We start from the raw sequence: 115,343 nt of genomic DNA, 5'->3' as shown, positions 1-115,343 counted from the left end.
TTAAGTAATTTGATGTTCCCCAATATTGATCCGCTCCAGTCCGAATTAAAACAATGTCCTTTTCTTTTAATCGATAGTCCATCGCATCTAAAGCTACTTTAAAATCCTCGATTTCTAATCGATATCCGTCTGGTTTGTTTGAAAAATCAAATACAACACCATTACCGTAACACCAATCAAGAGGAATTTGCTCAATTGTCCAAGCTGGCTTACCTTTATCCATTGTTGGATGGTAGTGATAAGGAGCATCTAAATGAGTACCTGAATGCGTAGTCAAGTGAATTTTTTCGATCGCCCATGCTAAACTAGCAGGCAAGTGTTCTTTTTTTGCTGTTCCAAAGAAACGAAGCATATCGTTGACGCTTTGTTCATGATCAATGTATGAAATTTTAGGTATCATTTCCTCTGGATCACTGGGCAAATCATTTTCTATAGTGATACTTAAGTCAACTAATTTCAATGTCTAACAACTCCTTGAATGATTATCTAAGTTTTAATATTAACTAAAAAAATTTTTCTATTTTACTTTTTTTTGATGATTTTTGAATTTATTTTTTATAGTGATAGTCTGATGGACAATCAATGAATTATGTCATTAAATAAAGGATAAACGTTAAGAACGATGCTTCTATCAGTTTACAACGATTAGAAAGGTGAAGAAAATCTTGAAAAATAACTGTCATTTATCCTATTGATTTTATAATGTGGAAGTCCAACATAGTATACTTTACTTGATTTTTCGAGACTAGAAGAAATATCTTCTTTACATTAATAGAAAAATATATTACAATTTTTTCGAATATCGGAGGATCCTAAGGGATTGGATAAGATTACTCTTATCCAATCCCTTTTTTGTCTTCTGATATCTAATTTTTCTTAAGGAGGTACGAAATGGAGAAGAACTGGTTTTACGTTATCTTCGGAGGTTTTTTAGAAATTTTTTGGGTACTTTGTTTAAAAAAATCAGAGAATTTCCATCATTTTTTCTATTCCATTTTGACGATTTTGCTCGTTGTTATTAGCTTTTATTTATTTGCTAAAGGTATGGAAAGCTTACCTACTGGAGCAGCATATACAGTGTTTACTGGAATAGGTGCAGTCGGAACAATCATTTTTGGTATTTTATTTCTGAAAGAAAGTGTATCTGTGCAAAAAATATTGTTTTCTGCATTATTAGTTATAGGAATTTTGGGTCTAAAAATCACAACAAAGGAGGAATAATCTGTGGATATACTTTATCTTATACTAGCAGGAATAGCAGAGATCATAATGGTCTTTTCTCTTAAAAATTCACACGGATTTAAAAAAATAAATTGGAGTATTATAACTATTATTTCTGCAGCCTCTAGTTTACTACTTTTATCGCATTCAATGAATACATTAGAAGCTGGGGTTAGCTATAGTATTTGGGTAGCTTTTGGTTCCATTGGTTCAATGATCCTTGGAGTATTTTTATTTAAAGAAAAAATGAACTGGCTACAATTTACTTCCATGATTATTATTTTATTTTCTGTGATTGGCCTAAAACTAGTTAGCTAATTAAATTGAAGAATCTATTGTCATTTGTGAGACTGGGACAAAACTTGTCTCAGTCTCTTCTACTATCACTAAAGCTGTTTGCTAATTGAAAGCCATTTTCTTTTAAATACGCTTCAAATGCTTCTTGTGTGGTTTGAGTTTCATTCGGATCAAGCTTGGCACAAACCTCTCCGTTTTAAGCGATTATCTGGGCTTTTCCTTCAAAGTAAGGTTTTTCTTGACGTTCCTGATCTTTTCTTGCAATTGATAGATCATAGATGTTGTTGGGGTTTGGACTCTACCTAAGGACAAACTTACTGGTATGCCTTTTTGCTGCAAGAGTAAACTATACCATGGGTTATCATTCATACCATCAATGAATCAACGTGAAATAACAAAAAATCTGAGACAGAATGAGGTTCATTCTGACCCAGATTTGATTTTACGACACTCATCACTCTTTATTGACAAAGAGCCGTTTTATCTCAGTCTCTTCTTCTTTGATGATTCATATTATCCATTCGTTAGCGATTCTCAGTTTTCTGTTTGTCCACCTCAAATCATTTTTGTGTATGATACGGCTCAAGCTAGACAAAGCAATGCATTAAGTGCATGAATAATCACGCTGAACACTTACTCAACTTTTTTAGCCGGAAGCGAACGTTTTCTTGCCCGCAATGCGAATTTAAATGAAAAATCATCAACTGGCTTATTCATAGTATAGGATTCCAGTAAATTAATATTTTTCCGATAACTATTAGCAGAAAAAGTTGTGATTTTCTCAGCTTCTTCATACTCATCAACGATTTTGCGCTCTAAGTAATAGCCACGCAACATTTTTTTAGAATAAAGACTGTCTTGTTGGATCATCCAAGAGGAGATCAAATTTCCTGAAGCCATTTTGATGCCTTCCATTTTTCGTTGTTGGATGAAAAAGTTGACCATTGTTTCATCATAAACATCGGTTAGGTTTTCTAAACTCTCAATGATCAATTGTGTGTTTTTTTGATAGGTTTCCCGAATTTCTTGAATATCTTTTTCGGAAATCAGTGTCTTTCGATCTGATTTTTGTCGTTGCCAGAACATTTTGGGATGTAAGATGATCCGAATCAACCGTCGAACAAAAATAAACCAGAAGCCGACAAACGACAGTACCTGACTAGTAATAGAGTGTTCAAAATTAGCAAGAAATCGTGAATAAAAACGATAGCCATTTGAGGAAAGCTTACCAGAACGATAACTTTTATCTAACCCATCACGTTCGATGGATAAAATCAATGCTTGAATTTCTTGTACTTCTTGCTTTTCATCATCAGAAAGATCTTTTAAATAAAGATCACGGATACGCTCTTGATAGTTTTCGATCACTGCTTCAGTTGCTAAATATTCTTTTGAATCTTTATCTAACGTTTTGATTTCAGATTTCAATACTTCAATGACTTCTTCTAGGATCATTAAAGCATTCAAATCTGTTTTCACTACCTCTTCCGTTTCTGTCAACAGGGGTAAAACCACGATTCCTACGATCAGTGTTACCAAAATAACTCCTGCCGTCAAAAATAATAATAAAGAGCGCTGATAAAAAATCATTTGGTTAATCGTAAAAGGTAAGATGAAAATCGTTGCTAAACTAACCGTTCCTTTCACACCACCAAAAGTTAAAATCAAAATCTCATTCAATTGTTCCTTGAATTCTTTTCCTTTATATTTAAATAAATAAAAAAGACTGATCGAAACAAAGCGAATCATAAATAAGATCATTGAGATCAACAAAATCGTGATTAACAGCAACCAGTTTGAATAAAGCCCATCTCCCCAAACTGGAGAAAATACTTGGGTTAATTCAATTCCTAAAAAGATAAAAACTAACGCATTCAGCGTAAATGTGATTGTTGTCCATGTACTATCGGACAAACTTGATAACTCCGCATCAAACACCGAGATTTTTCTAAATCCCGAAGCTTGCAATACCCCAGCTACTACTGCGGCAATAATCCCTGAAACATCAAATACTTCTGCTAAAACATACGCTAAAAACGGTAATAGCAATTCAATTAACAAGTAACCTGTCACATCTCTGGCAGAAGCCTTCTCAATCAGATTAATCACTTTTCGTTTGACCCAGACAAGTAAAAAGCCAACGACGGCTCCTCCTATACTAGAAAACACAAGTGTAAATCCTGCGTTGACTGCAGAAAAAGAGCCCGTGATCAATGCAGCTAATGCAAATTGAAAGGCGGTAACACCTGAAGCATCATTTAATAATCCTTCGCCTTCTAAAATATGCATCGCTTTATTTGGGATATTCACCCGTCCAGAGAGCGAGCTGACAGCGACAGCATCGGTTGGTCCAAGAGCCGCTCCAAAAGCAAAACAAGCAGCTAATGGCACGCTGGGTAATAAAAACGACAGCGTGAAACCAACCCCGACTAATGTCAGGATTACCCCTCCAAAAGCCAGAAATAAAATCGTATCAAAGTTTTTCAGGATCGAGGATACATCGGCTTTTTCTCCTTCACGAAAAAGCAACGGCGCAATGATCATCACTAGAAAGAGTTCTGGTTCAAAGTTGATCGATTGGCCCCATTCTGTTAAGCCTAAGATGATACCAAGAAATATTTGGATCAGTGGAGCTGGGATCATAGGTAAAATGCGGCTAGCTATATTAGATAAGGTGATCGTTACAGCAAATACGATCACTAACTCAGCAAATTCCATGGTCCGTCCCCTTTATTTTTTATTTTGAGCGAGTACCTTTAGAAATTGTTCTTTTTTCTTCAATATTTTGTTTTCTACCACTTCTGCTTGTACATTGTTTCCTTCTAATTCACACTGTACTCGCTTTGATTCTAAACGTAGCAAATCATGTTTCAATCGCTCAAGCTGACGATACATGATGATATTTTTCTTTCGCAGCTTACAAAGGATTTGCCGACGATCTTCCATTGAAAACGCACCATAACGATCATGCAACAGTTTCTTTTGTTCTTCAAACCTCTTCCTCATTTTTAAGATCTCCTAAATGCAAACTTGATCTTCATGAAACACTGAACGTTAAAAGGAAAAGGATTCCCCTTTATTAGACAAGTTCAGCTGGATTCAAAGAATAAGTTTGCTTGAATTTCAGAAACTCATTCTATTCCAAATGGAAGAAAATATCAAGTGCGGAAAACACACCAAAAAAGGAGCTGGGAAACCATTTCCGCTCCTTTCTCAGCTATCCATTAAACTTTGGTTTTATTCAAAAAACTCGCCATAGATATCTTCAACACGTTGATCCGGATTGATCACGATGTATAAATTACCTGTTTTTTCACTGATTTTAGTTGATTGGTATTGATTATCCAATCCTTCTGTTCCTTTATCAAGATAAGGGAAATAAACTAGGTCAGGTGTACCATTGCGATAAAGAATCTCCATCCGTTCAATATCTTCATATTTTAATGCACGGTTGAACATACCCATCTCTAATCCACCTAAGTTGATGTCGTGAGTTGCTACGGAATCACCTTCGTGAAAAATTTCGATCTTAAATCCAGCACAAGGATGGATTTCCATAAATTCACTACCATTGATTCGTCCAAAACTCGTTGTTATTTGTTTGATCCACAAATCACCAATATGGCGACGATTGATCGTCCACGTTTCGCCGTTTCGGAAATAAAATTTTAGCGCTGTCATTTCTTTACTCATAAAAAAATCCCCTTTTGACGTCATTTATTCTGGTTCCCTTTTAGTTTAGCACACATCCCACGCGAAGGTCACATCTAAAGTTTTTTCAAAGATGTGAAACTTTAGAAGCGTTCCACTATTGACAAAAAAATCCGGAAGCAACTCCCCAGCAATAAGCGAGGATTTTCTAAATAGGAGAAGTTTTTAAATTCCTCACTTATTACTCAGAGCTGATTGCTTCTTTCAGAACCTCTATTAAAGCGCGACTTCGACATTCATCGAAATCTATAAATGGTTATTTTGCTGGAGATAATCAAAAAGGGCACTTGCTTCATTTGCTAAATTTCCCTCTACCACTGCTCTTTCTGCAGCTTGAAGTGCATCACTGACCCATTTCCCTGGTTTCTTGTCACTCACACTAAGAAGTTTCTTCCCATCAATTGCTAATTCTCGCATGGATGTGATCGGTAATTGATCATAGCGCTTTGCTACTTGATCTAGTTGAGGTGTTTCACCAAAATAAATCATAAGTTCCTCTGTCTTCAAAGCGTTCTCTTTCCCCAAATGATAGAGTACCAATGGTTCTAACATCTGTCTTTTGCGTTGAGTCAATCCATAAACGATCATTTGAACTTCTCGAATCATTTGGTTGGAACATTTCCATTCCTTTAAGAAAGGTCGGATCTCACTTTCTTGAAGCCCTAACTGATCGATCAGCAATACCCACGCCTGACTTTCAGTTTGCAATGGTTCATCTGGTAAATCGGCAAAACGTAACAAGGCTTCACCATAGTCTCTTAAACCTGGACAATAAATATAACATTGCGTCTCAACGAATGTTCTCAATCCTGTAGAACGCTCTTTCCCTAATAACATTTTGATGAATTCCACATTAATCCGTTCGACAGAAATTTTTCCTAATAATGAATGGTTGGCCTGAATGGCCGCAGCCGTTTCTTGCTCGAGTGTAAACCCAATTTGACTAACAAATCGAATCCCACGCATCATACGCAAAGCATCTTCATGAAACCGTTCCTGTGGATCGCCTACTGCTCGAAGGATCTGGTTTTCTAAATCAGCTAACCCGTCAAATAAATCAATGATTTGACCATCTTCTTTTAATGCAAATGCATTGATCGTAAAATCACGTCTTTTTAGATCCTCTTCAAGTGAACGGACAAATTCGACATGATCTGGACGACGATAATCTTGATAGGTCGATTCTGTCCGAAAGGTCGTGATTTCATATTGTTCCTCTTCAGCCAAGACCAAAACGGTGCCATGTTCAATGCCGATATCAATGGTTTTCGGAAAAAGTTGTTTGATTTCTTCTGGGAATGCACTTGTTGCGATATCTACATCATGGATGGGTTGATCCAACAAGATATCTCTGACGCTTCCCCCGACAAAATAAGCTTCAAAACCCGCTTGCTCCAATTTATTCAAGACAGGAATCGCTTTTTGGTATTCTCTTGGTAATTGTTTTAGTTTCATTGTTTTCCCTCTTCCAACTTGATGGCTTACGCTTTTTTATCATCCTTATTTGCTTCTTTTCTTTCAAAGCGATTGTGATCTCTGCGATTAAATTTTTCCATATTTTTTTCAAATACATCCGTTAAATCGATTTCCAGGGAATTTGCCATGATCATAGTGACAAATAAAACATCACCTAATTCTTCTGCTACAGAATTGTTGGGCTCCGTTTCTTTCTTCGCTTTTTCACCGTATGTATGATTGACTTCTCGAGCCAGCTCCCCGACTTCTTCTGTTAAGCGTGCCATTTGAGCTAATGGAGAAAAATAGCCTACTTTAAACTGTTGGATATAGTCATCTACTTCCTGTTGCATACTTCTTAAAGAACGTTCTTTTGTCATTTCTTCTCCACCTTTCCTATTTATCTTACCAAAAACTACGTCCAAATCCTAGGCAAGAGCGATTGAGAAAATAAAGATTACGTGCTACATTGAGTATTGTGATGTAAAAAGAATGAAATATTGCGAAAATATTAGTCGGTTTATCGAAGGAGTGGTTTGATGATCTCAATGAAAACAGTTAAAGAAGTCGTAATGATTATGGTTGGTACAAGTATTTATGCGTTTGGACTCGTTTATTTAAATATTGCGAATCATTTAGCAGAAGGTGGCGTTTCAGGGATCACTTTGATCTTACGCGCACTTTTTGGGATTGATCCTGCCTACTCTACACTTTTGATCAATATACCTTTGATTTTGATTGGGGGAAAAATTTTAGGAAAACGTTCACTCGCTTATACCGTCTTAGGAACAGTTTCGTTGTCTGCATTTTTATGGATTTGGCAACGTGTTCCTTTACAAATCAATCTTCAACATGACTTACTGATCGTTTCATTATTGGCTGGCTTAATTGCCGGAACTGGAAGTGGTCTGGTCTATCGGATGGGTGGAACTACCGGTGGAAGTGATATCATTGCTCGTATATTAGAAAAGAATTATGGGATCTCAATGGGTCGATCTTTACTGGTATTAGATGTTATCGTTTTGTTGGCTTCATTGACTTACATTGACTTGAAACGCATGATGTATACGTTAATTGTTTCTTATGTTTTCAGCCGTGTCATTGATTCAATCTTAGATGGCGGTTACTCAGCTAAAGGGATTTTAGTCGTCTCAAACAAAAATGAAGAAATTGCCCCACTGCTGATGACTGGATTAGAACGTGGCGTTACTTTTTTAAGTGGTGAAGGTGGGTTTTCTGGTCATTCTAAAAAATTATCTATATGGTGGTTAGTTCGAGTGAATTGAATGAAGTGAAACGAATCGTCCATGAAATCGATGAAAAAGCCTTTCTATCGATTATCAATGTCCATGAGGTCGAAGGAGAAGGATTCACTTATCTTAAACCACAGTCTAAGTTATTTAAGCGAATATAGCTCTCTCCTAGTTCTACTCGTTTTTCTGGAGTGAGTTTCATCTTTCTTTTTGGCATACAAAATCCCCCTATACAGGACTTTTATATTTCAGTGTCCTATATAGGGGGAGCATATCAACTTGCCTCAGTCTCTTTTAGTATCTTTAAAAACGAATAAACGGTTAAATAAAAGTATCCTTAGTTAGGATTCTTTCCTGCATGTTCGCCTTTTACTTGGTTCTTGCTTAATATTTCACGATTAACTTCATCGGACAATTCCAGGAAAGCATCTTTATCCCCTTTTTCAAGCGCTTGATCAATCTGTAAGTAAAGCATTTTGAGATGGGCTGCTTGTTCTTTCTCTTTGAGATATTGCTCGACTAGTTCAAGATCTTCTTCACTAATAGAGTCGTTCCAAGATGCAAAGGGGTTCTCTTCTAAAACCATTAAATACTCTTTCGTCTGCCAAGCATTTTCAAAAAGGCATTCTACATATAGCGGTCTTTTCCAATTTAATCGAATTTCATGAAAAATTTGATCAGTATCGGTAAACTCTTTCCCCTCGAGAAATAATTTCATTGGTTCTCCATCGAAAGAAAGGTCACTGATTTGTAATCCCCGATTTGCTTGATTCGCTCCTTCAACAAAATGAACATTACTTAAGATTGCTTCATGATTAGCCAAGTAATTCAAAATCCAAAAAACCTCTCTGCGACTAAATGAAACATGATTGACCATCCAAGTTAAGAAATTCTTTTTTTCCTTTACATCTATTAGCATTTTACTCACCTCTCTGCTAGGTCGTCTAATACTGACAATGCCTCCAAATCTCCAGGTTCCAATTCTAAATAATGAGTAAGTAGATCTTTTGTTTTTGTCAATTGTCCTTCTTCTCGTAAGAATAAGGCGTATTCTTTTAGAAAATCAGGTTCATGCTCCAATTCGTGATACGCTTGTTCATAATGAACAGCTGCTAGCGTGAAGTCCTCTAATTCATTATAGGCATGGGCTAAATTCCATTCCGCATATGGATTTGCAGTTTCTTCCATTTGATTGATACTCTTGATTACATCTTCGTAACGTTCTTCATCTAAATACAAATTACTTAATGTTAATAATGTTTCGTCTTGTTTTTCACCTAATTCCAACGCATTTAATAATAGTTTTTCTGCTTTTTCTTTGTCATGTAGGCGATACGCATTTTCAGAAGCTAAGTGATAGAGTTCTACTTGATAAGGATTTTCTTTGATCCCATCTTCAAGAACTTTCTGCGCTTCTTCAATCAATTCTTCTTCTTGCAATGCTTGACCTAAATAAAGATAAAGAGATTGATATTGGGGATTTACTTCTCTCAATTCTTGTAAATAATTGATCGCTTTTTCATTTTCTTTTAGCTGCAGATTGGTGAAAGCTAACTGGAATAAGCGATCATCTGTCCGTTCTTCCTGCAATGCTTGTTCCAATGGTTCGATTGCTGCTTCGAACTCTCCTTGCATGCTTAGAGATTGTCCTAAACGTTCCTGCATAGAGATACCAGAAATCTCATCAATATTACTTGATAATAATAGTTGATAGATCGTTGCAGCTTCAGCAAAACGATCGACTGAAAAGTAAAGTTCGGCTAAAGCAAATTGGATCAATGGTTCATCAGGCAACAACGCAGCTGCTTCCTTTAATTTCGCTTCACTGACTTCAGGAATACCGATTACTTGATATAAATCAGCAATTGCTAATAAAGCTTGAGGATAGTAGTCACTTTCTTTTGAAATGTTTTCCAGATATTCAAATGCTTGATCGATTTCATTATCTTCAATCGCAATTTCCGCCAATGGAATGAACAACTCATCATTTTCGGGGTACTGTTTCACTAACTGTTCAAAAATTTGCTTTGCTTCTTCTAAAAAACCAATCGCTAAGAGTTCTTCCCCTAATTCAGCCAAAACATCGGCCGGATCTTCTTTCAAAGCTTGTGTCAGATATAACTGAGCTTGCGCCAAATCTTCCTCTGACAATGCTTGTAACATTTTTTCACTATTTGTATTCATTTAAATCCCTCTAATCTCACTAATAATCTCGTCATAAGATTTCATTGTTTGTATTAATTCTTGTTCCTTTGGCGATTGATATTTCTCTATTATACCAATTTTTTTCAAAACAAGAATTTTTTTGCTTTTTTCCGCTAGAAGTAAGACATTTTCTAAATAATCAATTTTTGATAATTGTTCTGGCCAATCGATAGGATAACCCAGATGTTTCAACCAGATAAAAAAATTTTTCAATTGAAAGGACATATCCGCTAGTCCTACATTCCAAGTAAGATGAAAAAGCATTCCTAATAGTTTTTTCATACTAGCTGATAACAAATGACCATTTTCTGTTAGGTAAAAAGCTTGTTCAAATAGTTTACCATAATTTGAGAGATTTTCCGCATCTACTTGGTAAAAAGTAATCATTTCTTCCAGCATCCCCGTAAAAGCCCGCTGAGATAACTGCCTTGGTTGCGGATAGTTTTTATAGAGATTTTGTAAAAAATGATAATCACAAACTAAACCACATGTTATCAAAGTCAAAAAATCTATTTGTTTCCCTTCTCCTTGTTTTTCACTGATTGTTTGATCGTAAACGATTCGTTCTGGAAGGTTGGTCGTTCGCAAGACGACTTGATTTGGCAATTGTAAAATATTTCGTTGAGGAGTTAATGCTCGGGCCATTGAACGAATCGATACCGGAATTAGCCATAATGTTGATGCAAGTGAGGTATGCTTCTGGAAAAAACCTGCTAAATCCATGATCCCCTCATTCCCAAACCCAATTATAAGTAAGGATTGGTTTTCAGGATATCGTTTTGCAAATGTTACAAGATTACTTAGTTCTGTTAAGTGATTACATTGAGTATTGGCACAGATATACCAATCAATCTCACTTGGGTTAGGAAACTGTTGGTTGATTTTCTCAACAAACAAATCGTAATACCGTTGGTTCGTCAAAAATAAAACAGGCTGATCAATCGTTATTGTTTTCAGCTGGCTGACCAACGTTTCCCCATAATAGATTTTTGTTTGTTCTTCTTGTCCTTGATAGTCGATTTCCATAAGCACCCCTCCTTTTCTTTATTTTACCATTAGTAAGTAAAATCGGAAAAGAATAGGGTAAATTCTTGGGAGAATATAGAAAAACTTCGTAATTCACCTACATTTAAGAGCACCTATTTAAAGAATTCTTGTGTAATAAATCGGGCATGGTATACTGTAATACGAAGTAAAAGATTATATAGGACTTTGCTTTTCATTTTATAAAACGGAGAAATGGATTAAGCAATTTTATTCAACTAAATTTCATCAAAAATGAGGGATAAGTTTTGTCAAAAATAAATAAATAATCAGTTACAGCAATTTTAATTATCTCCCTATGTGCTTTTTTTATGGTTTCACCTCAAATTTATAAACATGCACTCATTGTTTCAAATGACTGGGTATTTCATATGAACCGTTTCTATGACACGGCTATGCAATTAAAAAATGGCACGTTTAATTATTTCCAATCCATCTACGGTTTTAGCCAATCGGGAAGAGTCATCAATGCCCTTTATGGAACCGACTTTGCCTATTTACATGGACTGTTACTTTTAATTTTTAAAACTTGGTTCAGATTCCAACTTGTATCTACTTTTCTGTGTTACTTCACTGCCGGTACATCGATGTATTTCCTTGGACGGTACTGCCATTTAGAGCAAAAAATTGCTACTGGGATGGCTATTTTATACATGGGTACACCTACCATTTTTTACTACACTCTTGCCCAAAATTTTTCTGGTTGGGGTGCTGCCTTTTTACCTCTTATTTTTATTCCAGCTGTTAGAATGATAAGAAATCGGGAAAGCCCAATCCAACCTGTGGTGCTAGGAGGAACCATTTCATTATTGCTATCTGTCCATATGTTTTCAACCTTACTAGCCGTAGCCGCTTTGATTCCCTTTTTCCTTGTGGGTTTGCTTTACTCTAACAAAAAACTAGTAATAATCAAACAGGCTCTGCTAGCAGTGGTGATCGCTATCGGTCTTTCTTTCAATACGTTTACTGCTTTTCTGGATTTGTCCAATGATACCTTGATTCCACCATACGCAGTAACTGATCTATTATCGAATAGTACTTCACTTTCGTTTGGTTCAATTGGCTGGACAAACTTTGGAATAATCCTTTCTATGATATTTGTTTTTCAACTTGTGTTTACTATCGTCCACTTTAATAAACTCAGTGTGTTGGAAAAAACAATCAACTTAGTCGGAGCATTCTTTTTACTTGTCTCTTCTAAATACATTCCTTGGAATGATATCGGCAATTATTTTACATTTGTTCGCAAAATGCAATTTCCACAAAGACTGGGTTGCCTCGCATGTATCTTATTAATACTAGGGTTCGGTTTTACCATTCAAAAAGCCTTTGTAACTTTAGAGAAACAATCGGTTTTAAAAATCAGTGTGCCACTATTACTGTCTTTTTCATTGTTAAATTTAACAGGTGGCTATGCTTTAATTTCGGATACAGCAGCTATCTGGAATAGTGATGCCCCACTTTCTAAAGACACCAGTGCTGCTGAAACCTTAGAAAGTAATACAAGTAATATTCGTCACCTATTTGGAGGCAATGCTGATCTATCTGCTGCTTTACAAATACACAGAAAACCGATGGCTGACTATTTACCCGCTAGTGGTGGACAATTGGAAGATCCTTACAAAGCTTATAAAGAGGACGTTTTACACAATTCTATCCCTCTTAAAAGATCAATTGACAAACAAGGGAATATACATCTAACTTTCACTGCTAAAGATACAAATAAAATAACTTTACCAGTAATCATTTACCACAATAGTTCCCTCATAATCAATGGAAAATCTAGAAGTGAAGCACAATATTCACTGACTTCAATAGGCGCTCTAAGAATTTCTCCAAAGATTGGTACAAATGAAATTATTGTAGGATATAAACCAGGTAAACTATTCAGATCAGCTATTTATATCCGAATATTAACAGTGGTTATCATCATTGCTTACTATATGAGCAAACGATGCAAATTTTTCAGTAAAAACAAACGCACGAAATAACCGATGAGCAAAAGATTTTTTCTAAACAGCCAGATAGAAAAATGAGGCAATGAGCGAAGCAAGCAACTTTGAATAAATAAGAGGTTGTAAAAATAACGACTATCTTATTCATTAAGATAGTTTGAAAAAATAGCTTTTCGTCAATAATGACTGAGAAGTTTTGTATTAAAAATCTGGGACAGAATGAACCGTATTCTGCCTCAGATTTTTTTATTATCGTTTAAAGTAAGGTTGTGAAAGCATCGGAGCTTCAATGACAATAAGAAAAGATTTTTTGAAATAGCTTCTCCTGGTTTAGAAAAGCATCGCTTATTGCTGAGAAGTTGCTTCTTGTAGACCATTACTCATTTTAAACTAAAAAATAAGATTTATATCTCAGATTCATAAATAACGGAGACGCAAAGTACCCTTCGTCTCCTAATTTCTTCACTCTAAAACTCAAAACAATAGGAAATATAAAAAAGCACTTGCAGCTTAAAGCCACAAGCGCTTTTTTATGAGCCGTATTATTTAACAGCGTCTTTTAATGCTTTACCTGGTTTGAATGCAGGTACTTTGCTAGCTGGGATTTCGATTTCTTCACCAGTTTGTGGATTACGTCCTTTACGTGCAGCACGTTCGCGAACTTCAAAGTTACCAAAACCGATTAATTGAACTTTTTCGCCGTTAGCTAAAGCATCTTGAATAGTTGAAAATACAGCATCGACTGCTGCAGTTGCATCTTTTTTAGTTAAGTCAGTAGCTGAAGCAACTTTTTCGATTAATTCTGCTTTGTTTGCCATGGATAGATTCACCTCCTCCACAAGAGATATGATGTAAAACATCAGTTTAGTTAAAAACATTCTGAGTGGTCCAGAAGTTTAAAAGAAATATTGATCTAGTTCAATATTCTGTTATCACGATATCATATAAACCGCTTAATAGCAAGGTTTTTACCATTTTTCACGTGCTTTTTTTAGTCATAAAAACGTAATAAACAAAACCACCTAATTTTTTTGAAAAAAATCTGCCGATGTGGTAAAATGCCTATTTTCGTCTTCTTGGAATGATTCGGATCGAAGTTCCTTCGAAAGTAAATGCTTTACGAATTTGATTTTCTAAGAAACGTTCATAAGAAAAATGCATCAACTCTTCTTCATTAACAAAAACGACGAAGGTTGGTGGTTTTACAGCCACTTGCGTAGCATAGAAAATCTTCAACCGCTTCCCTTTATCTGTTGGAGTCGGGTTGATCGCTACTGCATCCATGATGATATCATTCAAGACAGCAGACGGCACACGCAAGTTTTGATTCATACTTACTTCTTCGATCATTTCAGGTAAACGTTCTAAACGTTGTTTTGTGACTGCTGATACGAAGACGATTGGCGCATAATCTAAATAACGAAATTCTTCACGAATTTCTTGCTCAAAATCACGCATCGTATTGGTTTCTTTTTTGACAAGATCCCACTTGTTTACCACGATGATCACACCACGTCCTGCTTCATGTGCGTATCCAGCTACCCGTTTGTCTTGCTCACGGATTCCTTCTTCAGCATTCAAAACCATCAAAACGATGTCGGAACGGTCAATGGCACGCATCGCACGCATCACACTGTATTTTTCGGTATTTTCATATACTTTTCCACGCTTACGCATTCCTGCAGTATCGATCATTAAAAATTTCTGACCGTTATCAGATACAAAGTGAGTATCGATAGCATCTCTAGTTGTTCCTTCTATATCCGAAACGATCACTCGTTCTTCTCCTAGAATCGCATTAATCAATGAAGATTTCCCAACATTTGGGCGGCCGATCAAACTAAATTTGATCGTATCATCCTCTTCTTCTTCCCCATCATTTGAAAAGTGTTTAATTGCTTCATCTAATACGTCACCGATCCCTAAACCGTGACTCCCTGACACTGGATATGGATCACCCAATCCTAATGAATAAAATTCGTAAATATCATTTCGCATTTCGGGATTATCCACTTTGTTAACTGCTAAAATCACAGGTTTATTACTGCGGTATAAAATTTTTGCTACTACTTCATCTGCATCGGTGACCCCTTCACGTCCGCTGACAACACAGATGATGACATCTGCTTCTTCAATCGCGATTTCTGCTTGATGCTTGATTTGATCCATGAATGGTTCGTCACCTAAATCAATCCCACCTGTATCGATCACACTGAATTCTCGACCTAACCATTCGCCTTTAGCATAAATACGATCGCGAGTTACTCCTGGAGTATCTTCGACAATCGAGATACGCTCGCCAGCGATGCGGTTAAAAATCGTAGACTTACCGACGTTCGGGCGGCCAACGATTGCAATTGTTGGATTTGCCATATTTTTTCCTCCTCACAAGTTTCCAATCTTACTTAGTGTAACGAAAGCTTTGCGAACTTTCAAGCATTGTTCGCTAAAATTACGCAAGTATTTATTCATTGGACAACTTTTTTTCATAAAACATCAAAGTGAATATTGAACCCTAGGAAACCATCTTTTATTCTTGTTTCTTTGGTTAAAGAACTACATTGTTCAAATAACCCTAAAAACCATATTCAGAACCGCTAGATGAGCGTTAGCCTAAATATTCACACACTACTGAACTTAAAATCGATCAGTGACATTTGATTATAGCATAATTTGTTTCTCTCGTTTTCATTTTCTACTCTTTTTATTGTTTCTTGATATGTGAAAGCTCTTTTCATCTCTCTCATTCTTTCAACAATCTTCATATTCTCGAACTCTCAGTTTATCTAGCGCAATATCCTAATTCCTTATTCTAGCCTGTATTTTCTTATAGTCACTTCATTCAGTCCCACTGTACCTACATTATAGCCTGATGCCCAAAAATGTTGATTTTCAAACTCAAATTAACATTTCCATGCTTATTAGAAATTATTAACGTCCTTTTTCTTTTAAATAGCTTGTAAAACTGGACATGCATATTTCATTAATCTACAGTCGGAAAGGTTGTGCCATATCTAGCTATGAGAAATAAGCCGAAGAATCCAAAAATAGTTCCTCCTATTTTTGGTATTCTTCGGCAATTTTTTGTCAAAGCAACTTCTTGAACCATGTGGATAAGGTCATGAAAGAAGCGATCAGCTCCAAATTTTTTTGAACGAATGTGATAAACATCAAGAAAAGAATTTGACGTTAAATGCTCCCTCCAGGAAGTAATGAGATTGGCAAAATGTAATCCTTGCTTGTCTTTTCATTCTTCATTTTTTTCAGAAGAACATCAACAATCAGACTTGCGATTTCATCAATTGGTTGTCTGATTGTGGTCAATTGTGGGAAAAATTTCTCAACAAAAGATGTTCCATCATAGCCAATAATTTTTAGATCTTCTGGGATATTAAGTTTAAGCTGATGAGCAATTTTCATAGTAAGAATGGCTGTTAGATCATCAGAAACAAAAATACCATCTGGTTTGTGACTTAGGATCGTCGACTTGATTTCCATTTCTCGACGAATCGTAGAGAGATTATTAGGAATTTTAAAAACTTTGCCATTTGGATTTTGAAAAGAAAAACCAAGCGCACGTAACCCTGTTGGAGAATCCGTATTGTCATTTCCTGTAATCATAATACTATTTTGACAACCATTTTTTTGTAACGTTTTAGCAGCCAGTTTTCCACCTTCAAAGTTGTCTGAAGAAACAATGGAAACATTGGGAGCTAAGTTTCTATCAAAAGCTACAATAGGTGCTCCCACACGCTCATAATCAGCAATTCCAAGATTATGACTAGATGAGATAATCCCATCAACTTGATTCGCTTCAAGCATTTCAATATATTCCCGCTCTTTAGCAGGATCGTTCTGACTATTGCAAATAATTGTTTTATAGCCATGTTTGAATAATTCGATTTCCAGATACTCAATCAGTTCAGAGTAAAAGATATTACTGATATTAGGAAAAATAAGCCCAATAAGTTGGGGTGACTTTCCTTGAAGTCCACGTGCTAGATTATTAGGTTTGTAACCAAGAGTTTTCATAGCTTCATGAACTTTTTGTTTTGTTTTTTCCGATAGATATCCCTTATTGTTAATGACACGTGAAACGGTAGTTGGGCTAACTCCAGCTAGTTCAGCGACATCAGATAATTTTGCTACCATATTAATATTTTAATTCAAAGTATTTTCCAGTCGGTTCACCTGATTTAAGTTGAATACCATTTTGGTGTTTCTCAGGGAATACGCGACTAGTAAATACTTTTTCTCCTTTATTAATAAAAATCTCAATGATTGAATTATCTACAAAAATGTTAGCAATTGTTTCTTTAGTATCAATTGAGCACTCACGAATCGTACCAAAGTCAGTGGCATATTGAATGCCTGCTTTGCTGCGATCTAAAATAATTTTTCCTTCTTTGGTATCTACAATCAAGCTAAGTCCATTTCCTTTACTATCAGAGAAAAGAAGTAACTCCGATTTCTGATTTGGAGGAAACGTTAGTTCAAGTTCATAAGTATTATTTGTTTCTGCTTTTGCTGTAAATTGTTCAGAACTAGCACGTAATGATGTAATAGCTTCTACTGGATATTGGTAAAGTTTACCATCTTTTATTGAAAGTTCTTTTACAAGACTCATTGCTCCCTGATAATCATACTTATCAGTTGGATAATCGATATCAGGTAGTCCAATCCAACTGACAATCAGAGCACGACCATCAGGAGTATTGAATCCTTGAGTCGCATACGCTTCAAATCCATAATCAAGATTTTGAATTTCTGAAGCGTCCACAAGTTTCACTTTTTCTATGTCAAGCGATTGACAGATCTTAAAAGTATTCGGATAGATATTCCCATAATTAAGCTCAGATTTATCCAACCCTTGAGGACAATAAATGAGAACAGGTTTTTTGTCTACAAATACCAGGTTTGGACACTCAATCATGTATTCTGAACCAGTGCCGCCAAAATCAAGGTTTCCAACTTCCTCCCATGTTTCCACGTTATTGTCAGTCGCTTTGTAAAGTTTAATAAAGCCTGATTTTTCTAAATTTTGTGCTCCAACAATCGCATACAATTGTCCTTCATAATTAAACATTTGTGGATCACGAAAATGATCAGTTACATCAGCAGGTGGATGAATAAGAACATTCTCACCTTTCGTAATGTTGTAGTCTTTATCCATCCATGCTCCGATTTGAAGTGTATCACGTTCCCAATTTTCATTTCGAACGTTCCCTGTATAGAGTAAGAATAGATTCCCCTCTATTTCATATGCAGAACCGGAATAAGCACCGTGGCTATCTCGTTTTGTGTCTGGAAGAAGTTCTGCTCCTGTTACATGAAAATGAACTAAGTCATCTGATTCAGTGTGCACCCATTCTTTCAACCCATGAGCAGCTCCAAATGGCCAATTTTGATAAAAAAGCGTATATTTTCCGTTAAAAAAAGAAAAACCATTAGGATCGTTTAACAATCCTGTTTTAGGTTCGATATGATAGCTAGCACGCCAAGGTGATCGTTTTACATTATCCTTAACTTTATCCATCTCATCTTTAGTCCAATCAGAATAAGCACGATATCGTATTTCTCGAGGTAAGTTCATATTTTACTCCTTCAATTTATCTTTTTACAACTAGTATGGTAAACGTTTTCCGTTGAAAAATCAATCATTTCATTTAAAAAAACAAATTATATGACAAACGTTTGACATATTTTTAAGATATGCTAAAATAAATTTGCATTTCAGTGAACCGTTTTCACGTAAAAATAAAAAAGGAGTGATTCGAATGAATTACAGTAAAGTAGCTTCCGACGTAATACAAGCGGTCGGAAAAGATAACCTTATTGCAGCTGCACACTGCGCTACACGTCTTCGTCTCGTACTAAAAGATGACACGAAAGTGAATCAAAAAGCTTTAGACGAAAATCCAGATGTGAAAGGCACATTTAAAATTGATGGGCAATATCAAGTGATTATCGGTGCAGGTGATGTTAATTTCGTTTATGACGAACTTATCAAAAAAACTGGACTTTCGGAAATTTCAACAGATGATTTAAAACAAATTGCTAGTAAAGATAAAAAATTCAACCCCATTATGGCATTAATTAAATTATTATCAGATATTTTTGTTCCAATTATACCTGCCCTTGTTGCAGGTGGTTTATTAATGGCATTACAGAACTTTTTAACAGCTGCTGGACTTTTTGGACCAAAATCAATTGAAGAAATGTATCCTGCGATTGAAGGTATTTCCTCAATGATCCAACTGATGTCCGCTGCACCATTTATGTTTTTGCCTATTCTAGTTGGTATTTCCGCTGCTAAACGTTTTGGAGCCAACCAGTTCCTTGGTGCTGCAATTGGAATGATTATGACAACACCACAACTTGGTGGTTCTATGGAATATTGGAATATATTTGGTTATCATGTCTCACAAACTAACTATGCTTATCAAGTCATTCCTGTGTTAGCAGCTGTTTGGCTATTATCAGTACTGGAAAAGTTTTTTCACAAAAAACTTCCATCATCCGTTGACTTTACATTTACCCCCTTATTATCTGTAATCATTACCGGCTTTCTAACCTTCACAGTCATCGGCCCTGTCATGTTATTGCTTTCTAACGGGATTACAGATGCGATCGTTTGGCTATATAATGCAACCGGATTTATTGGAATGGGTATTTTTGGTGGAACTTACTCGTTAATCGTTATGACCGGTCTTCATCAATCATTTCCTGCAATTGAAACGCAGTTACTTTCAGCATGGACTAATGGTATTGGACATGGAGACTTTATATTTGTAGTTGCTTCTATGGCGAACGTTGCCCAAGGTGCTGCAACATTTGCTATCTGGTTCTTGACTAAAAATGCTAAAACAAAAAGTCTTGCTTCCTCTGCAGGGGTATCAGCTCTTCTTGGAATTACTGAACCAGCTCTGTTTGGTGTCAATTTAAAATATCGTTTCCCATTTTTCTGTGCTTTAATTGGTTCCGGAGTTGCCGCTGCAGTAGCAGGTCTACTGAAAGTAGTTGCTGTATCACTTGGTTCAGCAGGTTTTCTTGGATTTCTTTCAATTAATGCAACCTCTATCCCATTTTATTTACTATGTGAATTAATTAGCTTTGCGATTGCTTTTGCAATTACTTACTTTTATGGAAAAACAAAAGCTTCAGGCATCTTTGCAGCAGAAGCTCTTACGGATCAAACAGTAACGAATCATTCAGAAAACACCCAACAATCCACAGTTACTTCTGGCGAACCTACTAAAACAAATCATTCTTCAGAAACAATCGTTAGTCCCCTTGCTGGTGAAGTGATTGGACTTGATTCAGTAAATGATCCAGTATTTTCTTCAGAGACTATGGGAAAAGGTATTGCGATTAAACCAACTGGGGACACTGTTTATTCTCCAGTAGACGGTACTATTCAAGTTACATTTGAGACTGGACATGCTTACGGTCTTAAATCGAATGACGGCGCTGAAATACTGATTCATATTGGTATTGACACCGTATCGATGGGCGGTAAAGGATTTATACAAAAAGTTACTGCTAATCAAAAAGTAAAAAAAGGAGATATCCTTGGAACGTTTGATCGTACGCTAATTAAAGAAGCAGGACTTGATGATACAACAATGGTTATTGTGACAAATACCGCAGATTATTCAAAAGTGACACCACTTATTAAAGGAACAGTTACCGCTACTACTGATTTACTTGAAGTTGAATAATGGAATAGTCAATAGTACTGATTATTCTTTCTAACCAAAACATCAATAAACGGATAATTTAAAGGGCAATGCGCGATCTGATGTATGTATTAACTGGAATAATAGCGATTTTTCAAAAGAAAATAACAAATAAACGAGTTAAATTCTTTAAAAATCTGAACAATAAATTGGTTAAATGCATAACTGCCCATGAAATCATCTTTAACTATAAGGAGAAATGTTTTATGCTATACGGTGCAATTGAAGCAGGAGGAACAAAATTTGTCTGTGCAGTTGGTAATGCACAATTAGAGGTTATTGAGAGAGTGAGTTTTGAAACTTTGAATCCAGGAGAAACAATGCCACAAGTTGTTTCTTTTTTCAAAAAATATGAAACAGAATTGTCCAGCATTGCTGTTGGTTCTTTCGGACCTATTGATATCCATCCTGAATCGAAAACATATGGATATATAACCTCAACACCTAAAATACCGTGGAGAAATTTTGATTTTATTGGTTATCTAAAAAGAAATTTTGAGAAAATTCCTTTTTATTGGACAACTGATGTCAATGCTGCAGCTTATGGAGAATATATAGCTGGACATGGTCAAGGCCATTCATTAGTTGTTTATTATACAGTTGGCACAGGTATAGGTGGTGGTGCACTGCAAAATGGAAGATTTATCGAGGGATTCAGTCATCCGGAAATGGGACATATGATTGTACGTAATCACCCTGACGATCACTTTAAGGGTAACTGCCCTTATCATCAAAATTGTTTAGAAGGTATGGCAGCAGGACCTGCTATCGAAAAGAGAATAGGAATTAAAGGTCAAGATTTAAAGGAAGATCATCCTTTTTGGGACATGGAAGCTTTTTACATTGCCCAATGCATTCATAATACTACAATGATGTTTTCACCGGATATTATCATTCTAGGTGGCGGTGTAATGAAACAAGTACACTTACAAGAGAAAATTCATCGTGAATTTTCAAAACTTAATCAGAATTATGTTGCTCATCCGAAAATAGAAGAATATATTGTTTTTCCAAAATTAGGAGATCAAGCTGGAATTATCGGTTGTTTAGGGCTAGCCCAAAAAATAGCTTCTAATTAAACAATGATAGAGTTTTGATAGTAGTTTGACAGAAATCTCCAGCTCTGATAAATAGTTTAAGCAAATCATCTATCTAATATCTCCAATTGTGAATACAATATGGCATTTGCACAGCCATTGGGTATGGTCTAAACGATGTACTTTATTAGGTATTCCTTAGCCCTTCTCACAGCAGTTGGTTTTATCTTTCACTCGATTTGTGAGTTTAACTAGTTCTAATGATAATAACAGAAAAAGATCAATCAATGTTGTAAACATTGATTGATCTTTTTGTCTCATTTCAGTCTTTTTAAAATGAACACTCAAAAATTTTATTTTTCTGAATCATCAGTAGTTGTTTCTTCGACTTCTTCTTTCAAAGCATCACCTAAAAGATCACCCATTGTGAAACCAGTATTTTCTTCTGGTAATTCATAGGTTTCAACATCTTTTGGTTCTTCTTCCGATGCTGGTTTTTCTTCTAAAGCCTTGATGCTAAGGGCAATACGATGTTCTTCAGGATGTACTTCTAAAACTTTTACTTGCACTTCATCCCCTTCATGAAGTACTTCATGAGGTGTAGCGATGTGCTTGTGAGAGATTTGAGAAATATGAACCAGACCTTCTACCCCTGGGAATACTTCTACAAATGCACCAAAGCTTGTCAAACGTTTCACTTTTCCATCTAAAACTGAACCAACAGTGGCTTTTTCTTCAATATCAGTCCAAGGCCCAGGCAACGTGTCTTTAATTGAAAGAGAAACACGTTCTTGTTCAGGATTAATCGAAAGAACTTTTACTTTAACTTCATCCCCAACTGCTAAAGCATCACTAGGCTTCGCCACATGGCTATGTGAGATCTCAGAAACATGGACCAATCCATCAATTCCACCTAAATCAACGAAAGCACCAAAATCAGTAATACGAGCTACTCGTCCGTCGATAACGTCTCCCTCGTGAATATTGGCTAGAATTTCTTTTTTCTTTTCTTCTTTTTCCGTTTCCACAACTGCTTTGTGTGAAAGAATTAAACGGTTTTCTGAAGGTTCGATCTCAACGATCTTGAACGCCAATGTTTGACCTTTGTATTCTGAAAAATCAGCAACAAAATGATCTTCCACCATTGAAGCTGGTACAAAACCACGAACACCTACATCAACGACTAAGCCGCCTTTTACGACATTCGTCACAGGTGCTTCGATGATATTACCTGCTTGGAAATCTTTTTCGATATCTTCCCAAACTTTTTTGGCATCCAAACGGCGTTTTGAAAGCAAATAGCTACCGTTTTCTTTATCTTTTCCGATAGTACTGATAACTACAAGTTCTAGAGTATCTCCTACTTTTACTACCTCGTTGATATCTTCAACAGGTGAAGTAGACAATTCTTTAGCAGGAACGACGCCTTCAACTCCGGCACCTTCGATCCCTACCACAACTTGTTTATCTTCGATTACTAAAACTTCGCCGGATACAACGTCTCCAACGTTTACTTCTTGGACACTATTCATTGCATCTTCCATTGATTGACTGTTTTCTGTTTGATTTTGTTCAAATTCTGTCATAACATTTGTCCTCCTAACCAACATTCTGCCGTAACAACGGTACTAATTTTAGTTTAATTGATTATTAAAAAAAAATAAAGCGATTTCGTTTGGTTTACCCTAAAAATCCTGAGTTTTTCCCTTTTTACAAAAGATATCCTTTTTCTGTGACCACTTTTTTGATGGATTGGACAACTTCCGTAATCGATTTTCCAGTAGTGTCGATTCGAATGGCATCATCCGCTTGTCTTAAAGGGGATACTTTTCTTGTAGAATCATAATGATCTCTCTCTTGGATTTCCTTCGTAAGAGTTTCCAACTCTGTTGGTATCCCTTTTTCAATATTTTCTTTATAGCGTCTTTGTGCCCGTTCTGTTACACTTGCTACTAAAAATATTTTCACTTCTGCCTGAGGTAAAACAGAAGTACCAATATCTCGGCCGTCCATTACAACCCCACCATGTTCACCAATTTTACGTTGGATCGAAACCAGTGCTTCACGTACTTTTTGATGAGCAGAAACTTCAGAAACTGCCTTGGTCACATCTGGCTGACGAATTTCTGTAGTTACATCTTGGTCTGCCACCAAAACGTGTTGACCGTCTGTCTCTTGGATAAAAGAGATTGGATAGGCTTGGATCAGCTTTACGAGTTGCTCTTCATCTCCAAAAGGTACTTGATGTTTTATCGCTAGATACGTAATGGCACGATACATGGCGCCTGTATCGGTATAAATATAGTTGTATTCTTTTGCCAAAATTTTTGCAACAGTACTTTTACCTGACGAAGCAGGTCCATCTATTGCAATACTGATTTGTGTCATGCTATAACTCCCTTTTCAAAAAAAAAGCCGCAGATCGCGGCTAAGATTATTTAACTTTTAATTGTTGTCCAGGATAAATCATATAATTATTTGGATCTAAACCATTTAATGCAAATAATTGATCAATAGTGATCCCGGCACGTTCAGCTACTTGTTTAGGTCCGTCACCTGGTTGAACAGTCACTGTTGATCCATCTGCAGCAGCCGAAGAGGATGGTGTTGTCGCTTCTTCTACCGTGCTAGTTGGTTGTGTTTCTTGTTGGTAAGTAGACGTTGTCGAAGGCGTTGTTTCCTCTGGTACAGTAGTACTTTGTGGTGTACTTGCTACTACTGATTCTGTCTGAGTAGTGCTTTCAGGCTCCGTACTTGATTCTTTTGTTGATGATACTTCTGATGAGGTCGTACTTTCCACTACAGAAGACGTTGTTGTAGTTGATGATGCACTTGAAGCATTGGAAGACCCATTTCTAATCCAGAAGTAAGCTCCCGCTGGAATTGCAATACACAATACTAATAATACTAAGAAGAGAGACAAAAACAGCGTGTTGCCTTTCTTTTGTTGTCGTTGAGAACTTCTTGAAGAAACTTCGTCTTCAGTGTCATAAATCGGTTGTTCCCATGGCTCTTGTGTTTCATTATTTTCTGATGAATGATGTCTATCTTTTCTGCTCAACTTATTAACCTCCTAATTTCTATCGTGAATATTATACCATAGCCAGAACGCGATTGTCTTATAAATTTTCTATCCAATGTTTTTTTAAAATAAATTTAGTAAAATATCTTGCCACTGTTTTAGCTCTACAGATGGGCTGACTTCTCTATTTTCCTGACTCGTAAGGACCGCTCCATCAATATCACAACATTTTTCTGGTTTTTTTATCAGTTTCTCCCCAAAGTATTCAAGAATCAGCGCTCTTCGACAAGTCTTTGCATTGACATAATGAAGCATTTGTTGTAGTCGATATTCCTTTTCTTTTTCTTGACGTTTTAGCCGATTTAACCACTCTTGCGGATTGCTCGTTTGTGCAATTATTTCTAACCATTTTTGTTGAATCTCATCGAATTGTTCTTGTTCATTGCTATGATATTGCAGATAAATTTCAAAACTTTGTCGTTGTTCTCTAGAAAGTTGATTAAAAAAATAATGAATGCGTTCGTCATTTTCTTTGTATAAAAGAATCGCTTCACTCGCCTGTTGGTCTCTTCCCGCACGCCCGATTTCTTGAACATAATTTTCTAAACTATCTGGTAAATCGTAATGGACAACATAACGGATATCTGGCTTATCGATGCCCATACCAAAAGCATTCGTCGCAATCAAAAATTGAAGTTTATTTTGACTAAATTGTTGTTGCAACTGTCGCCTTTGTGATGCTTCTAATCCACCATGATAATAGCCGATAGTAAAACGTGAGCGAAATAGCTGATACAAACGCTCTACCTCTTTCTTTGTCGCACAATAAATAATCATCGAGCCTTTTGCTTGTTTCATCAGGTCCTCTAGATCAGCTTCTTTTTGGGAAGTCTTTTTGACATATAAAGCAATATTTTGTCGATTAACCGAATGGATAATTCGAACTGGCACTTCTTGAAACAAGACAGTTTCAATATCATGTTGCACGGCTTTAGTAGCGGTTGCTGTCAAGGCAAGCGTTACTGGAGAGCCTAATTTCTGAGCAATTTCTCCTAGTTGTTGGTATTCTGGACGGAAATCTACCCCCCACTGAGAAACGCAATGCGCCTCATCGATCACATATAACCCAATTTTTTGTTTTTGTAATTGTTCTATCACATCTTTTTGCGTCAACATTTCTGGACTTAAAAATAAAAATTTATAATTGGACAAATGATTTAACACATAATATCGTTCCGTTCTAGATAGTAAACTATTGAAAGCAACAACTCGCTTTTCTCCTTGTTTCTGTAGTTGCATCACCTGATCCTCCATCAATGAAAGCAAAGGTGAAACAATGATAACCATTCCTTCACGCAGATAACCGGTCAGTTGGTAGCATAGACTTTTTCCATTTCCTGTCGGTAACACTGCGAGGACATCTTGATCATTCAATAAAGACTGGATGATTTCTTCTTGTCCTGAACGAAACGAAGGAAATCCAAAACGTTTTTGTAGTTCATCCTTCAGCGACATTCTTCAGTTCCCCTTTCAATACACCAATTTGATAAAAACGAAACTCTCCATAGTCTAGTGGTGCGACTTCATTTAATTCTCGATAATTCCATTCTTTGATGTTCGATAGTTGACTTAGTCGCTTAAATGTCTGCTTGGTGATCATTTTTTGATAAGGAAAATCAGTTAAATAAAGTTGCCATTCGATCAAATGATCGGTTACTGTTCCTCTTTTTAAATGACGTATCTTCATTACTTCATCAATTGAGCATCCAGATAAAATCAGTTTTCTCGTCGTTAACATACTTTGATTGAAGTTTTGCATAAGTAGTGGTGAAACCAATTGAAAAAGCAACGAATCTTTTTTTTCTTCGATTGTTTTTAGCAGCAGGTGTACTTGCTTTGCTTCATACAATTCACGTTGTACTTCATTGGTTATTTCTGTTAATTGATAAGTTAATAAACCAGGTGACTGGATACCTGAAAATTGATTGGCCAGAAAGTTAGCCGATTCAGATGTCATCGTTGAAAAGATTTCACTCAGTTCTTGGCTTAATTTTTTTGCTAGGGTTTGTCGATCTAGTTGTGTGTCAGCTAACCATTTTTTTACTTGGATAGTATAATAGGGACTAGTTTCAATCGGTAAGTATTCCTTTTTATTATTTACCAGATGAGAGACAACTTGAACAGCAAACTTGATCAACCGCCAACAATTCTCAGCGGTTCTGCCATAACGATCATAATGGAGCCCTTCTAGATCAATCTTTTTTTCTGCTAAAGTTTTTTCACCTAAATGAGTGATCATCACGTCATCTTCTAGCTGAATAAGGAACTTTTGGTCAACTAATTGGTCAATGATACGTGTAAATTCTTCTTGATTCATTTTAGGAAAACTACCATGTATAAATAATAAATGGTTTAAAAAACTATAAATCAATACCGAACTCGTTCGTTTTCCTGTGATAACTTGGTATAAGGAGCTGATCCTTAACTTGTTTCTTGTTGAAAATAAAGCTAAAATAAATGAAGTCATATTACTCCCCTTAAGAATAGGATGGTCAAAATGTCATTACTATGTAAATTAGTACCTGAGCGCTGTATCGCTTGTGGTCTTTGTCAAATCGAAGCCCCAGATATCTTTGATTATGATGAAGAAGGAATCGTTTTATTTGCGCAAGAACCAGAAGCTCATCAGCAATTTGTTTCTCAAACTGACGAGGAAGCCGTCAGAAAAGCTTATCAAAAATGTCCAGTAAGAGCTATTTTATTAGAGAAATCATGAAAACTAGTTAACCAAATGAATATAGATCAATGTAAGTGTTTCTAACAATGATGATTTGAAAAGTAGGCAGTTGACCTGGAAATGGTGTCTGAACAAATTTCTTTCTATGTTCAAGTGAAAGTTTGAGTTGATTTATCTCTAGTCTATTTATATAAAGATTGTGACTTATGTAGCTCTTCGGCAAAGTTTCTGATAAATGGACTTCTGAACTGCCTTAGATAAAGTCATGAAAGAAGCGGGAAGCTACGATAACAATAAGCTTGAATTTTTTTTAACAGTTTCTCATGTTATAAAAAATCCAAGCTTTTTTCAAAGAGCTGATACACACTTTTTACTCATTTTTAAAGTGAGCTGTAAGATTTAGGTCTGGAACTCTACTCTCCTAACCAATTGATTAACGTATTAATAATCGCTGTTTGTTGGTCTTCGTTTGTAATCTTAGCTTTACCGTCTCCCTTTTGTTCCCCATAGCTGCCAAATCCGCCATGATTTCCTCCATTAATCGAAACATATTCTGTTTGCTCAGGTAAATATTCTTTAGCTGATTCATAGGCTTTTTGATTCAAGACTTTATCATTAGACGCAGTCAGGCTTAATACAGGTAATGTCGTTTTCGCCAATGTACCTTTTTCATCAGGATAGCTTGCTAAGAAAAAGATTCCTTTTAAGTGTTTGTCAGAAGAATGCTGATTAGCATAACGACTCGCCATGACGCCCCCCAATGAGTGTCCACCAATCACATAATTTCGATTTGAAAAGTCTTCTTTGATCTTATCTGCCTTATTCCCACTAAGTATGGCTAAGTCAAGAGGCATCTTAGCGATTGCTACGGAGTACCCACTTTTTGCTAATTGTTCAGCCCAGACACTATAACTAGCTGGTTCAACCAAAGCACCTGGATAAAAAATAACCAGTGGTTTTTGACTTTTTTCTTTCGTCTCAAAAAATAAATAATCTTTTTTATCCTTTCCATTTTGGGCTATTTGACTTGCTTGACTAGATGGTTCATAGGTATTTTGTTGTAAATAGTAGTACCCAGCGCCTCCTGCTAGCCCCAAAAAAATAATTATACCAATTAATACTCGCTTAAATATCTTCACATCTCTCACCTATTCTCCTTTTATCGTACCTATTGATCGATTATAAATTCACACTAAATAAAATACGAATAAATTGCAACTCTTTTTTCTTGAAAAAGAATAAATTTGTTTAGCCAGTGGCACTAAATACGATCTTTCTTAGACCTGACTCTTCCCCTCAACAAGACCCACTATAACAAAAAAAAGGCTGATGAATGTACATTGACCTTCATCAGCCTTTAACAGTAGGAGAGCAGTTTCGTTCTCTATTGAACTAAAGTGTATTTAGTTGAGCATTTCAAATGATTATTTTCCACACAAACGGTAAACAGCTTCTGCATAGATTTCCATTGCTTTGTACATGCTGCTTAGTTCCCAACGTTCATTTGCCTGATGCATAAAATCAGGGGTATCTGGGAACATTGCACCAAATGCTACACATTGGTTCATCGTCCGCGCAAAAGTTGCACCGCCAGATACAAATGGTTCAGTCATATCACCAGTAATATCACGGTAAGTTCCTAAAAGATTTTTGATCAATTCACTGTCTAATGGAACATAAAGGGAATCTAAGAAGTCAAATTCTTCATAAGTCAAGTCATACTTTTTAGCAGTTTCTGTTAGTTTTTCTACGAGTTCATCTTTTTTGAAAGTTACTGGGATACGCATGTCGACCCCGATTTTAGTTTGTTCAGGAGTGATTTCCAGACTAGCAAAGTTCATTGTCAATTCGCCAGATTGTTCATCCACCGTTTTTCCTACCACGTTTTCACCAGTAGCATTTTCTTGAACTAATTGACCTAAGAAGTTGATTGGAGCAAAATCAAATACTTCAGAAAGAGCAATCGCTAAACGAGAGATTGCATTGACACCTTCTGCTGCATCTTTGGCATGGATACTTTTTCCAAGAACGACAATTGATTCTCCTTGATCTTCAAAGTCAAATCCATGTTTTTTCAATGCTTCTTTGACTTCAGCTAATTTTTCACCAGCATAAGGAGCTGCATCTGGAACGACATTCAGTGCGCCACCAGCTTTAACTGAAAATTCAGATGTTCCCGGTCCAGTTAGGTAAGCTTGTAGTAATCCTTTTTCAGCATAAATCAATGGAAACTCTGCATCTGGTGCGAATCCTTGCGTAATACCTTCTTCTTTTTCATTGTATTTATCTAAACAACGCCACAAGTTTTCTTCATCGGTTCCAAAAATAAATCGGATACGTGTATTAAATTCAACGCCTGCATCCATCAAAGCTTTGACAGCATACATTGCAGCGATGGAAGGTCCCTTGTCATCTTGTGATCCTCGTCCAATCAACCAACCATCTTTGACAGTTGATTCAAATGGTTTAGAATCCCAATTGTTTTCATCGCCAGCTGGAACGACATCCATATGACACAAGATACCAAATAGCTCATCGCCAGATCCGACTTCCGCATAACCATAATATCCTTCTGGATCTTTAAATGTCTTGAATCCTAGATTTTCACTGATTTCTAACACTTTATCCAATGCTTCGATCACTTTTGTCCCAAAAGGATGCCCTTCACCAGTATCTGATTCGTCCAGAACTGAAGGGATTCGAATCAATTCATTTAAAGATTCCAATGCTTGTTCATGATGTTGTTTTGTTACAAATTGTTTCATGTTACTAGCCTCCTAATATAATAAAAAGGTTATGTCAAAACAACAGACACAACCTCTTTTTTCAAACAATAAATAGTTGAGCTTGGATCTTGTCCATTCACATCAAGTAGAAAACCATGTACACTCTAAGTCACGGTTTTGTCTACTTTGTTATAACATTGCCGCTACACCTAAGATAACACAAATGGCTACAAATAGGATAGCAATCAATTTTCCTGTGAATTTCCACCAAACGGAAATATCAAAACGAGCGATCGCAACAGCCCCCATAACGATTGCTGATGTTGGTGTGATCAAGTTGACCAAACCAGATGCTGATTGATAAGCAGTGATAACTAAATCTTTACCAACGCCTGCAAATTCACCCATTGGTCCCATGATTCCCATAGTAGCTGCTGCTAGTCCAGAAGTTGATGGGATCAAGAATGACATAGGGATATAGAAGATAAACGTTAAGATCAAGAAGACACTAGATGACAATGAACTTAATCCTTGTTCACCCCAATGTAAGATCGTATCAGTAATTAAACCATTATTCATCACAACTTGGATACCACGTGCAACAGCTACCACGATCGCAACACCGATCAAATCTGAAGCTCCTGCTAAGAATTCAGAAATAAAGACTGATTCTTTCATTCCGTAAGTGATTGCCACTACAATAGCCATCACTAAGAACAACATGGTAATTTCTGGGAAATACCATTCTCCTAAAGGAAGCATGTTTTTACCTAAAACAGTTCCGACTACAGGTAACCCTGTTAACCAGTTAGTTAATGATTCAAAAATCGTAAAGTTTTTATTCAATGTTGTCCAAGGAATTAAACTAATGATCATAATACCAAAGGTAATGAAAAATAGGATATTTACATGTTTTTGTCTTTTAGTAATTGATTCTTGACGACCAATTGAATCGATATCAAAATGTTTGATGTCTTCTTCACGTTGTTTATATACAAGTGATTTCGTTGGGTCTTTTTCCACTTTAGATGCGTAACGGTAGACATAAGCAATTGAGATAGCCAATAGTACCACGAACATCAAGAAACGTAACCCGATTCCTTCACCCATTGAGATACCAACTGCTTGAGAAGCGACCCCAGTAGCAAATGGATTAACGGTTGAAGCTAAACAACCAACTTGTGACCCTACTAAAACGATAGCTACTGCAACAACTGTATCAAACCCAACAGCCATCATAACAGGAATCAATAAAGCATAGAACGGAATAGTTTCTTCCGCCATACCATAAGTTGAACCACCTAATGCAAATAAGATCATCAACACAGGGATCAACATTTTTTCTTTTCCTTTAAAGCGTTTTACAACGGAAGCAATCCCTGCATCCAAAGCACCAGTTTTATTGATAATACCTAAGAAACCACCCACAACTAAAATAAAGAATGAAATTGGAATAGCAGCCGGTGTTTCTTTCGTTAATTCCCCAGCAGGTACACCTAGCATCCCATTAATCGGTGCCATAAAGATATCCCATAGCCCCTGAGGATTTTGCTCTACTCGTTCATATGATCCAGCAATGATGTTGCCTGCATCATTGACACTATAATGTCCAGCTGGTATGAACCAAGTTAGTACAGCGATAATCGCAATAATAATAAATAAGACCGTATACGCTGAAGGCATTTGAAATTGTTTCTTCTTTGTTTGTTCCATGTTCTTCTCCCTTTCTTGTAACATTAGAATCTTATAAGAGTGATTCCATCAGTTATTTTATCAAAAAGAATACGATAACCAAAACAATAACCTATTGATTTGGCAAATTTTATTCAAAAATCCTGCTTTCACTCCTTTCTCTATAGAATTTAAGGTAAAGCTTTTTCAATACAATTATAGCGTTTTCCACTTCCATTATAACAAAACTATTTATCATTCAAAAAGTGATTAATTTCACATTTTGTATCATAAAATACATTTTTATGCATAAACAAAAGAAATACTCAAACACCGTTTATAAAACGCTTACACAACGTAGGTTACTGAATTTTTTTTCATTAAAATTTCCGATATTTTTTTATTTTCTTGAATTCTTTTTAGAAAAAACAATTTTTATTTTCTCATCCCCTTTTTTTTCTAATAGTTGGACTACTTTTTCAGAAATACTAGTACTGACAAAAACGGCTCCTTAACTTTTTATATTGTAAAAGTTAAGGAGCCTTGACTGATTTTTTTAATGATAAAATAATTAAGAAAGTGGCATCAATTCATGCTTCCCTCTAAAAATGGATAAACGAGCATGAGCTGCTGTACTATTTATTTGTTGTTCGTCACTGTATGTCTTTGTGCCAACTGGTGTTGTTTCCGACTTAACCATGGCAATAATTTTGCGTGTAAAACCAAAAAGGCAGCACTGACGATAAATCCTTTAATGATATTAAATGGTACGATTCCGATCAGGACATAATTAGCTAACGGCATCCCTAACATTTGATTAGCATTTAAACCTAAAAACATAAGGTACAATGGGGTAATCACAAAATAGTTTGCGATACTCATGAAGATCGTCATTGCGATCGTACCAGAAATCACACCTAAAAACTTATTTTTCCCTACTTGAGTCTTCTTACGGAAGAAGTAGAAAATAGGTAAGGTAAAGATAGCTGTTGCTAAAAAGCTGGCTGTATCTCCTACCAAATTATCTGGTGAAAAGCCAGTAGTGATCAAGTGTAAGATCGATCGCAAGAAAGCTGTAACCAATCCAGCAACTGGACCAAATAAAAACATACTGATCAGTACTGGGATATCACTAAAATCGATCTTTAAAAAACTAAAGGCTGGCATGATCGGAAATGCGATATATTGCAAAACCAATCCGATCGCAGCAAATAATGCCACAGCGACCATTTTTTGTACACGGGTGTTCTTCATTTGAAATCCTCCTGTTAGGACTCCTCTTCAGCGAACTTTTCGACGAACTTTTTGCAAATAAAAAAACTCTCTAATAACAGGGAGAGTTAGAGTTATTTGGCAACAAACTACGTCAAATAAGCTCTATCTTCTTTATCCAGACTATACTGTCGGTATCGGAATTTCACCGATTCAGCTACTTAGGTAAAGTAGGTCGTGGACTATAACCACCGGTCGGGAATTTCACCCTGCCCCTGAAGACGAACCATTTATAATTTTGTTTACCTTTACATTATACATCGCTTGAGAAAAAATGCAATCATTTATTCTTATAATAAGTAAGTAATCATTTTGATTGATTCAATAAACTGCTGACTTCTTTTTTGTTCAACTCACGATAGTCGCCAGGGCGTAAGCCTTGAAGCGTCAAATCGCCGTATTTTTCTCGTTTTAATTTTTGAACAGGTAAGCCAACTGCTTGAAGCATATTTTTTACCTGATGATTTCTACCTTCATGGATAGTCAATTCAACGATACTATGATTTGTCTTAGGATCCACAGATAATATTTGGTAACGTGCTGGTGAAGTTCGTTTCCCTTCGATTTTTATCCCTTTCGTCAAGGGAGATAACATCGTTTTAGTAGCAATCCCTTTGACTTTTGCCACATATACTTTGTCTACTTCATGTTTCGGGTGGGTCAAACGTTGCGCAAAATCACCGTCATTAGTCAAGAGCAATATACCCGAAGTATCATAATCTAATCGTCCTACTGGATAAATTCGTTCTTTCACCATTGGAAGCAAATCAGTTACGACTTTTCGCCCCTTGTCATCAGCAACAGCGGAAATCACGCCTTTTGGTTTATATAGTAAATAGTACCCGTATTCTTCTTGATAAATCGGCACTTCATCTACTTCGATCAAATCACGTTTGCTAACTTTTACTCCCAGTTCTTTTACTACTTTGCCGTTGACTTTTACTCGTCCAGCCAAAATATATTCTTCCGCTTTACGTCTGGAAGTGATCCCTGCATGCGCAATTACTTTTTGTAGTCTTTCCATTATATCTGTTCTCCTTCATCCATTTCATCAAAGAATAAGTCGAGTGAAGACTCTTCGTTTAATGAATGCTCCATTGCTTGTATATCTGGTAAGTCTTTTAATGAGTTGAGACCAAAATAATCTAAAAAATAAGGAGTCGTCCCATACAAAATAGGTCGTCCAGGTCCTTCCACGCGTCCTTTTTCTTCAATCAACTGATGAGCAGCTAGCCGTTGAATGGCACCTGAGACTTGAACCCCACGAATTTGTTCGATTTCTACTCTGGTAATCGGTTGTTTATATGCAATGATCGCCAACGTTTCGACAGCTGCTTGTGAGAGAGTATTAGACGTCCCTTGGGCATAGCGTTTCAACAATGGCGCTAACTCTTTTTTGGTTGTTAAAACGACATGTGCCTCTGTTTCCAAAATATGCAAAGCACTAGCTGGATCATTTTCATATCTTGTTTTTAATTCCGTTAATAAAGCCACTGTCTCTTCTTTCGTAATAGTTAACAGATAGCTGATTTCTTCTAACCCGATTCCTTCCTCGCCAACAATAAATAAAATGGCTTCAAGTTCACTTAATTTTGTCATCTTTGGTATCTCCTACTGCTAGATAAAGCATGATTGTTTCATAATTTCCTTCTTGTTGCGCAACGATCTGACCATTTTTCATCATTTCTAATAAAGCCATAAATGTAGTGACTACTTCTGTTTTCGAAGGCGTTTCAAAAAAAGACTCAAAAGAGCATCCCTTATGATGTTGCTTAAGACGCTCTTCAATAAAGATGATACGTTCTTCAATTGTTGTATCATCAGGAGTAATCGTTTTTTCAACTTTCTCTGAGAATTTCTTTCGCTCTAAGATTTTTTCCATCGCATGAAACAAATCAATCTTTTTGACTTGTCCACGTTTCAATGGTTTCTCTTGTCCAATGAGATCGTCTACTGCAACTGGTTCTTTCGTATAATATAAGCTTCTCTCTTGGGCTTTTTCGGTTAACTGCTCTGCAGCATACTTATACTTTCGATATTCCAATAATTGATTGACTAATTCGTCACGCGGGTCCTCTTCCCAATACTCATCTTCAATGATTGCTTCTTGAACAGGTAACAAAGTTTTGCTTTTGATCGCCATCAACGTGGCAGCCATCACTAGATATTCTCCAGCAACAGCAAGTTCAAGAGTTTTCATCGTATGGATATAACTCATGTATTGCTCAGTGATCGTTGCAATCGGGATATCATAAATATCGATCTCCATTTGCTGGATCAAATGAAGGAGTAAATCTAAGGGTCCTTCAAATATATCTAATTTGATATTGATTTCTGTCACCATATTCACTCTTTCTTCTTGTTTCGATCGACCCATTTTGCGAGATAAGGACGGGTAATCTCTGTTGGTCGTATGGAAAAGTCTGGGTATTTTTCTTGAAGTTCATCAAGCATTTGAAAGCCCATCTGATCTCCCCGATAAGATGGATTCAATGAAACATCGTGAATAATCAATTCCTGATTTTCACCCCAATAAACACCAATAATCCCTTGAATATTCGTTGAACCTTCTGGTGTGAAGAAAAAAAGTTCATATCCTTCTTCTGTTTCATAGGTATTGATTTCTTTGAGTAAATTCGATTTATCCGTTAGTTTCTTATGAAAACTTAACAGTCCCATAGCAATTTTACGATTTTCTTTTCGGTAATGTGTTAACATTTTTTCACCTTCCTATGACTAAGCCCTTGGAAAATGCTGCTTATAAACATCCGTCATTCTTTTCTTTGTGATATGTGTATAAATTTGTGTTGTTGAGATATCAGCATGTCCTAACAACTCCTGTACCGTTCGAAGATCTGCACCATTTTCCAGCAAATGTGTCGCAAAACTATGCCTTAAAGTATGAGGGGTCACCTCTTTATTGATTCCTGCTTCACGCACTAATTGTTTAAGGTTTTTCCAGATACCTTGCCGTGATAACCCTGTACCATGATGATTGACAAATACATGCGTTTCAGAAGGATTCGCTACAAGGAGGGGGCGTGCTTCGTCTAGATACCGCTCCAACCATTGGATCGCATAATCACCTAGTGGTATGATCCGTTCTTTGTCCCCTTTACCAAGTGTTTGGACCAAGCCGAGCGACAAGTGAAGATCACTTAGCTTTAAACCAACGAGTTCACTGACACGCATACCTGTTGCATACATGACTTCTAGAATTGCTCGATCTCTGATCCCTAGATTTTTGGTTGTATCAGGTGTTTCGATCAATCGTTCAACCTCAGTCAAGGATAAGGTACTAGGTAACTTTTGAACCTTTTTAGGCGTATCAATGTGTTGCATCGGGTCATGATCAGTCAATCGTTCTTGACGTAAGAATTGATGAAATCTTCTCAAGCTAGTAATCATTCTGGTCACGGTTGCTGGAGCTTTCTTTTCATCATGCATCTTTTCCAGATAATTGATCACGACGTAGCGATCGACATCTTGCCAGGAAGTGATTTGCTCATCTTCTAAATAGTGAAGATACTGTAACAAATCTCGTTCATAACTTTTTCTCGTATTTAATGACAAGCCACGTTCAATCGTCAAATAGTGGAGATAATCATTAATTTCTTCATTCATAATAATCCACCTCGTGCTCTTCTATCATATCAGATACCCTTCATTTTCGATAGTCTATTTTACAGCTAGGCAAAGAAAAAGCCGTCTAGCAATCAGACGGTTTTGCTTTCTTTTTCTTTAGTGTAACATTTTTGACAAATACCATGAAATGTTAAGCGATGATCTTTTACCAAAAAGTGATACCGTTGCTCCACAATTTCTTCCACTTCACACAATAAATCTTCTTCAACCTCTTCAATCGTGCCACATCGTAAACACAATAAATGATGATGGAAATGTTTTGCTCCTTCTTTTCTCAAGTCATAGCGAGCAACACCATCATTGAAGCTGACTTTATCAATGACTTTCAAATCGGTCAAAATCTCTAACGTCCGATAGACAGTAGCTAACCCAATTTCTGGACTCTTTTTTTTCACTAGAAAAAAGACTTCTTCTGCCGATAAATGTTCTTTCTCATTTTCTAAAAGTACTTGTAAAGTTGCTTCTCTTTGTGGGGTTAATTTGAACCCCGACTCGTGCAATTGTTGTTTCGTTTTTTTCATTACTGACATCGCATTCATAACCATGTATTCAACCCCGACAATTTATAATAATTATAATCAAACAAAAGGAATCTCTTTCTAAATTAAAATAATTATAAGCTAGTTAAGAAAAACATGCAAGGTATTCTCAATTAGATTTTCTAATTCGTTTCGTTACGCCTGCTTCTTGTTTGACTAGTCCTTGTTTTAATAGATTGCCGATTGCTCGTTTAAAAGCTCCCTTGCTTATACCAAAAGTTTTCATGATATCTTCCGGATCAGATTTGTCAGTAAAATAGATTTGCTCATCTGCTGATCGTTCGATGATCGTTAAAATCATTTGTGCATCATCAGAGATTGCTTCATATGCTCTTGGTTTTAATGAAAGATTCAATACTCCATCAGGTCTCACGCCAATTACTCGTCCTTTGACTTGTTCACCTAAGCGCGGCTCATTATAGCGTTCAGATGGGTGGATAAATCCGATATAATAATCATCTGTTAAGACGTACGTTCCGGTCAGTTTCAAGCGGTAAGCAACGCCTGTAATGTCTTTATTTTTGATTTCTTCTGTTCCACGTTTACTCAATGATTTAAAAATCTTTTCATCGGCTAAACTACCCCAAATTCGGTCTTTGCTATCGACTCTTAAAGCAACCATTAAACAATCGCCTTTTTTAGGCCAAAGTTCTGTCATCGTTGGTAGTTCATCTAATGAGACTACAAAATCTTTGTCGGGTAATCCAATATCGACGAATACTCCTAAATCTTTTCGTGAAGCAGTCACTGTACCAAAAGCATAATGACCAATTCGACTTTTAGGAATCAACGTAGTAAAACGATTTTCATGTTTTTGATTTTGATAACCAAACCCTTCGACTGCTTCACCGATACGATAGGTCCCTTCGGTTTTACTTAATCCAAAAGTTTGTCCATTTTTCTGGACAAAGTAATTTTTTTCATTTTCATCAATTACCATTCCGGTAAATATTGTTGCCAATAATTCATTCATCTTATTTCTCCTTATTTATAAAAGATTCAGCCATCTTTTCTTAGCTATCATAACATAATGTTCCCATGATTAGTAGTTGGTTTGGTCTTAGTCGTCGCAAAAAAACTCAGACATCGTGTATCTGATCCTATATGGTCATCCACTTAGTTCCATACGATCTACGATATCTGAGTAGTATTTGATCATTGTCTATCTAGCAGATTAATGGCTGCCATTTCCGCCAAACCAGCCTGTTTTACAATTGATCGTCACAATATAAAATGGTAATGCACTTTCACCGATTCCACGCATCAAATTAGATTGGGTTGAAGTAGCATAAAGATTATAGTAACCTTCACCATTTTCGATTCTCGCTTTTTCTAGTTTATATCCACCTGCCACAATGTAGCCTCGTTGAATACAAGTAGCAATAACACTTTGTTGGACTCCTGGTGCCCAATTCCATGCTGGATTAGATGCATCAGCCACATCACTTTGTCGAGTTGACATGATGGGTTGATTGGCTGAATTAGTCTTATTGGTAGTTGAACTAGATTTTGCTTGTTGTGCAGCCAGAGCTGCAGCTTGTTTGGCTGCTTCAGCTGCTTTTTTTGCTTCTTCAGCTTTTTTTGCTTCTTCTTTTTCTTGTGCTTCTTTCTGCTCTTTCGCAGTCAAGGTTTCATCTACTTTTTTTAGTTGATCTTTTAAAGCGACAGCTAGCTCTTCATTTTTGATTTGCTCTACAGCATTTTTTGCTTCGTCATACTGCTCTCTGTTCGCACTGTCTACGACTTGATTATCATGATAGACAACGTTCACTTTATCTTTAGCCGTCTGCAATTGTTTGTATTGGTCCTCTGCTTCGGTTTGCGCTTGCTTGATCAGACGTCCAAAAGCAGTTTCATTTGTAGTCATTGGTTGAATGGCTTGATCCTCTTTTAGTTTGGGATCAGCTGCTAAATGATCATCGTCAATCACTACCGAAGTAAATAACTGGTTGACACGTTGAATATCTTTGATTTTGGTTTGGATATCCTGGAATGTTTTTTCTAATTCAGGGTATTCTTTCTCTTTTTTTACGTCATTCAGATCAGTCTTTAGTTTAGCTAAGTCTTGATTGATCATTGAAGTACGGATAAACTGGTGAGACGGATCTGTATAAAAAGCATTCAAGGCTGTTTGTAGATCTGCCACCTTTTGTTTTTGTCTTTCTTCTTGTGCAGCGATTTGTGCCTGAACATCTTGCTGATGGTCATAATAAGCCCAACCACCGACTCCGAGCAAGACGATTGCTGCTAAAGCCAGATACGGTCCTTTTTTCGATCTTTTTCGTTTCCCCTCATCAGTCTTTGCTGATGTAACTGGTTCTTTTTGTTCCGTTTCTGTCCTTTGATCGATTTCATTTGATAATTCTGTTTTTTCTATAGCTTCTGGTTTTGAAGAATCTTTCTTACGAATTTCTTCTTTTGGTTCTTCTTCTTTTGGTTCTTCTTCTTTTACCGATTCTTCTTTCGGTATTTCTTCTTTTAGAACTTCTCCGTTTGATTGATTCTCTTGTGATGGAGCTGCTTTCGGAATATCTTTTTCTGAAACTTCAGGTTTCAAATTTTCGTTTAACGCTTCGTCCTCATGGGTTGAGTTTTTATCGACATCTTCCGCACTCGTTTTTTCTTCGACTTCTTTTTTTCCTATCAAAAGTTTTTCTGACGATGATTGGACGTGAGTCGTTTTTGAAGCGGGCACTGGTTCTTCAGTTTGTTCCTTAGAAGAAAGCAGTTGATTTTCTTCTGAAGTTTGGGGTGCCGTTAAGCGTTCATGATTTTTTTCTGTTGCCGTTTCGAACGTTTCTTCTTGATCAATCGCTTGATGGTCAGGTGGCTGAACAACGCTATCCTTCGTATCAACTGTTTCCTTTTCTTTCGTTTCACGTTCGTTAGTTCCTGGCACTGTACTTTCTTGTTTTGAATCAGTCTCTTTGGCATTTTTAGCTGCGAGTTCCTCTTGGATCATTCGCATCAATTCTTCTGCATGTTCTTCTGTTGTATCTTCTCTATGAGCTTTGATATAAGCAGATAAAATCGAATTTTCTTTTTCATGATCAACAAATTCTTTTAATTCAGCTACTCTTTTTTGTTGTTCTGCTTCGAGTTCATCCGTCATTTCATCGCCGTTAACTTGTTTTTTCGAATCAGTTCCTTCTTCACTTGTTGACGGCTTTGTATTTGCCTTTTTAGTGACTACATCTTCAGCATCATTAGTTTCTGCTAGATTCGTTTCTTCAGATGATTCTTCTTTAAACAAGGCCATGACCGATTCTAATGGTAACTCTGTTAATTCTGACCATTCGATTGGATCATTTAATTCCGTGTCAGGAAAATGTTCTTCTGAAGAATCTATTGGTAATTGACTGTTGTTCTTTTCTTCATTCGTGTGTTGGTCTTGCTCTTTTATTTGGTAACCACAATCAGGACAAATCAACTTTCCTTTGATTTTCTTTGATCCACACGTTGGGCATTTTTTTATCACTGAGCGATCGGCTCCTTTTGTTAGGTTTACGCTACCATTTAATCTACCATATTCTGAAAGTTTCGCCAAGAGCCTATTTTGATCAAACGGATGTCAAATAGTATAACTCGTAAAAATAAAACAAATAATTTATAAAAAGTTTCTTATAATTACGCATAGATACGCATTTATTTATGTTTTCATCATCATAATGTTAATAGCGCATCAATTATTTGTTTATTATGATCAGATTCAAGCTTTTGACTCAGCTATTGACTAACAAAAATAGCACGGCATCATCTATTCTGATCCCGTGCTACTTTGTTTTCACTAAAGGCTACTCGCTATTTTAAAAGACAGTCATTGTCTATAAGATTCAAAATTTGAATCCTATTTTTACTCTAAGAAATCTTTCAATTGTTTTGAACGTGATGGATGGCGTAATTTACGTAACGCTTTCGCTTCGATTTGTCGAATACGTTCACGTGTTACTCCGAATACTTTCCCAACTTCTTCGAGTGTTCTGGTACGACCATCGTCTAAACCAAAACGTAGGCGGAGAACATTTTCTTCGCGGTCAGTCAATGTATCTAAAACATCTTCTAATTGTTCTTTTAACAATTCATAAGCCGCATGTTCTGCAGGACTAGTAGCTTCTTGGTCTTCAATGAAGTCTCCTAAATGAGAATCATCTTCTTCACCAATTGGTGTTTCTAAAGAAACTGGCTCTTGCGCGATTTTCAATATTTCACGTACTTTTTCTGTAGGAAGGTCCATTTCTGCACCAATTTCTTCTGGCGTCGGTTCTCTTCCTAAATCTTGAAGTAATTGACGTTGGATACGGATCAATTTATTGATGGTTTCTACCATATGCACTGGGATACGGATCGTACGTGCTTGGTCAGCGATGGCACGAGTGATTGCTTGTCTGATCCACCATGTAGCATAAGTTGAAAATTTGAATCCTTTACGATAGTCAAATTTTTCAACAGCTTTCATCAAGCCCATATTTCCTTCTTGGATCAAATCAAGAAATTGCATGCCACGTCCAACATATCTCTTAGCAATACTTACGACCAAACGAAGGTTTGCTTCAGCTAAACGCTGTTTTGCTTCTTGATCACCTTCTTCGATTTTTAAAGCAAGAGCTACTTCTTCTTCCGCAGTTAATAGGGAAACACGACCAATCTCTTTTAAATACATACGAACTGGATCGTTGATTTTTACACCAGTAGGTGCTGACAGATCTTCTGTTTTTGCTTGTTCCGCTTTTTTCTCTGCACTCTTCAAGCTATGGATCGATGGATCTCCATTTTCATCAACAACGCTGATTCCAGCATCCTCGACTTTTTGGATCAATTTATCCATCTCATCCGCATTCAATGTGAATGGCGTTGCAAGTTTATTTGAAAGATCATCATACACGACTTGTCTTTTTGGTTTGTTTTCTTTGATAAAAGCTGCTACTGCTGCTTCATACTTTTTATTCTCTGTTACATTTGCCATAAAAGAAGGCCCCCCTTGAGTAGCTATTCGGCTTGTTTTAACTGTTTTGTTAAATTAATGATCTCAATCGTTAATTCCAATTCTAATCGCTTGTTTCCAGTTCTTCTAGCCTCTTGCTGCATTTGTTTTTTTAAAGTTATTTCATCAGCTAAACTAGACTTTCTGATTACACGCAATAAGTCTTGGATTTCTCTTGGTGTGCTTTCTTCGGCTACACGCAAATACTCGATTTCCACCACTAAACGCCTTAAATTTTCATCTTGCAAAAAGTCCAAAAACTCCGCAAGGTTGAATTCATCATGTTGTGACACAAATGCATCGAATAAAAAATATACTTCTGCATAAATGTCATGAATAAACTGAAATTGCTGTTCTTTCAAAAGATTACGGACAGATATCTCTTTGAACACTCTGTACAAGAGCATTTGTTCCGCTTTTTCTACTTGAGTCAGCGGTCTCTTTTTCGTTATTGCCGTCCGTGAAATAGCTGGTTCTGGCAATGTCGTTGGTTGGTTGGTTCGATTCGTTTGATTTTCCCTGCGAAAATCCCGTATTTGCTTTTGCAGGGTTTCACGACTAAGTTGAAATTCGGTCGCTAGTTGCGACAAATACATATCTTGTTCGATTGGCGAGACAACTTGACTAAGTTCTCTCGATACCTCTTCTAAGTACTGGATTTTATCTTTTTCATTCTCCAGGTTCTTGTCTTGCTTCAAATAACGTGACTTGAAAGTAAAGACCGTTTCACGACCATGAAAGATCAGTTCATTAAAGGAGTCATTTCCATATTTACGTAAATATTCATCGGGATCAAGTTTTTCCGGAATCACAACGATTGATAATTGCAATCGACTATTTTGTCGTAACAATTCGATCCCTCGATTCGTTGCCTCGAATCCTGCCTTATCTCCATCGTAACAAAAAACTAGTTCTTTGGTTACTCGTTCGATCTGCTGGATCTGTTGATTCGTTAAACTCGTTCCCATGGAAGCTATCCCATTTTTTACACCTGCTTGCCAAGAAGCAATGACATCCATGAAACCTTCAAATAAAAGAACTTCACCGCTTTTTCGGATATCACTACGTGCTTTATCCAAGTTGAACAACACTTGTCTTTTATTGAATAATTCTGTTTCTGGACTATTCAAATATTTGGGTTGATCTTTTTCTTGTCCTTTTTCTGGTGCAAGCCAGCGTCCAGAAAAACCAATCGTGCGCCCTTGAGGGTTTCTGATAGGAAACATGATACGTTGGTAAAACCGATCAGATATTCCTCCATCCTCATGAGAGATAAACAAACCAGAACGTTCCAACACTTCTTGATCGTATGCTTCAGTTTTAAATACTTGTTTCAAAAATGAACGTTCATTCGGTGCAAATCCGATCGCAAATTCTTCAATCAATTCTAGTGTCAAACCACGTTGTAGTAAGTAATCTAAAGCTTGCTCGCCTACTTTCGTGTGTAGCAACATATGATGATATACTTCTGCGGCTTTTTCATGCGCTAAAATCAATTTTCCTGTAATTGAATCGCTATTTTCGAAGGGAAGTGTTTGTTTGCGCCATTGATCTTCTAACTGAATTTGTTCAAAATCAGCAACTTTGACGACTGCTTCTGGGAAACTAAGTCCTTCTAGTTCTTGAAGAAAAGTAAAGACGTTTCCTCCTTTTCCGCAACCAAAGCAATGAAAAATCTGTTTATCTTCAGCCACCGAGAAAGATGGTGTTCGTTCTTCATGAAAAGGACACAAACCTAAATAATTCTTTCCAGATTTTTTTAATTGGACGTATTGACCAATCACCTCAACAATATTCGTTTGTCCACGAATCGTTTCAATGACTTCTTGAGGAATCCGTTGAGCCATGCTTTCACCCCCTGTAAATAGCTAATTGGCATCTGTCAAAGAGATACCTCAGGAGAATAACCGGTAAAAAATCGCACTAACGAAAATCAGTGCGATTTTAAAGGACACAATTATACATGTTTCATTCTATCACAATTCTAAACTTTTTCAAGTATAATACTTGTCATTCTAAGAACAAGCAACGGTTTATTTCGTTGTTGCTAATTTATTCAATAAGTAGTCACGGATATTGGTCTTTCCATAAATCAGTCTCAAAATGATATTAACGATCATAAAACCAATGAAATATGGCCAAGCCGTTCCTAACCCTAGATCAACTTCTAACAGATGATGGAAAAGCATCGCTGCTACATAAATCCCCACAACAGTAGTTACCGCTAAGAAAATTCGCAACGGATTAAATGGATAACACGCTTTGACTACTGCCATACAGCTGATTCCGATCAATAGATAATACATTAAAGTGGTCGTTTGCAACTGGGTAAATGGCAAAACTTTTCCTAAAATATAAACCACAATAATATTCAATACGACTAGCAATGCATTTGGCAATGCATTGATCAATGCTGTTGGTAAATAACGATAGGTAATCTTTCGTTTATCTTGTTCAAACGATAAGAAGAAAGAAGGATAACCTTCAATAGCTAAGTCAATCAATGTGATCTGGATTGGGATGAATGGAAACCCGATTGCAGTAATTGCGCATAAGATAGAAAGAATAAACGAATAGATCGTCTTGATAAAGAAAATACCTGAAACTTTGGTCACATTGTTCACGACACGACGCCCTTCGAATAAGACTTCTGGTAAAGTCGTAAAATCAGAATCAAGTAAAACGAGATTAGCAATTTGTCTTGTTGCACCGTCTCCTTCAGCCATGGCGATACTGCAGTCTGCTTCACGCAGTGCCAACACGTCATTGACTCCATCCCCAGTCATAGCCACAGTTCCACCACTTTGTTTTAATTCATTCACTAATGTTTTCTTTTGTTGTGGACTCACACGACCAAAGACCGTGTATTCATGAGCGGCTTCCCGGACAGCTTTTTCTTCTGTCATCGTAGAAAGATCAACATACGAATCATAATTTGGTAAGCCTGCACGGCGGGCAATATTTGAAACTGTGAACGGATTATCACCTGAAATAACCTTTAGATTCACACCTTCAGCATGTAAATAAGCTAATGTTTCTTCTGCATTTTTACGTATTGGATCGTCAATCTCAAACAGCGCGATTGGTTCAACGCCTTTTGGCTCTCCTTCAGTCAAATGTTGTTCAGGAGCGACACCCAACATCAATACACGGTAGCCATTTGCTTGAGCATCCACCAAACTTTCTGGCAGTTGTGATTTTTCAACCAAACGTTCAGGAGCTCCTACATAGATCACACCTAATTCAGGAAACTCCATCGCTCCCCATTTTCGGTCAGAAGAGAAAGCTAACTTTTCAGTCACAGTATAGCGATTAGCTACTTGAAAGTAATCTCTAAGTGCCCGCATGGTAAGATTATTGTCACTGCTTTCAGCTAGATAGGTTCCCATGATTTCAGGAATCGCTTTTTCGTACTTAGGATTTAGGGCTTCGACCCGTTGGATACTCATTTTTCCTTCAGTGATCGTCCCTGTTTTATCCAAGCAAAGCGTATCTACATGAGCAAGTGTTTCAATCGAATACATATCTTGGACTAAGATTCTTTTCTTTGCTAATTTCGTTACACCAGTAGTCAGTGCAATACTAATCAAAAGGACTAAGCCTTTAGGCAACATCCCTAGTAATGCTGCTGCCGAAGCAATAACAGAAATCTTAATGGAAGCATCACGGATAAATAACGCTTCTAAAAATAAAATAATACCTAATGGAATGATAATGAAGCTAGTAAATTTCGATACTTTTCGAATAGAATCGACAAGTTCAGAATGAATCGCTTTATGGGTTTTTGCTTCACTCGTTAGGCGAACTGCATAGTTGTCTGCGCCAACACGAATCGTTTGAGCTAAAACAGAACCACTGGTTAAGAAACTACCTGAAAGCAATTCATCTCCTTCGGTTTTGACAATCAGGTCTGACTCCCCTGTCAATAGTGCCTCATTGGCTTCTGCGCGTCCTGAGATCACTCTTAAATCAGAAGGGATCTGTTCCCCTGCACCAATCTTTACGACATCTCCTAAAACTAATTCTTTCGTTGAAATCGACTGCTCTTTTCCTTCGCGGACAACTCGTACCTCTGATTGCGAAACAATCGATAACTTTCTTACTAGATTTCTAGCATGGATTTCTTGATAGATACCAATAATGATATTCACCACAATGATTGCCAGGTAAGCCATATTGGAATAGGCACCGACCAATAGTAAGCAAATCCCAATACCAAAATTTAAAAAGTTGAACAGCGTTAGTATATTGTCACTAAGAATCTGCTTAGTACTTTTTGATGCATCCTCTTGGTAATCATTTTGCTGCCCAGAGGAAATTTTTTGTCTCACTTCTTCCTGAGTAAGACCATTCATTTCTTTCGTTTCCATTTTTCGCCAACTTTCAAAAAATAATCAATATATTTAAGTCTAGCTTGTTCTATTATTAAAAACAACTTATTTTTTACAAATTTATACAAAATAAGAACACATGATTCTATGCCGCTGAGAAATCCCAGCAAAAATCATGTGCCATTCAACCTTTATTTATATTGTTCTTCTAAACGACTCATCCACCAACCTAATGCGATACCAGCAAAAAATAAAATGGGACAAAAGATGATTCCTAGTAAACTTAAATTTGTGTAATCTGTAGGAACAATCATTACCGTCGAAGCAAAAACAACTCCTAAAATAAAATGGAACAATTTACTATATGCCTTAGAAAAGATAAAATCAAATAACTTTGATAACGTCAACACGCAGACTACCGCACCTAAACCGATCGGTAAGATCACGTCTAAGCGAGCTTCTTTGAAACCATCAGCCATCGCCTTATATAACCCCATATAGACTAAAAAATTCGAGGGACTCAGTCCAGGAACAATCATCCCTAAGCCGATTAGACCGCCAGCGATGATCCAAGTTACTGTGTTTTGTTCAACTTGACCATCAAATAGTTGTGATCCGTAAAGTAAAAAGAAATAAGCCACGATCAATGTGACGATCATCAAGATGATATCACCTGATTGCCGCCCTTTCTTTCCAGCTTCTTTCCACAACGCTGGAACAGTACCTACAATACACCCAACAAAAAACCATAAAATCGTCGTTTCATATGTCCCTAATAAGAAACTCACCAAAAAGGAAAGCAAAAAGACTCCGCTGATGCCTCCTAATCCGACAGGCAAAAAGAAAAGCACGTTTTCTTTAAAATTTCTGGTTAGATGAGCTTAAAAAGAGATCAATCGTTCGTACATCCCAAAAACAGCTGCTAAAGCGCCTCCGCTTACCCCCGGTAAAATAAAACCCGAACCGATAAACATTCCCTTTACAAAGCGCAATAGCCAGTCTTTCCCTGAATCTTTCGCTACCTTTTCTGTTATGATTTGTTCTTTTTCCACTTTTTTGAGCACTCCTTCTTTCTGATAAGATAAAGATCTAGCAAAAAATCTCAGCATTACACTCAATTAGTTAAAAACTTTGTCATATAACTCAATGAGGTCTTCATTCATCTTGACAACTTTTGTGTAAAACATGTTCCCTCCATTATGATAAAGATAACCGCCATTGTAAAGCAATGAGGGGACTCGCCAATAGCGATACTTGGTTTTTTTCTCATTACCTAAAAGTGGACTCAAGACATTTTTGGAATATTCTTCTGCTATCTCCATAGTATTTTCCCCACCTCGGTTTTTTACGTAGACAATATAATCCTTACCGAAGTTATAGGCTTGTATAGCTGTATCAAGATCACATCCTTGTTTTTTTGCCTCATTGATCATTTCTGCTAAGTAGCTGACTCCTTGATCGATACTTTCTTTTTGATTATCGATCACATTGGATTTACCATAGGCGCTTTCCGAACTTTGCATCAAATCAATCCCCTTGCCTTTTGATTCTGTTAAAATGATCCCCTTGACCAAAGACTCGTACTCTTCCATATGGTACTTTTTAATTGCTGTTGTTATTTCTGGTTCGTACTTTTCTACTCTTTTAATCGATTGATAGGTTTTTCCTAAGATGATCAATACTCCTATGACCAAGACAATCAGTAAAAAAGAGACGATTCTTCGAAAGATTGATTTTTTCTTTTTTTTCATAAACATTCACCTAGTTATTTTGACATCTTTTTTTATCTTACTATTTATTATCGTTCTTGGCTATTTCTTACTAATCATTTGTTCCTTTCCTTAATAAAAACTGAAATTTTCGGAATTTTTTACTATCTTACGAAAATGATCGTTGTTTTTTTAGGAAAACAATTGCTCTTATAGGAGAATTGTCGTTATACTTTAACCAGTAGGTGATTATGTGAAAAAAGAAAAGAAATATGCAAAAATGACTGATGGAACAGAGATCTATTATGAGAAAAGCGGAAATGGCATGCCTCTGTTTTTACTCCATGGTAATGATGGCAGTGGTCGTTTCTTCTCAGAGCAAGTTCCTGTCTTTAGTCAGTTTTATACCGTTTATCTCATCGATAGTCGAGGTCACGGACGTTCAACGAATCAAGCAAATACCTTGTCTTTTCGTTTGATGGCAGAAGATCTTTATACCATCATGCTACTTGAAGGAATTACAAAAGCAAATATACTAGGTTTTAGTGATGGAGCTAATCTTGGATTGGTCTTTTCAAGTTATTATCCAGAGAAAGTACATCGATTAATATTAAATTCAGGAAATACTTTAGTTAAAGGGGTTTTATTCTCAGCGAGACTGCTTAGCTACTGTCATTATATTGGTATGTGGTTGCTTTCTTTAGTTTGCCCATCGCTTAGAAAAAATTTGTTGGTGATCAAATTGTTGTTAAAAGATATCGGTCTTTCAACAGCAGATTTAGAGAAAATTAAATGTAAAACATTGATTATTGTTGGAAAAAAAGATGTGATCAAACTGCAACACTCCCTTTACCTAGCAAAAACGATCCCAAATGCTTCTTTTGTTTTAGTGAACGAACAAGGACATCAGTTAGCTAGAAAAGATCCTCAACGTTTCAATCAAGAAGTATTAGATTTTTTGTCTGAATAATAAGAATAGTAGGTGATTTTTTTGTTAAAACAAGCCTTACAATGGTTCAAAAACCATTTAGGTCTCTTTAAAACAATCTTTTTAATTTCTGTGGTTGTCATTATCGTTAGTGAATTGATCAATATTGGCAAAACACTATCGATCGCTCAATTAGCCGAAACATTTGCAACGATCCCACTTTGGAAGACGGGGTTGATGCTCATTGTTGGATTACTATCTGTTGCACCGATGATTGGGTATGACATCATCCTTAACCGCTTGTTGGGACAAAAATTAAAAAAGAGTTATTTATTTGAAACAAGTTGGTTGATTAATACCATCAACAATGTTGCCGGTTTTGGCGGCTTTGTCAGCATCGGATTACGCTCCGAATTATACGGTCATAAAAAAGACAGTAAGCAGTTGATGCAAGCTTTGTCGAAGATCTTTTTATTTCTAATGGCTGGACTGTCTATTTATAGTTTGATTTCTTTTTTTATGGTCTTTTTTGCACCGGTTGCGCCTTTTATTAAGCAGTATTGGATTTGGTTGATCGGTGGTGGGTTATACTTCCCACTTGTTTTTGTAGTCACTACCTTAAAAAAAGAGGGCTACCTCGGAGGACTCTCATTAAAAACACAAGGACAATTGCTGCTTGTCTCGATCTTAGAGTGGTCTGGTGTCTTGTTCACCTTTCTAGCAGTTGGGGCACTTATGGATATCAAAGTCGATTTGTGGCAAACGATACCGCTCTTTATCGCAGCTTCAGTTATCGGAATCGTCTCGATGATTCCTGGTGAAATCGGTAGTTTTGATATCATGATGATTATCGGTCTTTCTGCCATAGGTGTGCCAAAGGCAACTGTAGTCGTTTGGATCTTACTGTACCGAATTTTTTATTACATTATTCCTTTTTTGATCGGGATCGTCTTTTTCTTTAAGAATATTGGCTCAACTTTTGATCAACGTTATTCTGGTATTCCTAAGCAGCTGGCAACAGAGATTGCTCATAAAGCCGTCGTCGTCCTTTTATATTTTTCTGGTATCATGATGGTTCTTTCAGCAACGATCCCACAAGCTTTTACCGAGTTTCGTTGGCTGCATAGTATCAATCCGTTAAGGTTGCATTTTATTATTCAATTCCCAAGTATGTTGTTAGGATTTCTCTTTGTCATCATGGGGCGTGGGATTGCTGCAAGAGTCAAAAGAGCCTATTGGCCAACTATTGCACTGATCTTTTTAGCAGCATCTTATGTGACGATTATTGACTTTAGCTTTACTGCAGCTATTTTCCTATTGTTACTGTTGTTGATCGTAATTGCTTCGAAAAATGAATTATTTAGAGAACAAATCATTTATTCATGGGAATGGTTGACGATTGATGGTGTGATTATTGGTGCCTTAGCGTTGCTTTACATCATTATTGGCGTTTATAATCTGCCAACATTTCCTCATCGTAAGCATCATTTTATTTCGTTCTTTTTGTTCCCGTCAGAAAAGATTTGGTTATCTGGATTATTTGCTATTATTGCAGTAAGCTTTATCATCATTCTTTTCGTCCACTTCCTACAAGGAAAGAAACAGCAAGTCGGCGAACCGTTGGATGAAGAAAAAGCGTTAAATATCCTCCATACCTTTGGCGGAAATTCTGACAGTCAATTGATTTTCTTAAAAGACAAGCGCATGTTTATTTACGAAAAAGACCAAGTTGGAACGGTTTTATTACAGTTTGCTTGTTACAATAATAAATGTATCGTGATGGGCGATCCTTCGGGTAAAAAAGAAGATTTTCCTGCTGCTATCGAAGCGTTTATTGAAGAAACTGATCGTTTGTGTTACCTACCCGTCTTTTATGAAACGAGTGAAGAAATCGTGATGATTTTACATGAATTTGGCTATGATTTCATCAAAATGGGCGAAGAAGCACATGTTGAATTAGCCAATTTCACTACTTCTGGAAAGAAAATGAAAGGGTCACGTGCGATCTTGAATCGGATTGACCGAGAAGGTTTTACTTTTGAGATTATTCACCCACCTTTTTCTGCGACACAGATGACTGAACTCAAACAAATTTCTGATCAATGGTTAGGAAGCCGAAAAGAAAAGGGTTTTTCACTGGGGTTCTTCTCAGAAGATTATCTACAGCGGGCACCGATCGCTGTTTTAAAAGACCCACAACAAGACTTAGTAGCATTTGCTTCGATCATGCCAACCTACACAGATAACAAAATCGGCACGATTGATTTGATGCGTTATGATCCTGAGAAAGCACCAGCTGGAAGTATGGATTATCTTTTCCTTCATTTATTTGAGTATATGAAAGAGGAACAGATTGAATTTTTCAACTTGGGGATGGCGCCATTATCCAACGTTGGAACCTCAAGAAAAAGTTTTATTCAAGAACGAATTGCTTACTTAGTTTATGAATTTGGTTCACTTTTTTACTCTTTCCACGGCTTGCGTGAGTATAAAGATAAATATGCGACTCATTGGACTTCCCGCTATACTTCCTATTCACGTGACAGTTGGATTGCCTATGTCATGATCGCATTATTGATCATTGATAATGCACCAGTTGACCATAAAAAGCGATTAGTAGGTTTAAAAAAATGGTTACAAAAACGCTGAATATGACAACTTATATCTAATGATGGAAGAAAAAAAGACGCATGATTCTAAAAGTCATCTGACTTGTTGAATCGTGCGTCTTTTTTATTTATCTATCCTTTGTTCTTAAGCTTCGATTTCTGTTACGATACCTGAACCTACTGTACGACCACCTTCACGAATGGAGAAAGTCGTCCCGTTTTCAATAGCAACAGGATGAATCAATTCTACATCGATCGTTACGTTGTCGCCAGGCATGACCATTTCCGTTCCTTCTGGCAAAACAATTGTTCCTGTTACGTCAGTTGTGCGGAAATAAAATTGTGGTCGATAATTATTGAAGAATGGTGTATGACGTCCGCCTTCTTCTTTAGTCAAAACATAAACTTCTGCTTTGAATTTAGTATGAGGTGTAATTGAACCAGGTTTGGCAATCACTTGGCCACGTTCGATGTCTTCTCTTTGAATCCCACGTAATAACACACCTACGTTATCCCCTGCTTCACCGTAATCAAGCGTTTTGCGGAACATTTCAACTCCTGTTACTACGGCTTTTTGCGTTTCTGGTTTGATCCCTACGATTTCGATTTCGTCACCGACTCTAACAGCCCCACGGTCAATCCGACCAGATGCTACTGTTCCACGTCCAGTAATTGAAAATACATCTTCGACGGGTAACAATAATGGTTTGTCCGTATCACGTTCTGGTGTTGGGATGTATTCATCGACTGTGTCCATCAATTCCATGATAGCTGCTTCTGCATCAGGATCACCTTGTAATGCTTTTAATGCTGATCCTTTGATAACAGGTGTATCATCACCTGGAAATCCATATTCGCTTAATAGTTCACGAACTTCCATTTCTACTAGGTCAATTAATTCTTCATCATCGACTAAATCTGTTTTGTTCAAGAAAACAATCAAATATTTCACGCCTACTTGGCGAGAAAGTAAAATGTGTTCACGAGTTTGAGGCATTGGGCCATCCGTAGCAGAAACAACCAAGATTGCTCCGTCCATTTGAGCTGCCCCAGTGATCATGTTTTTCACGTAATCCGCATGCCCTGGTGCATCGATATGTGCATAGTGGCGTTTGTCTGTTTCGTATTCCACATGAGCAGTATTGATCGTGATTCCACGTTCACGTTCTTCTGGTGCTGCGTCGATACTAGCATAGTCTTGAGGATTTGCTAAGCCTTTTTTACCTAGTACTGTAGTGATCGCAGCAGTTAAAGTAGTTTTCCCATGGTCGACGTGTCCAATGGTTCCAATATTTACGTGTGGTTTACTTCTATCATAATGTTCTTTTGCCATAATTAACAAACCTCCTAATTAATTTAGAGCTTTAAAGTTTTGCTCTCATCTGTTGTCCATTATAGACTTCTTTGGAAAAATCCAAAAAGAATCTGTCCGCCTTACTTTTTGTAAGTATCGAACAATTTGTATTATACGTCAAACTTGGTCAAAGTCAACCAAGAACACTTATGCTGATTAATGACTAATTTTTCATCAGCCAACCATGCGTAATTGTTGTGACTATCTCCTTGTTTTCACTACAATGGCCTCTCTCGTAACTATCAGTATTCGCGATAAAAACAAATCATTTCTTGTGTCGCTACCGATTTAAATTGGCATTTTTCATAAAATCGACGGGTTCGTTGTTCATTTTCTGTCAATAAAACTTTTTGTCTGACTTTTGGATAAGCTTGTACCATTTTTTCGATTAATTGTGTCCCAATCCCCATGTTTTGATAAGCTGGATGAACAAGCAAATCTTGAATGTAAAGAATTGTTTCGCCATCCCCGACACTACGGATCAATCCGATCAATTGTTGTTCGTCCCATACCGTTATCACTTTGAGAGATTGTTGGATTCCCATAGCTAATTGTTGGATGTCCTTCGTATAGGCTGACCATCCTACAGCTGTATAGAGCGCGAACAAGGCATCAAGGTCAATTTTTTTCTCTTCGCTGAATTCCATGTGCTTCCTATCCTTTGCTATATTTTTGTATGATGTAATCTGTCTCAATCTGTCGTTAACTCAATCAGATTTCCTTCAGGATCTTGGATAACCGCTTCATAATAACCGTCGCCCGTAGTTCTTGGACCACTGATCAATGGATAGCCATCTTTTACAAATGTTTCAGCAAATGAATCCACCTCTGTTTTTGTTCCCACTGAAATTGCTAAATGAGCATAACCAAAAGTATCGACTGCACGATCTGATAAAAAAGGCTTTGTAATCAATTCAATCCGACTTCCTGAGGTGAAATTCAGGAAGTAAGATTGAAACCGGGTTTTAGGATTCGTGTATTTCTCTGAACTTTCTGCAGCAAAATAGTTCTCATAAAACGCTCTCATTTTTTCTAAATCATTAACCCAAATAGCAATATGTTCAACTTTCATTTTGTAACACTCCTTTATATTTTCGTTATCTCTTCCTATCCTTTATACCATTTTCTCTTTATTTGATAAAGAATGATGTGATTATTTTGGCTTTTGCTCTTAGTGATCAGTTCACAAAAGAAATGGTGTTATCTGGTAAAAAGAAAGCTGTCGTTCTGAAACATCTAAAGATATGCACTACTTACTATAGTTTACACCTGCAAAAAAACCAAGGAAAACTTTATACTGACCGAAAAAAGTTAACTTTTTAATCCAACTTTTAACGTTCACTATAGTTTCTCTTGGCTCTTTTCTTGTCTGCTACATTTTATTGTATTCTCTGAATAAGCATTCTTTTAATAATTATAAACGATTTAATACTTCGTCTACATTTTTGATCATGACTGAGATTGTTCCATCTGGGTTATTAACAAATTCGATCAAATCTGGATTTCGGTAGACGTCTACAGGGACGATCAATTCGATTCCATTGGATAACTTGAATTTTTGTTTACCAAATTTTTTCTCAGAAATTTCTTGGACTTCTCTGACTGGCAAAGCTTCAGCAACAAATCCCTGTTCTTGGACTTCTTCTTGAAAAGCTAATTTCGCTGTGATATTTTCTTTGAAGACTTTTTCCGCAATCATTTCATGGTCTAGTCTGCCCTTTTCCTCGATCGTATCATAAACAGCCTCTTTTAAATCAGCCACTAGATCAAATTCTTCAGTTTCAAATTTTTTCCCTAAACTTTTAGCTACTTTTTGGATCACTTTGACATTCTCTTCTAATGAAGGCGCAGGAACACTTTCGATGACTCTCCCCGAAAAATAGAGTTCTTTTTTTCCAGAAAACTCATATTTTTTTTCAATCAATTCATAGTTTAAATCAGTTAATGCCACCGCAAACGCCTCATCTGCCTTTTGGGATTTTGCCCCCAATATCGCTCGATTCAAAATCAATTGATTGGCGATTCCTGTTTCGTCTGCCTCTACAAAATGTGTATAGGATTCTCGGTAATTGACTTTTAACAAAGCCACATACATCACCGTATCTACTTCATACAAAACAACAAAGACATCAGCGCTTGGTGCTTCTTCGCTTTCTTGATAGATCTCGAACCAGCGTTGAACGATCCCTTCACTTGCTGCTACAAAGTTTTCTTGACAGTCCTGGACTTGTTTCGCCATCATACTTTCAGGTGACAGCTGTCCTGTTTTAGTTTGTGCAGAAGAAATTTTTTGGATTTTCTTTTGTAAAAAATCTCGAATAAACTCTTTAGTCAGATCCAATTCTTGTTGAGAAAATACGGGTGATCCCGTTTCACGATCAATAATATGCATAATTGCTTTTTTTAAATAAATATCCATGTTCTCATTCCCTTCTGGTTTAGTTTACGGAAAATCAATACAAAATACCAGAACGAAAATCATTATTTTCCTTTTTTTGAAAAAAATAATTGTCTCCTAAACAAAATGGATTCCTTTTTTGAGAAAATGCGCTACACTTAAAAGTGAACTAAAAATTAAGGAGTTGAGAATATGGATTCATTAACAAATACGTATCGTTTATCAAATGGTTATGAAATTCCGATTGTTGGTTTTGGTACTTGGCAAACACCGGATGGCGATGTCGCTGTTTCTTCAGTCAAAGAAGCGCTGGCTGCTGGTTATCGCCACATTGATACAGCACAAGGTTACAAAAATGAGGAAAGCGTCGGTCAAGCGATCAAAGAAAGTGGGATTCCCAGAGAAGAGATTTTTCTAACAACAAAACTTTGGAATGCCAATCACAGTTATGACTTAGTGATGTCTTCGTTTGAAGAATCACTACAAAAATTACAAACAGATTATATTGATCTTTTCTTGATCCACTGGCCTAATCCTGTGGCTTTCCGTGACAATTGGGAAGAAGCAAACGCCCAAACTTGGCGAGCTTTTGAAGAGCTGTATGAAGCTGGAAAAATCAAAGCCATTGGCGTCAGCAACTTCTTGCCCCATCATCTGGATGCGTTACAAAAAACAGCCAAGATCATGCCAATGGTCAACCAAATTTTCTTAGCTCCTGGTGAATTACAACCAGCAGTCGTTGACTATGCTAAAAAACACGAAATGATCCTGGAAGCTTACAGTCCACTTGGCACAGGGAAAATTTTCGATGTACCAGAGATGCAGGAAATTGCCAAAGCCCATCAAAAGAGTATTGCTCAGGTTGCTTTACGCTGGTCCTTACAACATGGTTTCTTGCCTCTGCCAAAATCCGTAACTCCTAGTCGGATCAAAGAAAATGCTGAACTTTTTGACTTTGAACTGTCAGAAGAAAAAATGCAACAAATCGATCAATTAGATGGCGTAGTTGGTAAAGCAAAAGATCCAGATACTACCCAATTTTAATTTAAGGATGTTTGATAACAATGACTCCGATTGAACGTTTAGAAAGGCTCTCAGAAGAAATCACTCGTACTTTTCATCCTGATTTTATCTTTTTGATCGGACCAGACAAGATCCAACACTTCCCAGCACGTAACTGGTCCCATGATCAAAAAATTCAAGAGCTAACCAACCGTTTCGATCATTCGCTAATGGTTACGACTTGGCAAGGACATGAAGTGATCTATTCACCTGAACTGTCTGTCTTTGCTTTGATTCCTTGTTCCAAAACAACGTAGCTGACTTCAATGATCATGATAAGCCGATACACACTGAGTTTTTCTTGCCGGTGTCGTATCGGCTTATCTTTTGATATACACTTAAAAAGAGGAAACATTTCTGATAAAAACAAATATTTTCCTAAAAAAATGCGTATAAATACATACATATCTAAGTTTTTTTCGTATAATCCTTTTCATTTCATCTTTTTTTTCTTATAATCGAAAGGGTATGAGCGAAGGAGAGAACATATGAAGAAAAAACAAAAACAAAAATTACTCAATCAATTCCGTCCTTCTTTAGATGGAATCAGAAGTCAATTATTTCATTCTTTAGAGGATGAAAGTCTACGTCGTTACGGCTTACCTTTACAAGTCATGCTTGATCCGAAAGACCGCCACATCTTAACGATTGGACTTGCAGGAAAAACAAATGAAGATACTCGCATCAATGTACCGATTGATGATAATTTCACAACTGTCTTAAAACGAATCCGTTCAGGAGAAAAAGACATTTTTGAACGCTTCCGTGACAACTTATTGATTGAAATCGTTTCTTATTGGAATGATCAACGTCTTAAAAATGATGAACCAACTGCTCAAGAGGTTTCTACACCTGTTGCTGAAACAAAAGTTGCTGACTCAAAACCTGTGGAATCACCTAAAACAGCTGAAGTATCAAAAGCGGAAACAACTGAAAAACAACGCTCAACTGAAACTGCCGCTTTGAATTTCGCTGATTTTTCAAGCGCAGTAGCGGAATATCCAAAATTTTATGTAGAAAAAGAAGCTGATGCAGCAGTCATCTATGAGAAAACCTCAGATGAACCACGTAAATTAGCTGAAATTTCAATGACAGCAGAAAACCAATTTACAATTGAAAAAGCGTTAGAACGCAAATACAAAGTGAAACTGACATTGATCCCATTGATCGAACAGTTTGCTGCAACAGCTATTTCAGAAAGATAACCAGTTTCACAAATCTATCCACTGCATCCAAAAACGGCTTTTTGTCAAATGATGCCGGTAATGAGAAATCATAAAATGTTAAATGAGCAGAAAGGCAATTGCCCTCTGCTCATTTTTTTATAGTAAAATATTTTTTCTATTACTTTGAATCACCAAAAGTTGTCAATAATCTTCACCAATCTTAAAAAAGATAGAACCAAAAAACCAAGCGGTCTCTTTCCCTTAGTTTATTGGTTATGTTTTTCCAGCTTACCCATGCGCATGATAAAAGACATTCAGTTCATAAGCGACACCAGTAATAATTACTGCTAGTAAAAGGACTAAAAGACCTAAAACTACTTTTTGATTTTTAGAAAAAAGCGTTTTTTTCTTCTCTAGTTGCCTTGTTTTCAATATTGAATCTGTGGAGATAAAAGAGAAACAAACAACATAAGACAATAAAACTACTACTGCACTTAACGAAAATCCAGCTAAAATATCACTTGGATAATGGACTCTTAGATATAATCGAGTTGCTGCAATCAGCAATGGATGGCTGATAAGATACCAAGCAACTCTTCTGGTATCCTGACGACTCCAAATAATACTTAACGATAAGATAATTGTTAGGAAAAGCGCAAAGGATAATAAAGAATGTCCACTAGGAAACGAGTAACTCGTACGTATTTCCAATTGTGAAACGGCAGGTCTGATTCGTGCAATGAGCTTTTTTAGAATATACCCAAAAAAACTAACCGCAAAGATATTACAGATATTCCAAATCGCTAACAAATGGTAATTCTTTTTCCAAATATAAAAAGCAAAAAGAAAGGCGAAACATAAGGTCGGACCAATCGTTGCTAACTTAGCAAACAAACGAACAATCGCTGTTAGTTTTGGAAAATTAGGTAAATCGATCTTTGTATAAACCGCTAAATCTAGTGTTTCGAACCATGGAGGATTGATTTTTACGCATAAAATCAATCCAATCAAAAGACATAATGGAACGATTGATAATTTCAGTGCTTTTTGTTGATAATCACTCATAAAACTTTCACTTACTTTCTAACTTCATCTGACTAAACAAATGACTTATTCTACTTTTTTAAAACCTAAGATCATACCTAATCCGCCTCCCATGATCAACAAGGAGGTTCCTCCTTGACTTAGAAAAGGCAAAGGAATTCCTGTTAAAGGCAGTAAACCAATCGAAGCGCCGATATTTTCTACGATTTGAAATAATAGTCCAAATACGAGTACTACCGCTAGATATAGATTTCCTTTATTGTTTGTCTGTATCGCAGTGTAAATAACTTGGTAGAAAAGATAGAAATATAGAAAAACGACGGTCACGCTACCTAAAAAACCAAACGTTTCGGCAATTACAGTAAATACCATATCTGATTCACGTACTGGTACATAGATTGGTGGTATTTCAGCTGGTCGTCGTCCACTAAATCCACCTGCACTAACAGACAATAAGCTTTATGATTGTTGGTATCCGATCGATTGACTATAAGCAAAAGGATCGATCCAAGCTCTCACCCGGTCTAATTGATACGTCTTAAAGTTCAGACTATAAAGGATCTCATTACCGTATTTCGTAAAAACTAGACAAATCAATATGACCCCAATAATAAATAAAAAACTAGCACATACGGCCAAGATCTTCCAATGGACCCCTGCAATCATGAATAGGGCCCCCAAACAAATAATAAATACCAAACTTGTCCCAAAATCTTTTTGCATATACATCAACAAGAAAGTTGGTAAACTGATCAACAGAACTTGAAAGACATAGATCAGATCCGTTTTCACGGTACGTTCACTGACTTTCTTTTCATAAAGCAAGGTGAAATAAACGAGAACTAATGCAAAAGTCAATTTGACCAATTCAGAAGGTTGAAAAGTAAAACTACCAATCCTCAGCCAACGTTTCGTATCGGTTAATTGGTACATCACCGGATCAGAAAATTTGTAGAGCAAACTCATAATTGCTAATGAAATGGCATAAAAATAAGGAGACAATCGTAACAATAACGCTGTCTTGATTTTTTGTGCCAGTAACAAAAGTCCTAATGAAGCAATGCAAAAGATCACTTGTTTTAAAACAATAGTTTTATAAGGCACTTGGTCGTAGACTGCTGCTCCATATTGCACACCGATACTTAATAAATAAAAGAGAAAAATCGGCAAAAATAACGCATAATTAAACTCAAATGATTTTGATTTCACACACAACACCTCTTAAACGAAAGTTTTCGTAACCAGAATTTCTCTAATCTTCTTATCAAAACATCCGTTATCAACTAGTATCCATTTTGCCATCCTTTCTATTATGCAAAAGGAGTCACTTTCACATGAGGAAAAATAAAAGTAGCGTGATCAAAATGTGCTGTGATTTATTTTCAAGTAAGTGGTGTAAATATCCAACTCCAAAAAATAAGCCGAAAATTCACAAAAATCAGCAAAGATTTTTAGAAGTTTCGGCTTATTTGTTAAAGTTGCGTACATCAACAACTATCTCATCGTGTGAGTTTTGACACTAAACAACGTAAAGATTTCTCTTAGCTATCTTATGAAGAGCCTTAATTCGACAATTCCTGTTTTACACATTGGCGTCTTTCGACGTTTCTGCGCAATAGCCTATGTTTGTTTAGGAGCCTCGCCTAACAAGTATTAAATTTGAAAAAAGTATATCCTTTAACGAACAATTTCACAATAGCATCCCGTAGAAAGTTCGCAAAAATTTAGTCATATTTAACCTTTTCCTTAATTTTACCGACAATTAGCAAAAAAAGAGAGCTTTTGACTAGGAATAATATGAATAAACATATAAATAAACAATAGTAGCTTTTTATCCATTCTGCTGTTATCCCAATCAGTCTCTCTTTTTTATAAATACTTATTTTTTACGTAATTGCATCAAAAATTTTCTAGCTACGTCCTGATTCATTCCTTCGGCTTTTCTTAGAAATTCAGCGACTTGTTCAATTTCAGTTCCTTGTGCCCCGACTGTGATCGCTAAGGCTCTAGCTTGAAGCGACATATGCCCCTTTTGGATACCGTCTGTCACTAATGCCCGCAAAGCAGCTAAATTTTGTGCTAAACCGACGGCAGCAATGATTTGAGCTAATTCTTTTGCTGATTCAATCTTCAACATGTCTAGTGCAATCTTTGCTTTTGGAAGAATCCTAGAAGCCCCTCCAACTGTTGCCACTGCCAAAGGTACCGTTAATTGTCCAACTAACTTATCTCCAATCATTTGCCAGTCTGACAGGCCTTGGTAAGCACCATCTTTCGCAGCATACGCATGAACGGCAGCTGCACAAGCTCTCGTATCGTTTCCAGTAGCAAGAATGACAGCTTCGATGCCATTCATGATCCCTTTATTATGTGTTGCTGCCCGATAAACATCTAATTTAGCATACTCGGAAGCTTGTTGGATTTTTTCAGCAATTCTCTTTCCTGCTTCAATCGTTTTTCCCAATCGCTCGAAGGGAATCTCACAACTAGCTGTTACTAATGATTCTGTTGCGAAATTACTTAAAATACTAAATAAAATCTCTTCTTTAGGAAACCAGGAACGTATTTTCTGGGCAACACCTTCTAAGATAGCGTTGATGATATTTGCTCCCATCGCATCTTTTACATCAACCAAGAAATCGATCGATAAGTAATCCAAATTATTGCCCTTAAAGTTTCTTGTTGCGATTTCCTGCACTCCACCACCACGTCTCACGATCGAGGGATAACTTGCATTCGCACATGCTAGTAGTTCATCTTGTCTGGCGATGACAGCATCAGTTATACCTCGATTATCCAGTTCCCCTGATAGTACAATCTGACCACGCATCAGGCGTTGTGGTGTAATTGCTATAATGTCTCCACATATTTTTGCACCGTTACTGGCTGCAGCAATTACAGACGGTTCTTCTGTCGCCATCGGTACTTGCCTTTTGATTCCATTGATTTGAAAATTAGGTGCAATCCCTAGAGGAATCTCAACTTGACTGATTTGATTTTCAATCAAATGATTGGCTACTTCTTCAGAGAGTGTTCCTACTTTTAATTCATCAGCTTGTGATTGACTGATGATTCCTTCACTAACCAACTGACTCCGACGTTGTTCAGGCGTCAGTTGATAAAACTTTTTTTTTTGGTCACTTGATTGTTCCGTTTCTAGATTTGCTTCAAGTAACATGGCTAGTCCTAAGCCTCCACCAATACATAAAGAAGCCACACCATATTGTTGGTTCATTCGTTTCAAGCCATAACTTAATGTTGTCAAAATACGAGCACCACTTGCACCAATCGGATGACCGAGTGCGATGGCACCACCATCTACATTGACTTTTTCTTCAGCTAGTTTTAAGTTGCGATTGACCACGATCGATGAAGCCGCAAATGCTTCGTTGATCTCAAAACGATCGATTTGATCAATAGAAATTTCTGCTTTTTTCAATAATGTTTGGATTGCTGAGATAGGTGCAATTCCCATGATGCTCGGATCAATCCCAATTTCAGAAACAGCCTTGATTGTTGCAAGATAAGGAAGCCCATGTTTGATCGCATATTCTTTTGAAGCTAAAATCAATACCGATGCTCCATCATTTAACGGAGAAGCATTCCCTGCTGTCACAGTCCCATTTTCGGAAAAAACAGTTTTCAAAGTCCCTAATTTTTCCAGTGTACTATTCCCTCGGATGGCTTCGTCTTTATCCATGATTCTTTGATTAGGTAAAGTAACGGGAATAATTTCTGCTTCAAATACCCCGTTTTCACTAGCTTGAGCTGCTTTTTTTTGTGAGTTGAGCGCATATTGATCTTGTTCTGTTCTCGTAACGGAAAATTCGTTCGCTACTTTTTCAGCAGTTAAGCCCATATGTGCATTTGAGAACGCATCTGTCAGCCCATCATTGACCATACTTGAGATCGGCTCTTCATAAGTTGCATTTTCTGCTTCATATTGCTGAAGCAGTGGCGCACGTGACATGCTTTCAGTGCCTCCTGCGACTACTAGATCAGCTTCACCTAACTGAATCAATTGGCGAGCCAAAATAACCGCCTTCATTCCTGAGCCACATACTTCGTTGACTGTCATGGCAGGAACCTGAACAGGGATATCACTATTGACAGAAATTTGTCTGGCAACATTCTGACCATTCCCCGCCTGTAATACATTTCCAAATATTACTTGATCGATGTTTTCTTTATGGATACCTGTTTTTTCTAACAGTTCTTTTGTAATGATTGTTCCTAATTCTACAGCAGAAAAACTGCTTAAACTGCCACGATACTTTCCAATTGGCGTTCTCGCAGCATCTATAATAACGACTTCCTTCAAGTCAGTCACCTCCTAGAAAAATATACCATTGTTTATGCTAAAAACAAATACCTCACTACAGCTTCAAAAAAATCTAGGAATAAATTTTACAAATCCTTAAATATTCGCTTTTTTATATTTCTTTTAATCTTTTTATGATACTTTAGTAAAGTAAGTTTTTTTATCATGAGTAAAGAGGTGTTGAAATGAAAGTAGGGATTGATCGTCTTTCCTTTTTTATTCCAAATTTATATTTAGATATGACAGAGTTAGCTGAACGTCGGGGAGATGATCCTGCTAAATACCATATCGGTATTGGCCAAGATCAAATGGCCATCAACCGAGTGTCAGAAGATATCGTGACTTTAGGAGCAAATGCAGCTACTAGGATCGTCACAAATGAAGATCGCGAGCTGATTGATATGGTTATCGTAGGAACGGAATCTGGCATCGATCATTCAAAGGCGAGTGCTGTAATTATCCATCATTTATTGAAAGTCCAACCTTTTGCTCGTTCGTTTGAAGTAAAAGAAGCTTGTTATGGTGGAACTGCTGCTCTCCACATGGCAAAAGAATATGTAAAAAATCATCCAGATCGAAAAGTTTTAGTGATCGCTAGTGACATCGCCCGTTATGGTCTAGCTAGTGGTGGAGAAGTGACACAAGGTGTGGGTGCTGTCGCTATGATGGTTACCAAAGATCCACGAATCATCACTATCGAAGACGATAGTACTTTCTTAACCGAAGATATTTATGATTTTTGGCGTCCTGATTATGCGCAATACCCAGTGGTTGATGGTCCTTTATCCAACTCCACTTATATCGAATCTTTTCAAAAAGTTTGGAATCGACATAAAGAGGTAACAGGATTTACTTTAGAAGACTATGATGCGCTAAGTTTTCACATTCCTTACACAAAAATGGGGAAAAAAGCCTTACAAAGTGTCTTGGATCAGACAGATGAAGAAACACAAAATCGCTTATTGACTCGCTATGAAGAAAGTATTCGTTATAGTCGGCGAATTGGTAACCTTTATACTGGTTCTCTTTATCTAGGATTGATTTCTCTTTTAGAAAACTCACAAGTGTTAAAATCAGGTGATCGAATTGGCTTATTCAGCTATGGTTCGGGTGCTGTCAGTGAATTTTTCACAGGTTACTTACAAGACGGCTATCAAGATTTCCTATTGACTGAACTACATCAAGAAATGTTAGAAGGTAGAGAAGCTGTCACAGTCGATCAATATGAAACAATCTTCAAGGAAAAATTACCTGAACATGGGGAAACAGCCGAATATTCTTCCGATGTACCATTTTCAATCTATAAAGTTGAAAATGATATTCGTTACTACAAGTAACCATATAAGACAACTGCCTGATTGATTTAATAGGTAATCAAAAATGTTTGCAAAAAAGCAACTTTTGACATATAGCTACAAAAAGCAGTAAAACAAAAAATAGCGGCTTGCAATTACTTTTGTCAACATTGTTGTGACAATAAATAACTGTAAGTCGCTATTTGATTTTCTATCCTATTTCATAAACTATATGATGCTTCTTAATGTTTAGAACCATTTTTTGAATAGTATATAATATAAAGTTTGATATTCTGATTTTTCTCTTAATGATGTTTGATCAATCATCACCCATAACAATTTTTTTTCAGGTGATCGGTCACTTGGAACCGGATTGACTAACTCTTTATCCCAAAGTTGAGTGGCTAATGACGTAATTCTTTTTTTGAGATCCTCTTTGGCATCATTTTTCAAAGCTAGGTTTTCTAATCCAAATTGGGTTACTACCCAACGATTGGTCGATTGCGTAGTATCAACGATCCCTTCAGAAGAAATGAAGCGGTTTTTAGGTTCTGCATGATAAATTTCAACGATATCACCTATTTTCAATGATACATTTTCTTCACCAGTAACAGACTCTATGCCTTCGATCGTTTTTTCGTATTTCAGTTCTCCTGTACTACTTTTGACCATTACTTTTACATAAGTTTCATTCTCATAACGATAATGAGGTCTCGAGTGCGTAACTGAAACAATTGCTTCTCGAGTATCACTGTTCTTGTTTGTTCTAAATGTAAATGAGCCAAACTTCCTGTCATTCACTCCATGAAAATCAATGACTTGGCTATCTTTTACTTCGTCCAACGTAATAACCGCATGATTTGTTGCTTCTTTCACGTAAACATAACTATTCTGTGGGATGAAATACATCATTCGATTTCCAGAGAATTCTGCACAATAGATGCCATTAGGAATGTTTTTAAAAGTGACTACTCCTCCAGTGATTTCTTGAGTAGCTATTTCTTTCGCTCCATCTTTTAAAGTTATTTTGGTACCTTTTAATAGGTTTAAATCTTTCAAACTTAATTCAATCGTAAGATCACCTTTTAGATTTAGCGCAGCAATCTCCTTATTTTTCACCATTTCAAAATTAGAATTGATCAAATAAGATGGGTCGACTAATTCACGCGCACGTGCCAACTCACTTTCTGGTACGACATCAGCTAAAGAAGCGACTGCCGGATAACCATGCTCACGATTTTTTTGAACTTGTACTTGATCAAGCGTCAATCCCCATTTCTCTAAAACACCTGAAAAATCTAGTTGACTATTTTCACTATAGATACGATTCATTAAATCAGGTAATGGGTAATCGTTGCGATTAAAATCTGGTTGATTAGCTATTTTACGATATTCCTGATACATCTTTGTAAACGAATCATCATTTGCTTTTTGTTTTAACATTGTTAATAAAATTAATTTTTCGCGCAGATCAGCATCAGCATAAGTTCCATTCTGATTGATTAGCTTTTCGTATAGTGCGTTTTCTACCTCTTCTTTTTTACCATAATTAAATAGCCAACCTTTTTCATCTGCTTCTTTTCCATAGATAAGATATTGATACTGCACACCAAATAAGTTATTCGAGACTTCTCCTGTATACATCCCTATGTTATCGAAGCCAGCTTGATAGCCATGTGCAATTTCATGCAACACTTTCCAACTGTCTTCAGTTAACCAGCACTCGACTGTGCTATAGCTATTTGCTGCCCATTCTGAAGAATAATAAGCACCGACACCTCCGTTTTTATCTGCTTTCAAGAAAAAGCGATTCACTCCATTTTGATTTTCTTTAGATGAGTTATCAAAACCAGCGATTTGATTATAATAACCAAACAATTCGATGTAGTGTTCGATCAATTCATCTAAGGAACGGTAATCTTTCAAGTTTCTTACTTTTTCTTTATCATTTTTAGGAACAAGTAATTGAAAATCTGGTCCTTTAATCAAAGCATATTCAGCATCGAACTTGTCCCACATTGAAAGAAACATAGTATCATCTCCATGATAATTATAAACTGGTAATGGTTTAATACGTTCAGAAGTGACGATTTCATATTCAATCTGAGCAGCTTCTTCTCCATATGGCGTATCAATAAACGGAACCAAAGGATCGTCTGCACTTATACTTACCCATTCTGAATCAACTAAGATACTTTTTTCGATACTTGAGGCATTACCTAACAATCTCAATCTTAATTTATTTTTGAATTGTTTATTTGTTTGTCTAATCCTCAATTCAACATTTTCTGGCAAGATAAATCCTAAATCCTGGCGATCATGATTTTTTCCTTTATTCATCCCTGCATTGAAGATCCAAGTTGGTTCAGGAATACTAAAAATCTCTTTTTTAATTACCTCTTGCGCCTGAACATTCGTAGAAAACAAACAACCAAAAAAATAACACTGATAACCCTATCAAAAAAAATCTTTTTCAAACAAAAAACCTCCTGTTATGTAATTTTATACAAATTGCCATTTAATCAAACAAAGCAATCGTATACATTTAAGTATAAATAAAATAGTCAACAACCACAATAAAAATTATACTTTCACTTCAATTAAACTATTTTTTTAAAGAAATAATTAAGATGCAAGCTATAATTTTCCAAAACAAACATTTCAATGGTTTGTTATTTTATAAAATAATAAAAATGATTTAAAACAGTTAAGAAAACACAATACCAATATATCTGACAACTCATTTTTCTCCGTTTATTATTTTAGAAAGATAACCAACAGTCAAAAAATAGTTTTAGGCCGATTTCTTAGAGTGAATTGTTAGGACACAAGCAAATATAAGTGTTTTTTCTTTTACGTTAATTTTCGATTACTCCATTAGCCACAACAAAAAAAGACTGAGCCAATCAATCAAAACATGTCTCAGTCTCTTCTCATCATATCTCTAAAGACGGATAAACGGTGTTCAAAAAGTCATTCCTCGTCAATCCGTCCTAAGAGATAAATCGTTTTTTTCTATATTCTTAGAGTAAACAAAACTAGTCATGCTCATTTTGGGTCACTCCTTCTTGATTAGTAGTAGCCGATAGGTCAACATCGTTGTACTAACAATTTTTTCTTTTGGGTCAAGATATTTTTGAATATACTCTTTAAAAATTATTTCTTCTAGATATTCTTGATAATAAGCTCTCATAAAATCTTCCGTAATTTCTTCTTTAAACGTATACGTAAATTCTTTTCTTTTATAGGACCATTCTTCATCTTTTAAATAAGTTTCCAATTGATCCATTATTACTGGTGAAGTCACAGCATCTTCTTCGAAAATTCCTAATTTTTTTTCCAACGATGTAAACAGATCTTCTTTAGAAGAGACAACTCTTAGGATGACACAATATTTTTTCATCTTTGTTAACATTCTACTTAACTTTACGGAATCGTCTAAAGCCGGATTAGAAGCAGAGAAAATAAAATCATACGTTTTTCCATTTTCCAGAAATTCAGAAAAAGTCTGTTTCGTTAGATGAATGTTTTCCCTCCCCAATCTAGCTGCTTCTTCAGTAGCAAACTTCAACATTTCATCCGAAAAATCTATCAATTCATATGTAGTTGCTTCTTTTGACATCGCTAGATAGCGTCCAGCGCCACCTGCTACATCCACTATTTTCTCAGTTGGTAATGCAGCTTCTTTTTTTAGATACTCAATGACATCTCGGACAATTGTTTTGTCTGATTCTTTTTGATTCATGTAGTAATCGCTTGCAAAGGCATCCCATTCTTCTTCGTTCATTTTCATTCCTCTATTTCTCTATTTTTATATCGCTTTTTCACTTTTCGGAATAAATAATATACTGACTAATTCATAACCAAAACCTACCTGCTCTTAGGCTTATCGAAATAATTATTTTTAAAATTTCTGTCCTTTCATTATACATGATTCACATGTGTTTTCCTTTCTTTCTATCTCATCAGAGCCAAATTTTTAAATTGCCGATATAGTTCTTCACTATGTATATTAGACAGCTATCATCAAGTAAAGAATAAAGATGTCATTGAACAAAAAACTGGCTGGTATACATTCGGTTGAATCCCGAAGCCATACCAGCCAGTTGGTGAAATACTCTGCTATTAACTTTTGAATAGCACATCAAAAAATTATCCTAGGTATTCCTTTTTATTTCTCTTTTTGTACGTGTACAAGGATCAGTTTTGTGATTTCCATTAAAATGATCGTTACTAAGGCAATCCCGATTGACGTAAAGACTTCTGTCAAACCAAATGCTGCTGGAATTGAAAAGACTTCTTTCAAGCCTGGGATCATCGTCAAGCAATACAATGCACTACATACTACAACAGCTAACAATACGCTTCGATTTGCGAAGAAACCTGCTTGGATCGCTGTTTGTGTGTTAGAACGCGCAGGGAATGTTTGTAATGTTCGACACCAGATCAATGTAGAAAACGACATTGCTACGCCAAATTCTGGTGAATGTTGCATTCCTAACCACTGCGCAAAAATGACTGCGATACCGATTAGTACGCCTCGATAAGTAACCGAAATCAATGTTTTATCGGTAAAGATTCCTGAATTTGGATCTCTTGGTGGACGTTTCATTGTAGCTGGTTCGGCTTTTTCTGTTCCTAAAGCAATCGCTGGTAATGAGTCGTTGACTAAGTTGATAAACAATAATTGTAATGCTGTAAATGGATTGGACCAATCAGCAACTAAAGCGAAGACAATCGCAATGATCGCACCTAAGTTTCCAGAGAATAAATAGGCAATCGCCTTTTTGATATTATCAAAAACATTACGTCCTACTTCTACGGCACTAACGATTGAAGCAAAGTTATCATCGGTCAAGACCATCGCTGCCGCATCTTTCGATACATCCGTACCCGTACCCATGGCAATACCAATATCCGCTTGTTTCAAGGCCGGAGCATCATTAACTCCATCGCCTGTCATCGCAGAAATGTGTCCTTTTGTTTGCCATGCACGTACGATTCGGATCTTGTTTTCAGGAGATACACGTGCGTATACAGTCACTTTTTCCAAGACTTCGTTTAATTGATCTTCGGTCAATTCATCTAACTCTGTCCCTGTAAGTGCTTGATCTCCTTCTGCAAAGATCCCAATTTCTTTCGCGATCGCAACAGCAGTCGTTTTGTGGTCTCCAGTGATCATAATCGTTTTAATTCCAGCGCTTCGAGCTTCTTTAACTGCTTGTGTGACTTCTGCTCTTGGAGGATCGATCATGGCAAGTAATCCAACTAGAATCAAGTCATTTTCATCTTCAAATGACAACTCTGGACTTTCAATTGGGCGATAAGCAAAGGCTAAAACACGCAATGCCTTGTTTGAGAAAGCTTCATTTTGTTCTTTGAATTGTTTCATCAATTCCTCTGTCATTGGTACAACTTCACCATTTAGCAAGACCTTTTTACTGCGAGCAAACACGATATCTGGTCCACCTTTAACAAAAAGATAGTGTCCCTGATCAATGTTATGAGCAGTCGACATTAATTTTCGGTCAGAATCAAATGGTAATTCAGCTTTTCTTGGATAGTTGTTACGGATTTCTTGATACGGTTGATTCAATTTTTCACTAAAATCAATAAACGCTACCTCTGTCGGATCTCCAAGTTTCGTACCATCTTCACTGATGGAAGCATCATTGGCTAATACACTGATTTCAATCAAACGTCTTTCATCGTCTGTCCATTTTTTTGGATCATCGGTAAAATCACCTGTCGAACCATTCGCTAGATAATAATCAACTACCGTCATCTTATTTTGGGTCAATGTCCCAGTTTTATCTGTACAAATAATACTAGTCGAACCCAGTGTTTCCACTGCTGGTAATTTTCGGATAATAGCATGTCGCTTCGCCATTTTATTGGTTCCCAAGGATAAAACGATCGTTACGATTGATTGTAATGCTTCTGGGATGGCAGCAACCGCAACAGCGACTGCAAACATTACTGCACTAACGATATCAGCAGTTAAATCACCTGTGCCGCCGCCAAGATAGATTCGGAACAATTGGATACCTAAAATAACTAACGATAAAGCTAAAATCGCTAAACTTAACTTCTTACTAAATTTATCTAATCCACGCTGTAGTGGTGTTACTTGTTCAGTTGTTGATTCAAGTAACCCTGCCACCTCACCGATTTCTGTGTTATTTCCAGTAGCGGTAACTAAGAATTTCCCACGACCATAAGTAATGATTGTTCCACTAAATACCATGTTGATACGATCACCAATTGGCACTGTCTGACTAATATCAGTTACTTCTTTTTCCGATGCTGTCGATTCACCAGTTAGCATCCCTTCATCTACTTTCAATGATCCAGCTTCTAACAACCGACCATCGGCAGGGACATAATCTCCCGCTTCCAATAAAACGATATCTCCTACAACCAGTTCATTCGCAGGGATCGTTTTTTCTTTTCCATCACGAATCACACGTGCATCAGGTGCAGAAAGATTTTTCAATGCCTCTAAAGAACCTTCTGCTTTCTTCGTTTGGATCACACTAATCACGGAGTTCAACATCAATACGGCAAAAATAACGAAAAATTCGATATAATCTCCCATGACCATTTGAATCAAAGCGACAATCAATAAGACAATAACCATTGCATCTTTAAAAGTTTCTAAAAACAATTTCCACGTTGGCTTCTTAGGTGCTTCTTTTAACTGATTCAATCCGTCTTTTTCTAACTTTTCTTTTGCTTGTGATGTACTCAAACCATCGATTGAGCTCTGTGTTTTTTGCATCAGCGAGTCAATTGGTTCTTTATAGACAACTTGCTGAGCCTGTTCTTTGTTTTCCAAATTCCATCCCCCATTTTGTTTTTCGTTACCAAAAAGTTTTCTGACTGAAAAAAAAGAGACCTAAGACAAATGCGGATTTGTCTTAGGTCTCACCATTTCATACAATACCAGAAAACCAAATGGTTAACTTACTGTTGATATTATCACAACAAACGTTGTCGGTTACTCCCCTAAGGAGATATTCAACTATATTCTTATCCTACATGAATGAATAGAAAATTGCAACCACTTTGCCTTGTGGTTCTTTATTTTTTCAAACCACTTTATAATCTCTGCAACTTCAAATTTAGGATTCTAAGGATTCTCATGATATAATACTGTTTGTTATTCTAAATAAGGAGGAAGCTATTTTGGTTATTACTATACTCACGATCCTTTATTTCATCAATGCACTAATTGCTTTAGTAACTATTTTAATCAAACCTCGTGACGTAGCTGCAATCTGGGCGTGGTTGCTCGTACTATTTGCTCTTCCAGGTCTTGGATTTATCTTATATCTCTTCTTCGGTCGCGGATTGACTGATAAGAAAAAATTTTATTTGAGACAAAGCGACTTGAAAGAACTAGAAAATTTTCAAGATTTCAAAGGAGATACGATCGATCACTATGATCCCGTCATGGATAATGAAGAGCATCAACAATTCGTTGACTTCTTCTCTTCTTTGAATCGCATGCCATTAACCCGACGTAATTCTGTCACTTTATTAACAGATGGTCAACAAAAATTAACTTCTCTATTAAGTGATATTCGGCAGGCAAAGCATTCGATTCATATCGAATATTATGCATTCGTCACGGACAACATCGGACAACAAATCTTGACATTACTTGAAGAAAAAGCTGCTGAAGGGGTTGAAGTCCGCTTATTATATGATGCGTTTGGCTCACACGGCACTAAACCGAAAGACTTTAACCGTTTGATCCAAAATGGTGGTCACGTCCACACATTCGTCACGTCACAAAGAGCGTTACTTCGATTCCGATTGAATTATCACGACCATCGTAAAATCGTCGTGATCGATGGTAAAATCGGCTATACCGGTGGCTTTAACATCGCCAATCAATATGTCAATCCAACCAAAAAGTTTGGTTATTGGCGTGATACTCATATTCGAATCTATGGCGCTGCTGCTTCATTATTACAGCTACGTTTTCTAACGGATTGGAATGTTTCAGTACCCGAACAAAAGAAGGTTGCCTATCATCTTGATTACTTTTTTCAAAAAGAACTTGGGAAAGACGACAAGCATGAAAATACTTCGATTCAACTAGTATCAAGCGGTCCTAACAACGAACGTGAACAAATTAAATTATCCTTTATTAAATTGATCACAGCTGCTAAAAAACGGGTATGGATTCAAACACCTTACCTGGTTCCAGATGAAAGTGTGATCGCTGCCTTAAAAATTGCCGCTTCTTCTGGCGTAGAAGTCAAGATCATGATTCCTAATAAACCTGATCATCCGTTTATTTACCGAGCAACCCAATATTATGCACGTCAATTAATCAAAGAAAACGTTCAAATCTTGGTTTATGAGAATGGGTTTTTACATGCGAAAACATTGATCATGGATGATGAAATTTGTATGGTCGGCTCTGCCAATCAAGATGTTCGAAGTTATCGGTTGAACTTCGAAACCAGTGCTGTCATTTATGATCCAGCCTTTTTAACCCAGTTAGCAGATCAATTTTTACAAGATGAAAAACAATGTACACCGATGACCACGGAAACAGTCAAAGAAATGTCTGGCTGGTTGTTATTCAAACAACAAATTTCTCGTTTGTTTTCACCTATCTTATAAATCATAAACATTCAAATTTAAAATGAGTTTTTTGCTTGATCCACAAAAAAGGCTCTATAATTTATGGGACTGAAGAATCAGAATTGATTTTTTCAGTCCCATTTTCATTTTTACTATTAAAAACATTATGATTCACTTATACTTTTTTGAAAAATTATAAAAGCAAAAAAAACCATTCTTTTAGATAGCTATTGATTCTTCTTTGAAGAACAGTTTTTTGCTGAGAGTTGCTTTTCTGCTGCCCAGTGATTGATGGGACCATACTTGTGACCGACAATGATTTCTTCACCAATTGCAATATTGACATAGTCTTTTGCCGTTCGGATTGCTTCTTCTACTGTTTTTCCTTTCGCTAATTCTGCAGCGATGCAAGCTGACAATGTGTCCCCTGTACCGTTGATTCGATCTGTTGGGTAAAAGACTGCACTTAACCAAAATGATCGTCCAGATTCCAGCAACACATAATCTCTTACTTCTTCTTGATTACTTTCTTTCGTATGAAATCCTTTGATCATCACATTTTTGGCACCCATTGCTTGTAAGTCAACAGCGGCCTGAACATAATCTTCATCTGTCGTTAAGGTTCTTCCAGTTAATTTCTCTGCTTCATAGAAATTCGGCGTCAAGACAGTCGCTAACGGTACTAGTTTTTCTTTCAGACTACTTAAAGCAGCCTCTTCTAATAATAGATTTCCATGCTTCGTCACGATTACCGGGTCGACCACTAATGGACCAAAGTTATACTGTTGATAATTTTTAACTACTGTTTCAATCAATTCTGCATCAGCTAGCATACCTGTTTTAGCCGCTCTTATTTGATAGTCTTCAGCGATCAAGGAAAATTCTTTATCAATGAACTCACTTGGTAAGGTCACACTTGCTCCGATCCCATAAGAATTTCCTGCCACACAAGCCGTCATAACTGATACACCATAGACGCCACGGGTAAAGAAAGTATGCATATCTGCTTGCATTCCTGCACTTCCATCACTGTCTGATCCCGCGATCGTCATGACTTGTACATATTGGTCGTTCATACGCTTCATTCCCTTTTTTATTTTTCCAACTCATTCCCTATTCTACACAACTATACCACTTCTTACTTTAAGGAATCAAATCGTATATAAATAGGCATTTCCATCCACTAATCATTTGCTGATTAGTAAAAAAGGGAAAGCAAAAAGAAAAAAGCATGACAAAAAACCGAAGAATACTGACATAAAAGAGATGATGCTCAGCTTCTTCGGCTTACTTTTTTATTTGCTTCTTCAGTGTACTGCTCAGTTCTAGCATCCTCTCACTAACTAGCGAGTGACGTTATTTTACTACCAACACATTGCACGGTGCATGTGTGACTACATAAGAAGTAGTTGAACCAACTAAGACACGTTCCACGGCATTCAATCCTGTAGCCCCCATAACAATCAAATCAATTTTTTCCTTTGATTCATTGAAATTTGCAATCAATGTTTTCGGATATCCATACAAAATATACGTCTCGATATCTGTTAGTCCCTTTTCAATTGCTAAGTTGCGATGCTCTTTCATTTGGTTTTCTGCAACTTCATCTAATTCCTCTTGTAAGTTCGTTGTAACAAATGCAAAATCACCGAAATAGTTACCCGTTACTTCGTTTACGTACAAAATGTGTAGCTTTGCCTGATTTCTTTTTGCAATTGTAACTGCTTCAGAAAAGGCTTTTTCTGCTTTTTCTGATCCATCAATTGCTACTAATATATTTTTATAGGTGTCTGCCATTGAAACCGCCTCCTTTACAATCAGTGTAGCACGATTATTTTAAGGGAACAACTAATTTACTAGCACTGACCAAACTTAGCGATTCGCTTGTCTTTGAACTTGTTCATGCGGTTTTCTTTCATTAGAGCTGTGACCTTCTTGGCTTGCTTTTTCTTTTATCTGAGTCATACGCAGTTTTTTTTCTAGCGGCTTCATTTGTCCTAAATTACTTTTCGGTTCAAAATGATCCGTGGTAGGAAATAACCTCTTCTTTCCGTCTGTCTCTGTTAAATCCATCATATTATTATTTAACTTCTTATGCTCGCTCACTGTTGATTCTGTTAATATTTCAGTCTGGCTTTCCTTATCCACTGATTCTTTTATCTGAGTCAAACGCAGTTTTTTGTCTAACGGCTCCATTTGTCCTAAATTACTTTTCGGTTCAAAATGATTTGTGGCAGGAAATAACCTCTTCTTTTCTCTCGCCTCTGTTAAAGCCATATCATTATTTAACTTCTCTTGGTCGCTTACTATTACCTCTAATGATATTTCAGTTTGGCTTTCCTTATTCGTTGATTCTTTTTTTTGAAGTTCCTTAGGCAATACTTTTTTTAAATCTAAAGCGATATCTATATAAAAATCGGTTATTTTTTTGGCTTTATTTAGTAATCTCTGCTGACTAAAACTCCTATCCACTTGAAAAGAGTATAATTCAGGTCTATATATTGGGTTTAACTTTATCTTCTTAAACCCAGCATAATTGACGAGGATCACTCGTAAATTTTCACAACACCAGAATGGATTTTCTTGATACAACTTATAAATTTTTCTTTCTTCAAACAATCGTGCTCTTTTTTCTCTCGCATATTCTAATGCAAAACGTCTAATCCCGGTATGTTTTTTGAGGAACTCTCTATTCATCATCTGAAGAAATTCTTTTGAAGAAGGTAGCGAAATAAAAGGAAGTCTGTTCTGACATTTTTTCAATAATTTTTCCCCTATTTCGGGTTCTTTCCTTACTAAATGGTTGAAGATTGGCTGAGTCGAAAGATGATTTATAAACTGCTCTTCTATACTGATCCTAGGGTCATTCTTATTAATCTTAGCTACTGATTGTTCGATTTCTTTTTTCAGTCTTTCTTTTATGCTATTTTTTTCTTCTTTTTCGGTGGGGATATTTTCTATTAGAGTTCCTTTTCGTTCCATATGTTTTTCAATTACTTTTGCGATTGTTTGAAGTATGGATATTTGAATATTATCGGTTACTATCGGGCCTTTTTTATATGTAGCTTCCCAATTTTTCATTTGATCGTCTGTAAAATGGATACCTAATTTTTCCAAACTTTCTCTCGTTACTTGATGAGAATTAAATTCTCCGACTATTTCAGGAAAGTAATAGGCGATTTTTTGTTGTTCTAATGTTTCTTTCATTTCATTAATTAGTGAAAGAAAGCCTATTTTAGTTTCTTGTCCTAATTCCTCTTTATTTGTTAAGTGTGCCCCAAAATTAGTCTGATCTAGATGCTTTATAGAAGCTGCAGAACCAATTTTCTGATAAAATTCAGAGCGATTTTTTTCAGTTAGTGATGAATCAACTTGTTGTAGGACAAACTCTTTAATCGCTGTAAAGGTTGTTTGACGATAAACAGTTACGAGTGGATCAATCTCTTGTTTGTTTTGGTTTACTACTCGCTCCAATTCTAAAGCTGTTTGATGATCGATTTCTTCTGCAACTGCACGGATAACTTCTTTTTCAGTAATCAATTTATTTAATTCTTTTTTTTCAGTTATCGTTAAACAAGCCCTCAAATTGCCAGAGATTTTCCCTTTAAAAGATAAGTCTGTTTTTTTAAGACAAACGTCTACATAAGCTTTTAATTCAAGCTTTGATAAGTTATCCTTCTGCAAAAATATTGAAAGATAAGGATCTTTTTTTAGATAATCGTAAAACTCTTCCCTTTCTTCTAAACTTAAATTTGGTTTCATTACTGTTTGAATCGCTGCTTCTCTTTGCATATCTGTATCTAACTTTTCAGCTAGTTCTTTTATAAATTGCTGTAATCGAGTGTTGCCCGAAACAGAACAAATATTAGCCTGTCCTATATGTATTTCTTTCCCCTCACCCATTTGATAATTATAAACGCCATGTCTTACTAATTCTTTCAGTTGGGTGTCATTTGCAATCTGCTTTTCTTTCCTTTCCTTTTGTAGAACTTTTTTTGATTGCTTAGTTTGCCGTAGCTTTATGAACTTTTGATGATAATTTTCTATTATATACTCGGCTCTGTCTTGACTTTCCTTATCAAAAGATTTCGGAATACCTTTCGCTTTCTCATTTTTGTCAGTTGATAGCAGATACCTAATTACATCTACACAAAACGGTAGGTCTCGCTTTCCCAATTCATAAATTTGTTGAGATAATTCCGCATCTTTTCCAAAGTATTCTCTTGCAAGTTGATGTGCTGAATTTTTAAAATGAGTAACGACGGTTGGCGTCGCCTTTGCAAAATCTTTCAACGGAACTGCTGGAGCAATGTTTTGATAGTATGTAAGTAGTTCTTTGACTTTAGGGTCTTTTTCTGCGATCGCTAAAATTTCTTCATCCGTTTTCAGTTGACTTGCTTCCACCTCTTGGCTAAATCGTTCTAATTTTTTCTCTATTCTCTTCTTTACAGCGATAAATAAAGGATCAATTTCAGCTACAGATTGCCATTCGGGTAATAAAATGAATTGTTTAATTATTTTGTTGTTCTGAAATGAGTTCTGACAATTTCAGATTTTCGTCTACAGTTAAATCTTTTTTCAAAGCGTGTATCAAACTTTTTTGATATCCATTGGTATCACTTGTTCTTCTATACAGGCTAAGTGATACGCTCTAATTTCAAGTGGTGATTGTATTTTCTGGTCAAGAAACACCCGAATTTTATCTTCCCTAAACTTAATATTCGCTAGCTTTAATCCTTTTTCTCTCAATGCATCTTGCATCTGACTTTTCACTGCAAATTCAGCATGGTTAGCAGGACTTAAATATATTTTTGCTTGTGTTTTGATGTATTCTTGGTTAGTCGTTGAAAAGGATTTTTCATAAATATCTGTGAAAAAACCAAGCCTTCCTTCTTGTTTTCCTTGCTGTATTTCTTCAAGCTGAAATACGTTTTTTAAATCTAGCTCTTTTGACAATTGGATAAGAACTCTTTTTTGAGGAACTAAGGCTTGCACTTCATTTCTTTCTTCATTTGTTAAGTTTTTCTCAAAATATTGTTGTAAACTCTTTTTCCAACTATTCATTCGGCTAAGTGGTTCGTATTTCATTTCTAGATAAGCTAACTCATAAGCTCTAATTTCGTTAGGAGATAAATTTTCGCGACTTAGAAATGGATTAAGAAAATCTGTTTTTTCCTATTCCTGTAAATTTTTTTTACTCTCTCCCTCTCGTATCACGTGACCTATTTCAAATCTCACATAGTTTGCTTCACTTAAATGTTTTTTAGCTTGCTCTTTGATGAATTGGCGACAAGTTACCGAAAAAGCTTTTTGATCCATCTCTTTGAACAACTGAGATAGGACTACTTGGTCGCTTTCCTTGCTATTGTCAAGCTTAGTTGCAAGTTCTGGACCTACTTCTTTTCCTAATTGTAAATATAATCTTTTTTCTGAAAATAGATTCTTCACTTTCAATATTTCTTCTGGTTTCAACTCTTTCAAAAAAAGTTTTCTCAAATTTTTTTTGATGTTGCTCTCCATTTGTTGCTCTTCTAAATAGGCTAGACAATAGGCTCTAATTTCGTTAGAAGATAAATCTTGACTATTAATAATCGGATCAAAAAAATTGTTTTTTTCTCTCTATATTTCGTATCATTTGAGTTACTTCAAATCGAGTATAATTCGTTGCACTCAAACATTTTTTAGCTTGCTCTTTGATGAATTGGCGACAAGTCACTGAAAAAACCTTTTGATTCATCTCATTGAACAATTTCAGTCGTTCTACTTGATTATCTTGATTGCTTCTTTCATATCTGACTGCAAGTTCTGGCCCTACTTCCTTCCCCAATTGTAGACATAATCTTTTTTCAGAAACTAGATTCTCCACTACTTTAATCTCTTCTGGTGTTAAATCTTTCAAAAAAGGTTTTCTCCAAAGTTTTTTGATATTGCTTTCCAGTTGTCGCTCTTCTAAATAGGCTAAACAATAAGCTTTCACTGAATAAGGAGATAAATCTTTCCGTTTAAGCATAGATTTAAGTACACTTAAAGAAGTGGATTCTTGTTTTATTATATGATTTTTTTGTTCACTATTATGTACTATAAATTCAAATTCTAAATAGCCTACTTTGCTTAAATATTTCTTCGCTTCTCTAGAAATTGCTGTTCTATTCAATGCACCATTCTTTTCATAAATAACTGTAAAAAGATCTCCCGTTGCTTTTTGCTTTCCTCGCTGTACTTCTTCACTTAAATATTTTTCTCTAGTCATTGTTGTTCTATTTAATGCTTCATACTTTTTATAAATAGCTGTAAAAAAATCTACTGTTGCTTTTTGCTTTCCTCGCTGTATTTCTTCAAGGGCTAATAAATCATGCGGTTCTATCTCTTCTATCATCTGAATATTTTGTTTTTTTAAAAGCTTGACTTCTTCAAGTTTCTTTTTTTCTTTTTTTAATAAATTTTTCTCCAAAGTTTTTTTTATTTTATTTTTGGTTTTCGGTAATAAGTTACTTTCATCGATATAAATTTCATAAATTGCTATTTTTTCCAGATGAGACATGTCAGGCAAACGGAGTAAATTGGGAAATATTTTATTATAAAAAACAGAAGAAACAGACTGTGCTTCTTCTACAGATACCTTAATTTTCTTGTTCAAAACATTGATTGTTTGAGATAATTCATAATAGACTTCATCCAAACCGGTATTTTTTTTCAGGCATGGAATCGCATGGTTTTTAATGAATGAATCCCATTTTTCTTCAAGAACGGGTTGATTACCGGATTTTTTTATTTCAGTAAATATTTTTGTTTTTAGTTTCTCTGACTCTATCCCTCGTTCCAGAACCATAACTGTTCTCACTAAATCATTAAACCAATTAGGACTATTTTCACCTTTATTTACCACTGGTTTGATCAACAAATCACTGACCTGCGCTTCTAGTCTTTTAGTTGATTCTGCTGTTTTTTCATTAGAAATCTTATGATAAAAACTATAGATATCGATTGTTTTCTTTCGTGATTGCTGATCTAATGACTGAACATCTTTAAACTGATCTTCAAAAGCTTGGTCCGCTTCATTAGTTATTTTTTTAACAGCTTATGAAAAGTAACGTAAGTTTTCGCCATTCCCTCTAAAGATCTGTACTGTAACAATTCATTTTTATGAAGAGTATTTATCCATTCTCTAACTATTGCTTGTTCGTTCACAGTTAAACGCGGCATAACATATCTTTCAAAGTTAACTTGGTGTTGTTCCCAATCCCTTGGAACAAATGCCGGCTTATTCATGAATAAAAGATTATATAAATAAATACTATCTGACATCAAATTCGGGTTATTCTTTAAATTGATAGATTCATAGCCATTTTTTCCATAGTCCACTCGATCTGCTTTAAAATATACATTAAATAAACCTTCATTTTTTTCCATTCGATCTCCTTTTCTTTATCGTCCGTTTTTGTAAATTGCAACAAATTTTAATCACTCGTATCCTTGTTCTTACTAGTATGGATAACTGTGTCGGTTCACACTGCTTTTTAGTATTGTTTTCTACCATTTTTTATGTAATAAACCAATGAAATTGAGACAAGAAGTTTTTATTCTCAAGAAATGAGCCGATAAGCCGAAATTTCTGAAGATTGGTAAAAATAATAAAATCGTTTATTGCGATTATGACCTTTGTACCTCACAACTTTTTGTCCCAGTTTCATTCGTTTTTATTCTAAAAACTATTTACAAAAATTTTTAGGCTTCAAACCCATTTTTCATGGCTACGGTTTTAAACCAATGGCCCGACTTTTTAATCGTCCGTTTACCGTCTTTGTTTAGATCGACAGCAATCAGTCCATAACGGTTTTTATAAGCGTTCGTCCAAGACCAGTTATCCATGCAAGTCCACATGTGGTAACCCACACAATTCGTTCCTTCTTGGATTGCCTGATGCACATATTTCAGATGGTCTGTGACAAAAGTGATCCGATAATCATCTTCAATCACGCCTTCCGAGTTAACGAAACGTTCTTCCCCTTCTACACCCATACCATTTTCAGAGATATAACATTTGATATTGCCATAGTTCTCTCTCGTATTCGTCAAGATATCATAGATCCCTTTTTCATAAATTTCCCAACCACGATAGATATTCATTTTTTTATTAGGCATATCATAATAATCAAAATAATCTTCTGGCATTGGTCCATTCTGATGATCAATCGGTGTTTCTTTTGCCTTGATTCTCCGAGGTTGATAATAATTGATTCCTAATAGATCAATCGTATTTTCTTTGATAATCGTTAAGTCATCGGGCCCCATCTCTGGCATTATCGCTAATTCTTTCACAATAGCAACCAACTCTGATGGAAACTCTCCTTTTACTGCAGGATCAAGAAAAGAACGATTGAAAAAAGCATCAGCGATTCTAGCAGCCTTGACATCCTCAGGGTTTGTTTCGTCTCGCGGGTAGCTAGGAGTTAAATTCAAAATGATTCCAATTTCTCCTTTTTGTCCCATCTTATGATAGGCTTCAATTGCTTTGGCACTTGCCAAATTTTCGTGGAAACCAACTTGAATAGCCTCTTTTAGATTGATATGGTTAGGATAATGAAACTGATAGAGATAACCGCCTTCTACTGGAACAATCGGTTCATTATGGGTAAACCATTTCTTTACTAAATCCCCAAATAACTCAAAACAGGTTTTTGCATAGGCCACATAGGCGTCAACCGTATCACGAGACAACCAGCCACCTGTTTGTTGTAATTCTAAAGGCATATCAAAATGATATAAATTGACAAATGGTTCAATTCCCTGCTCCAGTAATTCTGTAAAATATGAGCGGTAAAATGATACAGCCTGTTGATTCACTTCTCCTTTTCCTTTAGGGAATAGACGACTCCATTGAATGGATGTTCGGAAAGTATTATGACCTGTCTCTTTCATCAATTGAACGTCTTCTCGATATTTCGTGTAAACTTGAGAGGTTTTCTCAGGACCAACTTGATTGAAAAATTTTTCTGGCTCTAGATCATACCAATAGTCCCAAATGTTTTCTCCTTTCCCATCTCCGTCGATTCTGCCTTCTGTTTGTGGTCCACTTGCGGCGGTTCCCCACCAAAAATTCTTTGGAAAATCGTAGTGTTTCATTTCATAATCCCTCAATTCTTTTAGTAATTACCGTAATCATAAACAATCACTGAAAATAAATCAATACTTTTGATAAAAATGACTAGACATTTAAACAGACAGACGTTATACTACGTTTGTAATCGATTGCAAAATAAATTTGAGGTGAAAAAAATGAATGGTTTTATGGATAAACTTTCTCAAAAAATTATGCCCTTAGCCAATCTTTTAGGGCAAAACCGTTACTTAACTGTGCTACGGGATGCATTTATGTTGTCATTTCCGCTAACAATGTTTGGATCAATTGTGGTCGTTGTGAATAATCTACCGTTCTTCAGTGATGGTACCAAAGGCACGTTAAGCACCCTTTTTGGCAATGGTCAAAATGCGACGATGAGTATCATGTCCGTTTTTGTTACATTTGGTATCGGCTATTATTTATCAAAATCATATGATGTAGAAGGTATTTTTGGTGGCGCTGTTTCATTCGCAAGCTTTTTGATTCTCACACCTTTTGTGATGACAACAGCTGGTGGTGAAGAAGTTTCGGGTGTCCTATCACTTGATCGTCTAGGTGCTAAAGGAATGTTCATTGGAATGATTGCTGCCTTTTTAGCTGCGGAAATCTACTGTCGAATCACCAAACGTGGTTGGCAAATTAAAATGCCTGATGGCGTACCACCTGCAGTAACGAAATCTTTTGCCGCTTTGATTCCAGCTGTAGTCACATTGACTGTTTTCTTGATCATCAACGCTGTCATGACTGGCGTATTCAATGCGAACCTTCATGACTTAGTCTATGAAGTTATCCAAAAACCTCTAACTGGTTTAGGTAGTAGTTTACCTGCTACGTTGATTGCCTTATTCTTTGTTCAATTTTTGTGGTTCTTTGGTCTTCACGGTCAAATTATTGTTAATTCTGTTATGGACCCTATCTGGAATACATTGATGCTTGATAATTTAGAAGCTTATCAGCATGGGAAAGAACTACCACATATCATCACAAAACCATTTATGGAAACCTTTACCGTTGGTATCGGTGGCTCTGGAATGACGTTGGCAGTAGTATTATTGATGGCTTTTGTCTTGAAGAAAAAACAATACCGTGATGTTGGTCGTTTAGCGCTAGCACCTGGAATCTTCAATGTCAATGAACCTGCAATTTTTGGTCTTCCAATCGTATTGAATGCCACCATTTTGATTCCTTGGGTCGTTGCTCCTTTGGTCGTGACAACGTTCAACTACTTGATGATGGCAGCTGGAATCGTTCCTCCGCCTACTGGTGTTTCAGTTCCGTGGACTGTGCCGATCATTGCTAGTGGTGTTTTAGCTACCAATTCATGGCTAGGCGGTCTCTTACAAGTAGTCGATTTTGTGATCGTCGCTTTTATTTGGTACCCATTCTTAAAAGTATTAGATAAACAACCTGATTTAGACGTTGTGTAAAGCCTTATCTACTCACCTGTGAAGCAAATCATCTTCTTTCTAATAGAGATTAAGCAAATTTTATAATCTAGCATGAACAGTCATAAACATGGAATGATGTGAATTGATTTGTTCATGCTTGTTTCATTGAAATGAGTAATTCAACAACTAAACTTCGTTATTTCTTTCTTGTCGAACGAAATAACTTTCGTTATACTCAATACGAGGTGAATAACGTGCCAAAATATGAAGAAATCGCAAATGTTTTAAGGGAAAGAATCCGTTCAAAAGAATATCCACCAAACAGCTTTTTACCTAATCAGATCACTTTAGTCGAAGAATTTGGCGCAAGTCGAATGACCATCAAAAAAGCCATCAATATTCTGGCTATGGAAGGATTAGTTTATTCGCAAAGAGGGGCTGGAACCAAAATTTTAGATCATCCTTTTATCGAGAAAGATACCTCCCCTGCCAATGAGTATGAGGGACTCAGTCATCAAATGAAACGTCGTCATCGTTCACTGACGAGTCAAATCATTCAATTTGATGTCGAGTTTCCGAACCCATTTATTCAAGAAAAATTAATGATTGGTGCCGAACAACCTGTTTATAATATTCACCGTTTACGAATTTTAGACAACGAACCTTATATTTTGGAACATACATTTATGCCTGTACATTTAGTTCCAGGGCTAAAAAAAGAACATCTGCTTTCTTCTATCTATGATTACTTGCACCAAGATCTAAATCTTCATTTTGCAGGCGCCTATCGAGCAATTTCAGCAGATAAAAGTACGCACTTTGATCAGGAATACTTGAATTGTTCGGAAATAGATCCTGTTTTGGATGTGCAACAAGTCGTTTATCTAAAAGATGGTCAGCCCATCGAATATTCATCTAGTAGAAATCGGTTTGATGTCCGCAACTATTCCTTACTTGATGTCCGTTCAAACTAAAAAAATCCGTTTCAAAAATAGGAAACTATTGTGAAACGGATTTTTTGATGTTTACAAAAGAGCGGAGTCAAACAGAATAATTGCCAGAAACGTTCCCACTCACTATACTGTAATTAACACAACGCTTACTTTTTGTAAGTGCAAAGGAGGAACTCTCATGGATACTCAAATCAAAGGCATCCACCATGTTACCGCTATGACTTCAAGTCCCACTAAAATTTATCGTTTTTTTACGGATATTTTAGGAATGCGCTTAGTAAAAAAAACGATCAACCAAGATGATATCGAAATGTATCACCTTTATTTTACAGATGAATACGGCTCCCCTGGAACTGACATGACTTTTTTCGCTTTTCCTAATCAACCTCAAGGAAGTAAAGGAACGGATACGATTTCTAGAGTGTCCTTTCGAGTACCAACTGATGAAGCATTGACTTATTGGTTCAAACGCTTTGAAGAAAAGAATGTTCTTCACTCTGCGATCAAGGAACGTTTTTCAAAAAAATATCTGGAGTTTGAAGACTTTGACCATCAATTCTATCAATTGATTTCTGATGAAAACAATACAGGTGTTGCTGGTGGTACTCCTTGGAAGAACAGCAATATTCCATCAGAATATGCAATTACAGGCTTGGGACCAGTTTTTGTCCGAGTGAGTCAAATGGAACCATTACAGTTACTATTAGAACAGACTTTAGAGTTTAAACTTACTGATCAAACAGGAGCTTTTTCGCTCTTTGAAGTCGGTCAAGGCGGTAATGGAGCAAGCATCATTGTTGAACAGCGAGCAGATTTACCAAAAGAAATCGAAGGATTCGGCAATATCCATCACCTTGCCTTGCGTGTCGCTGATGAAGAAGCCTTACGTCACTGGATCCATGTGATCAATCAGATAAACGTACCAAGTTCAGGGTTTGTGGATCGCTTCTACTTCCAATCAGAATACTTCTTAGCTGCCACCCACGTTCTCTTTGAATTAGCAACAGATGGACCTGGTTTTTTTGGCGATGAATCAGCAGATACAGCTGGCGAAAAACTATCACTCCCACCACAACTCGAAAGTAAAAGAGAAGAAATCGAAGCGTACATTCGTCCCTTCGATACTCAGGATGCCAACCAACAACGAGAATGATCTTCTTTCTATCCAGACAGTCGTTTTCAAGAAACATAACTTTCAAGAAAAAGAGGTCAAATCATGGAATATTTTTTTCAAGCGGGAAAACAAACAAGTAGAAATTTACTCCTTCTTCATGGTACAGGTGGCGATGAATATTCTTTACTTGAAACCGCCCAGTTTCTTGAACCGGATGCTACGATTCTTTCTTTTCGTGGTTCAATCAAAGAAGACGGAATGAATCGCTTCTTTCGACGGAATGGGTTGAATCAATTCGATTACCAGAGTTTAGCAGAAGAAACAGCGCTTCTATACCATGAAATCTCAGCAGTTAGCCAAAAAGAAAACATCTCGTTACATGACTGGGTGATCGTAGGCTATTCCAATGGAGCGAATATCGCTGCTCACTTGCTATTATCAAGAAATACTGAGCTGCGAAAAGGAATCCTTTTTCATCCAATGTCTTTAAACGTCAATTATCCAGCAAAAGTAATGACTGATACTCAGATCTGGCTTTCTTACAGCAAGACCGATCCAATCGTCTCCTCTATAGCGATTACGAATCTGATCAAAGATTTTGAAATGCAAAAAGCTCACCTCACATTCCAAGAAACGTTTACTGGTCATCAATTAACAAAGGCTGAATTAATTGCCGCAAAAAGTTGGCTTTCTTCGCTTTCGGTTAACTAATATTGGACGAAAGTTGTGATGCATCGGATTATTTTTTCAAAGTCTCTTTTTCAAAGACTCTATAATGAGGTACGCTCCAAAAGTTGTACGTGAAAACGACAATTTTTAGGGCGTATTTTTTTGTTTCGACCTTTACGCACGAAACAGAAAAATGAATGTAAGTGCTAGATCCAACTATCCATTTTTCTCAAATCATCTCTTTTAATTTTCATTTTGGAAAATCCTTCTTGGCTCCCCCTCATTTTAAACGCATCATATTAAAGATAAATAGAAACATTCCTCATTTGAAAAAACTGTAGAATATGGATTTCTATTATAAAAATTAGAAAAAAATGAGTTTTTGATTAGCTAGATTTCCAAAAAATTGCTATAGTTTAATTAATCAGAGTTGCAATCATTTTAGCGTTCGCCATTTTTTTGTCGAGTTAATATGGTTCACTCATTAGGGAGGGGGCACGATGCTTCACAAAAAAAGAAAACAGATTCAACAAGTAATCTTTCTGTTATTGACACTTCTGTCAGTGCTTGCACAAACAAATGTTGTTCAAGCAGTTTCGTTAAATTTATTTGGTACGACTACCGCAACTAATAACAGTCAAACCAGTCCAAATGCGCCTTTTTTAAACCGAGTAAATGTCCCTGTCACTTTTCTCATTGAAGGAAAAAATGGCATCAGCGCTGGGGTTATCACAACTGGCGATAAATATGCCATTTTAGAAGCACCGACTGAAATGGTCGGGTATATCCAACCTAATGGGAATGCGACTGTTCAAACTACTGTTACTGTGCCACTTAGTCAGTCCCCTTTACAATTGATTTTGCCGACCATAACCTCTGTGATTTCGTTGATCGTCAACTCACCTTTAGTTTCCACACAAAATAAAACAGCGGTTAATCAGGCATTGTCAGAATTACGTTCGGAAACTTTTGGTGCCCAGAATCTTACTCTAGCTATCGTCCCACGCTCAAGCACTCAATATGGCGTAGCGATTAGTCAAGGGCTATTACCCATCCTGACAACGACATTAAAAAATCGGATTCAAAATTTATTAACGATCGTCCAAGCTTTACCGCTGATTGGGACTGTTTTAGGAACGTTATTGTCCCCTTTTGTCACAGCTTTGTCTCAATTTATTACGAGTTTAAATTCACCAACTTCTGATAATAGTAAAAATTTGGTTGCTGCTTCGATTTTAGGTAATACGAGTGTTTCGCTACCATTTCTTTTATCTTCGCCCAAATTGACCCAAGATCTAACAGCTAATTTTAAGGGCGGTTTTATTCAAACAGATCAGTCGACGATTCAGTTAGGAACTACTACTGGTACAACACCTGTTTATTTTTCAGCCGGAGCACTCACCTGGCAGACCACAAGCTTGCCGACTCACTTGAACTTTGGTCAGCACTTGATCCAGACCCAACAGGATGAGCACTTAGTAGCCACCAATAACAATCAAGTAACTACCGGATCGATTTCGATTACTGATACACGGACAGTTGTAAAAAATTGGCAAATAAAAGTCCAACAACTTAGTCCTTGGCAAAACGGAACCAATCAATTAACGTCCCAATTACAAATCTCAACAGCAGATTTAACAACTACCTTTCCTATCACTGGGATCACAAGTACTGCTAATCAAATGGTCCCTCTATCTATAGGCACGCAACAAACATTACTCAAATTAAATGGTGTAACTGATCCTGGTCAAGTCCAATTAGCAATCAATCAGTTCTCATTAGCGGTTCCCAAAGAAAGTCTGAAAACAAAGGGAACCTACCAAACAATGGTGGAATGGCTCTTATCGGATACACCGTAATTTATTTAGGAGGAAGAAGAAATGAAAAAGAAAACGTTATCTTTTTTTGTCTTGGGGATCAGCTTGTTTTCAAGTTCTCTCGTTTTTGCTGATTCACAAACCCAAGGAGAAGTGGCCTATGTGGAAGGCGCACTTGAATTTGACTATGCTGGCGGTATACCAACTAATTTAGACTTTGGGGATCATCCCCTGCAAACTGCAGCTGCTGAAAACTGGATTGCTACTGCTACAGGTGAACAAACCGGCTCTACACCTACTACTGGAACCGTAGCTGTTCGAGACAACCGAGGAAATCCTGCAGCTATATGGACAGTCAAGTTATCTCAAACTGACCAGTTCAAAACAGCGGATGATGTTGAGCTATCAGGTGCACAGCTCAATTTATCTTTTGGCGCACTTACAAATAACTTAGGGTTAGCCCCTACCAGTGCCTATGAAAACGATGAATTAGCGATCCAAGTATTCAATCAAGATGTTACGATTTTAGATGCAACCGCAGGTCAAAACTCGGGCGATACTGCACTAGCGATTAATCAATTCAGCTTATCTGTTCCAGCGAATACAAATAAAGTAGCCGAACAATATACTACTACATTAAATTGGACTTTCTCATCCAGTCCAACCAACTAAGAAAGGAGGAATGATCGTGAAAAAGTGGTTTTGGATACTACCCTTCTTCTTTCTACTGATGGGAAATCTTAACATCTACGGCGAATCCTTACAAAGTTTTGATGCACAAATGCAAGGCAATGAATCAACACCATCAACAAACGACAATTATTTTGATCTACAACTAAAACCTGGACAGGAATCGACTTTGAATGTCTTAGTCACGAATCTAAAAGAAACTGAGATCACGATCATTCCGTCCTTTAATCGTGCAAAGACTAATCAACTAGGTGTTGTTGAATATTCTGGTAGAAATCAAGATCGTCCTAATAATTTGCCCATTGATATCGAGAAAATTGTTTCTGTTGATAAGCAAAAGTTTACTCTTGCGGGACATGAACAAAAAAAGATTCCTTTAACCATCAAAATGCCAGAAAAAGATTTTGATGGAGTAATTACGGGTGGGCTCTATCTCCAAGAAGAACCAAAAAAAGATATACAAGGAAATATTCAACATGTCTTTTCTCGGGAGATTGCTGTCTTACTTAAAACACAACTAAACAAAATCCAACCGAACTTAGAACTAAAAAAAGCAGCACCTACCCAAATCAACCAGAGAAATGCCATCAAAGCAACTTTGGAAAATACTAATGTTGCTTATCTATCTAGTGCTCGTATACACTATGAGATCAAAAAAGAACAACAACAAACCCCAGTACTAACTGGGACCCAGCCCATTTCGTTCGCCCCTAACAGCGGCACGGATTATTTGATTTTTTTAGAAGGAAAAGAATTCGAACCAGGAACCTATCAGCTAATGACGAATGTCAAAAACAAGGAAATCAATTGGCAGCAAAAGATAAATTTTACTATTTCGCAAAAAACAGCTGCAACTTATAATGAACAAAATATATCTACTACAAAGGATGAGCCGCAAAACAATTGGCTCCTTTGGCTAGCTGGAGGTATTATTTTCGCTCTCGTCCTCATTATTGTCTTTTTACTGTATCTGATGAGAAAGAAAAAACGATGACTGTTATCAAACAAAAACTAACCCTACCTAGATTTTCACGAGGCAGAGTTAGTTTTTTTCTTCTGATCTAGCAGTTATCGATATACTATCAAACACATTAGTTCTTTACTACGATCAGGAACAATCCCAGCCGTTCTTCAACAACTAGCGACTACTTATTGTGATTCTCCAAATCGAATGGTATCTCCAATCGCAAACTCTGGAAAGATTTGAGGCTCTACAACGATTGCTCCTGGCAAGACTTCGTTTTCTCCTGTGCGGAAATAAATGGAGATATGACCGAGGGTTTCAAAGTTATGATTGGCTTCACTGCCAACTTCTTTGATTTGATATTCTTGGTTGCCGATGGTCAGTATATCCCCTGTTTTGATGACATTTTTAGCCGTTTCACGATTGTCATGGACCACACAGATGTCTTTTAATTCAGGTGGTACCTGTTGTCCGAAAAGAATCATTAAGTACTCTGCCGCAAATTCTTCCACTAAAGAACCAACCTCAACAATCTTTGTTGTGTGCATGGTTTTCTCCTCCTTCTATGATAACGTCGTATCTTGTAAATGACGTAACTGCCAAACAGTGGTACTGGCATCTAGTTCAACGTCATCTTCAGTTAAGAAAGAACCCGCCCGTATAAAACGTTTTGCTACTACTTCTCCAGAGATCAGTCCGATCGGGATATGTCCCTCTCGCTTCATTTCTTCGTGGGTCTCAAGTACTCCTCGGACACAAAAACCACCGATTCCATCTAAATGATCTCCAGGTTGAATATCTTTTTTCGCTACCGCAACGGTTTCTGAAATTGGGGCGCCTAATGGAACAATGGCATGATCTTTTTGTAAGACAGCTTTTGCAATCGTAATTGGTGTTTCTAAACTTGCTAAATGATACGGGCGATATAAGATATGATGATCCCGTTCCCCTTTCTTCATCAAGTAATTCATTTCTTCAGCTACTTCGCTATTTTGCCCCTTAACGATAACAAAGACGCCTGGCGCTAAACCATCCACATATTCCACTACACCAAATTGAGATAAGACCCCACCATTTTCTTTTAAATCTAACGAAGTAATGACAGAATCTAGATCCCCTTTCAAACCATGCATACCTACCTTGTCAGGGATATAGCCAATCGCATTTGATAAAAGATTCATTTCAGCCATTGTTTTTGTTCCATCTTGGAAAGCAGCTAGCATATGAGGAGCCATTTGTTTTTTCTGAGCTTCTTTTTCAGCAGTTGCCGGATTTGCGGAAATATTCAATTGATTATTCTTCCCTTTTCCCGCAACTAAGACTTCCATCCCCATAGACGAAGCAAATTCAAATAATTCGGTGGTTGCTGCAGGTTCATCGCCATCTGATCCTGTATAGATCAACCCTGCTGAATCATAGAGTTTATGCATCAAAGGTCCAATAGTGATATCGATTTCAACATTTAATAAGACAAGATGTTTTTTTGCTAATAACGCTTCAAGCGCAATTTTTGATCCTGCTTCAGGTACACCAGTAGCATCTACGATTACTTCATTCCAATCAGAGTGAATAATTTCTTTAGCATCTGTTGAAATAAGGACATCATTTTTAACTTTTGCCGAAGCTAGATACGTTTCTTTCGCTTTTTGTGCATAATCAAGGGACAAGTCACTGATCCCTGTTACGATCATCCTTGGAATTGACGCTATTTGTGCAATCATTCCCCTGCCCATTTGTCCTGCACCAATTACTCCCACTTTGATTGGATTACCTGTTTTTTCTCTTAATTGTAATTCACCATATAAAGTCATCTTATGTATTTCCTCCACTCATTCAATTTTTTATGTGTTTTTTATAAATATTCTCTAAAGATTCGGTTCACTAATATTTTAGGCGAATTGGCAAAATTACCAATTGTCGAGCCCGCAATATGCGGAGTGATCGTGACATTCTCTAAACTTAGATAAGGATGATCTGCAGGTAATGGTTCCTGTTCAAAAACATCCACTGCTGCTCCAGTAATTTCTTTGTTTCTTAATGCTTGGATCAAATCTTGTTCATTGACTAATCCAGCACGGGCACTATTGATGAAAATAGCAGAAGGTTTCATTTTTTTGAAATGCGATTCATTGATCATGTGTTTTGTTTGAGGGGTCAAACGATAATGCATCGAAAAGATATCTGCTTTTTCCACCAGTTCCTCTAAACTAACTTGGGTGTCAGGGGACGTACCATCAAAATAATCATCAAAGAAAAGAATGTTACATCCAAAAGGTCGTAACAAATGAGCAACTCGTTGGCCAATTTCGCCATAACCAATTAACCCAATCGTTGACTCTTTTAATTCTGGTGCTAATAGCCCGTTAGGATAGTACTTTTGCCACTGATGCTCTCTTAATTTTTGATTTCCCCGTGCGATATTGCGTATTTCTGTTAAAATCAGACCGACAGTAAATTCCGACACACTGGTCTTACTTCTGCCAGGAGTATTATAAACAGCAATGCCTTTTTCTTCGGCATAGCTAACAGCGATATTTTCAGTACCTGCTCGCAGTACGCCAACTAATTCCAGATTTTCTGCTCGGTCGATCACTTTTTTACCAATCGGTGCAAATTGAGTAATGATCCACTGATACTCTTCAATATTTTCTAAGAGATACTCTGGTAATTCGACTGCATCACACCCTTGTTTTTCAACCTTGATATTATCTTTTTGCAGACTATCTAAATCAGAATGTCGCCATTCTTTGATGTCTACAGAAATTCCTTTTGTGGCTAAATCTTTCAAGGGTTCTGTTGCAAAGTTTTAAATAAAGAATAAAATCCCTTACGGTATCTATGATTTAAGCTGGGATTCCCAATAATACCTTGATTTCAGTACAGACCGAAAACCCGAAGAGAGTGCCTTCTTTTCGGGTTTTCTTATATAATCCTCGAATGGCTTCCATGCCTTTAATCGTGGTAGAGGCAGTGCGTAAACTTCGATAGAATTTATTGCGTCTCTTTACTGGACGATGGTCTTGTTCAATCAAATTATTCAGGTATTTAATGGTACGATGTTCTGTCCCTTGATAAAAGCCGTATTCTTTTAGTTTCTTAAAGGCACTTGTAATAGAGGGGGCTTTATCTGTGACTTACAACCTTCGATTCATCAAACTGCTTCACTAACCGCTTAAGAAAAGCATAGGCTGCTTGTGTGTCCCGTTTTTTACGTAACCAAATATCCAAGGTTAAACCATCTGCATCGATGGCTCGATACAAATAATGCCATTTTCCTTTAATTTTGATGTACGTTTCATCCATTTTCCATGAATAAAAGGATTTTTTATTTTTCTTTTTCCAAATTTGATAGAGTAGTTTGCCATATTCTTGCACCCAACGATAAATCGTCGTATGAGAAACGTTAATGCCACGATCATATAAGATTTCTTGAACTTCACGATAGCTAAGGTTATAACGAAGATAGTAGCCCACGGCTACAATAATCACATCCTGCTGAAATTGCTTTCCTTTAAAATGACTCATCGTCATTCCTCCTGCTATCTTTTTCTATTATTCTACCTTATCTGATAGTAGATTTAAAACTTTGCAACAGAACCATTAATTTCATCCTCAACCTTATTTTATCTAAACTCTTACTAGCCAAATTTGACAGACAGCTTTTTATATACGCGTGATTTTTCCACATAGATTTCCATTATCTATTCGACCATTATCTATTATTAAATCACTAAACTGATTTTTCTCCGGAAAAACAACTATAACAGAAGTGTCTCTTCCAGATTTTATTATTTTTTCAAAATCTACATCAACTAGTAAAGTTTCAGAAGTAACTACATCATTTTCTTTCACACAAATTGAAAAAGGCTCTCCTTGTAATTCGACTGTATCAATTCCAATATGGATCAAATAATCAATTCCTAAGTTACTTTTTATATTAATAGCATGTTTAGTAGGAAATATATTTGTTACGCGACCAGCTAACGGAGCATAAATTTTTGTATTATCAGGTATGATAGCAAACCCATCACCCAATAATTTTTGTGAAAAAACAGGATCATTTACTTCTGTGATGGAAATGATTTTTCCAGAACAAGGTGCATAAAATTCTTCTTGTTTTTTCTTTTTGAAAATCTCAAACATATAAAATACCTCCTACTTATCTTTTCCTAATATTTGATTGATTTCTTGACTTAATAAGTCAGCTTTCCCTCCAAAAACAGCTTGTATACCGCCCTTTACTTCGAAGACAGCAGTCGCACCAATGGCTTTTATTGTTTGTTTTTGAACAATTTTCCCGTTCGTAACAGCAACACGTAAACGAGTTGCACAAGCTTCAACAGACTCAATATTATCTTTCCCACCAAGGGCATCAATAATTGTAAGAGATTCTTCACGTAATGATGTATTTTTATTTACTGCTTTTTTAGGATGAACTTCCGATTCTTCTTCCATTCCAGGAATAGCCACCTTGAATTTTTTGATGAAAAATGTAAAAACAAAGAAATATATAAGCGCCCATGCAATACCAAAAGGAATAAGTTTTAACCAATTAGTTTTGTCGTTCCCCTGAAGTACACCAAATAATAAAAAGTCGATCAAACCGCCTGAAAAAGAATTCCCTACACGAATATTTAAGATATCCGCAAAATAAAAAGATAGCCCATCTAAGAATGCATGAATCACATAAAGCCAAGGAGCTACAAATAAGAACATATACTCTACAGGTTCAGTAATTCCTGTTAAAAAAGAAGTAAGAGCACCACTAAAATAAAGTCCACCATTTTTCTTACGATTATTTTTGGGAATCGCACGATACATTGCATAGCAAGCTGCCGGTAATCCAAACATCATTGTTGCGAATCTTCCTGCAAAAAAGCGAGTACCATAAGTAAATAAGCCTGTATGATTTGGATCAGCTAATTGTGCAAAGAAAATATTTTGTGCCCCCGCAATTGTTGCACCAGCAACATTTTCTGTGCCCCCCAAAGAAGTGTACCAAAACAAAGGATAAATTGTGTGATGTAGCCCGACAGCTCCAGTTAACCGAAGTAAGAATCCATAAAGGAAAGTACCTATGCTACCCATCTGTGCAATTTGTTCTCCAGCAACCACTAAACCATTTTGAATTGGTGGCCAAATTAAATAGAAAAAAGATCCAATAACAATTGCAGCTAAACTAGATACAATAGGGATAAATCTTGAACCTCCAAAGAACCCTAAAAATTGCGGAAGTTCTATTTTTCTATATCGGTTGTGTAAGAATGCAACCGTTCCCCCCACAACAATTGACCCAACAACTCCTGTATCAAGTGTTGCCCCTTTTGCTGAAAATAGTTCAAGAAATCCACTAATTGTTGCAGTATAGACTAAATAAGCTACACCTCCAGCTAACCCAGCTGTTCCTTTGTCTCCATTTGCAAGTCCCACTGCAATTCCGATTGCGAAAATTAAAGCTAGATTTGCAAAAACTGCATTTCCAGCATAGCTCATGATGCTTAAAATAGTATGCAACCAAGTTTGATCTAAAATTGGATAAGCATTTATAGCGCTCTCATTTGTCAACGCTCCTCCAAGACCTAATAGTAGCCCGGCCACTGGTAATATAGCGATCGGTAACATAAATGCACGACCTAATTGTGAGAATTTTTTAAACATTTCCTTTTCCCCCTAACTTAATGCTTTAATAAATCTTGAAGTAATTTCTTGTGGTCGGGTAATAGCCCCACCCACAACAATACCTGCAACTCCTAATTCTTTTATTTCTTTTGCTTGCTCTGGAGTATGAATTCTACCTTCAGCTATTACACAAATATTAGCTTCAACTAATTGTTTAATAAGTTCAAAATTTGGTCCATATAGCTTTTTACTTTCTTCGGTATAACCACTTAAAGTAGTTCCAACAAAATCCACCCCCGCTTCATAAGCATTTTTACCTTCTTCGAAGTTAGATATATCTGCCATCAATAACTGATGAGGATATTTTTCTTTTATTTTTTTTATAAAATCATTGATAGATAGACCATCATGTCTTTTTCTTAATGTGCAATCGAGAGCAATCACTTCTACACCAGTAGCAACCAACTCGTCCACTTCTCGCATAGTTGCTGTAATAAAAGGAGCTTCTGGTGGATAATCTCTTTTTATAATTCCAATCATTGGTAATTCAACTTGTTTTTTGATTGCTAAAATATCACGAACAGAATTTGCACGTATACCAACAGCTCCTGCTCTTTGTGCGGCTAGAGCGAAATAAGGCATAAGACTCTTTTCTTCTTTATAAAATATTTCACCAGGTAATGCCTGACAAGAAACGATTAAACCATCTGAGATCGCTTCTAAAAACTCTTGTTTATTCATTATCCTAAACACTCCATTTTTATTATATTTTTGGATAATACCTCCAAAAAACAATATAGCATCCGCTTTCAAAAATGTAAAGTTAAAAAAGGATAAATCCGGAGTTTTTTTAAAGAAAAATGGAGTATAATGGAGAAAACATTTTAACTGCAAAGGAGTTTGTATGAATTATATCTATTTAATCAGAGAGCACTACCCCTTACTAACGAGATCTGAAAAAAAAGTCGCAGATTTTATTTTGAATTCTGGTAAAACTATTATTTATAGTACAATGAATGATATTAAGAAAAATACTAAAGTAGGTGATGCAACGATTATTCGTTTTTGTCAAAAAATTGGTTTTTCTGGATTTTCTGATTTGAAAATTGAAATTGCAAAAGAAGATTTTAGTCATCAAAAAGAACAACCTAGTAGTAAGAAATATTATGATGAAATTGCTAATACTTTAATAGATGCTTTACATTTAACTATTCGTTTGTTAGATGAAAATAAACTGGATAACGCAGTTCAAATGATTAAACAAGCAAAGAATTTATATTTATTTGGAGTAGGCTCCAGTGGAAATACAAGTCTCGATCTAGAAAGTATGTTTTTACGAGTAGGTGTGCAAGCAAAAGCAGTATTAGATCCACACTTTCAAGCTCAAGTTGCTTCCTTATTAACAGATCAGGATCTAGTAATTATTTTCTCTTTATCTGGAAAAACGAAAGATACCTACGATTCATTGAAAATTGCAAAAAAAAATGATTCAAAAATAATTGCAATAACCAATTATATCCATTCACCAATTGGTCAATCTGCTGATTTGGTTTTACAAACAGCAATTGAAGAATTTTTAAATGGTGGTTCTTTAGCTGGAAAAATTTCACAACTTTATATTTGTGATTTATTAGTGCAAAGATATGAACAAAAATATAATATTGATTCTGTTGAATTGAGAGAAAAAGTTTTACGCTCCATTATTGATAAAAGAATTGAATAAGCCTAAGATCTATACCAGTAAAATATAAAAAGAACATCTTTTAATGGATGTTCTTTTTATATTTAATATCATAATTTTTTTGTTTATATGATTTTTCTATAATAGGTAAAAATAACTCTGTTTCCGCTTTTTCTCTTGCCTTTTTTGCATCTTCTAGACTCTTATACAAACTCAAATTATATTTTTTCCCAGCTAAATTAATATATGCAACCCATTTATTATTTAAATGGCAAACACCTTTTATTCCACTTTGATTATTTTTTGAACGTTTTGCTATCAAAGACTCTACAAAGGTTCCATCGATTTTTACTCTAGAATCTTGCTTTTTTAAACAACTACAACTTTTTGTATGTCCACAGATTAAATTTCCATATTGAACGAGACACCATTGACCACAATCACATTTACAAATCCACTTACTACGAGAGATACTATATTAATGATATGATACTATGTTTTTCCATATTAGAGAATATAAGAGTTACAACCGAAAAATCAACAATCAACAAATTTAAACAATGAAACAAGTTAGATTGTCAATTATTTTATATCTATTTTAGAACTATACTGAGTGAACAATAAAATAATTTAACTAAGCCATACACTATATATTACAAATAAAGGAGTATAAAATGAAAAAAAATTATTCTATTCTCATACACATGTTGTCACAACTTTCTAATTTATTTTCTAAAAAATATCTATTTGTCTATGTCAGTCTTATTTTTTCTATTTGTATAAATTACATTTGTTCGTTGATAAGCATAATCTCAAGCATTTATATTACTCTTATATTTCCTATAAAATCTGAATCGCTAACAATTATCACAATAATAATTATTAGTTTTATTTTATCCATAATTGCTCACGCTATCAGGCTCACTTTAGTACATTTAAGTAAAATAAATATTATTTCAGTCTATAAGATACTTGATATTTCGAAAGACTTTTTTACTCATGTATTGCTGTTTTTCACATTACTTCTACAATTTACTGATATGTTATCTTTTGATGGCACAAGCCTTTTAACACAGTTAGAAGAAAATCATGGTTACTTGAATGTGTGGCTATAGGTATAACTGCTCTTTCACTTCAAATTATTTATTTTCTTAAATATCAATTAAATAATATGGAGAACGAAAAACAGCCCTATTCATTAGAATAAGACTGTTTCTGGATCAAGCAATCGCGATTGAAAAATAAATTATATAAAAAGATAATAATGTAAATTTATTTTCTATCCTTATTTTTATTAGAATAATTATTATACTTACTATATGATATGAGCAAGCTCTTTTATCAATTAGCCTATTTCACAATGTTTTTTTGCTTTAACAACATTTTTACAAACCAAATTCCCAAAATAGCTAAGCTTACACCTAACAAGTTATAAGTAAACCGCATTGCTAATGTTTGAGGAATTCCATACATCTGACTAGCTATCGTCAACGCACCAATACAATTAAAAACCGTTTTATAACGGTAACTAGAACAAAATCCTAAACAAATACCACCTAATAAACTAAGTATCTCAATTGGTAAATACATACTTAATAGAATAAAAGAAAATATACCAATAATTGTGCCTAGCAAACGGTCGGTTGCACGTGTTTTCAAATCAATTATTGAAAATCCATAGCTCGCAAATAAAGAGGAAAAGGCAAACCCAACCCACATGAATCGTTCAAAAGATAGATACTGACTAACAGACAATAATAAGCTAATGAAAAATACATAGGAAAACAACCAAATTTTCAATGAAACACTCTTTTCTTTTAAAGCCTTGAACATTGTCTTTTTTTTGTGCTTATTGCGATGATTGTGATAAATTATCCACCAAAATATAAGAAAAAAGAGACCAAAGAAAAGAAGACGATCATTCAATAATTTTTTCGTTATTTGGTCTGTTATTGTCGAATAAACAACAAATATATAAGAAAATCCATATAATGACGGATTTCCCATTTTGGAATCACTTAAAGTAGCAATTAGTATTCCTCCTAGTAAAAGGAAGTGCGACAATACTTGCAAAGTAAAATTTGGTAATAAATGGACAAATGGTGCGACAAACAATGCACCAAAGACAACACTCAATCCTAAAATTGATTGAGCGTATTTATACCCAAAGTCAACGAATCTTAGACTAAGCATCATACAGAAAAAGACAATAGCATATGGCTTATTGGATTCACCAAAAAACTTCGTAGACAAAACAATCACACAGATAGCAAAACCAACAATCAAAAATGAACGTAGAACTAGGGATAAAATATATTTTCTACGATCATACTTGGATTTTGTACTTTTTATTTTTTGCTTAAGTATTAAAGGATCTAATTGTAGTAATTGATAAAAAGTCATTTTCTCTACCTCCTTACTAATACTGCTAATTATTTAACTAAATCTAGCAGTTATAAATACTTGAAGTAAGAGTTTTTTGGGAAATAGAGAATACTTATATAATTAATTTTTCACTTACGTAAATCTCTCTTATCAACCAAACAAAACTACTATACGTTATACTTCTTTTGCTAATTTTTAATTGTTCAACATAACTTTTTATAATTTTTGTACTCAACTTATTCAGAAAATCAATATTAGAATATTTCTTAGAATAAGATTGTTTCTGGATCAATCAATTGTGATTGGTTTAAACTGTGATCTAAGCATAATTCAAAATGTAAGTGACTACCTGTACTGTTTCCTGTCGAGCCAACATAACCAATAATTTGTCCTTGTTTTACTTTGTCGCCAACTTTGACTTGATATTCTTGTTGATGCGCATATAAAGTCGTTGTACCATCTTCATGTTCGATGGCTACATAATTGCCACATTAGGGGTGAAACTCTGCTTTAATAACCCTTCCTGCCTTGCTAGCGTAGATTGGATCGCCTTGTGCTGCTGCTAAATCTAATCCTCGATGAAATTCTCCTCCACGATTACCAAATGGACTAGAAATCGTATAGTTTTTGACTGGTACGAGATACCCTTCTTTATTTAGTTGTGGCCCTGCTACTTCTTTATCATACATAGTAAAATCATAGGTCACGATTAGAACATTTAATTTTTTATCGTAGCTAGTATCTGTCGCGTAACGTCCTGTCAAAAATTTCGTTGCTTCGTGATAGGTTTTCGTATTCGTTTTCCAAACGCCATCGTAAAAGTGTCTATTTCCTGTTAAGCCCTCTTTATAACAACAAAGCAGACAATAGTTTACCTGTTTTCTTCATCTACAAATTTTCTTCCTTTCCTTCATTTTTTATACCTATTAAAAGATTATAAAAAGTTTTTTGTATATGTCCACATATCACATGAAATTAATAGATTATAAAAATTTTTTAAAGACTGATAAGGTTGGCTGGTCACAAGACACTCTAGCAATAAAGGACAAAAGTATCTTGCTATAACTAATACTATATAAATAATATGATTATTAGGTTGCGTCAAGAATTATGTGTAAATGGAAAAGCCCATTCTGTTGATTAAGTTAAAACATTGATTCTAATGTATCATGTATTTCTTTAAAACCTTTATGAACTCGGCATAGAAACTTTTGATTATAGTTGTTGAATTGAGATACTAGAAATCTCTCCAGAGATTCTTCATTAGGAAATTGCTCTTTTTTTTTGGTATATTTCTTTAATTGTTTGTTAAAACCTTCAATCAAATTAGTTGAATAAATAGTTCTTCTGATTGACGGAGGGAAATTATAAAAGGTTAATATAGCAGGATTCATGAGCAATTTAACCACTCGTGGATACTGCTTTTTCCATTTATCTATCATAAACCTTATTTGATTATTTGCTTCTTCTTTTGAACTTGCTTGATAAACTAATTTGAAATCGCTACAGATTTCTTGTCGATCACTAACACGAACCTTATGAGCGATATTTCTAGATATATGGACACAACATTGTTGAAATTGAGCATTTGGATAAACACTATGAATACTATCGTTAATGCCACTTAAACCATCAGTTACGACTAATAAAACCTCTTTTAAACCACGGTCTTTTAGGTCTTGAAGAATCTCTTTCCAAACATAAGCAGATTCAGTTGGAGCAAGACTAAACCCAAGAACCTCTTTGGTTCCATCTAATCGAATGCCAATTACAATATAAACTGCTTCTTTTGAAACAGTTTGTCTTTTTAAAGGAATATAAGTAGCATCCATGAAAATAGCGACATACTTATCATTTAGAGTTCTAACTTTAAATGCATTTACTTCTTCAGTCAGCACTTTAGTCATGTTGGACATGGTTTGGGGCGTGTAGTGATGCCCATACATTTTCTCAATCAAGTCTGCGATTTCCGACATGGTAATACCTTTTCGGAAGAGGTGAATGACGGTCTCCTCTAAGGTATCATTCGTCCGTCTATAAGCAGGAACAGTCTGTTGCTTGAACTCGCCGTTGCGGTCGCGCGGAATCTGGAGATGAAGTTCCCCGTACTCGGTCTTGACCGTACGGTCATAGGAGCCGTTACGAGAATTACCCGTGTTAAAACCAATGCGATCGTACTTTTCGTAATCGAGGAAAGCCGTTAACTCCGTTTTGAGAAGCGTATTGACAGCTTTTTCCAAATGGACACGGAATAATTCATTCAAATCGCCTTTGTTCGCTAGAGTCTTTAGAATTTCTGTAGTAAAATCGTTCATATGGAAGTCCTCTTTTCTGTGAATGTGTTGTGGTAACTCTATTCTACAGAAGGGACTTCCTTTTTTCTATTTACACAAAATATTTTACACTCTCGATTATTATATAGAAGATTAGATGTTTAGCAAACATGTTGTCTATGTTTTTATTTTAAGAACAAATACCACTAAACTGATTCTTTTCTAACTTGAAATAATCTGGCTATTGTTCCAAGAAATTATTGTGATTATTTCAGCTTATCATTTAGATTATGAAGGTGGTTATGAACATACAACACAATATATTAATCGTACAATGGGTAAGTATCCTGAATTTGATTACTACCATATTTGTCTACCGATTTCTGCTTCCTGTGGCATTTCAATGTATCAATCAACATGGTTACCTTGGGATCCAGAAAAAAAGAGCTTTGGTTAAATCCCCCTACTGAAAATGCTATAACTTTAGAGAATCATACATTTGATTTTTTTAAATTGGTATGAAAGATTACTTGTTTCAACAAAAATTAAATCGGTGGTTACATCAAAATATAAATGCTCATCGAACAGCTGTATTAATAGGGATACGTGCGCAAGAAAGTTTAAACCGGTATGCAACTGTGACCAGAAATAACACGATGACGATGTTTGGTTCTATTCGCTATAGTAATAGAATCTATCATAATATTTTTAATTTTTATCCTTTATATGATTGGAAAGTAGAAGATATTTGGACAGCTTATGGTAAGTTTAAATTGGATTACAATAAATTATATGATTTATATTATCAAGCAGGAGTTCCATTAGGAGAAATGAGAGTAGCGAATCCATTCCATGATTGTGGTGTACACGCCCTAAATTTATATCGAGCAATCGAGCCTAATACATGGGGAAAAATGGTTGGACGAGTAAATGGCGTAAACTTTTCTTCAATCTATGGTAAATCTAAGGCAATTGGGTATCGGAATATTTCTTTACCTAAAGGACAAACTTGGAAACAATATGTTAACTTCTTATTGCAAACGTTACCTAAAAAAACTAGAAAAATTTATCTAAAAAAATTTAATTCTTCTAAAAATTATTGGTTAAATAAGGGAGGCGCGTTACCATTAGAAGTTGTGAAAGAATTAAAAGAAAGTGGTATTTCATTTTTAGATCTCGGAAAGCAAAAAAATAATCGTAAATACAAAACAGAATATAATTGTATCAAATTTTATGATTATCCAGACGACATACCAATCAAACAATTTCGTTTAGTTCCATCTTATAAAAGAATGTGTATTACTATTTTAAAAAATGATACTTCTTGTCGGTTCTGTTGCAAAGTTTTAAATAAAGAATAAAATCCCTTACGGTATCTATGATTTAAGCTGGGATTCCCAATAATACCTTGATTTCAGTACAGACCGAAAACCCGAAGAGAGTGCCTTCTTTTCGGGTTTTCTTATATAATCCTCGAATGGCTTCCATGCCTTTAATCGTGGTAGAGGCAGTGCGTAAACTTCGATAGAATTTATTGCGTCTCTTTACTGGACGATGGTCTTGTTCAATCAAATTATTCAGGTATTTAATGGTACGATGTTCTGTCCCTTGATAAAAGCCGTATTCTTTTAGTTTCTTAAAGGCACTTGTAATAGAGGGGGCTTTATCTGTGACTACAACCTTCGGTTCATCAAACTGCTTCACTAACCGCTTAAGAAAAGCATAGGCTGCTTGTGTGTCCCGTTTTTTACGTAACCAAATATCCAAGGTTAAACCATCTGCATCGATGGCTCGATACAAATAATGCCATTTTCCTTTAATTTTGATGTACGTTTCATCCATTTTCCATGAATAAAAGGATTTTTTATTTTTCTTTTTCCAAATTTGATAGAGTAGTTTGCCATATTCTTGCACCCAACGATAAATCGTCGTATGAGAAACGTTAATGCCACGATCATATAAGATTTCTTGAACTTCACGATAGCTAAGGTTATAACGAAGATAGTAGCCCACGGCTACAATAATCACATCCTGCTGAAATTGCTTTCCTTTAAAATGACTCATCGTCATTCCTCCTGCTATCTTTTTCTATTATTCTACCTTATCTGATAGTAGATTTAAAACTTTGCAACAGAACCATCTCAAGGGATTGATTCATCGCCAAAGTTGATCCAACTGCGACAATAACGCTGTCAGCCCCTCTCCCATTTGTGAGTTCTTTGACTTTTTGGACTGGATCGGTTTGACTTGCATCAATCGCTTCAAACCCTAATTCCTTGATTAGAGCTAACTTTTTAGGCATGACCTCAGAAATAATGACCCTTGCGCCCATTGCTCGTGCTGTTAGTCCATTAAGAAGTCCCATTGTTCCTCCACCGATGATCACGATCGTTTCTTTCCCAGGCACTATTCGTAATTTTTTCATATTTTGAACGACGGAGGATAAGGGTTCGACAAAAGCAGCTTCTGAGGCAGATAAAGTTGGTCTCATCTTGACGAAGCTCTTGGCTTTACGAACAAAATAATTCGCAAATCCAAAAATCCCATAAAACTCTTTTGAATAATTCTTTCCAAATTGCCGTTTGTTTTCACAATTCGTAATTTCACCAAATTTACACTCATCACAGTAACCACAATAATCATAAAGTACACTGACTCGATCGCCGATCTGGTAGGTATCGCCGACAGCTTTGCCTTTTGCTATGACAATTCCTGAACATTCATGTCCGCCAGCCATAGGATAGCCTTGATGTTCTCTAAGTCCTAACCATTGTTGATAGTCAGTTGTACAAATGTTACAAGCTTCTTGTTTTACTAACAATTCATCTTCTGCCAATTCAGGCATCGGTATTTCCTTGATCTTTGCATTCTTCTTCTCAGCTAAATAGCCAAATGTTATGTTTTTAGGTTGCATTTTTTCACTCCTATTCTATAATCCAATTGAAAAGGCATACGCAATGATAACTGCGATCGGACCAGTTAAAATTCGCGAAAACAACACAGCTGGCACACCATTAGAAATCGTTTCTGGTTTTGCTTCTCCCAAAGTCATTCCTACAGGTGCAAAATCACAGCCAACTTGTGAATTGATAGCAAACAGTGCTGGTAGAGCGTAATGTGGCGGGATTGTACCATTAGCGATCTCTGTTCCGATCAATAAACCAATCACCGAAGCAATCACCGCCCCTGGTGCTAATAAAGGAGATAAAAACGGCAAACTAGTAATAGCACCTAATAGAACTAAGCCAAGTAAGCTACCGCCTAAAGGTGACAAAAACTTCGCAATAATATCCCCAATTCCTGTATAGTTGATAATACCAATCAAAGTTGCAACAAAAGCCATAAATGGAATAATATTTGTTAGCACGGTATCGATCGTTTCACGCCCTGCTTGATACATGATATTGATAAAGCTCCCCGCACCACGTCCGATGGTATCGATCAAGCCAAAAATCCCACCTTTTTTATTGCTATGATTTTTCTTTTCAGTGGTTTCTTTTGTTATTTCTGTAGTTGTTTCCGGTTTATTTGTGTTGATATTTGATGTTTTTTCATTCTTATCTTCTTTATTATGTACTTGTGCAGCTTCGCTCTCACTAATAATTTCTATGTTTGTAATTGTTGTTCCTGAAACAAAAATATCTTCTGTCATAAATTTCGCCAACGGCCCAGAAGGCGCTTGCAATTTTACGTTGATTGTTGGGATCTTCATTCTTGGATACGTTCCACAGCGTGCTGTTCCGCCACAATCAATGACTGCACACAAGGTTTCTTCTTTTTCCACTGGATTTTTAAATGCATCAACCGCTGTTACCCCAGCTAATTCCGCAATCTTTTCAGCGACGGGATGAATGCCCCCACCGGTTACGCTGATAACGTACTTTTTACGTTCATCATTTAACGGAATGGTTAATGGTCCTCCCCAGCCACCATTTCCTTTATGGATAATTAGTTTTTTTGCTTCCATCTCTACCTCCATTCTCAGTTTCATCTATGCTTCTGTTGTTTTTTTTGCTTCTCTTTGTGTTAAGAAACGAGCAATTTTTTCTGTAATGATTCCTCGTACTAAGATAATCATAAAAGCAGCTAATAAATACCTTAGTCCTAATTCACTTTGATTTCCCACTTTACCAAAGCCAGCTGCCACACCAAGATAAACAAATAGTTCAGCTGAATTTGCATGAGGAAATAATCCCACGATGGGATGAAGCATTGAAACCGTTGCATCATAGTAAGCTGCCTTGTGTTCTTCTTTTAAAAATCGTCCAAATGTATAACACATTGGATTTGTTAAAAAGAAACACGCTAAAAACGGAATCAATGTATAGCGTAATAACGTGAATTTCGTACATCGTTGCATGAATCCAAATACTCTTTTTTCTCCGATAATTTTTATTAGAGCGTTTACAAAAAGAATCAAAGAAATCAACAGCGGAACGATCGTCGTTAAAAATCCAACAAAAGTATCTGCTCCAGCTTGAAACATTCCCATAAAGCCATCTGACAACTTCACCAGAAAATTCAAATCCCATTCCTCCTTTTAAGATCAAATTGCGCGCTTTTATCAAAAGACAATTCATTTGTCATATGATACCATACCAAGAATATATCATTTGACAAAATTAATGTCAATTGATTTTTTTGAAAAAATAAAGTACACTAAAAATGGAAATGTTTTTTATTAAATGTATGACAGTTATGAATAACTGGAGTGAAACGATCAATTGGAGGAAAAAATGAGTAAGTCTGAAGAAAGAAACATGGTGAAAGTAGCAACTTTATATTATAAAGAAGGTCTGACACAAGCACAGATTGCTAAGAAAATGGGAGTCTCTCGTTCACTCATTTCTAAATGGTTAATTGATGCTCGAAAAGCAGGTTTCATTGAATTTTTTATTAATAGTGAAAATATCTATGCCATTGAATTAGAAACCGAACTAGAGAAAAAATTTGCCTTATCTTTTGTTAAAGTGGTGGACACAACTAATCTATCTTATCCAGAAATCGAGAAAATGGTTGGACAAATTGCATCAATCTCTTTAAAAGATAAGATTGCAGCTGCGAAAACAATCGGGATTTCATGGGGAAAGTCAATCAAAAGCTTAGTTACTCAATTTCCATTTGAGAATTATCCTGATACAACATTCATTCCATTAATCGGCGGCATGGGATATAATCATTTTGATATCCACTCCAATCAACTTTGCCATGAATTTGCTCGAAAGACGCGTGGTTCTTCAAAATATCTTTACACTCCAGCACTGGTTTCTAATGAGATAATCCGTCAAGAATTTGAAGGTAATATCTACATTGATAAAATTCTCTCTGAAGCCAAAAAAGTCGAATTAGCACTTGTCGGTATCTCCTCCCCTGATCATTTCAACACGATGGAAGAAATCGGGTATACTAATAAAAAAGAAATGGCACAATTAAGAGGGATTGGTGCAGTTGGGGACATCAACTCCCGTTTTTATGATAAAGATGGTCAAGAAGTAAATCATCCAATCAATAAGCATGTGGTTGGTTTAAGTCTTGAAGAGCTTAAAGCGATTCCTGAAACCATCGCTATTGCTTATGATGATGCGAAATGGCAAGGAATCTATTATGCTTGTAAAAATCAACTGATTGACTCCATCATTACTACCGACACCATTGCGGATCACTTGATTCATATGGATATTTAGCAATAACAAAAACGGAAGTTACGTAAGAGCAGTTCCGCTTCTCACCTATTTCCTTTATCTGCTCTTGAATCTCCTAACTATTTCCGCTATGATTAAAAAGTAATAAAATATGATTTTGTTTGCAGGGGGACGCTGTTGCGTTGAGAAGGTAAAACCTGACCCTTTGAACCTGTTTGGTTGATACCAGCGTAGGGAGCAAATGTCCTTTTTGTTGATGCGAAATCAAAACAAACGAGACATTCTTCTTTCTAGGGGGATGTCTTTTTCTATTTTAAGGAGGATTACAGATGAAAAAAGTGCTTAGTATTGCAGGATCAGATTGTAGTGGTGGTGCTGGTATACAAGCCGATTTAAAGACTTTTTCTGCTCATCGAGTGTATGGAATGTCGGTTATCACCTCAGTCGTAGCTGAAAATACGGTTCGTGTATTGACCTACCAAGATATTTCCCCTCAAATCATCAAAGATCAAATGGATGCGGTTTTTGAAGACATTTTCCCCGATGCCGTAAAAATTGGGATGCTTTCTAGCCAAGAAACAATGCTTGCAGTGACTGAAAGTTTAAAAAAATGGCAACCACAAAATATTGTTTTAGACCCAGTGATGTACGCTAAAAACGGCAATGCGTTGATGGAGCCAACTGCGATTGATACACTGATTCAGACGGTTCTTCCCTTAGCTAACTTGATTACACCTAATATCCCAGAAGCAGAAAAAATTGCTCAATGTACGATCTCATCAATAGCAGATATGGAAAAAGTCGGACGAACCATCTACGAAAATAGTGGAACAGCTGTTTTAATCAAAGGTGGGCATAAATCTGGAGAAGCTACCGATGTGCTCTTTGATGGAAATAAATTCTATCACTTTACTGCAGAACGAATCGAAACCAAAAATACTCATGGGACAGGGTGTACGTTATCTTCTGCTATTGCTTCTGAATTAGCTCTAGGGAAATCCTTAGATCAAGCTGTCTGTGAAGCAAAGAAATACGTTACACTTGCAATCCAACATTCGTTGGCGATCGGTCAAGGACATGGTCCTACGAATCATTTCTACTCGCTTTACCAAAATACCGTTGAAGAGGAGTAATTTTATGTCATCATTCGAAACGATTATCCAACAGATTCGTGCATGCAATCCGTTGGTTCACCACCTAACGAACTATGTAACAGTCAATGATTGTGCCAATATTACTTTAGCTATTGGTGGTTCTCCGATAATGGCTGATGCGATTCAAGAAGTAGCAGAAATAACAGCTAAAACGGATGCACTCGTTCTCAATATAGGAACCTTGAATGAACAAACCGTCGATTCGATGATTCTTGCTGGCAAAGAAGCGAACAAGCATGGAATTCCGGTCATATTCGATCCAGTCGGTGTGGGTATTTCTCAATTTCGTATGGATGTGACTAAAAAGTTATTAAACAGTATCCATTTTACAGTCATTCGTGGAAATTATTCAGAAATCCTTTGTCTAGCAGGTATTCAAACTTCAGCTAAAGGAGTAGACACTTCGCTTGTGAATCAAAAAAAAGAAACTGAAGTCATAAATATTGCACGAACACTAGCTTCTTCTTTTCACTGTATCATCGTCATAACCGGCGCAATCGATATCGTTTCAGATGGTGTTCGAACGATGCAGGTAAAAAATGGTTGTGCTGCAATGCGCCATGTTACTGGTACTGGTTGTATGTTAGATTCTCTAATTGCTAGTTTTTGTGGTGGTTATTCCGATGATTTTTTTGAAGCAGCCGTAAGTAGCGTGATTGCCATGGGAGTTGCTGGTGAATTAGCTTTTGAAAAGGCAAAAAACAAAGGAACAGGTAGTTTACGCACCCATTTAATAGATGAAATAAGTAAACTAACGGATCAAACCTTATCAGAACGAGGTGACTATATTGCATTCGATGATTGATTACCGGCTCTACCTAGTAACAGATCCACTCTTGTTCACTACCAATACACTGCTAGAAGCTGTCTCACAAGCACTTGAAGGAGGCGTTACTGCTGTTCAACTCCGAGAAAAACAGTTAGATTCTAGAAAGTTTTACGAAGAAGCCATACAGATAAAACGATTAACCAAAAGATATAACGTTCCCTTGATCATCAATGACCGCCTTGATATTGCTCTGGCATGTGATGCAGACGGTCTCCATATAGGTCAAAATGACTTACCTATAAATATAGCTCGTAAGCATCTTGGACCAGATAAACTAATCGGTGTTTCAGTACAAACGGTTGAAGAAGCCATCGAAGCAGAAAAAAATGGTGCGGATTATCTAGGAGTCGGTGCAATGTTTCCTACAGATACCAAACCAGATGCAATACATGTCACAACTGAAGAATTAGAAAAAATCTGTGCGCAAATCTCGCTTCCAATCATTGTGATCGGTGGAATCAATCAGCAAACAATCCCAGCTTTTCACTCACTTCCCATTCAAGGTTTTGCTGTCGTATCTGCTATTTTGTCAAAAAAAGATATCAAAAAAGCCAGTCAGGAACTTTTAGGATTGATTGATCAGACGATTGGGAGGTAAATCAATGTCATTTTCAAAAAATTTAAAAATCGAAGCTTATGACAGCCGGGAAAAAGTATTTAATCATCCATTTATTCAAGAATTAGGAAAAGGTATTCTTGCTAAAAAGACATTTCAATTTTATTTACTACAAGATTACTTGTATTTATTTGAATATGCTAAAGTATTCGCATTAGCTGCTGCCAAATCAGACAACGAACATCAATTGTTTCATTTTGTGGAAGCACAATACAGTATTCTAGCAACAGAACTTGACTTACATCGCCAATATATGTTGGATTATGCTATTGAAAAAGAAGAATTTAACACCGTACAACCTTCTTTTTACAATCGCTCTTATACAACAAATATGCTAGCAATCGGCCATAGTGGAGGTGTAGCTGAAATCATCGCAGCTATCCTTCCCTGTGCTTGGACCTATTACGATTATGCGAGTCGTTTAAAAAAACGATATCAATCGAGTTTAGAAAAGAACCCCTATCGCTCCTGGATTGATTTATATGCAGATCCTAGTTTTGAAAAATCATTTGAGTGGATGTTTGACCTGTTGGATGAATTAGTCGAAATGAAAAGTGCGAAGGACCAACAAAAAACAAAACAAATTTTTATTTCCAGTTTGGAATTTGAGTATCTTTTTTGGGAAATGTCTTATCATGAAGAAATGAATCTGATTCCATTATCAGAATAAATTGTATAGTGATCTCAGTAGACAACTTCTTCTGCTTTCGTTTAAAGCAGATCTAGTAAAACATGTTAAGTCTAGGACACTCTCCTTTTAGTCTCTATACCAGACGAAAACTCAATCATTGTAGGACTGATAGAGTATTCTATCGGTCCTGATTTTTTATAAAAAACTACCACACTACCGCTAAGATGAAGTTATTCAACCCATCATTCTGAAAGAACTTATTTGATCACGCCAAACTACTAAGTAAAATTGTGTATGTCTTTTACTGCTTTGAGAATGACCGTTTGTCTAGTCCTCATCGGTGATTGCACTCATTCGGCATAAAAAATAGTAATCTCTCTATAAAATTAACTGACGAAAATATAATCATAAAAAAGCACAAATTCTTTATTGAACCAAATAGAATTTTCTCATAAACTCACATTCCTAAGTCACACATTGCGTCTTTTAACCAAGGATGTAAAACGAAAATATCCGTTAAAGCCCATTCAATATAGGTTTTACACCCTTGATCTAAGGAGATGTCTAAAGCTTTGTTCAATTGTTTTAAATAAGGAGCACTATGGTCTCTATCCCATTTAATCTTATCTGCAATGAAAACAACTTTATCTAAACTAGAAGCATTTTTTTTAAGCGTTGTATGACATTCAATAGCTGATAATATTTCTCTATCCTTGATATTGTATAGTTCTTTTGCTATACATACTGATTGTTTTTGGTGGAGAATCATAGGTAGTTTCTCTTCTTCTTTTAGAACTTCCTCCCCTAAACTCTTTTGTAGTTCTATCCTTTCATCATCAGGAATGACTACGCTAATATCATGTAACAAACCAGCAAGATAGGCTTTATCTTTTGGTACGTTAAATTTTTCTGCAAGTTCTTTCGCCTTGTTGGCTACTTCATACGAGTGAAAGACGGTTTTATCTTTTCCATAATAATTCAAAAATTCTCTGACTTGTATTTCAATATTTTTAGAACTAAAGGGTATCTTATACTCAATAATATTCTTCATTTTAACTCACCTTCCAATGAATGCCTTTACATTATTATATATTAATAAGGTCAAAAATAAAGTTCGACAATCATTCCATCCTCTGATAGTTTTGCTCCTTTAAGCTTTCACCTATCAGCTCAGATGATTTTAGGAAAAAAGCTAAAAGAAAAATGAAGATAGACTGATTTGCAGTATGAAAAATTGATGTTTGCTCCTTTTTAGCTTTTCGATTCCCATGGATCAGGGTACAACGAATAAAATCATCAAATCAATCTAAGTGCGTTTTGATTTCTTACTGTCTGACTTATTCCTATCAGATAACAAACCATAAGTGGCATAAGCAGGAATTACTACAGCTAAGAACATTTTAACGAGAAACTTAAAAACTTTCATATGATTCACCATCCTTTATATGTTACTCATACTTTATCATACTACCTATTAATAACCCAGCTATCACAGGCGATCGCTTATCCTTAGAGACTAACTACTTCTTACTTCTCCCTCATTATTTCATACCATAGTTTATGGTTTTCGAAATTTTTATCATTTCAAACGACGAATCATTATCTGTCCTGGTAATACTATTTTAACCAAATAAAAAGAACAGAAAGAAATTTTCTTCTTTCTGTCCAAATGATTCTGATGTTTCTCTTCACCAACATCATTTGACAAAGAGACCAAAAATGTAAGATCCATTAGGAGTTCTATGATACCCCAAAGCTGAGGTTTAGCTAGAACCCTGATTATTTTAATTAGATGATTACCCATCTCGTATCTTCTTAGTTCAGTTTGACTAAGTGATTAATTTCAAAACAACATTGCTGACTTGACCCTAATTCAGCATAATCAAACAAATATGCTGCATCAATTCATCTCACATTTTAATTTTGTAAAAAATTGATATTTGTTTCACAATTTTATTGTAAAACAAAACAATACTTATTGGAACAAACACCCCTAACATCAAGCGGAATAATCCATTTATAGGTGTTATTTCGCCATGTCTCATATTAAAGATTTGAATAGGTATCATATGAAACAAGAATATATTCTTACTATAGGAGTTTAAATTTTCAAAACTCTTGATTTTACTTTTAGAAATAACCAGCAGTCCATACAAACTAAAAATAAAAGGGATTGTGAAATACATAAAATTCTTATCGATTCCTTGATTATAAAATGTGATTATCCCTTCGACTCCTCCTAAAAAACACGCAGCGACTAGTCCATATATTAATAACTTTCGATGCTTTTCTAAATTATGTACATTATCAGCCAAAACAAATCCTATGGAAATAAAGAGTGGACTAAAGAATAACCCATTTCTTGTAGTAAAAAAAATATTAAAGTATTTTTCCATAACTGATATGACCATTGGATTTGATATAAATAAGGAATACGTTTCAAGGGAACCAACAGAAAAAAATAAAAAACAAACCAGAAAAACCCATTTATATCTAAATCTTTGAAACATATATTTAACTATAGCTAATGAACTTATCAAAGCAGGAAAATACCATAAGTGATAGAAGCTTCCAGTATATAGGAAACTAACTACCAATGCCAATAATATTGACCATAAATTCCACTAAATATCAACTGTATCTTGTAACAGTTGAACACCAAACGGAATGTACAACAAAAACACTATAGTATATAGACGTACTATTCTTCTTAGCCACATCTTCGAATAGCCTTCCCTCTTACTATTTATCCGAAAGAAATATGCATTATTTACAAAAAAGAATGGAACAGCAATACGACAAACCATACTTTTTAGAAAAAAATGCACTATCGGGTGATTAGTAATGGTTCCACAATGAATAACAACAACACAAATTGTTGCAATAAACTGAGCAATAAATAGTTTTTGATTCTTATTATCCATAATCCCTCCAACAAGCAAATTTGACTTTAATAGGCTAGAAATAAAAATAGAATATGTACCAAAAAAAAATTGGAGATAATTAACTCTAACATCTATATTTTCTCTTTCCTCTTTAATTTCTTAAATCCACAATACTATATTAATTATAGTATTGATTAATGTAAAAAACATTAGACTAAAGTCCAATTCATTTAATTCATAATTGTATAGAGCGGGAGCAATTTTAAACTATTGAGGTATTCAAAAAAACAATAGATAGATCCCTATTTTTTTAAAATTAGATGATTACCATTATTGTATTTTCTTGGCTCAGTTTGATTAGATGAATTATTTCAAACACAGATGAGTGGGTAAAAACGACTTTCACTATACCTAGAAGCCAGAAAAATCATAGGTTATCTAACGTTTCAATCCCTGTAGAACCCTCACCCATGATAATGACCATTTTCTGCTCTTTGCAGTAGCGATAGCAACTCATAAAAATCATCAGATAGAAAAACGTTTTCTTCATCTTCATTACCTCTATTCATTTTAGCTTCTTATACGGCAGTAGGTACGGTTCTTTTCATGATGTGGAATGATTTTCTGTATAGAGAGTAGGACAATAGTCCGCTTCAAAAAAAAAATGGCTCTATAACAAAAAAATCTGAGACAGAATGAACCTCATTCTGTCTCAGATTTTTTTTACACCACGCATCAGTTCTTATTGACAAAGAGCCAAAGAAAAGCCCTAATGTAAGACACATTAGGGGTTCATTATGATACCGGCGGCCGGGGTCGAACCGGCACGCCCTTAACGGGCACTGGATTTTGAGTCCAGCGCGTCTGCCAATTCCGCCACGCCGGCGTAAAAAAACTGGGGTAGCTGGATTCGAACCAACGCATGAGGGAGTCAAAGTCCCTTGCCTTACCGCTTGGCTATACCCCAATAAGAAAGGGCGAATGATGGGAATCGAACCCACGAATGCCGGAGCCACAATCCGGTGCGTTAACCACTTCGCCACATTCGCCATTATAAACAATGTTATTTTATTTCTCAATAAAAAACTAAGATGAGTACATCTTAGTCAATACCGGCGGCCGGGGTCGAACCGGCACGCCCTCAACGGGCACTGGATTTTGAGTCCAGCGCGTCTGCCAATTCCGCCACGCCGGCAAGTTTAATTTATTAGTACTAAGGCGGTAACCGGATTTGAACCGGTGATGAAGGTTTTGCAGACCTCTGCCTTACCACTTGGCTATACCGCCATTATACTATTTTCAATCTATAAATGAAATTATAGAACTGGGGTAGCTGGATTCGAACCAACGCATGAGGGAGTCAAAGTCCCTTGCCTTACCGCTTGGCTATACCCCAATAAAGAAGGGCGAATGATGGGAATCGAACCCACGAATGCCGGAGCCACAATCCGGTGCGTTAACCACTTCGCCACATTCGCCATGGCAGGGGCAGCAGGAATTGAACCCACACTAACGGTTTTGGAGACCGCTGTTCTACCTTTAAACTATGCCCCTATGTAATGGAGGAGAGTGGATTCGAACCAC

96 protein-coding genes, 9 tRNA genes, 6 pseudogenes and 3 riboswitches (2 of these 114 running past the window's edge) are annotated in these 115,343 nt (G+C 36.1%); of the genes and pseudogenes, 29 read left to right on the top strand and 82 right to left on the bottom strand.

Annotated elements, in window-relative coordinates; genetic code table 11:
* On the bottom strand, window positions 1-460 hold the 5' portion of the coding sequence (locus tag IGL30_RS04680; RefSeq protein WP_123874868.1) for a cyclase family protein. The gene continues 308 nt to the left of window position 1, outside the view; 460 of the gene's 768 nt are visible here — the first part of the coding sequence; its start codon is at window positions 458-460; its stop codon lies off the left edge, out of view.
* A 431-nt stretch (window positions 461-891) separates the two neighbouring features.
* Between IGL30_RS04680 and IGL30_RS04675 the strand changes: the two genes are divergently transcribed.
* Complete coding sequence (locus IGL30_RS04675) at window positions 892-1,221, top strand: DMT family transporter (protein WP_053766436.1); 330 nt, start codon at window positions 892-894, stop codon at window positions 1,219-1,221.
* Window positions 1,222-1,224: 3 nt separating this feature from the next.
* The gene (locus IGL30_RS04670) at window positions 1,225-1,539 is read left to right on the top strand and encodes a DMT family transporter (RefSeq protein WP_010719551.1); all 315 of its coding nucleotides are present in this window, start codon (window positions 1,225-1,227) and stop codon (window positions 1,537-1,539) included.
* An 82-nt stretch (window positions 1,540-1,621) separates the two neighbouring features.
* Here the strand turns inward: IGL30_RS04670 and IGL30_RS04665 are convergent.
* The 6 genes and pseudogenes from IGL30_RS04665 to IGL30_RS04640 all read right to left on the bottom strand — a co-directional run.
* A pseudogene (locus IGL30_RS04665) lies at window positions 1,622-1,887 on the bottom strand (type IA DNA topoisomerase); the annotation flags it as partial.
* Window positions 1,888-2,151: 264 nt separating this feature from the next.
* A complete protein-coding gene (locus IGL30_RS04660; protein WP_010719552.1) occupies window positions 2,152-4,236 on the bottom strand; it encodes a cation:proton antiporter in 2,085 nt (694 codons plus the stop codon).
* A gap of 12 nt (window positions 4,237-4,248) precedes the next feature.
* Complete coding sequence (locus IGL30_RS04655; RefSeq protein ID WP_123874869.1) at window positions 4,249-4,524, bottom strand: hypothetical protein; 276 nt, start codon at window positions 4,522-4,524, stop codon at window positions 4,249-4,251.
* Window positions 4,525-4,755: 231 nt separating this feature from the next.
* Entirely contained in the window at window positions 4,756-5,211 is a 456-nt protein-coding gene (locus IGL30_RS04650; protein WP_010751262.1) for a hypothetical protein, read from the bottom strand.
* 264 nt (window positions 5,212-5,475) lie between these two features.
* A complete protein-coding gene (locus IGL30_RS04645) occupies window positions 5,476-6,684 on the bottom strand; it encodes a CCA tRNA nucleotidyltransferase (protein WP_123874870.1) in 1,209 nt (402 codons plus the stop codon).
* 26 nt (window positions 6,685-6,710) lie between these two features.
* A complete protein-coding gene (locus tag IGL30_RS04640; protein WP_010719556.1) occupies window positions 6,711-7,064 on the bottom strand; it encodes a nucleotide pyrophosphohydrolase in 354 nt (117 codons plus the stop codon).
* Window positions 7,065-7,223: 159 nt separating this feature from the next.
* Between IGL30_RS04640 and IGL30_RS04635 the strand changes: the two are divergent.
* Window positions 7,224-8,098 (top strand): annotated as a pseudogene (locus IGL30_RS04635) (YitT family protein).
* Between the two features lie 176 nt (window positions 8,099-8,274).
* On the opposite strand, the gene IGL30_RS04630 reads toward IGL30_RS04635, so the two are convergent.
* From IGL30_RS04630 to IGL30_RS04620, 3 genes are read right to left on the bottom strand one after another with little or no spacing between them, the layout of a single operon-like run.
* Entirely contained in the window at window positions 8,275-8,856 is a 582-nt protein-coding gene (locus IGL30_RS04630) for a ReoY family proteolytic degradation factor (RefSeq protein ID WP_010719559.1), read from the bottom strand.
* Between the two features lie 5 nt (window positions 8,857-8,861).
* Window positions 8,862-10,121: a tetratricopeptide repeat protein gene (locus IGL30_RS04625; protein ID WP_088745296.1), complete on the bottom strand. Its 1,260-nt coding sequence runs from the start codon at window positions 10,119-10,121 to the stop codon at window positions 8,862-8,864.
* Entirely contained in the window at window positions 10,122-11,168 is a 1,047-nt protein-coding gene (locus IGL30_RS04620) for a hypothetical protein (protein ID WP_034700278.1), read from the bottom strand.
* A gap of 329 nt (window positions 11,169-11,497) precedes the next feature.
* On the opposite strand from IGL30_RS04620, the gene IGL30_RS04615 reads away from it, so the two are divergent.
* On the top strand, window positions 11,498-13,177 hold the full coding sequence (locus tag IGL30_RS04615) for a hypothetical protein (RefSeq protein ID WP_260221581.1): 1,680 nt from the start codon (window positions 11,498-11,500) through the stop codon (window positions 13,175-13,177).
* A 506-nt stretch (window positions 13,178-13,683) separates the two neighbouring features.
* Here the strand turns inward: IGL30_RS04615 and IGL30_RS04610 are convergent.
* The 5 genes and pseudogenes from IGL30_RS04610 to IGL30_RS04590 all read right to left on the bottom strand — a co-directional run bounded on the left by IGL30_RS04610 (window position 13,684) and on the right by IGL30_RS04590 (window position 18,734).
* A complete protein-coding gene (locus IGL30_RS04610; RefSeq protein WP_002290178.1) occupies window positions 13,684-13,959 on the bottom strand; it encodes an HU family DNA-binding protein in 276 nt (91 codons plus the stop codon).
* A 244-nt stretch (window positions 13,960-14,203) separates the two neighbouring features.
* On the bottom strand, window positions 14,204-15,514 hold the full coding sequence (gene der / locus IGL30_RS04605; protein ID WP_010719563.1) for a ribosome biogenesis GTPase Der: 1,311 nt from the start codon (window positions 15,512-15,514) through the stop codon (window positions 14,204-14,206).
* A 378-nt stretch (window positions 15,515-15,892) separates the two neighbouring features.
* Window positions 15,893-16,123 (bottom strand): annotated as a pseudogene (locus IGL30_RS04600) (transposase); the annotation flags it as partial.
* A gap of 207 nt (window positions 16,124-16,330) precedes the next feature.
* Entirely contained in the window at window positions 16,331-17,293 is a 963-nt protein-coding gene (locus IGL30_RS04595; protein WP_010737356.1) for a LacI family DNA-binding transcriptional regulator, read from the bottom strand.
* Between the two features lies 1 nt (window position 17,294).
* Window positions 17,295-18,734 carry a sucrose-6-phosphate hydrolase gene (locus IGL30_RS04590; protein ID WP_123874873.1) on the bottom strand — a complete coding sequence of 480 codons (1,440 nt, stop codon included), beginning with the start codon at window positions 18,732-18,734 and terminating at the stop codon, window positions 17,295-17,297.
* A gap of 184 nt (window positions 18,735-18,918) precedes the next feature.
* Between IGL30_RS04590 and IGL30_RS04585 the strand changes: the two genes are divergently transcribed.
* Both IGL30_RS04585 and IGL30_RS04580 read left to right on the top strand, forming a co-directional pair.
* The gene (locus IGL30_RS04585) at window positions 18,919-20,862 is read left to right on the top strand and encodes a sucrose-specific PTS transporter subunit IIBC (protein WP_123874896.1); all 1,944 of its coding nucleotides are present in this window, start codon (window positions 18,919-18,921) and stop codon (window positions 20,860-20,862) included.
* Window positions 20,863-21,086: 224 nt separating this feature from the next.
* The gene (locus IGL30_RS04580) at window positions 21,087-21,959 is read left to right on the top strand and encodes an ROK family protein (RefSeq protein WP_010737353.1); all 873 of its coding nucleotides are present in this window, start codon (window positions 21,087-21,089) and stop codon (window positions 21,957-21,959) included.
* Between the two features lie 311 nt (window positions 21,960-22,270).
* Here IGL30_RS04580 and rpsA read toward each other — a convergent pair whose 3' ends face one another.
* The 5 genes from rpsA to IGL30_RS04555 form a co-directional block, all read right to left on the bottom strand.
* Entirely contained in the window at window positions 22,271-23,503 is a 1,233-nt protein-coding gene (gene rpsA, locus IGL30_RS04575) for a 30S ribosomal protein S1 (RefSeq protein WP_010719568.1), read from the bottom strand.
* 124 nt (window positions 23,504-23,627) lie between these two features.
* Window positions 23,628-24,305, bottom strand: coding sequence for a (d)CMP kinase (gene cmk, locus IGL30_RS04570; RefSeq protein WP_010719569.1), 678 nt, complete (start codon window positions 24,303-24,305; stop codon window positions 23,628-23,630).
* Between the two features lie 46 nt (window positions 24,306-24,351).
* Entirely contained in the window at window positions 24,352-24,978 is a 627-nt protein-coding gene (locus tag IGL30_RS04565) for an SAG1386/EF1546 family surface-associated protein (protein WP_010719570.1), read from the bottom strand.
* A gap of 84 nt (window positions 24,979-25,062) precedes the next feature.
* Window positions 25,063-26,454: a RecQ family ATP-dependent DNA helicase gene (locus IGL30_RS04560; protein ID WP_088745300.1), complete on the bottom strand. Its 1,392-nt coding sequence runs from the start codon at window positions 26,452-26,454 to the stop codon at window positions 25,063-25,065.
* On the bottom strand, window positions 26,438-27,466 hold the full coding sequence (locus IGL30_RS04555; protein WP_123874874.1) for a helix-turn-helix domain-containing protein: 1,029 nt from the start codon (window positions 27,464-27,466) through the stop codon (window positions 26,438-26,440). The genes IGL30_RS04560 and IGL30_RS04555 overlap by 17 nt, the downstream gene beginning before the upstream one ends.
* Before the next feature lie 30 nt (window positions 27,467-27,496).
* Between IGL30_RS04555 and IGL30_RS04550 the strand changes: the two genes are divergently transcribed.
* Window positions 27,497-27,715 carry a ferredoxin gene (locus IGL30_RS04550; RefSeq protein ID WP_010719573.1) on the top strand — a complete coding sequence of 73 codons (219 nt, stop codon included), beginning with the start codon at window positions 27,497-27,499 and terminating at the stop codon, window positions 27,713-27,715.
* A gap of 374 nt (window positions 27,716-28,089) precedes the next feature.
* Here IGL30_RS04550 and IGL30_RS04545 read toward each other — a convergent pair whose 3' ends face one another.
* From IGL30_RS04545 to IGL30_RS04465, 17 genes and pseudogenes are all read right to left on the bottom strand, one after another.
* Window positions 28,090-28,815: an alpha/beta hydrolase gene (locus IGL30_RS04545; protein ID WP_053766480.1), complete on the bottom strand. Its 726-nt coding sequence runs from the start codon at window positions 28,813-28,815 to the stop codon at window positions 28,090-28,092.
* A 285-nt stretch (window positions 28,816-29,100) separates the two neighbouring features.
* Window positions 29,101-30,441: a M20 family metallopeptidase gene (locus IGL30_RS04540; protein ID WP_088745302.1), complete on the bottom strand. Its 1,341-nt coding sequence runs from the start codon at window positions 30,439-30,441 to the stop codon at window positions 29,101-29,103.
* Between the two features lie 150 nt (window positions 30,442-30,591).
* Entirely contained in the window at window positions 30,592-32,115 is a 1,524-nt protein-coding gene (locus IGL30_RS04535) for a YfcC family protein (protein WP_010719576.1), read from the bottom strand.
* A 597-nt stretch (window positions 32,116-32,712) separates the two neighbouring features.
* Complete coding sequence (locus IGL30_RS04530; protein ID WP_088745303.1) at window positions 32,713-33,327, bottom strand: ECF transporter S component; 615 nt, start codon at window positions 33,325-33,327, stop codon at window positions 32,713-32,715.
* Between the two features lie 121 nt (window positions 33,328-33,448).
* A riboswitch (FMN riboswitch) is annotated at window positions 33,449-33,572 on the bottom strand.
* 80 nt (window positions 33,573-33,652) lie between these two features.
* The gene (locus tag IGL30_RS04525) at window positions 33,653-34,369 is read right to left on the bottom strand and encodes a pseudouridine synthase (protein ID WP_010719578.1); all 717 of its coding nucleotides are present in this window, start codon (window positions 34,367-34,369) and stop codon (window positions 33,653-33,655) included.
* Complete coding sequence (scpB, locus tag IGL30_RS04520; RefSeq protein WP_010719579.1) at window positions 34,369-34,944, bottom strand: SMC-Scp complex subunit ScpB; 576 nt, start codon at window positions 34,942-34,944, stop codon at window positions 34,369-34,371. Before scpB ends, IGL30_RS04525 begins: the two co-directional genes overlap by 1 nt.
* Window positions 34,928-35,695: a segregation/condensation protein A gene (locus IGL30_RS04515; protein WP_277749450.1), complete on the bottom strand. Its 768-nt coding sequence runs from the start codon at window positions 35,693-35,695 to the stop codon at window positions 34,928-34,930. The genes scpB and IGL30_RS04515 overlap by 17 nt, the downstream gene beginning before the upstream one ends.
* Window positions 35,692-36,063 (bottom strand): hypothetical protein, encoded by a 372-nt coding sequence (locus tag IGL30_RS04510; RefSeq protein ID WP_010719581.1) that lies wholly within the window; start codon window positions 36,061-36,063, stop codon window positions 35,692-35,694. The genes IGL30_RS04515 and IGL30_RS04510 overlap by 4 nt, the downstream gene beginning before the upstream one ends.
* An 18-nt stretch (window positions 36,064-36,081) precedes the next feature.
* Window positions 36,082-36,969, bottom strand: coding sequence for a site-specific tyrosine recombinase XerD (gene xerD / locus IGL30_RS04505; RefSeq protein ID WP_010719582.1), 888 nt, complete (start codon window positions 36,967-36,969; stop codon window positions 36,082-36,084).
* A gap of 92 nt (window positions 36,970-37,061) precedes the next feature.
* A complete protein-coding gene (locus tag IGL30_RS04500) occupies window positions 37,062-37,535 on the bottom strand; it encodes a Fur family transcriptional regulator (RefSeq protein WP_010719583.1) in 474 nt (157 codons plus the stop codon).
* A gap of 103 nt (window positions 37,536-37,638) precedes the next feature.
* Entirely contained in the window at window positions 37,639-38,502 is an 864-nt protein-coding gene (locus tag IGL30_RS04495; protein WP_088745304.1) for a CvfB family protein, read from the bottom strand.
* Between the two features lie 201 nt (window positions 38,503-38,703).
* Window positions 38,704-41,007: a cell division site-positioning protein MapZ family protein gene (locus IGL30_RS04490; protein ID WP_123874876.1), complete on the bottom strand. Its 2,304-nt coding sequence runs from the start codon at window positions 41,005-41,007 to the stop codon at window positions 38,704-38,706.
* 375 nt (window positions 41,008-41,382) lie between these two features.
* Entirely contained in the window at window positions 41,383-42,492 is a 1,110-nt protein-coding gene (gene rpoD / locus IGL30_RS04485; RefSeq protein ID WP_010719586.1) for an RNA polymerase sigma factor RpoD, read from the bottom strand.
* Between the two features lie 23 nt (window positions 42,493-42,515).
* Window positions 42,516-44,357 (bottom strand): DNA primase, encoded by a 1,842-nt coding sequence (dnaG, locus tag IGL30_RS04480; protein ID WP_088745305.1) that lies wholly within the window; start codon window positions 44,355-44,357, stop codon window positions 42,516-42,518.
* A 186-nt stretch (window positions 44,358-44,543) separates the two neighbouring features.
* Window positions 44,544-46,865, bottom strand: a complete 2,322-nt coding sequence (locus tag IGL30_RS04475; protein ID WP_010737343.1) for a cation-translocating P-type ATPase — start codon at window positions 46,863-46,865, stop codon at window positions 44,544-44,546.
* Between the two features lie 167 nt (window positions 46,866-47,032).
* Window positions 47,033-47,815, bottom strand: a pseudogene (locus IGL30_RS04470) (DUF368 domain-containing protein).
* 144 nt (window positions 47,816-47,959) lie between these two features.
* Complete coding sequence (locus IGL30_RS04465) at window positions 47,960-48,592, bottom strand: lysozyme family protein (protein WP_240210722.1); 633 nt, start codon at window positions 48,590-48,592, stop codon at window positions 47,960-47,962.
* A 211-nt stretch (window positions 48,593-48,803) separates the two neighbouring features.
* On the opposite strand from IGL30_RS04465, the gene IGL30_RS04460 reads away from it, so the two are divergent.
* Together IGL30_RS04460 and mprF are read left to right on the top strand one after the other, a co-directional pair.
* Window positions 48,804-49,520, top strand: coding sequence for an alpha/beta fold hydrolase (locus IGL30_RS04460; RefSeq protein ID WP_010719591.1), 717 nt, complete (start codon window positions 48,804-48,806; stop codon window positions 49,518-49,520).
* 21 nt (window positions 49,521-49,541) lie between these two features.
* A complete protein-coding gene (gene mprF / locus IGL30_RS04455; protein WP_123874878.1) occupies window positions 49,542-52,127 on the top strand; it encodes a bifunctional lysylphosphatidylglycerol flippase/synthetase MprF in 2,586 nt (861 codons plus the stop codon).
* A gap of 105 nt (window positions 52,128-52,232) precedes the next feature.
* Here mprF and tuf read toward each other — a convergent pair whose 3' ends face one another.
* From tuf to IGL30_RS04435, 4 genes are all read right to left on the bottom strand, one after another.
* Window positions 52,233-53,420 (bottom strand): elongation factor Tu, encoded by a 1,188-nt coding sequence (gene tuf / locus IGL30_RS04450; protein WP_010719593.1) that lies wholly within the window; start codon window positions 53,418-53,420, stop codon window positions 52,233-52,235.
* A gap of 263 nt (window positions 53,421-53,683) precedes the next feature.
* The gene (locus tag IGL30_RS04445; RefSeq protein WP_088745306.1) at window positions 53,684-54,088 is read right to left on the bottom strand and encodes a GNAT family N-acetyltransferase; all 405 of its coding nucleotides are present in this window, start codon (window positions 54,086-54,088) and stop codon (window positions 53,684-53,686) included.
* 44 nt (window positions 54,089-54,132) lie between these two features.
* Window positions 54,133-54,513 carry a VOC family protein gene (locus IGL30_RS04440; protein WP_010737337.1) on the bottom strand — a complete coding sequence of 127 codons (381 nt, stop codon included), beginning with the start codon at window positions 54,511-54,513 and terminating at the stop codon, window positions 54,133-54,135.
* Window positions 54,514-54,855: 342 nt separating this feature from the next.
* Complete coding sequence (locus IGL30_RS04435; protein ID WP_088745307.1) at window positions 54,856-55,860, bottom strand: nucleoid-associated protein; 1,005 nt, start codon at window positions 55,858-55,860, stop codon at window positions 54,856-54,858.
* A gap of 171 nt (window positions 55,861-56,031) precedes the next feature.
* Here IGL30_RS04435 and IGL30_RS04430 point away from each other — a divergent pair, with 171 nt between their 5' ends.
* The 3 genes from IGL30_RS04430 (at window position 56,032) to IGL30_RS04420 (ending at window position 58,106) form a co-directional block, all read left to right on the top strand.
* The gene (locus tag IGL30_RS04430) at window positions 56,032-56,883 is read left to right on the top strand and encodes an aldo/keto reductase (RefSeq protein WP_088745308.1); all 852 of its coding nucleotides are present in this window, start codon (window positions 56,032-56,034) and stop codon (window positions 56,881-56,883) included.
* A gap of 20 nt (window positions 56,884-56,903) precedes the next feature.
* The gene (locus tag IGL30_RS04425) at window positions 56,904-57,158 is read left to right on the top strand and encodes a hypothetical protein (RefSeq protein ID WP_010719598.1); all 255 of its coding nucleotides are present in this window, start codon (window positions 56,904-56,906) and stop codon (window positions 57,156-57,158) included.
* A 231-nt stretch (window positions 57,159-57,389) separates the two neighbouring features.
* On the top strand, window positions 57,390-58,106 hold the full coding sequence (locus IGL30_RS04420; RefSeq protein ID WP_034867500.1) for a hypothetical protein: 717 nt from the start codon (window positions 57,390-57,392) through the stop codon (window positions 58,104-58,106).
* 249 nt (window positions 58,107-58,355) lie between these two features.
* Here IGL30_RS04420 and IGL30_RS04415 read toward each other — a convergent pair whose 3' ends face one another.
* From IGL30_RS04415 to IGL30_RS04405, 3 genes and pseudogenes are all read right to left on the bottom strand, one after another.
* The gene (locus tag IGL30_RS04415; protein ID WP_088745310.1) at window positions 58,356-59,132 is read right to left on the bottom strand and encodes a phosphatase PAP2 family protein; all 777 of its coding nucleotides are present in this window, start codon (window positions 59,130-59,132) and stop codon (window positions 58,356-58,358) included.
* Between the two features lie 45 nt (window positions 59,133-59,177).
* Window positions 59,178-60,320: pseudogene (locus IGL30_RS04410) on the bottom strand (FtsW/RodA/SpoVE family cell cycle protein).
* A gap of 281 nt (window positions 60,321-60,601) precedes the next feature.
* Window positions 60,602-60,769: riboswitch (M-box (ykoK) riboswitch) on the bottom strand.
* Between the two features lie 221 nt (window positions 60,770-60,990).
* A complete protein-coding gene (locus IGL30_RS04405) occupies window positions 60,991-63,432 on the bottom strand; it encodes a hydroxymethylglutaryl-CoA reductase, degradative (RefSeq protein ID WP_123874879.1) in 2,442 nt (813 codons plus the stop codon).
* A gap of 185 nt (window positions 63,433-63,617) precedes the next feature.
* Between IGL30_RS04405 and IGL30_RS04400 the strand changes: the two genes are divergently transcribed.
* A complete protein-coding gene (locus IGL30_RS04400) occupies window positions 63,618-64,769 on the top strand; it encodes a hydroxymethylglutaryl-CoA synthase (protein ID WP_010719603.1) in 1,152 nt (383 codons plus the stop codon).
* Between the two features lie 207 nt (window positions 64,770-64,976).
* On the opposite strand, the gene IGL30_RS04395 is transcribed toward IGL30_RS04400, so the two are convergent.
* The 3 genes from IGL30_RS04395 to IGL30_RS04385 form a co-directional block, all read right to left on the bottom strand.
* Window positions 64,977-67,154, bottom strand: coding sequence for a putative mucin/carbohydrate-binding domain-containing protein (locus tag IGL30_RS04395; protein ID WP_123874880.1), 2,178 nt, complete (start codon window positions 67,152-67,154; stop codon window positions 64,977-64,979).
* A gap of 631 nt (window positions 67,155-67,785) precedes the next feature.
* Entirely contained in the window at window positions 67,786-68,514 is a 729-nt protein-coding gene (locus tag IGL30_RS04390; protein WP_088745313.1) for a class I SAM-dependent methyltransferase, read from the bottom strand.
* Window positions 68,515-68,898: 384 nt separating this feature from the next.
* Entirely contained in the window at window positions 68,899-71,565 is a 2,667-nt protein-coding gene (locus tag IGL30_RS04385) for a cation-translocating P-type ATPase (protein ID WP_088745314.1), read from the bottom strand.
* 350 nt (window positions 71,566-71,915) lie between these two features.
* On the opposite strand from IGL30_RS04385, the gene cls reads away from it, so the two are divergent.
* The gene (gene cls / locus IGL30_RS04380) at window positions 71,916-73,367 is read left to right on the top strand and encodes a cardiolipin synthase (RefSeq protein WP_010737327.1); all 1,452 of its coding nucleotides are present in this window, start codon (window positions 71,916-71,918) and stop codon (window positions 73,365-73,367) included.
* Window positions 73,368-73,555: 188 nt separating this feature from the next.
* Here cls and thiD (IGL30_RS04375) read toward each other — a convergent pair whose 3' ends face one another.
* The 8 genes from thiD (IGL30_RS04375) to IGL30_RS04340 all read right to left on the bottom strand — a co-directional run bounded on the left by thiD (IGL30_RS04375) (window position 73,556) and on the right by IGL30_RS04340 (window position 82,451).
* Entirely contained in the window at window positions 73,556-74,404 is an 849-nt protein-coding gene (gene thiD / locus IGL30_RS04375) for a bifunctional hydroxymethylpyrimidine kinase/phosphomethylpyrimidine kinase (protein ID WP_088745315.1), read from the bottom strand.
* Window positions 74,405-74,684: 280 nt separating this feature from the next.
* Window positions 74,685-75,125, bottom strand: a complete 441-nt coding sequence (locus IGL30_RS04370) for a universal stress protein (RefSeq protein ID WP_010719609.1) — start codon at window positions 75,123-75,125, stop codon at window positions 74,685-74,687.
* Window positions 75,126-75,200: 75 nt separating this feature from the next.
* Window positions 75,201-77,732, bottom strand: coding sequence for a hypothetical protein (locus tag IGL30_RS04365; protein WP_349700596.1), 2,532 nt, complete (start codon window positions 77,730-77,732; stop codon window positions 75,201-75,203).
* Window positions 77,733-77,918: 186 nt separating this feature from the next.
* On the bottom strand, window positions 77,919-78,392 hold the full coding sequence (locus tag IGL30_RS04360; RefSeq protein ID WP_430618549.1) for a hypothetical protein: 474 nt from the start codon (window positions 78,390-78,392) through the stop codon (window positions 77,919-77,921).
* A gap of 111 nt (window positions 78,393-78,503) precedes the next feature.
* Window positions 78,504-78,809, bottom strand: coding sequence for a hypothetical protein (locus tag IGL30_RS04355; protein WP_430618548.1), 306 nt, complete (start codon window positions 78,807-78,809; stop codon window positions 78,504-78,506).
* A 115-nt stretch (window positions 78,810-78,924) separates the two neighbouring features.
* The gene (locus tag IGL30_RS04350) at window positions 78,925-80,214 is read right to left on the bottom strand and encodes a hypothetical protein (RefSeq protein ID WP_430618547.1); all 1,290 of its coding nucleotides are present in this window, start codon (window positions 80,212-80,214) and stop codon (window positions 78,925-78,927) included.
* 176 nt (window positions 80,215-80,390) lie between these two features.
* A complete protein-coding gene (locus IGL30_RS04345) occupies window positions 80,391-80,738 on the bottom strand; it encodes a hypothetical protein (protein WP_260221579.1) in 348 nt (115 codons plus the stop codon).
* A gap of 315 nt (window positions 80,739-81,053) precedes the next feature.
* A complete protein-coding gene (locus tag IGL30_RS04340) occupies window positions 81,054-82,451 on the bottom strand; it encodes a glycoside hydrolase family 1 protein (RefSeq protein WP_123874886.1) in 1,398 nt (465 codons plus the stop codon).
* Between the two features lie 153 nt (window positions 82,452-82,604).
* On the opposite strand from IGL30_RS04340, the gene celB reads away from it, so the two are divergent.
* The 7 genes from celB (at window position 82,605) to IGL30_RS04305 (ending at window position 90,074) form a co-directional block, all read left to right on the top strand.
* Window positions 82,605-83,876, top strand: coding sequence for a PTS cellobiose transporter subunit IIC (celB, locus tag IGL30_RS04335; RefSeq protein ID WP_010719614.1), 1,272 nt, complete (start codon window positions 82,605-82,607; stop codon window positions 83,874-83,876).
* Between the two features lie 215 nt (window positions 83,877-84,091).
* Window positions 84,092-84,811, top strand: a complete 720-nt coding sequence (locus IGL30_RS04330; RefSeq protein ID WP_010719615.1) for a GntR family transcriptional regulator — start codon at window positions 84,092-84,094, stop codon at window positions 84,809-84,811.
* A 157-nt stretch (window positions 84,812-84,968) separates the two neighbouring features.
* Window positions 84,969-85,943: a VOC family protein gene (locus IGL30_RS04325; RefSeq protein WP_123874887.1), complete on the top strand. Its 975-nt coding sequence runs from the start codon at window positions 84,969-84,971 to the stop codon at window positions 85,941-85,943.
* Window positions 85,944-86,006: 63 nt separating this feature from the next.
* Window positions 86,007-86,615 (top strand): alpha/beta hydrolase, encoded by a 609-nt coding sequence (locus tag IGL30_RS04320; protein WP_088745320.1) that lies wholly within the window; start codon window positions 86,007-86,009, stop codon window positions 86,613-86,615.
* Window positions 86,616-87,073: 458 nt separating this feature from the next.
* Window positions 87,074-88,432 (top strand): adhesive domain-containing protein, encoded by a 1,359-nt coding sequence (locus IGL30_RS04315; protein ID WP_053766467.1) that lies wholly within the window; start codon window positions 87,074-87,076, stop codon window positions 88,430-88,432.
* Between the two features lie 21 nt (window positions 88,433-88,453).
* A complete protein-coding gene (locus IGL30_RS04310; protein WP_375371626.1) occupies window positions 88,454-89,062 on the top strand; it encodes a WxL domain-containing protein in 609 nt (202 codons plus the stop codon).
* Between the two features lie 16 nt (window positions 89,063-89,078).
* Complete coding sequence (locus tag IGL30_RS04305) at window positions 89,079-90,074, top strand: DUF916 and DUF3324 domain-containing protein (protein WP_088745322.1); 996 nt, start codon at window positions 89,079-89,081, stop codon at window positions 90,072-90,074.
* 155 nt (window positions 90,075-90,229) lie between these two features.
* On the opposite strand, the gene IGL30_RS04300 is transcribed toward IGL30_RS04305, so the two are convergent.
* From IGL30_RS04300 to IGL30_RS04270, 7 genes are all read right to left on the bottom strand, one after another.
* On the bottom strand, window positions 90,230-90,592 hold the full coding sequence (locus tag IGL30_RS04300) for a PTS glucitol/sorbitol transporter subunit IIA (RefSeq protein WP_088745323.1): 363 nt from the start codon (window positions 90,590-90,592) through the stop codon (window positions 90,230-90,232).
* Between the two features lie 15 nt (window positions 90,593-90,607).
* Window positions 90,608-91,855: an NAD(P)H-dependent oxidoreductase gene (locus IGL30_RS04295; RefSeq protein WP_430618546.1), complete on the bottom strand. Its 1,248-nt coding sequence runs from the start codon at window positions 91,853-91,855 to the stop codon at window positions 90,608-90,610.
* A 41-nt stretch (window positions 91,856-91,896) separates the two neighbouring features.
* Window positions 91,897-92,832 carry a 2-hydroxyacid dehydrogenase gene (locus IGL30_RS04290; protein WP_123874889.1) on the bottom strand — a complete coding sequence of 312 codons (936 nt, stop codon included), beginning with the start codon at window positions 92,830-92,832 and terminating at the stop codon, window positions 91,897-91,899.
* Between the two features lie 55 nt (window positions 92,833-92,887).
* A protein-coding gene (locus tag IGL30_RS04285) for an IS6-like element IS1216 family transposase (RefSeq protein WP_161349253.1) occupies window positions 92,888-93,569 on the bottom strand; the annotation gives its coding sequence in 2 pieces (ribosomal slippage) (window positions 92,888-93,178 and window positions 93,180-93,569; 681 coding nt in all).
* Window positions 93,570-93,707: 138 nt separating this feature from the next.
* Window positions 93,708-94,187 (bottom strand): PTS sugar transporter subunit IIA, encoded by a 480-nt coding sequence (locus IGL30_RS04280; protein ID WP_123875171.1) that lies wholly within the window; start codon window positions 94,185-94,187, stop codon window positions 93,708-93,710.
* Between the two features lie 12 nt (window positions 94,188-94,199).
* The gene (locus tag IGL30_RS04275; RefSeq protein ID WP_081123772.1) at window positions 94,200-95,702 is read right to left on the bottom strand and encodes a PTS transporter subunit EIIC; all 1,503 of its coding nucleotides are present in this window, start codon (window positions 95,700-95,702) and stop codon (window positions 94,200-94,202) included.
* Between the two features lie 12 nt (window positions 95,703-95,714).
* Window positions 95,715-96,404 carry an N-acetylmannosamine-6-phosphate 2-epimerase gene (locus IGL30_RS04270; RefSeq protein WP_081123773.1) on the bottom strand — a complete coding sequence of 230 codons (690 nt, stop codon included), beginning with the start codon at window positions 96,402-96,404 and terminating at the stop codon, window positions 95,715-95,717.
* A gap of 163 nt (window positions 96,405-96,567) precedes the next feature.
* On the opposite strand from IGL30_RS04270, the gene IGL30_RS04265 reads away from it, so the two are divergent.
* Complete coding sequence (locus IGL30_RS04265; RefSeq protein WP_081125614.1) at window positions 96,568-97,386, top strand: MurR/RpiR family transcriptional regulator; 819 nt, start codon at window positions 96,568-96,570, stop codon at window positions 97,384-97,386.
* A gap of 40 nt (window positions 97,387-97,426) precedes the next feature.
* On the opposite strand, the gene IGL30_RS04260 is transcribed toward IGL30_RS04265, so the two are convergent.
* The 4 genes and pseudogenes from IGL30_RS04260 to IGL30_RS04245 all read right to left on the bottom strand — a co-directional run bounded on the left by IGL30_RS04260 (window position 97,427) and on the right by IGL30_RS04245 (window position 102,044).
* Window positions 97,427-97,666 carry a hypothetical protein gene (locus IGL30_RS04260; protein ID WP_081125613.1) on the bottom strand — a complete coding sequence of 80 codons (240 nt, stop codon included), beginning with the start codon at window positions 97,664-97,666 and terminating at the stop codon, window positions 97,427-97,429.
* 1,028 nt (window positions 97,667-98,694) lie between these two features.
* The gene (locus IGL30_RS04255; RefSeq protein ID WP_053765601.1) at window positions 98,695-99,747 is read right to left on the bottom strand and encodes an FUSC family protein; all 1,053 of its coding nucleotides are present in this window, start codon (window positions 99,745-99,747) and stop codon (window positions 98,695-98,697) included.
* Window positions 99,748-99,995: 248 nt separating this feature from the next.
* A pseudogene (locus IGL30_RS04250) lies at window positions 99,996-100,574 on the bottom strand (peptidoglycan DD-metalloendopeptidase family protein); the annotation flags it as partial.
* Window positions 100,575-100,874: 300 nt separating this feature from the next.
* Window positions 100,875-102,044 carry an IS256 family transposase gene (locus IGL30_RS04245; protein WP_430618545.1) on the bottom strand — a complete coding sequence of 390 codons (1,170 nt, stop codon included), beginning with the start codon at window positions 102,042-102,044 and terminating at the stop codon, window positions 100,875-100,877.
* A gap of 202 nt (window positions 102,045-102,246) precedes the next feature.
* Here IGL30_RS04245 and IGL30_RS04240 point away from each other — a divergent pair, with 202 nt between their 5' ends.
* Both IGL30_RS04240 and IGL30_RS04235 read left to right on the top strand, forming a co-directional pair.
* Window positions 102,247-102,459: a hypothetical protein gene (locus tag IGL30_RS04240; protein WP_353875688.1), complete on the top strand. Its 213-nt coding sequence runs from the start codon at window positions 102,247-102,249 to the stop codon at window positions 102,457-102,459.
* Window positions 102,460-102,532: 73 nt separating this feature from the next.
* Complete coding sequence (locus IGL30_RS04235) at window positions 102,533-103,363, top strand: DUF3440 domain-containing protein (RefSeq protein WP_409541748.1); 831 nt, start codon at window positions 102,533-102,535, stop codon at window positions 103,361-103,363.
* Between the two features lie 22 nt (window positions 103,364-103,385).
* Here the strand turns inward: IGL30_RS04235 and IGL30_RS04230 are convergent, their stop codons facing one another.
* From IGL30_RS04230 to srlA, 4 genes are read right to left on the bottom strand one after another with little or no spacing between them, the layout of a single operon-like run.
* Complete coding sequence (locus tag IGL30_RS04230) at window positions 103,386-104,066, bottom strand: IS6-like element IS1216 family transposase (protein WP_002331383.1); 681 nt, start codon at window positions 104,064-104,066, stop codon at window positions 103,386-103,388.
* A 37-nt stretch (window positions 104,067-104,103) separates the two neighbouring features.
* Complete coding sequence (locus IGL30_RS04225) at window positions 104,104-104,916, bottom strand: zinc-dependent alcohol dehydrogenase (RefSeq protein WP_260222151.1); 813 nt, start codon at window positions 104,914-104,916, stop codon at window positions 104,104-104,106.
* Window positions 104,917-104,931: 15 nt separating this feature from the next.
* The gene (gene srlE, locus IGL30_RS04220) at window positions 104,932-105,969 is read right to left on the bottom strand and encodes a PTS glucitol/sorbitol transporter subunit IIB (protein WP_010737302.1); all 1,038 of its coding nucleotides are present in this window, start codon (window positions 105,967-105,969) and stop codon (window positions 104,932-104,934) included.
* A gap of 24 nt (window positions 105,970-105,993) precedes the next feature.
* On the bottom strand, window positions 105,994-106,527 hold the full coding sequence (gene srlA / locus IGL30_RS04215; RefSeq protein ID WP_010737301.1) for a PTS glucitol/sorbitol transporter subunit IIC: 534 nt from the start codon (window positions 106,525-106,527) through the stop codon (window positions 105,994-105,996).
* Between the two features lie 211 nt (window positions 106,528-106,738).
* Between srlA and IGL30_RS04210 the strand changes: the two genes are divergently transcribed.
* The 5 genes from IGL30_RS04210 to tenA all read left to right on the top strand — a co-directional run bounded on the left by IGL30_RS04210 (window position 106,739) and on the right by tenA (window position 110,913).
* Window positions 106,739-107,686, top strand: a complete 948-nt coding sequence (locus tag IGL30_RS04210) for a sugar-binding transcriptional regulator (RefSeq protein WP_088745817.1) — start codon at window positions 106,739-106,741, stop codon at window positions 107,684-107,686.
* 113 nt (window positions 107,687-107,799) lie between these two features.
* Window positions 107,800-107,898: riboswitch (TPP riboswitch) on the top strand.
* Window positions 107,899-107,973: 75 nt separating this feature from the next.
* A complete protein-coding gene (gene thiD, locus IGL30_RS04205; RefSeq protein ID WP_088745818.1) occupies window positions 107,974-108,777 on the top strand; it encodes a bifunctional hydroxymethylpyrimidine kinase/phosphomethylpyrimidine kinase in 804 nt (267 codons plus the stop codon).
* A 4-nt stretch (window positions 108,778-108,781) separates the two neighbouring features.
* Window positions 108,782-109,603, top strand: a complete 822-nt coding sequence (thiM, locus tag IGL30_RS04200; protein WP_123875168.1) for a hydroxyethylthiazole kinase — start codon at window positions 108,782-108,784, stop codon at window positions 109,601-109,603.
* Window positions 109,578-110,225, top strand: a complete 648-nt coding sequence (gene thiE / locus IGL30_RS04195) for a thiamine phosphate synthase (RefSeq protein WP_430618544.1) — start codon at window positions 109,578-109,580, stop codon at window positions 110,223-110,225. Before thiM ends, thiE begins: the two co-directional genes overlap by 26 nt.
* Before the next feature lie 4 nt (window positions 110,226-110,229).
* Window positions 110,230-110,913, top strand: a complete 684-nt coding sequence (tenA, locus tag IGL30_RS04190) for a thiaminase II (RefSeq protein WP_123875167.1) — start codon at window positions 110,230-110,232, stop codon at window positions 110,911-110,913.
* A gap of 418 nt (window positions 110,914-111,331) precedes the next feature.
* Here tenA and yqeK read toward each other — a convergent pair whose 3' ends face one another.
* The 12 genes from yqeK to IGL30_RS04130 form a co-directional block, all read right to left on the bottom strand.
* Window positions 111,332-111,925: a bis(5'-nucleosyl)-tetraphosphatase (symmetrical) YqeK gene (gene yqeK / locus IGL30_RS04185; protein WP_088745820.1), complete on the bottom strand. Its 594-nt coding sequence runs from the start codon at window positions 111,923-111,925 to the stop codon at window positions 111,332-111,334.
* An 859-nt stretch (window positions 111,926-112,784) separates the two neighbouring features.
* Entirely contained in the window at window positions 112,785-113,270 is a 486-nt protein-coding gene (locus tag IGL30_RS04180; RefSeq protein ID WP_255318410.1) for a hypothetical protein, read from the bottom strand.
* Window positions 113,271-113,498: 228 nt separating this feature from the next.
* Window positions 113,499-113,798 carry an acyltransferase gene (locus IGL30_RS04175; RefSeq protein ID WP_260222131.1) on the bottom strand — a complete coding sequence of 100 codons (300 nt, stop codon included), beginning with the start codon at window positions 113,796-113,798 and terminating at the stop codon, window positions 113,499-113,501.
* Between the two features lie 762 nt (window positions 113,799-114,560).
* Window positions 114,561-114,645: transfer RNA gene (locus tag IGL30_RS04170), tRNA-Leu, on the bottom strand.
* A gap of 9 nt (window positions 114,646-114,654) precedes the next feature.
* Window positions 114,655-114,726 (bottom strand) — tRNA-Gln (locus tag IGL30_RS04165).
* Window positions 114,727-114,735: 9 nt separating this feature from the next.
* Window positions 114,736-114,808: transfer RNA gene (locus IGL30_RS04160), tRNA-His, on the bottom strand.
* 61 nt (window positions 114,809-114,869) lie between these two features.
* A tRNA-Leu gene (locus IGL30_RS04155) sits at window positions 114,870-114,954 on the bottom strand.
* Window positions 114,955-114,975: 21 nt separating this feature from the next.
* Window positions 114,976-115,046: transfer RNA gene (locus IGL30_RS04150), tRNA-Cys, on the bottom strand.
* A gap of 37 nt (window positions 115,047-115,083) precedes the next feature.
* Window positions 115,084-115,155 (bottom strand) — tRNA-Gln (locus tag IGL30_RS04145).
* 9 nt (window positions 115,156-115,164) lie between these two features.
* Window positions 115,165-115,237: transfer RNA gene (locus IGL30_RS04140), tRNA-His, on the bottom strand.
* Between the two features lie 2 nt (window positions 115,238-115,239).
* A tRNA-Trp gene (locus tag IGL30_RS04135) sits at window positions 115,240-115,313 on the bottom strand.
* Window positions 115,314-115,319: 6 nt separating this feature from the next.
* Window positions 115,320-115,343, bottom strand: a tRNA-Tyr gene (locus IGL30_RS04130); it runs 57 nt beyond the window's last position.

The organism is Enterococcus sp. DIV1089c, assembly GCF_050530965.1.
In the GTDB taxonomy this organism is placed as follows: domain Bacteria; phylum Bacillota; class Bacilli; order Lactobacillales; family Enterococcaceae; genus Enterococcus_B; species Enterococcus_B hirae.
This window is presented reverse-complemented; position numbering and strand designations above follow the sequence as displayed.

Excerpts from the sequence above, each read along its gene's own strand:
- IGL30_RS04675 (WP_053766436.1), top strand. The coding sequence starts at position 892 with ATGGAGAAGAACTGGTTTTACGTTATCTTCGGAGGTTTTTTAGAAATT.
- IGL30_RS04660 (WP_010719552.1), bottom strand. The coding sequence starts at position 4,236 with ATGGAATTTGCTGAGTTAGTGATCGTATTTGCTGTAACGATCACCTTA.
- IGL30_RS04655 (WP_123874869.1), bottom strand. The coding sequence starts at position 4,524 with ATGAGGAAGAGGTTTGAAGAACAAAAGAAACTGTTGCATGATCGTTAT.
- IGL30_RS04650 (WP_010751262.1), bottom strand. The coding sequence starts at position 5,211 with ATGAGTAAAGAAATGACAGCGCTAAAATTTTATTTCCGAAACGGCGAA.
- IGL30_RS04645 (WP_123874870.1), bottom strand. The coding sequence starts at position 6,684 with ATGAAACTAAAACAATTACCAAGAGAATACCAAAAAGCGATTCCTGTC.
- IGL30_RS04640 (WP_010719556.1), bottom strand. The coding sequence starts at position 7,064 with ATGACAAAAGAACGTTCTTTAAGAAGTATGCAACAGGAAGTAGATGAC.
- IGL30_RS04630 (WP_010719559.1), bottom strand. The coding sequence starts at position 8,856 with ATGCTAATAGATGTAAAGGAAAAAAAGAATTTCTTAACTTGGATGGTC.
- IGL30_RS04625 (WP_088745296.1), bottom strand. The coding sequence starts at position 10,121 with ATGAATACAAATAGTGAAAAAATGTTACAAGCATTGTCAGAGGAAGAT.
- IGL30_RS04620 (WP_034700278.1), bottom strand. The coding sequence starts at position 11,168 with ATGGAAATCGACTATCAAGGACAAGAAGAACAAACAAAAATCTATTAT.
- IGL30_RS04615 (WP_260221581.1), top strand. The coding sequence starts at position 11,498 with ATGGTTTCACCTCAAATTTATAAACATGCACTCATTGTTTCAAATGAC.
- IGL30_RS04610 (WP_002290178.1), bottom strand. The coding sequence starts at position 13,959 with ATGGCAAACAAAGCAGAATTAATCGAAAAAGTTGCTTCAGCTACTGAC.
- der (WP_010719563.1), bottom strand. The coding sequence starts at position 15,514 with ATGGCAAATCCAACAATTGCAATCGTTGGCCGCCCGAACGTCGGTAAG.
- IGL30_RS04595 (WP_010737356.1), bottom strand. The coding sequence starts at position 17,293 with ATGGTAGCAAAATTATCTGATGTCGCTGAACTAGCTGGAGTTAGCCCA.
- IGL30_RS04590 (WP_123874873.1), bottom strand. The coding sequence starts at position 18,734 with ATGAACTTACCTCGAGAAATACGATATCGTGCTTATTCTGATTGGACT.
- IGL30_RS04585 (WP_123874896.1), top strand. The coding sequence starts at position 18,919 with ATGAATTACAGTAAAGTAGCTTCCGACGTAATACAAGCGGTCGGAAAA.
- IGL30_RS04580 (WP_010737353.1), top strand. The coding sequence starts at position 21,087 with ATGCTATACGGTGCAATTGAAGCAGGAGGAACAAAATTTGTCTGTGCA.
- rpsA (WP_010719568.1), bottom strand. The coding sequence starts at position 23,503 with ATGACAGAATTTGAACAAAATCAAACAGAAAACAGTCAATCAATGGAA.
- cmk (WP_010719569.1), bottom strand. The coding sequence starts at position 24,305 with ATGACACAAATCAGTATTGCAATAGATGGACCTGCTTCGTCAGGTAAA.
- IGL30_RS04560 (WP_088745300.1), bottom strand. The coding sequence starts at position 26,454 with ATGTCGCTGAAGGATGAACTACAAAAACGTTTTGGATTTCCTTCGTTT.
- IGL30_RS04555 (WP_123874874.1), bottom strand. The coding sequence starts at position 27,466 with ATGACTTCATTTATTTTAGCTTTATTTTCAACAAGAAACAAGTTAAGG.
- IGL30_RS04550 (WP_010719573.1), top strand. The coding sequence starts at position 27,497 with ATGTCATTACTATGTAAATTAGTACCTGAGCGCTGTATCGCTTGTGGT.
- IGL30_RS04540 (WP_088745302.1), bottom strand. The coding sequence starts at position 30,441 with ATGAAACAATTTGTAACAAAACAACATCATGAACAAGCATTGGAATCT.
- IGL30_RS04535 (WP_010719576.1), bottom strand. The coding sequence starts at position 32,115 with ATGGAACAAACAAAGAAGAAACAATTTCAAATGCCTTCAGCGTATACG.
- IGL30_RS04530 (WP_088745303.1), bottom strand. The coding sequence starts at position 33,327 with ATGAAGAACACCCGTGTACAAAAAATGGTCGCTGTGGCATTATTTGCT.
- IGL30_RS04525 (WP_010719578.1), bottom strand. The coding sequence starts at position 34,369 with ATGGAAAGACTACAAAAAGTAATTGCGCATGCAGGGATCACTTCCAGA.
- scpB (WP_010719579.1), bottom strand. The coding sequence starts at position 34,944 with ATGACAAAATTAAGTGAACTTGAAGCCATTTTATTTATTGTTGGCGAG.
- IGL30_RS04510 (WP_010719581.1), bottom strand. The coding sequence starts at position 36,063 with ATGTTAACACATTACCGAAAAGAAAATCGTAAAATTGCTATGGGACTG.
- xerD (WP_010719582.1), bottom strand. The coding sequence starts at position 36,969 with ATGAATGAAGAAATTAATGATTATCTCCACTATTTGACGATTGAACGT.
- IGL30_RS04500 (WP_010719583.1), bottom strand. The coding sequence starts at position 37,535 with ATGGTTATGAATGCGATGTCAGTAATGAAAAAAACGAAACAACAATTG.
- IGL30_RS04495 (WP_088745304.1), bottom strand. The coding sequence starts at position 38,502 with ATGAATGAATTATTGGCAACAATATTTACCGGAATGGTAATTGATGAA.
- rpoD (WP_010719586.1), bottom strand. The coding sequence starts at position 42,492 with ATGGCAAATGTAACAGAGAATAAAAAGTATGAAGCAGCAGTAGCAGCT.
- dnaG (WP_088745305.1), bottom strand. The coding sequence starts at position 44,357 with ATGGCTCAACGGATTCCTCAAGAAGTCATTGAAACGATTCGTGGACAA.
- IGL30_RS04475 (WP_010737343.1), bottom strand. The coding sequence starts at position 46,865 with ATGAATGGTCTTACTCAGGAAGAAGTGAGACAAAAAATTTCCTCTGGG.
- IGL30_RS04465 (WP_240210722.1), bottom strand. The coding sequence starts at position 48,592 with ATGAAAAAAAAGAAAAAATCAATCTTTCGAAGAATCGTCTCTTTTTTA.
- tuf (WP_010719593.1), bottom strand. The coding sequence starts at position 53,420 with ATGGCAAAAGAACATTATGATAGAAGTAAACCACACGTAAATATTGGA.
- IGL30_RS04445 (WP_088745306.1), bottom strand. The coding sequence starts at position 54,088 with ATGGAATTCAGCGAAGAGAAAAAAATTGACCTTGATGCCTTGTTCGCG.
- IGL30_RS04440 (WP_010737337.1), bottom strand. The coding sequence starts at position 54,513 with ATGAAAGTTGAACATATTGCTATTTGGGTTAATGATTTAGAAAAAATG.
- IGL30_RS04435 (WP_088745307.1), bottom strand. The coding sequence starts at position 55,860 with ATGGATATTTATTTAAAAAAAGCAATTATGCATATTATTGATCGTGAA.
- IGL30_RS04430 (WP_088745308.1), top strand. The coding sequence starts at position 56,032 with ATGGATTCATTAACAAATACGTATCGTTTATCAAATGGTTATGAAATT.
- IGL30_RS04425 (WP_010719598.1), top strand. The coding sequence starts at position 56,904 with ATGACTCCGATTGAACGTTTAGAAAGGCTCTCAGAAGAAATCACTCGT.
- IGL30_RS04420 (WP_034867500.1), top strand. The coding sequence starts at position 57,390 with ATGAAGAAAAAACAAAAACAAAAATTACTCAATCAATTCCGTCCTTCT.
- IGL30_RS04415 (WP_088745310.1), bottom strand. The coding sequence starts at position 59,132 with ATGAGTGATTATCAACAAAAAGCACTGAAATTATCAATCGTTCCATTA.
- IGL30_RS04400 (WP_010719603.1), top strand. The coding sequence starts at position 63,618 with ATGAAAGTAGGGATTGATCGTCTTTCCTTTTTTATTCCAAATTTATAT.
- IGL30_RS04390 (WP_088745313.1), bottom strand. The coding sequence starts at position 68,514 with ATGAACGAAGAAGAATGGGATGCCTTTGCAAGCGATTACTACATGAAT.
- thiD (WP_088745315.1), bottom strand. The coding sequence starts at position 74,404 with ATGAACGACCAATATGTACAAGTCATGACGATCGCGGGATCAGACAGT.
- IGL30_RS04370 (WP_010719609.1), bottom strand. The coding sequence starts at position 75,125 with ATGGCAGACACCTATAAAAATATATTAGTAGCAATTGATGGATCAGAA.
- IGL30_RS04360 (WP_430618549.1), bottom strand. The coding sequence starts at position 78,392 with ATGAATAGTTGGAAAAAGAGTTTACAACAATATTTTGAGAAAAACTTA.
- IGL30_RS04345 (WP_260221579.1), bottom strand. The coding sequence starts at position 80,738 with ATGGAAAAAAATGAAGGTTTATTTAATGTATATTTTAAAGCAGATCGA.
- IGL30_RS04340 (WP_123874886.1), bottom strand. The coding sequence starts at position 82,451 with ATGAAACACTACGATTTTCCAAAGAATTTTTGGTGGGGAACCGCCGCA.
- celB (WP_010719614.1), top strand. The coding sequence starts at position 82,605 with ATGAATGGTTTTATGGATAAACTTTCTCAAAAAATTATGCCCTTAGCC.
- IGL30_RS04325 (WP_123874887.1), top strand. The coding sequence starts at position 84,969 with ATGGATACTCAAATCAAAGGCATCCACCATGTTACCGCTATGACTTCA.
- IGL30_RS04320 (WP_088745320.1), top strand. The coding sequence starts at position 86,007 with ATGGAATATTTTTTTCAAGCGGGAAAACAAACAAGTAGAAATTTACTC.
- IGL30_RS04315 (WP_053766467.1), top strand. The coding sequence starts at position 87,074 with ATGCTTCACAAAAAAAGAAAACAGATTCAACAAGTAATCTTTCTGTTA.
- IGL30_RS04310 (WP_375371626.1), top strand. The coding sequence starts at position 88,454 with ATGAAAAAGAAAACGTTATCTTTTTTTGTCTTGGGGATCAGCTTGTTT.
- IGL30_RS04300 (WP_088745323.1), bottom strand. The coding sequence starts at position 90,592 with ATGCACACAACAAAGATTGTTGAGGTTGGTTCTTTAGTGGAAGAATTT.
- IGL30_RS04295 (WP_430618546.1), bottom strand. The coding sequence starts at position 91,855 with ATGACTTTATATGGTGAATTACAATTAAGAGAAAAAACAGGTAATCCA.
- IGL30_RS04280 (WP_123875171.1), bottom strand. The coding sequence starts at position 94,187 with ATGTTTGAGATTTTCAAAAAGAAAAAACAAGAAGAATTTTATGCACCT.
- IGL30_RS04275 (WP_081123772.1), bottom strand. The coding sequence starts at position 95,702 with ATGTTTAAAAAATTCTCACAATTAGGTCGTGCATTTATGTTACCGATC.
- IGL30_RS04270 (WP_081123773.1), bottom strand. The coding sequence starts at position 96,404 with ATGAATAAACAAGAGTTTTTAGAAGCGATCTCAGATGGTTTAATCGTT.
- IGL30_RS04265 (WP_081125614.1), top strand. The coding sequence starts at position 96,568 with ATGAATTATATCTATTTAATCAGAGAGCACTACCCCTTACTAACGAGA.
- IGL30_RS04255 (WP_053765601.1), bottom strand. The coding sequence starts at position 99,747 with ATGACTTTTTATCAATTACTACAATTAGATCCTTTAATACTTAAGCAA.
- IGL30_RS04245 (WP_430618545.1), bottom strand. The coding sequence starts at position 102,044 with ATGAACGATTTTACTACAGAAATTCTAAAGACTCTAGCGAACAAAGGC.
- IGL30_RS04230 (WP_002331383.1), bottom strand. The coding sequence starts at position 104,066 with ATGAGTCATTTTAAAGGAAAGCAATTTCAGCAGGATGTGATTATTGTA.
- IGL30_RS04225 (WP_260222151.1), bottom strand. The coding sequence starts at position 104,916 with ATGCAACCTAAAAACATAACATTTGGCTATTTAGCTGAGAAGAAGAAT.
- srlE (WP_010737302.1), bottom strand. The coding sequence starts at position 105,969 with ATGGAAGCAAAAAAACTAATTATCCATAAAGGAAATGGTGGCTGGGGA.
- IGL30_RS04210 (WP_088745817.1), top strand. The coding sequence starts at position 106,739 with ATGAGTAAGTCTGAAGAAAGAAACATGGTGAAAGTAGCAACTTTATAT.
- thiD (WP_088745818.1), top strand. The coding sequence starts at position 107,974 with ATGAAAAAAGTGCTTAGTATTGCAGGATCAGATTGTAGTGGTGGTGCT.
- thiM (WP_123875168.1), top strand. The coding sequence starts at position 108,782 with ATGTCATCATTCGAAACGATTATCCAACAGATTCGTGCATGCAATCCG.
- tenA (WP_123875167.1), top strand. The coding sequence starts at position 110,230 with ATGTCATTTTCAAAAAATTTAAAAATCGAAGCTTATGACAGCCGGGAA.
- yqeK (WP_088745820.1), bottom strand. The coding sequence starts at position 111,925 with ATGAAGAATATTATTGAGTATAAGATACCCTTTAGTTCTAAAAATATT.
- IGL30_RS04180 (WP_255318410.1), bottom strand. The coding sequence starts at position 113,270 with ATGGAAAAATACTTTAATATTTTTTTTACTACAAGAAATGGGTTATTC.
- IGL30_RS04175 (WP_260222131.1), bottom strand. The coding sequence starts at position 113,798 with ATGGATAATAAGAATCAAAAACTATTTATTGCTCAGTTTATTGCAACA.